102 protein-coding genes, 1 tRNA gene and 1 pseudogene (2 of these 104 running past the window's edge) are annotated in these 114,195 nt (G+C 59.7%); 51 read left to right on the top strand and 53 right to left on the bottom strand.

Annotated elements, in window-relative coordinates; all coding sequences use genetic code 11:
- Positions 1-574, bottom strand: the 5' portion of a protein-coding gene (locus JFT87_RS26640; protein ID WP_207202658.1) for a LysR family transcriptional regulator. The gene continues 332 nt to the left of window position 1, outside the view; only the first 574 of its 906 coding nucleotides appear in the window; it begins with the start codon at positions 572-574; its stop codon lies beyond the left edge, outside the window.
- 114 nt (positions 575-688) lie between these two features.
- Here JFT87_RS26640 and JFT87_RS26635 point away from each other — a divergent pair, with 114 nt between their 5' ends.
- Positions 689-1,570 (top strand): MBL fold metallo-hydrolase, encoded by an 882-nt coding sequence (locus JFT87_RS26635; protein WP_201206259.1) that lies wholly within the window; start codon positions 689-691, stop codon positions 1,568-1,570.
- A gap of 138 nt (positions 1,571-1,708) precedes the next feature.
- Positions 1,709-2,323, top strand: a complete 615-nt coding sequence (locus tag JFT87_RS26630) for an NAD(P)-dependent oxidoreductase (protein WP_201206257.1) — start codon at positions 1,709-1,711, stop codon at positions 2,321-2,323.
- 106 nt (positions 2,324-2,429) lie between these two features.
- Here JFT87_RS26630 and JFT87_RS26625 read toward each other — a convergent pair whose 3' ends face one another.
- Positions 2,430-3,311: a LysR substrate-binding domain-containing protein gene (locus JFT87_RS26625; protein WP_201206255.1), complete on the bottom strand. Its 882-nt coding sequence runs from the start codon at positions 3,309-3,311 to the stop codon at positions 2,430-2,432.
- A gap of 159 nt (positions 3,312-3,470) precedes the next feature.
- Here JFT87_RS26625 and JFT87_RS26620 point away from each other — a divergent pair, with 159 nt between their 5' ends.
- Together JFT87_RS26620 and JFT87_RS26615 are read left to right on the top strand one after the other, a co-directional pair.
- Positions 3,471-5,108 carry a 5-guanidino-2-oxopentanoate decarboxylase gene (locus JFT87_RS26620; protein WP_201206252.1) on the top strand — a complete coding sequence of 546 codons (1,638 nt, stop codon included), beginning with the start codon at positions 3,471-3,473 and terminating at the stop codon, positions 5,106-5,108.
- Between the two features lie 8 nt (positions 5,109-5,116).
- Positions 5,117-6,565 (top strand): aldehyde dehydrogenase family protein, encoded by a 1,449-nt coding sequence (locus JFT87_RS26615; protein WP_201206250.1) that lies wholly within the window; start codon positions 5,117-5,119, stop codon positions 6,563-6,565.
- Positions 6,566-6,700: 135 nt separating this feature from the next.
- On the opposite strand, the gene JFT87_RS26610 is transcribed toward JFT87_RS26615, so the two are convergent.
- Positions 6,701-7,630, bottom strand: a complete 930-nt coding sequence (locus JFT87_RS26610; RefSeq protein WP_201206248.1) for an AraC family transcriptional regulator — start codon at positions 7,628-7,630, stop codon at positions 6,701-6,703.
- 335 nt (positions 7,631-7,965) lie between these two features.
- Here JFT87_RS26610 and JFT87_RS26605 point away from each other — a divergent pair, with 335 nt between their 5' ends.
- Complete coding sequence (locus tag JFT87_RS26605) at positions 7,966-8,319, top strand: putative quinol monooxygenase (protein ID WP_201206246.1); 354 nt, start codon at positions 7,966-7,968, stop codon at positions 8,317-8,319.
- Positions 8,320-8,360: 41 nt separating this feature from the next.
- Entirely contained in the window at positions 8,361-8,591 is a 231-nt protein-coding gene (locus JFT87_RS26600) for a hypothetical protein (protein WP_083375873.1), read from the top strand.
- Position 8,592: 1 nt separating this feature from the next.
- Here JFT87_RS26600 and JFT87_RS26595 read toward each other — a convergent pair whose 3' ends face one another.
- Positions 8,593-9,222: a flavin reductase family protein gene (locus tag JFT87_RS26595; RefSeq protein ID WP_201206243.1), complete on the bottom strand. Its 630-nt coding sequence runs from the start codon at positions 9,220-9,222 to the stop codon at positions 8,593-8,595.
- Between the two features lie 275 nt (positions 9,223-9,497).
- Positions 9,498-9,752: a hypothetical protein gene (locus JFT87_RS26590; protein ID WP_201206242.1), complete on the bottom strand. Its 255-nt coding sequence runs from the start codon at positions 9,750-9,752 to the stop codon at positions 9,498-9,500.
- Between the two features lie 346 nt (positions 9,753-10,098).
- Between JFT87_RS26590 and JFT87_RS26585 the strand changes: the two genes are divergently transcribed.
- On the top strand, positions 10,099-10,854 hold the full coding sequence (locus JFT87_RS26585) for a COG4705 family protein (RefSeq protein ID WP_201206240.1): 756 nt from the start codon (positions 10,099-10,101) through the stop codon (positions 10,852-10,854).
- A gap of 118 nt (positions 10,855-10,972) precedes the next feature.
- Here JFT87_RS26585 and JFT87_RS26580 read toward each other — a convergent pair whose 3' ends face one another.
- From JFT87_RS26580 to JFT87_RS28560, 5 genes are all read right to left on the bottom strand, one after another.
- Positions 10,973-12,295, bottom strand: a complete 1,323-nt coding sequence (locus JFT87_RS26580; RefSeq protein WP_201206238.1) for an MFS transporter — start codon at positions 12,293-12,295, stop codon at positions 10,973-10,975.
- A 183-nt stretch (positions 12,296-12,478) separates the two neighbouring features.
- Complete coding sequence (locus tag JFT87_RS26575; protein WP_201206236.1) at positions 12,479-13,810, bottom strand: sigma-54-dependent transcriptional regulator; 1,332 nt, start codon at positions 13,808-13,810, stop codon at positions 12,479-12,481.
- Positions 13,804-15,612 (bottom strand): sensor histidine kinase, encoded by a 1,809-nt coding sequence (locus JFT87_RS26570; RefSeq protein ID WP_446739742.1) that lies wholly within the window; start codon positions 15,610-15,612, stop codon positions 13,804-13,806. Before JFT87_RS26570 ends, JFT87_RS26575 begins: the two co-directional genes overlap by 7 nt.
- Positions 15,613-15,730: 118 nt before the next feature.
- Complete coding sequence (locus JFT87_RS26565; RefSeq protein ID WP_201206232.1) at positions 15,731-16,186, bottom strand: hypothetical protein; 456 nt, start codon at positions 16,184-16,186, stop codon at positions 15,731-15,733.
- Positions 16,132-16,821, bottom strand: coding sequence for an RHS repeat-associated core domain-containing protein (locus JFT87_RS28560; RefSeq protein WP_242487363.1), 690 nt, complete (start codon positions 16,819-16,821; stop codon positions 16,132-16,134). The genes JFT87_RS26565 and JFT87_RS28560 overlap by 55 nt, the downstream gene beginning before the upstream one ends.
- Before the next feature lie 179 nt (positions 16,822-17,000).
- Between JFT87_RS28560 and JFT87_RS28555 the strand changes: the two genes are divergently transcribed.
- Positions 17,001-17,810, top strand: coding sequence for a hypothetical protein (locus tag JFT87_RS28555; RefSeq protein ID WP_242487347.1), 810 nt, complete (start codon positions 17,001-17,003; stop codon positions 17,808-17,810).
- 213 nt (positions 17,811-18,023) lie between these two features.
- The gene (locus JFT87_RS28550) at positions 18,024-18,524 is read left to right on the top strand and encodes a hypothetical protein (RefSeq protein WP_242487346.1); all 501 of its coding nucleotides are present in this window, start codon (positions 18,024-18,026) and stop codon (positions 18,522-18,524) included.
- Here the strand turns inward: JFT87_RS28550 and JFT87_RS26555 are convergent.
- Together JFT87_RS26555 and JFT87_RS26550 are read right to left on the bottom strand one after the other, a co-directional pair.
- A complete protein-coding gene (locus JFT87_RS26555) occupies positions 18,458-22,846 on the bottom strand; it encodes a SpvB/TcaC N-terminal domain-containing protein (protein ID WP_446739741.1) in 4,389 nt (1,462 codons plus the stop codon). The genes JFT87_RS28550 and JFT87_RS26555 overlap by 67 nt on opposite strands.
- A 333-nt stretch (positions 22,847-23,179) precedes the next feature.
- The gene (locus tag JFT87_RS26550; RefSeq protein ID WP_123508568.1) at positions 23,180-24,703 is read right to left on the bottom strand and encodes a fumarate hydratase; all 1,524 of its coding nucleotides are present in this window, start codon (positions 24,701-24,703) and stop codon (positions 23,180-23,182) included.
- A gap of 575 nt (positions 24,704-25,278) precedes the next feature.
- Between JFT87_RS26550 and JFT87_RS26545 the strand changes: the two genes are divergently transcribed.
- From JFT87_RS26545 to JFT87_RS26535, 3 genes are read left to right on the top strand one after another with little or no spacing between them, the layout of a single operon-like run.
- Positions 25,279-26,385: a GGDEF domain-containing protein gene (locus tag JFT87_RS26545; protein WP_201206230.1), complete on the top strand. Its 1,107-nt coding sequence runs from the start codon at positions 25,279-25,281 to the stop codon at positions 26,383-26,385.
- Positions 26,378-27,313: an iron-sulfur-binding ferredoxin reductase gene (locus JFT87_RS26540; RefSeq protein ID WP_201206228.1), complete on the top strand. Its 936-nt coding sequence runs from the start codon at positions 26,378-26,380 to the stop codon at positions 27,311-27,313. Before JFT87_RS26545 ends, JFT87_RS26540 begins: the two co-directional genes overlap by 8 nt.
- A 31-nt stretch (positions 27,314-27,344) precedes the next feature.
- Positions 27,345-28,094, top strand: a complete 750-nt coding sequence (locus JFT87_RS26535) for an enoyl-CoA hydratase-related protein (protein WP_201206226.1) — start codon at positions 27,345-27,347, stop codon at positions 28,092-28,094.
- Between the two features lie 211 nt (positions 28,095-28,305).
- On the opposite strand, the gene pyk is transcribed toward JFT87_RS26535, so the two are convergent.
- Positions 28,306-29,757 carry a pyruvate kinase gene (gene pyk, locus JFT87_RS26530; RefSeq protein WP_201206224.1) on the bottom strand — a complete coding sequence of 484 codons (1,452 nt, stop codon included), beginning with the start codon at positions 29,755-29,757 and terminating at the stop codon, positions 28,306-28,308.
- A gap of 157 nt (positions 29,758-29,914) precedes the next feature.
- On the opposite strand from pyk, the gene JFT87_RS26525 reads away from it, so the two are divergent.
- Positions 29,915-30,298, top strand: coding sequence for a tetratricopeptide repeat protein (locus JFT87_RS26525; RefSeq protein ID WP_201206222.1), 384 nt, complete (start codon positions 29,915-29,917; stop codon positions 30,296-30,298).
- Between the two features lie 228 nt (positions 30,299-30,526).
- Positions 30,527-30,886 (top strand): PilZ domain-containing protein, encoded by a 360-nt coding sequence (locus JFT87_RS26520; protein WP_201206220.1) that lies wholly within the window; start codon positions 30,527-30,529, stop codon positions 30,884-30,886.
- 153 nt (positions 30,887-31,039) lie between these two features.
- Here JFT87_RS26520 and JFT87_RS26515 read toward each other — a convergent pair whose 3' ends face one another.
- From JFT87_RS26515 to JFT87_RS26480, 8 genes are all read right to left on the bottom strand, one after another.
- Positions 31,040-31,402 carry a DUF6124 family protein gene (locus JFT87_RS26515; RefSeq protein WP_201206769.1) on the bottom strand — a complete coding sequence of 121 codons (363 nt, stop codon included), beginning with the start codon at positions 31,400-31,402 and terminating at the stop codon, positions 31,040-31,042.
- Positions 31,403-31,950: 548 nt separating this feature from the next.
- Positions 31,951-32,166, bottom strand: a complete 216-nt coding sequence (locus tag JFT87_RS26510; RefSeq protein WP_201206218.1) for a hypothetical protein — start codon at positions 32,164-32,166, stop codon at positions 31,951-31,953.
- A 200-nt stretch (positions 32,167-32,366) separates the two neighbouring features.
- Entirely contained in the window at positions 32,367-33,698 is a 1,332-nt protein-coding gene (locus JFT87_RS26505) for a DUF58 domain-containing protein (protein ID WP_201206216.1), read from the bottom strand.
- Positions 33,699-33,814: 116 nt separating this feature from the next.
- Positions 33,815-34,813 (bottom strand): AAA family ATPase, encoded by a 999-nt coding sequence (locus JFT87_RS26500; protein ID WP_201206214.1) that lies wholly within the window; start codon positions 34,811-34,813, stop codon positions 33,815-33,817.
- On the bottom strand, positions 34,810-35,973 hold the full coding sequence (locus tag JFT87_RS26495; RefSeq protein WP_242487345.1) for a DUF4350 domain-containing protein: 1,164 nt from the start codon (positions 35,971-35,973) through the stop codon (positions 34,810-34,812). The genes JFT87_RS26500 and JFT87_RS26495 overlap by 4 nt, the downstream gene beginning before the upstream one ends.
- On the bottom strand, positions 35,970-37,517 hold the full coding sequence (locus JFT87_RS26490) for a DUF4129 domain-containing protein (protein WP_201206210.1): 1,548 nt from the start codon (positions 37,515-37,517) through the stop codon (positions 35,970-35,972). Before JFT87_RS26490 ends, JFT87_RS26495 begins: the two co-directional genes overlap by 4 nt.
- Positions 37,504-38,481 carry a stage II sporulation protein M gene (locus JFT87_RS26485; protein ID WP_201206208.1) on the bottom strand — a complete coding sequence of 326 codons (978 nt, stop codon included), beginning with the start codon at positions 38,479-38,481 and terminating at the stop codon, positions 37,504-37,506. Before JFT87_RS26485 ends, JFT87_RS26490 begins: the two co-directional genes overlap by 14 nt.
- Positions 38,478-39,203 (bottom strand): RDD family protein, encoded by a 726-nt coding sequence (locus JFT87_RS26480; protein ID WP_201206206.1) that lies wholly within the window; start codon positions 39,201-39,203, stop codon positions 38,478-38,480. The genes JFT87_RS26485 and JFT87_RS26480 overlap by 4 nt, the downstream gene beginning before the upstream one ends.
- A 186-nt stretch (positions 39,204-39,389) precedes the next feature.
- Between JFT87_RS26480 and sbcB the strand changes: the two genes are divergently transcribed.
- The gene (gene sbcB, locus JFT87_RS26475) at positions 39,390-40,820 is read left to right on the top strand and encodes an exodeoxyribonuclease I (protein ID WP_201206204.1); all 1,431 of its coding nucleotides are present in this window, start codon (positions 39,390-39,392) and stop codon (positions 40,818-40,820) included.
- 101 nt (positions 40,821-40,921) lie between these two features.
- On the opposite strand, the gene mvaT is transcribed toward sbcB, so the two are convergent.
- A complete protein-coding gene (mvaT, locus tag JFT87_RS26470; RefSeq protein WP_007933316.1) occupies positions 40,922-41,299 on the bottom strand; it encodes a histone-like nucleoid-structuring protein MvaT in 378 nt (125 codons plus the stop codon).
- 338 nt (positions 41,300-41,637) lie between these two features.
- On the opposite strand from mvaT, the gene purU reads away from it, so the two are divergent.
- Both purU and JFT87_RS26460 read left to right on the top strand, forming a co-directional pair.
- Entirely contained in the window at positions 41,638-42,486 is an 849-nt protein-coding gene (gene purU / locus JFT87_RS26465) for a formyltetrahydrofolate deformylase (RefSeq protein ID WP_201206202.1), read from the top strand.
- 79 nt (positions 42,487-42,565) lie between these two features.
- A complete protein-coding gene (locus JFT87_RS26460; protein ID WP_201206200.1) occupies positions 42,566-42,742 on the top strand; it encodes a hypothetical protein in 177 nt (58 codons plus the stop codon).
- 38 nt (positions 42,743-42,780) lie between these two features.
- Here JFT87_RS26460 and JFT87_RS26455 read toward each other — a convergent pair whose 3' ends face one another.
- The 5 genes and pseudogenes from JFT87_RS26455 to JFT87_RS28970 form a co-directional block, all read right to left on the bottom strand.
- Entirely contained in the window at positions 42,781-43,776 is a 996-nt protein-coding gene (locus JFT87_RS26455) for a lysylphosphatidylglycerol synthase transmembrane domain-containing protein (RefSeq protein WP_201206199.1), read from the bottom strand.
- On the bottom strand, positions 43,773-44,549 hold the full coding sequence (locus tag JFT87_RS26450; protein ID WP_201206197.1) for a DUF2334 domain-containing protein: 777 nt from the start codon (positions 44,547-44,549) through the stop codon (positions 43,773-43,775). Before JFT87_RS26450 ends, JFT87_RS26455 begins: the two co-directional genes overlap by 4 nt.
- Positions 44,542-45,654 (bottom strand): glycosyltransferase, encoded by a 1,113-nt coding sequence (locus JFT87_RS26445; protein ID WP_201206195.1) that lies wholly within the window; start codon positions 45,652-45,654, stop codon positions 44,542-44,544. Before JFT87_RS26445 ends, JFT87_RS26450 begins: the two co-directional genes overlap by 8 nt.
- 153 nt (positions 45,655-45,807) lie before the next feature.
- On the bottom strand, positions 45,808-46,572 hold the full coding sequence (locus JFT87_RS28975) for a methyl-accepting chemotaxis protein (protein ID WP_446739751.1): 765 nt from the start codon (positions 46,570-46,572) through the stop codon (positions 45,808-45,810).
- Between the two features lie 93 nt (positions 46,573-46,665).
- Positions 46,666-47,697 (bottom strand): annotated as a pseudogene (locus JFT87_RS28970) (HAMP domain-containing protein); the annotation flags it as partial.
- Positions 47,698-47,884: 187 nt separating this feature from the next.
- On the opposite strand from JFT87_RS28970, the gene JFT87_RS26435 reads away from it, so the two are divergent.
- Entirely contained in the window at positions 47,885-49,372 is a 1,488-nt protein-coding gene (locus JFT87_RS26435; RefSeq protein ID WP_201206767.1) for a helicase HerA-like domain-containing protein, read from the top strand.
- Positions 49,373-49,540: 168 nt separating this feature from the next.
- Here the strand turns inward: JFT87_RS26435 and JFT87_RS26430 are convergent, their stop codons facing one another.
- Complete coding sequence (locus JFT87_RS26430) at positions 49,541-49,996, bottom strand: DUF721 domain-containing protein (protein WP_201206191.1); 456 nt, start codon at positions 49,994-49,996, stop codon at positions 49,541-49,543.
- A 307-nt stretch (positions 49,997-50,303) separates the two neighbouring features.
- Between JFT87_RS26430 and secA the strand changes: the two genes are divergently transcribed.
- The 4 genes from secA to JFT87_RS26410 all read left to right on the top strand — a co-directional run bounded on the left by secA (position 50,304) and on the right by JFT87_RS26410 (position 56,104).
- Positions 50,304-53,039 carry a preprotein translocase subunit SecA gene (gene secA / locus JFT87_RS26425; RefSeq protein ID WP_201206189.1) on the top strand — a complete coding sequence of 912 codons (2,736 nt, stop codon included), beginning with the start codon at positions 50,304-50,306 and terminating at the stop codon, positions 53,037-53,039.
- A 122-nt stretch (positions 53,040-53,161) separates the two neighbouring features.
- Positions 53,162-54,379: a bifunctional glutamate N-acetyltransferase/amino-acid acetyltransferase ArgJ gene (gene argJ, locus JFT87_RS26420; protein WP_201206187.1), complete on the top strand. Its 1,218-nt coding sequence runs from the start codon at positions 53,162-53,164 to the stop codon at positions 54,377-54,379.
- 148 nt (positions 54,380-54,527) lie between these two features.
- The gene (locus tag JFT87_RS26415) at positions 54,528-55,160 is read left to right on the top strand and encodes a glutathione S-transferase family protein (RefSeq protein WP_201206185.1); all 633 of its coding nucleotides are present in this window, start codon (positions 54,528-54,530) and stop codon (positions 55,158-55,160) included.
- Positions 55,157-56,104, top strand: coding sequence for a Nudix family hydrolase (locus tag JFT87_RS26410; RefSeq protein WP_201206183.1), 948 nt, complete (start codon positions 55,157-55,159; stop codon positions 56,102-56,104). The genes JFT87_RS26415 and JFT87_RS26410 overlap by 4 nt, the downstream gene beginning before the upstream one ends.
- Positions 56,105-56,225: 121 nt before the next feature.
- On the opposite strand, the gene JFT87_RS26405 is transcribed toward JFT87_RS26410, so the two are convergent.
- The 3 genes from JFT87_RS26405 to JFT87_RS26395 are packed head-to-tail and all read right to left on the bottom strand — an operon-like array spanning position 56,226 to position 59,812.
- The gene (locus tag JFT87_RS26405) at positions 56,226-56,810 is read right to left on the bottom strand and encodes a cob(I)yrinic acid a,c-diamide adenosyltransferase (protein WP_201206181.1); all 585 of its coding nucleotides are present in this window, start codon (positions 56,808-56,810) and stop codon (positions 56,226-56,228) included.
- A 2-nt stretch (positions 56,811-56,812) separates the two neighbouring features.
- Positions 56,813-58,849: a sensor histidine kinase gene (locus JFT87_RS26400; RefSeq protein WP_201206179.1), complete on the bottom strand. Its 2,037-nt coding sequence runs from the start codon at positions 58,847-58,849 to the stop codon at positions 56,813-56,815.
- Between the two features lie 45 nt (positions 58,850-58,894).
- Entirely contained in the window at positions 58,895-59,812 is a 918-nt protein-coding gene (locus tag JFT87_RS26395) for a putative 2-dehydropantoate 2-reductase (RefSeq protein WP_201206177.1), read from the bottom strand.
- A gap of 140 nt (positions 59,813-59,952) precedes the next feature.
- On the opposite strand from JFT87_RS26395, the gene JFT87_RS26390 reads away from it, so the two are divergent.
- Both JFT87_RS26390 and JFT87_RS26385 read left to right on the top strand, forming a co-directional pair.
- On the top strand, positions 59,953-60,438 hold the full coding sequence (locus JFT87_RS26390; RefSeq protein WP_201206175.1) for a YajQ family cyclic di-GMP-binding protein: 486 nt from the start codon (positions 59,953-59,955) through the stop codon (positions 60,436-60,438).
- Positions 60,439-60,639: 201 nt separating this feature from the next.
- On the top strand, positions 60,640-61,482 hold the full coding sequence (locus JFT87_RS26385; protein ID WP_201206173.1) for a mechanosensitive ion channel family protein: 843 nt from the start codon (positions 60,640-60,642) through the stop codon (positions 61,480-61,482).
- 242 nt (positions 61,483-61,724) lie between these two features.
- On the opposite strand, the gene JFT87_RS26380 is transcribed toward JFT87_RS26385, so the two are convergent.
- Positions 61,725-63,050 carry an OprD family porin gene (locus JFT87_RS26380; RefSeq protein WP_201206171.1) on the bottom strand — a complete coding sequence of 442 codons (1,326 nt, stop codon included), beginning with the start codon at positions 63,048-63,050 and terminating at the stop codon, positions 61,725-61,727.
- A 914-nt stretch (positions 63,051-63,964) separates the two neighbouring features.
- On the opposite strand from JFT87_RS26380, the gene JFT87_RS26375 reads away from it, so the two are divergent.
- Both JFT87_RS26375 and JFT87_RS26370 read left to right on the top strand, forming a co-directional pair.
- The gene (locus tag JFT87_RS26375) at positions 63,965-64,390 is read left to right on the top strand and encodes an HIT family protein (RefSeq protein ID WP_201194079.1); all 426 of its coding nucleotides are present in this window, start codon (positions 63,965-63,967) and stop codon (positions 64,388-64,390) included.
- A 3-nt stretch (positions 64,391-64,393) separates the two neighbouring features.
- Positions 64,394-64,600, top strand: coding sequence for a SlyX family protein (locus JFT87_RS26370; RefSeq protein ID WP_123598145.1), 207 nt, complete (start codon positions 64,394-64,396; stop codon positions 64,598-64,600).
- 104 nt (positions 64,601-64,704) lie between these two features.
- Here the strand turns inward: JFT87_RS26370 and JFT87_RS28625 are convergent, their stop codons facing one another.
- Positions 64,705-65,307, bottom strand: a complete 603-nt coding sequence (locus JFT87_RS28625; RefSeq protein WP_201206169.1) for a cold-shock protein — start codon at positions 65,305-65,307, stop codon at positions 64,705-64,707.
- A gap of 310 nt (positions 65,308-65,617) precedes the next feature.
- Between JFT87_RS28625 and JFT87_RS26360 the strand changes: the two genes are divergently transcribed.
- From JFT87_RS26360 to nadA, 19 genes are all read left to right on the top strand, one after another.
- The gene (locus JFT87_RS26360; RefSeq protein ID WP_201206166.1) at positions 65,618-66,088 is read left to right on the top strand and encodes a Dps family protein; all 471 of its coding nucleotides are present in this window, start codon (positions 65,618-65,620) and stop codon (positions 66,086-66,088) included.
- 270 nt (positions 66,089-66,358) lie between these two features.
- Positions 66,359-66,673 carry a ribbon-helix-helix domain-containing protein gene (locus JFT87_RS26355; RefSeq protein WP_201206164.1) on the top strand — a complete coding sequence of 105 codons (315 nt, stop codon included), beginning with the start codon at positions 66,359-66,361 and terminating at the stop codon, positions 66,671-66,673.
- A gap of 163 nt (positions 66,674-66,836) precedes the next feature.
- Positions 66,837-67,058, top strand: a complete 222-nt coding sequence (locus JFT87_RS26350; RefSeq protein ID WP_010457489.1) for an FmdB family zinc ribbon protein — start codon at positions 66,837-66,839, stop codon at positions 67,056-67,058.
- Positions 67,059-67,179: 121 nt separating this feature from the next.
- Positions 67,180-68,955, top strand: a complete 1,776-nt coding sequence (gene aspS / locus JFT87_RS26345) for an aspartate--tRNA ligase (RefSeq protein WP_201206162.1) — start codon at positions 67,180-67,182, stop codon at positions 68,953-68,955.
- Positions 68,956-69,075: 120 nt separating this feature from the next.
- Positions 69,076-69,822, top strand: coding sequence for a YebC/PmpR family DNA-binding transcriptional regulator (locus tag JFT87_RS26340; protein WP_046049662.1), 747 nt, complete (start codon positions 69,076-69,078; stop codon positions 69,820-69,822).
- A gap of 156 nt (positions 69,823-69,978) precedes the next feature.
- On the top strand, positions 69,979-70,503 hold the full coding sequence (gene ruvC, locus JFT87_RS26335) for a crossover junction endodeoxyribonuclease RuvC (protein WP_008147379.1): 525 nt from the start codon (positions 69,979-69,981) through the stop codon (positions 70,501-70,503).
- Between the two features lie 116 nt (positions 70,504-70,619).
- Positions 70,620-71,237: a Holliday junction branch migration protein RuvA gene (gene ruvA, locus JFT87_RS26330; RefSeq protein ID WP_090187430.1), complete on the top strand. Its 618-nt coding sequence runs from the start codon at positions 70,620-70,622 to the stop codon at positions 71,235-71,237.
- Positions 71,238-72,299 carry a Holliday junction branch migration DNA helicase RuvB gene (ruvB, locus tag JFT87_RS26325; protein WP_201194072.1) on the top strand — a complete coding sequence of 354 codons (1,062 nt, stop codon included), beginning with the start codon at positions 71,238-71,240 and terminating at the stop codon, positions 72,297-72,299.
- Between the two features lie 138 nt (positions 72,300-72,437).
- Positions 72,438-72,905 carry a tol-pal system-associated acyl-CoA thioesterase gene (ybgC, locus tag JFT87_RS26320; RefSeq protein WP_201194070.1) on the top strand — a complete coding sequence of 156 codons (468 nt, stop codon included), beginning with the start codon at positions 72,438-72,440 and terminating at the stop codon, positions 72,903-72,905.
- Positions 72,895-73,590 carry a protein TolQ gene (tolQ, locus tag JFT87_RS26315; protein ID WP_201194068.1) on the top strand — a complete coding sequence of 232 codons (696 nt, stop codon included), beginning with the start codon at positions 72,895-72,897 and terminating at the stop codon, positions 73,588-73,590. The genes ybgC and tolQ overlap by 11 nt, the downstream gene beginning before the upstream one ends.
- A gap of 23 nt (positions 73,591-73,613) precedes the next feature.
- The gene (gene tolR, locus JFT87_RS26310) at positions 73,614-74,066 is read left to right on the top strand and encodes a protein TolR (RefSeq protein ID WP_201206765.1); all 453 of its coding nucleotides are present in this window, start codon (positions 73,614-73,616) and stop codon (positions 74,064-74,066) included.
- The gene (tolA, locus tag JFT87_RS26305; RefSeq protein WP_201206160.1) at positions 74,066-75,145 is read left to right on the top strand and encodes a cell envelope integrity protein TolA; all 1,080 of its coding nucleotides are present in this window, start codon (positions 74,066-74,068) and stop codon (positions 75,143-75,145) included. Before tolR ends, tolA begins: the two co-directional genes overlap by 1 nt.
- Positions 75,146-75,192: 47 nt before the next feature.
- Positions 75,193-76,443, top strand: coding sequence for a Tol-Pal system beta propeller repeat protein TolB (gene tolB, locus JFT87_RS26300; RefSeq protein WP_416195313.1), 1,251 nt, complete (start codon positions 75,193-75,195; stop codon positions 76,441-76,443).
- Between the two features lie 52 nt (positions 76,444-76,495).
- Entirely contained in the window at positions 76,496-76,993 is a 498-nt protein-coding gene (gene pal / locus JFT87_RS26295) for a peptidoglycan-associated lipoprotein Pal (protein ID WP_201206155.1), read from the top strand.
- A 6-nt stretch (positions 76,994-76,999) separates the two neighbouring features.
- Positions 77,000-77,845 (top strand): tol-pal system protein YbgF, encoded by an 846-nt coding sequence (gene ybgF / locus JFT87_RS26290; RefSeq protein ID WP_201206153.1) that lies wholly within the window; start codon positions 77,000-77,002, stop codon positions 77,843-77,845.
- 166 nt (positions 77,846-78,011) lie between these two features.
- Positions 78,012-78,659, top strand: a complete 648-nt coding sequence (queE, locus tag JFT87_RS26285) for a 7-carboxy-7-deazaguanine synthase QueE (protein WP_046032066.1) — start codon at positions 78,012-78,014, stop codon at positions 78,657-78,659.
- A gap of 1 nt (position 78,660) precedes the next feature.
- The gene (queC, locus tag JFT87_RS26280) at positions 78,661-79,353 is read left to right on the top strand and encodes a 7-cyano-7-deazaguanine synthase QueC (RefSeq protein ID WP_201206150.1); all 693 of its coding nucleotides are present in this window, start codon (positions 78,661-78,663) and stop codon (positions 79,351-79,353) included.
- Between the two features lie 63 nt (positions 79,354-79,416).
- Positions 79,417-79,492, top strand: a tRNA-Lys gene (locus JFT87_RS26275).
- Positions 79,493-79,762: 270 nt separating this feature from the next.
- Positions 79,763-80,821: a quinolinate synthase NadA gene (gene nadA, locus JFT87_RS26270; protein WP_201206148.1), complete on the top strand. Its 1,059-nt coding sequence runs from the start codon at positions 79,763-79,765 to the stop codon at positions 80,819-80,821.
- 85 nt (positions 80,822-80,906) lie between these two features.
- Here the strand turns inward: nadA and JFT87_RS26265 are convergent, their stop codons facing one another.
- From JFT87_RS26265 to arcD, 12 genes are all read right to left on the bottom strand, one after another.
- The gene (locus JFT87_RS26265; protein WP_201206146.1) at positions 80,907-81,395 is read right to left on the bottom strand and encodes an RDD family protein; all 489 of its coding nucleotides are present in this window, start codon (positions 81,393-81,395) and stop codon (positions 80,907-80,909) included.
- A gap of 96 nt (positions 81,396-81,491) precedes the next feature.
- The gene (locus JFT87_RS26260; protein WP_003175786.1) at positions 81,492-81,704 is read right to left on the bottom strand and encodes a cold-shock protein; all 213 of its coding nucleotides are present in this window, start codon (positions 81,702-81,704) and stop codon (positions 81,492-81,494) included.
- A 393-nt stretch (positions 81,705-82,097) separates the two neighbouring features.
- Complete coding sequence (gene gcvT, locus JFT87_RS26255) at positions 82,098-83,222, bottom strand: glycine cleavage system aminomethyltransferase GcvT (protein WP_201206144.1); 1,125 nt, start codon at positions 83,220-83,222, stop codon at positions 82,098-82,100.
- 42 nt (positions 83,223-83,264) lie between these two features.
- Entirely contained in the window at positions 83,265-84,641 is a 1,377-nt protein-coding gene (locus JFT87_RS26250) for an L-serine ammonia-lyase (protein ID WP_201206142.1), read from the bottom strand.
- Positions 84,642-84,782: 141 nt separating this feature from the next.
- Complete coding sequence (gene gcvP, locus JFT87_RS26245) at positions 84,783-87,632, bottom strand: aminomethyl-transferring glycine dehydrogenase (RefSeq protein ID WP_201206140.1); 2,850 nt, start codon at positions 87,630-87,632, stop codon at positions 84,783-84,785.
- 9 nt (positions 87,633-87,641) lie between these two features.
- Positions 87,642-88,025: a glycine cleavage system protein GcvH gene (gcvH, locus tag JFT87_RS26240; RefSeq protein ID WP_201194052.1), complete on the bottom strand. Its 384-nt coding sequence runs from the start codon at positions 88,023-88,025 to the stop codon at positions 87,642-87,644.
- Positions 88,026-88,473: 448 nt separating this feature from the next.
- Positions 88,474-89,982 carry a sigma-54-dependent transcriptional regulator gene (locus JFT87_RS26235; RefSeq protein ID WP_201206138.1) on the bottom strand — a complete coding sequence of 503 codons (1,509 nt, stop codon included), beginning with the start codon at positions 89,980-89,982 and terminating at the stop codon, positions 88,474-88,476.
- Positions 89,983-90,243: 261 nt separating this feature from the next.
- Positions 90,244-90,606 carry a DUF5064 family protein gene (locus tag JFT87_RS26230; protein ID WP_047599537.1) on the bottom strand — a complete coding sequence of 121 codons (363 nt, stop codon included), beginning with the start codon at positions 90,604-90,606 and terminating at the stop codon, positions 90,244-90,246.
- A 61-nt stretch (positions 90,607-90,667) separates the two neighbouring features.
- Positions 90,668-91,597, bottom strand: coding sequence for a carbamate kinase (arcC, locus tag JFT87_RS26225; RefSeq protein WP_201206136.1), 930 nt, complete (start codon positions 91,595-91,597; stop codon positions 90,668-90,670).
- 216 nt (positions 91,598-91,813) lie between these two features.
- Complete coding sequence (locus JFT87_RS26220; RefSeq protein WP_201194045.1) at positions 91,814-92,824, bottom strand: ornithine carbamoyltransferase; 1,011 nt, start codon at positions 92,822-92,824, stop codon at positions 91,814-91,816.
- Between the two features lie 71 nt (positions 92,825-92,895).
- Positions 92,896-94,152 (bottom strand): arginine deiminase, encoded by a 1,257-nt coding sequence (arcA, locus tag JFT87_RS26215; RefSeq protein WP_201206134.1) that lies wholly within the window; start codon positions 94,150-94,152, stop codon positions 92,896-92,898.
- Between the two features lie 33 nt (positions 94,153-94,185).
- Positions 94,186-95,613, bottom strand: coding sequence for an arginine-ornithine antiporter (gene arcD / locus JFT87_RS26210; RefSeq protein ID WP_201206132.1), 1,428 nt, complete (start codon positions 95,611-95,613; stop codon positions 94,186-94,188).
- Between the two features lie 420 nt (positions 95,614-96,033).
- On the opposite strand from arcD, the gene JFT87_RS26205 reads away from it, so the two are divergent.
- Positions 96,034-96,897, top strand: a complete 864-nt coding sequence (locus tag JFT87_RS26205; protein ID WP_201206130.1) for a DNA-3-methyladenine glycosylase family protein — start codon at positions 96,034-96,036, stop codon at positions 96,895-96,897.
- 130 nt (positions 96,898-97,027) lie between these two features.
- Here the strand turns inward: JFT87_RS26205 and JFT87_RS26200 are convergent, their stop codons facing one another.
- The 8 genes from JFT87_RS26200 to gap all read right to left on the bottom strand — a co-directional run bounded on the left by JFT87_RS26200 (position 97,028) and on the right by gap (position 107,720).
- Complete coding sequence (locus tag JFT87_RS26200) at positions 97,028-98,377, bottom strand: CoA transferase (protein ID WP_201206128.1); 1,350 nt, start codon at positions 98,375-98,377, stop codon at positions 97,028-97,030.
- 173 nt (positions 98,378-98,550) lie between these two features.
- Positions 98,551-100,689 (bottom strand): methyl-accepting chemotaxis protein, encoded by a 2,139-nt coding sequence (locus JFT87_RS26195; protein WP_201206126.1) that lies wholly within the window; start codon positions 100,687-100,689, stop codon positions 98,551-98,553.
- Positions 100,690-100,931: 242 nt separating this feature from the next.
- Positions 100,932-101,321, bottom strand: coding sequence for a YbaN family protein (locus JFT87_RS26190; protein WP_201206124.1), 390 nt, complete (start codon positions 101,319-101,321; stop codon positions 100,932-100,934).
- Positions 101,322-101,484: 163 nt separating this feature from the next.
- Positions 101,485-102,087 carry a biliverdin-producing heme oxygenase gene (locus JFT87_RS26185; RefSeq protein WP_201206122.1) on the bottom strand — a complete coding sequence of 201 codons (603 nt, stop codon included), beginning with the start codon at positions 102,085-102,087 and terminating at the stop codon, positions 101,485-101,487.
- A gap of 116 nt (positions 102,088-102,203) precedes the next feature.
- Entirely contained in the window at positions 102,204-104,795 is a 2,592-nt protein-coding gene (locus JFT87_RS26180; RefSeq protein ID WP_201206120.1) for a TonB-dependent receptor, read from the bottom strand.
- 122 nt (positions 104,796-104,917) lie between these two features.
- Positions 104,918-105,883, bottom strand: coding sequence for a FecR domain-containing protein (locus JFT87_RS26175; RefSeq protein WP_201206118.1), 966 nt, complete (start codon positions 105,881-105,883; stop codon positions 104,918-104,920).
- Positions 105,884-106,009: 126 nt separating this feature from the next.
- Complete coding sequence (locus JFT87_RS26170) at positions 106,010-106,528, bottom strand: sigma-70 family RNA polymerase sigma factor (protein ID WP_201206116.1); 519 nt, start codon at positions 106,526-106,528, stop codon at positions 106,010-106,012.
- A gap of 190 nt (positions 106,529-106,718) precedes the next feature.
- Complete coding sequence (gene gap / locus JFT87_RS26165) at positions 106,719-107,720, bottom strand: type I glyceraldehyde-3-phosphate dehydrogenase (RefSeq protein ID WP_201206114.1); 1,002 nt, start codon at positions 107,718-107,720, stop codon at positions 106,719-106,721.
- A 220-nt stretch (positions 107,721-107,940) separates the two neighbouring features.
- Here gap and edd point away from each other — a divergent pair, with 220 nt between their 5' ends.
- From edd to JFT87_RS26140, 5 genes are all read left to right on the top strand, one after another.
- A complete protein-coding gene (gene edd / locus JFT87_RS26160) occupies positions 107,941-109,767 on the top strand; it encodes a phosphogluconate dehydratase (protein WP_201206113.1) in 1,827 nt (608 codons plus the stop codon).
- Positions 109,764-110,714 carry a glucokinase gene (locus JFT87_RS26155; protein ID WP_201206112.1) on the top strand — a complete coding sequence of 317 codons (951 nt, stop codon included), beginning with the start codon at positions 109,764-109,766 and terminating at the stop codon, positions 110,712-110,714. The genes edd and JFT87_RS26155 overlap by 4 nt, the downstream gene beginning before the upstream one ends.
- Before the next feature lie 176 nt (positions 110,715-110,890).
- Entirely contained in the window at positions 110,891-111,622 is a 732-nt protein-coding gene (locus tag JFT87_RS26150) for a response regulator (protein WP_008155851.1), read from the top strand.
- The gene (locus tag JFT87_RS26145; RefSeq protein ID WP_201206111.1) at positions 111,612-113,081 is read left to right on the top strand and encodes an ATP-binding protein; all 1,470 of its coding nucleotides are present in this window, start codon (positions 111,612-111,614) and stop codon (positions 113,079-113,081) included. The genes JFT87_RS26150 and JFT87_RS26145 overlap by 11 nt, the downstream gene beginning before the upstream one ends.
- Before the next feature lie 200 nt (positions 113,082-113,281).
- Positions 113,282-114,195, top strand: the 5' portion of a protein-coding gene (locus JFT87_RS26140; RefSeq protein WP_201206110.1) for a D-mannose isomerase. It continues 346 nt past the right edge of the window; the window shows 914 of its 1,260 coding nt (coding positions 1-914); its start codon is at positions 113,282-113,284; its stop codon lies off the right edge, out of view.

Genomic DNA, 114,195 nt, shown 5'->3' with positions numbered 1-114,195 from the left:
GGGTCAGGCAGTTGTGCTGGCTCAAGTCCTCGACCCGCTGCGGCGTCGGGTGTTCTTGCAGGTACGCCGGGGAGGCGCAGATCACCGAGCGGCACACCGTCAGTCGGCGGGCGATCAGGTTCGGGTCCAGGTCGTTGCTGGTGCGGATCGCCAGGTCAATGCGCTCATCGACCAGGTTCACCGTGCGGTCGATCATCTGCATATCGATGCTGACGCCGGGGTAGCGCTTAACGTAAGCGGCCATGGCGTCCGCCAGTTGCGCCTGGCCGAACGAGGTGCTGACGCTGATCCGCAGCAGGCCACGGGGCGCTTCGTCCGGTTCGCTGATGGCGGCTTGCATGTCGGTGGACAAGTCGAGCATCTGCCGACAGCGCGGCAGGATCTCGCTGCCAGCAGCGGTCAGGCTCAGCTTGCGCGTGGTGCGGTGCATCAGCCGGGCGCCGACCCAATCTTCCAGTTCCGCCAAATAACGCGAAACCACCGGCCGTGACAGGTCCAGGTGATCGGCCGCCGCTGACTGGCTGCCGAGGTCCACCACCGAGACGAACACCCGCATTGCTTGTAGACGATCCATGATTTGCTCACTTTCAGAAACAAACTATGTTCAAGCATCGCATTTTTTGTACTGAGTCATGCAACTAAGCTCTGTCCCATCGCCAAGCACGGCATTCGGACAACGGAGCAACAGATGATCGGTTTCACCGCAATCAAGCGCATTCTCCTGGCAACCGCCACCCTCGGCTTCGCCGCTCACGCTGCCGCCGCATCGACCCTGACCCTGGACGTCTACAACCCGGGCGACAAGGCGATTTTCCCAGTGACATCGGTACTGGTCAGCGGCGAGAAAGACGCGATCCTGGTGGACGCGCAATTCGGCAAATCCCAGGCAGAGCAAGTGGTACAGAAAATCCGCGCCAGCGGCAAGCAACTGACCACCATCTACATCAGCCACGGTGACCCGGATTACTACTTCGGCCTCGACACCCTGACCGCCGCTTTCCCGAACGCCAAAGTACTGGCCTCGCAGCCGACCGTGGATCACATCAAGAAAACCGTCGAGGGCAAACTGGCGTTCTGGGGCCCGAAAATGGGCGCTGACGTGCCGGCCAAAACCATCGTGCCGGGCGTGCTCAAGGGCGACAGCCTGATGCTCGAAGGGCAGAAATTGCAGGTAGTGGGCCTGGACGGCAAGCAGCCGGATCGCAGCTTCGTGTGGATTCCGTCGATCAAGGCTGTGGTCGGTGGCGTGGTCGTCGCTGAAAACATCCACGTGTGGATGGCCGACACTCAGACGGCGCAATCCCACGCCGACTGGCTGACGACGCTGCATTCGATCGAAACCTTGAAACCGAAGACCATCGTGCCGGGTCACTACCTGGGTGAGAGCGCCCGTTCCCTGGCCGCTGTGCAATTCACCGCTGGCTACATCAAGGCTTTCGACGAAGAAACCACCAAGGCGAAAAACTCTGCTGAACTGATCGCAGCCATGAAAAAACGCTACCCGACCCTGGGCGAAGAAAGCTCGCTGGAGTTGAGTGCGAAAGTCGCCAAGGGCGAGATGAAGTGGTAATCCGCCGTTTCTAATGATGGGGAAGCGCTGTTGTGACTCGCTAAATCCCCTCGCCACAAAGTTTCCTCAGCATAGGGAATATCTTCACTCAGTAGATTTGTGCCTCATTTGAAACACTCAAGCCAACTGGAGAACTTCATGAGCAAAATCGCAATCATCGGTGCCACCGGTCGTGCCGGTAGCCAACTGTTGGAAGAAGCCCTGCGTCGCGGTCACAGCGTCACTGCCATCGCCCGCGATACCTCGAAGATCGGCCAGCGTGCCGGTGTGGTCAGCAAGAACGTCGACGCCCTGGATGCCGAAGCACTGCAAGCCGCCGTCGCCGGTCATGACGTGGTGATCAGCGCCGCGCACTTCTCGACGTTGCCTTCCAGCGCCGTGGTCGGGCCGGTGAAAAAGGCCGGGGTCAAACGTCTGTTGGTGGTGGGCGGTGCCGGTTCGTTGTTGCTGCCGGACGACACGCGAGTGATCGACAGCGCGGGTTTCCCGGCCGAGTACAAAACCGAGGCCAGCGCCGGTGCTGCGTTTCTTGATGCATTGCGTCAGGAGAAGGAACTGGACTGGACCTTCCTGTCGCCATCGGCGGAGTTTGTGGAAGGTGAGCGCACCGGCAAGTTCCGGATCGGCAAGGATGATTTGCTGGTGAGTGCTGAAGGCCGGAGCTGGATCACATTCGCCGATTATGCGATTGCGCTGCTGGATGAAGTTGAAGCACCGAAACATTCGCGCCAACGCTACACCGTCGGCTACTGATGCACCCCCTGTAGGAGCTGCCGCAGGCTGCGATCTTTTGATCTTGTCTTTAAAAACAAAATCAAAACATCGCAGCCTGCGGCAGCTCCTGCAGGGGCATTTGTTTTCAGCGGGTGTGGGCTTGTTCTACCAGCCAGATCATCAGCTCTTCGAGCGGTGGCGACGGCTCGACTGCTGGCGGCAACACGAGGTAATACGCCAACCCGGTTTTCACCTTCAATTCAAAGGGCATGACTAGCCGCCCGGCACTCAGGTCATCGCCAATCAACGACCAGTCGCCAATCGCCACACCCGTCCCTTGGGACGCCATCGACATCGCCAGGTCCAGTGTTTCGAAATGCTGGCCGCTGCTGATGTTGTTCAGCTGCAGCTCGGCAGCGTTCAGCCACACCGACCAATCCTGAATATCGTGAGTCGGGTGTAATAACAGATGCTGTTGCAGGTCTGCGGGTGTATTCAGCGTTGGCGTACCTTTGAGCAGCAGCGGCGAGCAAACCGGGGTCAGTTGCTCATCGAACAGCCGAAGTGACGCCAGTGAAGTGTCTGGTGGCGCGCCATAGATCACCGCCGCATCGAACTGCTCACGATGAAAATCCACCCCGTGCCGCACCGTGGTGGTTAGCTCCACCGGCACGTCCGGGCGCTCCTTTTGCCATTGCATCAGGCGCGGCAACAACCAGCGCATCACGCAGGTCGGGGCCTTGAGTTGCAGGGTTTCGCGCTTCGCTCCGATCTGCTCCACCGCCTCGCCGATCAAGCCGAAAATCTGTTGAACCCGCGGCAGCCACTCCCGTCCTTCGGCGGTCAAGTCCAGGCCTCGGGCTTGTCGAATGAACAACTCATAACCCAGATGATCTTCCAGCCCGGCGATCTGTCGACTCACCGCGCCCTGAGTGATGTGCAACTGCTCGGCCGCCCGGGTGAAGTTGCAACATTGGGCCGTGATCAGAAAAGTGTGCAGGGCGGGCAGGGGAGGCAGTCGTTTCATGAGGACCCAAGGTATGACGTGAGGACATGGCTAGTATGACTTTTTATCCATTGTTGCGGCTACCTGTCGCCCGTTCCAATGAGGCCATCCCAGGGCTTGCCTACGCATCATAAACACTGCGCAGGCTCGGCGTCTCAAACGAACAAAAAGGGCAAAGACATGGCGACGTGCGGCGAAGTATTGGTCAAGTTACTCGAAGACTACGGGGTCGAGCAGGTGTTCGGCATTCCCGGGGTGCATACCGTTGAGCTGTATCGCGGGCTGGCCCGTTCGAGCATCAACCATGTCACTCCGCGTCACGAACAGGGCGCCGGCTTCATGGCCGACGGCTACGCCCGCACCAGCGGCAAACCGGGTGTCTGCTTCATCATCACCGGCCCAGGCATGACCAACATCACCACCGCGATGGGGCAGGCGTATGCCGATTCGATCCCGATGCTGTTGATTTCCAGCGTGCAAACCCGCAACCAATTGGGCGGCGGTCGCGGCAAGCTCCATGAGCTGCCGAACCAGAGTGCACTGGTCGGCGGCGTGGCGGCGTTCTCCCACACCCTGATGTCGGCGTCGGAGTTGCCGGGCGTGTTGGCCCGTGCGTTCGCGTTGTTCCAGGCCGGTCGTCCGCGTCCAGTGCACATCGAAATTCCGTTGGACGTGTTGGTAGAAGAAGCTGACGACCTGCTCACTAGCGTCCCGGTCAACATCGACCGCGCCGGTGCCTCGCCGACCGCCGTTTCGCGCATGACCGAACTGCTGGCGGTTGCCAAACGCCCATTGATCCTGGCCGGTGGCGGCGCCATCGAGGCCGCCGCCGAGCTGACTGAACTGGCTGAACTGCTGGACGCGCCAGTCGCGCTGACCATCAACGCCAAGGGCATGCTCGAATCCAACCATCCACTGCTGATCGGTTCGACCCAAAGCCTGGTCGCCACCCGCGCCCTGGTGGCCGAGGCCGACGTAGTGCTGGCCATTGGCACCGAGCTGGCCGAAACCGACTACGACGTGACCTTCGCTGGCGGCTTCGAAATCCCCGGCAAACTGCTGCGCGTGGACATCGACCCGGACCAGACCGTACGCAACTATCCGCCGCACGTCGCGCTGGTGTCCGACTCGCGTAATGCCGCTCAAGCCTTGCTGAGCGCGTTGTCGCACCAGTCGCTGGCCGAGCGTCGCAACGATTGGGGCCAGGTGCGTGCCGCGCGCTTGCGTGAAGAACTGGCTGCCACCTGGGATGCGCCAACCTTGGCCCAGACCCGATTCCTCGAAACCGTGCTGCACGAGCTGCCGGACGCTGTGTTTGTCGGCGATTCGACCCAACCGGTGTACACCGGCAACCTGACCTTTAACCCGGAGCGCCCGCGCCGCTGGTTCAACTCGTCCACCGGTTACGGCACCTTGGGTTACGCCTTGCCGGCGGCAATCGGCGCCTGGCTCGGCGGCAGCGTTGAGGGCTCTTCGCGTCCTCCGGTGGTGTGCCTGATCGGCGACGGCGGTCTACAATTTACCCTGCCGGAACTGGCCAGCGCCGTTGAAGCGTGCACGCCGGTAATCGTCCTGCTGTGGAATAACCAGGGCTACGAAGAAATCAAAAAGTATATGGTCAACCGCGCCATCGAACCGGTGGGCGTGGACATCTACACCCCGGACTTTATCGGTGTGGCCAAGGCTTTGGGCTGCGCCGCCGAAGCGGTCAACGGTGTCGAGCAATTGCGCAGCGCACTGCGTGCTGCCACCGATCGTCAGGGCCCGACCCTGATTGAAATCGATCAGACTTCGTGGATGAAGGCGGTGTCGAAATGAGTTTTCGCATGACTTTCCCAACGGCTCTCGATGGTTTGTACATCGACGGCCAATGGTCTGCCGGCCAAGAACACCTGCGTGTATTCAACCCGGCCACCGAAGCCCTGTTGACCACCGTTAATGGCGGCGATGCACATGCCGTCGATCAAGCCGTTAATGCTGCGACCCTTGCCTTCAACGACTGGTCAAAAACCACCGGCACCGAGCGCGGTGCGATCCTGCGCAAAATCGCCGATGGCGTGAAGGCCGGTCGCGAACAGTTGATGCATTTGCAGTCGAGCAACAACGGCAAACCGCTGTTCGAAGCGGCCATCGACGTCGACGACGTGATCGCCACGTTCGAGTACTACGCCGGTCTGGCCGAGGGCCTGGACGCCAAACAGGACAGCGCCGTCGAGCTGCCGAGCGACGACTTCAGCGCACGCCTGCGCCGTGAACCCTGCGGTGTGGTCGGGCTGATCGTGCCGTGGAATTTCCCGATGGTCACCACTGCCTGGAAACTCGCCCCGGCCCTGGCTGCCGGGTGCTGCGTGGTGCTCAAACCATCGGAAGTCACGCCGTTGCCAGAGCTGGAACTGGCCGCGATCATCGCCGAGGCCGGCCTGCCCAAGGGCGTGTTCAACCTGGTCTGCGGCACTGGCCTGGCGGTCGGCGCGCCGCTCTCGGCTGACCCGCGCATCGCCAAGATTTCCTTCACCGGCAGCAACGCGGTCGGTGTTCAGGTCATGCAACGTGCTGCTGAAACCGTGAAGGGCGTGAGTCTGGAATTGGGCGGCAAGTCCTCACTGCTGGTGCTCAAAGACGCCGACATTGAACTGGCCGTGGAGTTGGCCTGCGGCGGTGGTTTCTTCAACGCCGGGCAAATGTGTTCGGCCACCAGCCGCGTGTTGGTCGCCGATGAACTGGCGGATGAATTCCTGATCCGTTTGCAGGCCCGCGCCGAAGCGATTCGCGTGGCCGACCCGTTCGACCCGAACGTGGAGATGGGCGCACTGGTCAATCAGGCGCAATACCAGCGCGTGCTCGGCCACATTGATCGTGGCTTGAGCGCTGGCGCCAGGCTGATTTGCGGCGGCAATCGTCCGGCCGATCTGCCGCGCGGATATTTTTTGCAGCCGACGATTTTCACCGAAGTGCCCCTCGACAGTGCGCTGTGGTGTGAAGAGATTTTCGGCCCGGTGATCTGCGTGCGCAGTTTTGCCTCCGAAACCGAGGCGATTGCCCTGGCCAACGACAGCCAGTTCGGCCTGGTGGCCAGCGTGGTGACGGCTGATGCTGTAGCGGCGGATCGTGTGGCCAATGCGTTACAGGCGGGGCTGGTGTGGATCAATGTACCGCAGGTGATTTTCCCGCAGGCGGCGTGGGGCGGGTACAAGCAGAGCAGCATTGGCCGTGAGTTGGGGCCTTGGGGGTTGGCGGCGTTTCAAGAGATCAAGCATGTGATCCGGGCGGTCTGATCACAGAGATGTATGGGCTGGACTGGCCTCATCGCGAGCAAGCTATGCTCCTACGGGAATTTATGTTGTTCACATAACCTTGTAGGAGCCGAGCTTGCTCGCGAAGAGGCCTTCAGCCGCCATAAAAATTCCGGATCAGACAGACAGCCGCAACCGCGCCAAATCCCGTAGCGGCGGAGCCCCGAACAACCGGCTGTACTCCCGGCTAAACTGCGACGGGCTTTCATACCCCACCCGATACCCCGCCGCCGACGCTTCCAGCCCTTCGGCCAGCATCAAGCGCCGGGCTTCCTGCAATCGCAACTGCTTTTGATACTGCAACGGACTCATGGCCGTCATCGCCTTGAAGCGGTGATGCAGCGTCGACACGCTCAGGTTCACTTCCTTCGCCAGATCATCGATACGCAACGGCTGTTCATAGTGGCCGTTGAGCCATTTGATCGCCTGGCTGATGCGATGGCTCTGGCTGTTGGCGATGGCTATTTCATACAGTCGATGACCCTGCTGGCTGCGCAACAGGCGATACAGAATCTCCCGGCGAATCAGCGGCGCGAGCATGGCGATGTCTTTTGGCGTATCGAGCAAACGGGTCAGGCGCAGTACGGCGTCGAGCATCGCCGCGTCCAGTCGTTCAACGTACAGCCCGCGCCCGGTGGGCCGGGTCGGCACGCCCATGGGGCCGGCGTCGGCGATCAGCGCGGTGATTTCCGCCGGGTCGATGTCCAGCCGCACGGCGAGGATCGGCTCTTCAGAGGTGACGGTCACCACGCGGCCGGTTACCGGCATCGAGACCGACACCACCAAATAATTGAGCGGGTCGTAATTGAAGACCTCGTCGGCCAGCCGAACTTCCTTGCGCCCCTGGGCCATGATGCACAGTGCCGGTTGCGCCAGCACCGGGGCGAACTGATGGGTTTGACTGTGACGCGACATGAACAGCGAGCTGACGGCAGTGGCGTAATTGCCATCCTCGCTGGTATTGCGGCGGATGATCGCGGCCAGTTCCTCGCGCTGTTTCTCCATGTCGGCGTCCAGCGGGGCTTGAAAGTGATCGAACGACGACATGCAGGGCCTCCTCGGTGAGGCGTTGTTGATGGGCAGAGCATAAGTTTGTGCAAGCCACAGTGGTAGACACATCCTGCCTGATGCTTGCCTGATTCTGCATTGGGTTGTTTCGCGGCATTGTTTTAGCCGTGTCGCGGCGCTGAAACTTGCTTGAAACCGTTGTGTCATCGCACAGACATGTCTGGACCGGCGTTTCAGGCCGATTCACTGATCCTCGCAGGATTGTGCAACAAGCCGGCAGGAATCGACTAACGGCAACCCTGTTGCGCCGCCTAATCTTGGATCCTGTCGCAGCCCGTCCCTGGCTGCTACACAACTCCCTGGGAGGGTTGAACATGTCTACGCAGATCCCCGTCAGTCATATGGCCTTCGTTCGTGCCCGCGCCGGGCGTTCGGCAGAACTCGGTATTCGCCTGAGCGCGTTGATCGAACCATCGCGTGCAGCCAACGGTTGCCTGAGCTTTGCCCTGCAACACTCGCAATGCGATCCGGACCTGTGGCTGGTGTCCGGTTTTTGGACCCATCAACAGGCCATGACTGCTTACTTCAACACGCCGGCCATGGAGATTTTCGCCGAGCTGGTACAAGACCTGGTGGTCAACAGCCTGGATTTCCATACCTTCAAGGATGTCTCGGCTGCCCAGGCGTTGGGTCAGTCCACGGCGCAGGTACACAAACTGGCCGGTTGAGGGTTTAATGGCTCCATTCTCAATTAGCCAGGATCCGCGACATGGCACGTAAAGCCTTTGATCATTTTGAAGCTGTTTCCGCTGTCGTACCGGGCGAGGGTGGTTACCACGCCGCGATCGCCGTCAAAGCCATCGGTGGCACGGGTGCGCCGCGCTTTCATAAAGTGCTTGAAGGGCAAATCTTCAAGACTGCCAACGAGGCCGATCTGGCCGCGGCCAAAGAGCTGACCCGCCTCAAAGACGTCAAAGAAGACGCCGACCTGCTCTGGTAAGTTATTTTTTTGCCCCCGGGCGATACATTTTGAACAATGCCTCTGGTCCCAGCTGAAAGTAATCCGCTGGCCCGCCGCCGCGCAGAATCGGTTCTGCCGCGGCGGTATCGTACACCCCATCCTTCAACAGCCACTTGGCGATATGCACGGCGACCACTTCGCCGAGAATCAGCCAGCTCGGCACCACGTTCCCGTCCGCGCGCTGCAACTGAATGATCTGCGTGACCTTGCATTCAAAGGACACCGGGCTTTCAGCGACCCGTGGCACCTGAATGATTTTCGATGCGGCGGGTGTTAATCCGGCTAGCTCGAATTCATTGGTGTCGGGCGCGACCATGGCGCTGCTCTGGTTCATCCGCTCGGCCAGTGGCCGGGTCGCCAGGTTCCAGGCGAACTCGCCGGTCTGCTCGATGTTGTTCAGGCTGTCTTTGCGCCCGACGCTGGAAAAACCAATGATCGGCGGAATGTAGTTGAACGCATTGAAGAAGCTGTAGGGCGCCAGGTTCAGGTGACCATTGGCATCTTGCGAAGAAATCCAGCCGATGGGGCGCGGGCCGACGATGGCGTTGAACGGGTCATGGGGCAGGCCGTGGCCGTTGGCGGGTTCGTAGAAGTGGATGTCGTCGGGCATGGCTGGGGCTCTTGGAGATGGCTGGATCAGGTGGCCAATAGTGCAAGCACGATCAAACAATTTCCAGTCAGGCACTGATATTCCATCCAATCAAAACCCTGTGGGAGCTGGCTTGCCAGCGATGGCATGTTTTCAGCCGATGTAAATGTCGACTGACAGATCGCCATCGCTGGCAAGCCAGCTCCCACAGGTCTTTGTGCTGAGCTAAAAAATATCATTCCCCCAGAAATGACTAAGCCCGGCCGAAGCCGGGCTGTGCGTTTTTAAGCAGGGGGTTAGCTGATGGCAGCGGATTGCGTGCGGTCATAACCGTCGGCGGCGAAAGTTGCGGAGCCGGTGCGATCGTAGCCATCTTCAGCGAAAGTTGCGGAGCCGGTACGGTCATAGCCGTCTTCAGCGACAGTGGCGGAACCGGTGCGGTCATAACCATCGGCGGCAACGGCGGAACCGGTGCGGTCGTAACCGTCTGCGGCGAAGGTGTTGGCAGCCAGTACCGACAGGGCGAGAGCGAGGATCAGTTTGGTTTTCATGTTCGTGACTCCAGATTTGTTGGCGGGTGTGTCTTGCATGGGTTTCATGCTACGCCAACTAAATTGATTGAAAAGCGCAAAATAATGCTAAAAACAATCGATTAACTTGATATTAAGGGCGGCGTATTTAATTCGCTTTCGTCGTTGGAGCGAACGTCGCGCAGGTCATCGATCAGGTAGGTGCAGGATGCAGCGCGAGCATTAATTCGCGATTAATCGCGGTTTCGCCGCGTGTGACAGATTTTTCATACAGCACCTACCTATTTTTCACCGCTTCGCCGCCAGTCTGCGCGTCGGCCATAACCCTAAGAAAACGGCCGTCATGACCACTGGAGTTTTACCCGTAATGAATAAGCTGCCTCAAATCACCCTGGCGTTCTGGGTGATGAAAATCTGTGCGACGACCCTGGGGGAAACCGCCGGTGACTTGCTGTCGATGACCCTCAACGTCGGCTACGCCATCAGCTCGCTGATTTTGATCAGTGTGTTCGTGCTGACCCTGGTCACGCAGTTGATGTCCAAAACCTATAAGCCGGTGCTGTACTGGATCGTGATTCTGTCCACCAGCACGGCCGGCACCACCATGTCCGACTTCATGGACCGCACCCTCGGGTTGGGTTACGCCACGGGTTCGATGATCCTGATTGCGATTCTGGCGGGGATCTTCTCAGCCTGGCGTCTGAGCGGCGACTCGTTGAACGTCAGCAAGGTCCAGACCTTTCGTGGCGAGATGTTCTACTGGATGGCGATTCTGTTTTCCAACACCTTGGGCACTGCGCTCGGCGATTACCTGGCCGACGACTCGGGCCTGGGCTTTGCCGGCGGCGCACTGTTGATCGGCTCCACCATCGCGGTGGTGGTGCTGCTCAAATACTTCACGAAGATTTCGTCGGTGCTGTTGTTCTGGGTGGCGTTCGTGCTGACACGGCCATTCGGCGCAACCCTGGGCGACTTCCTGACTAAACCCCATGAAAAGGGCGGCCTGGATTTCGGCACCATTGGCTCGTCGCTGGTGTTGGCGGGGGTTTTGGTGGTGATGATTGCGGGCGCGGCTTACGCGCAGAACAAGTATGGCAAGCGAGCGGTTGCCGAGTTGACTTAAAGCCGAGTTGCCCACATCGCGAGCAAGCTCGCTCCCACATTGGATCTGCGTACACCAGATCCTTGTGGGAGCGAGCCTGCTCGCGATGAGGCCGGAACAGTCACCTCAAATAAAGCAGTCAGTCCGTCTCGATCCGCGAATGCTTGCGGGTGTCTTTCATGGTCACGTACACCAGCAACGACACCGCGATGCAGGCCGTGACATACCAGTAGTAACCGGTTTCCATGCCGATGCTCTTGAACCACAGCGCGATGTATTCGGCGGTGCCGCCGAAGATCGACACGGTCAGCGCGTACGGCAAGCCAACGCCCAGTGCACGAATCTCGGTCGGGAACAGTTCGGCTTTGACCACCGCGTTGATCGAGGTGTAGCCGCTAACGATGATCAGCGCCGCCATGATCAGGAAGAACGCGCCCCACCAGCTCTGGATGGTGTGCAGGGTGGTCAGGATCGGCACGGTGAACAGCGTGCCGAGCACGCCGAAGGCAATCAGGATCGGCCGACGACCCACCTTATCCGACAACGCGCCAATCAGTGGTTGCAGGCACATGAACAGGAACAGCGTGGCCGCCGAGATGCTGGTGGAGTCGGTGATGCTCATGCCGACGGTGTTCACCAGGTATTTCTGCATGTAGGTGGTGTAGGTGTAGAACGCCAGAGTGCCGCCCATGGTCAGGCCGACCACGGTCATCAGTTCCTTGGGATGGCGCATCAGCGTGCGCATGGCGCTTTCTTTCTTCTCTTTCTTGACCTTGTTGAACGATTCGGTCTCTTCCATGCCACGACGCAGGTAGAGCGCCACGACCGCACACAGCGCGCCGATGGCGAACGGGATGCGCCAGCCCCAGGCGTACAGTTGTTCGGTGGTCAGCACCTGTTGCAGCACGATCAGCACCGCCAGGGCGATGAGCTGACCGGAGATCAGCGTCACGTACTGGAAGCTGGAATAGAAGCCGCGACGTTCCTTGGTCGCCATCTCGCTGAGGTAGGTAGCCGAAGTGCCGTACTCGCCACCGACCGACAGGCCCTGCAGCAAGCGAGCGAACACCAGCAGGATCGGCGCACCGATACCGATGGTTTCATAATTGGGGCTCAGGGCGATCAGCAGCGAACCGAAGCACATCAGGTACACCGAGGCCATCAACGCACGTTTACGACCGGCACGGTCCGCGTAGAGGCCCATCAACCAGCCACCGATCGGACGCATCAGGAAGCCCACGGCGAAGATCGCGGCGGTGTTCATCAGTTGCGCAGTGGTGGAACCCGCCGGGAAGAAAGATTTGGCGAAGTACAGCGAGAACGCGGCGTAGACGTACCAGTCGTACCACTCGACCATGTTGCCGACCGAGCCGCTGAAGATCGATTTGATCCGGCTCGAAGTGGTTCTTTCTTTGGCGGGCGCGACGGCCGACCCGAGGGGCAGGGCGTTGGAGTTATCCATTGAAGGATCCTTCGTTTAATTGTTTTTGTGGAGCGCGTGTAAACGCAGCCTGCAGGGGCTATAGCAGGAGCTGTGCCAAGGGGCGGAGGGCCGGTTTAGAGGGGGTAGGAGGTTTTGTTGAGCGGAAATCCGCTTATCGGTAGTAAGTGGTGAGCGGAAAATCGCCGAAAAGATCGCAGCCTTTCATTCGCCGGTAAACATCTCCCGACTCAACCCATGCCGCTGTAACTTTTCATTAAACGTGCGGCGCGGCAGTTGCAACTCTTCAAGCACCGCTTTCACATCACCCTTGTGCCGGGTCAGCGCCGCGCGCAAGCAATGCGCTTCAAACGCTTCCTGTTGCGCCGCCAGCGACTGGCCAGGGTCGATGCCCGCCGGTTCTGGCTCACCGAGGCCCAATACCTGGCGCTCGGCCACGTTCGCCAGTTCCCGCACATTGCCCGGCCAGTCGTGGCTCAGCAGATGGCTCAGTTGCGGGCCGCTCAAGGGCGGGAAGGTCCGCCCCAGACGTTCGGCGGCATTCTGGGCAAAGGTTTCGAACAGCAATGGAATGTCTTCGCGGCGCTCGCGCAACGGCGGCAGGCGCAACTCGGCGACGTTCAAACGGTAGGCCAGGTCCTCTCGAAAACGCCCGGCGCGGGCTTCGTCCAGCAGGTCGGGTTTGGTCGCGGCGATGATCCGCAAGTCCACACGAATGCTCTGGTTCGACCCCAGCCGCTCAAGCTTCTGCTCCTGCAACACCCGCAACAACTTGACCTGCTGCGCCAGCGGCATGCTTTCGATTTCATCGAGAAACAGCGTGCCGCCGTCGGCGTATTCGAGCTTGCCGATGCGCTTGCCCGAGGCGCCGGTGAACGCGCCACTTTCGTGACCGAACAGCTCGGCCTCAAACAACTGCTCGGGAATCGCCGCGCAGTTCAGGGCCACGAACGGCTTGTCAGCACGCGGACCGAAATCATGCAGGCAGCGGGCGACCAACTCTTTGCCGCTGCCGGTTTCGCCACGGATCAATACGTTGACCGGCAACGTCGCGAGGTCCAGCACCTGTCGGCGCAGAGTCTGCAAGCCGCGGGACACACCCAGTAGCGTGGCGTCGAGTTTGGCGCGGTTGTCGGCCTGTACGTGCAGGGCCCGGTTTTCCAGCACCAACCGGCGCTTTTCCAGGGCCCGGCGCAGGCTGCCGAGCAAGGTTTCCGGGCTAAAGGGTTTTTCGAGGAAGTCGTACGCGCCGTCGCGCATCGCTTCGACCGCCATCGGCACATCGCCGTGGCCGGTCAACAAAATCACCGGCAAGTCGGCATCACGCCGCTGCACTTCGGCCAGCAGTTCCAGGCCGGTCATGCCGGGCATGCGCACGTCGCTGAGGATGACGCCGGGGAAGTGGGCCGGCAACTTTGCCAGGCATTCATCGGCACGGCTGAACAGCTGCACCTCGAATCCCGACAGGCTCAGCCACTGTTCTACGGCGCTGCGAATGCTGCTTTCGTCGTCGACCACGATCACCGAATTCAGCATGAGAGGGGCACCTCCAGATCGATCGGCAAGGTCAGGGTGAACACCGCGCCATTGTCGTGGTTGTCGGCCGACAGGCGCCCACCGGATTCGTGCGCAATGGCAAACGAGACCGCCAGCCCCAGGCCCAAGCCATCGCCCACCGGTTTGGTGGTGAAGAATGGATCGAAGACGTTCGGCAGGTGTTCTTCGGCAATGCCGCCACCGTTGTCGGAAACGCTCAGGCGCCACAATTGCTCATCGGCTTCGAGGCGGATTTCCAGGCGTTTGCAGGGTTTGTCCTGCACGGCGTCGAGGGCGTTGCGCAGCAGGTTGATCAGCACTTGTTCCAGGCGAATAGCATCACCACGAACCCAGGCCGGACGGGTCAGGTGCAGCACGGTGCTGACGTTTTCATCGCGCAGGCGCGCATCGAGCAACTGCAAGGATTGATCGACTACCGCCGCCAGGTCCAGCCGTTCGCGCAGGCCACTGGGGCTTTTGCGGGCGAAGGTTTTCAGGTGGCCGGTCAACGCAGCCATACGCGTCAGCATGTCGTCCACCGGTTTCAGCGCCTTGTAAGCGTCATCGACCCGGCCGTGATCGAGCAGCAGCCTCAGAGTAGCAAGCTGCATGCGCTGGGCGGTCAGCGGCTGGTTGATTTCGTGGGCCAGCGCCGCGGACATCTGCCCCAGCGCTGCAAGTTTGGCCGATTGCACCAGACCGTCCTGGGCGGTGCGCAGGTCGCGGGTGCGTTCTTCCACCAATTGTTCGAGTTCTTCGCGGCTGCGCTGGCGCAGCTTCGCCAGACGCCAGCGCTGGTTGAGGAACAGCAACAGAAACACCACCGCCAGCCACACGCCGGCAGCGGCGAGCCCGGCGTTGCGTAAATCTTCGAAAGCGACTTGCGGGCGGCGCAACAGGTGCAAGGTCCAGCCTTCGGCGGGCAGCGGCAGGGATTCCCACAGGTAATCCGCCGTGCCGTCGGGGCCCTCGACTTGCGCCAGGTCGCTGTTGTCGTCAAAGCGCCGTTTCGATTGATAGGCCAGCGGCGACAGCGGTTGCTTGTCGTATTGGCGCGTGTTCTTGAGTTCGGCGTGATCGCTGTCGCTCAGCGGTTTCAACTGGCGATAGCGCCAGCCCGGCTGGTTGGCGATGAAGATAATCCCGCGGGCATCGCTGACCAGCAGCGTGTCTGTGCCTTGGCTCCATTCACGCTCAAGTTCGGGAAACTCGAGTTTCACCACCATGGCGCCGAGGAACTCTCCGTTGTCCCGGGTCACCGCGCTGGACAGGAAGTAACCGGGAATGCCGCTGGTCACGCCCACCGCATAAAAGCGCCCGGTGCCTTGAGTTCGAGTCTGGCTGAAGTAGGGGCGAAAGCCGTAGTTGTGGCCGACGTAACTGCTGGGCAAGCGCCAATTGCTGGCGGCCACGGCGAGTCCGGTGTGGTCGAGCAATTCCAGGGTCGAGGACTGCGCGGCGCCGTTGATCTTTTCCAGTTTGCGGTTCAGCAGGTCCTGCTGTTCAGGACTGACCGGGCCATCGAGGGCCGAACGCAATTCCGGGTCCAGCGCCAGCACGGCGGGCAGGGCGCGGTAACGGTCGATCAGGGTGTGCAGGGAATTGGCGTACAGCGCCAGTTGCTGGTTGGCGCGGGCGGCGTCTTCTTCCAGGGCCTGACGTTCGGCGTGACGCATCGCCAGCCCCGCAGCGAGGGCTGCGCCGGCGAGGATCAACAGGGTATACAACGACAAACGCAGGGTACGGGAAGTCGGCAGCATGCTGGCGCAAATAGGTGGGAAGTCGGGCGGGCACCATAGCATGCACTCGTGCTTGCGGCGCGCCACCCGTTTGGGTCAGGCACAAGACTCCGCGTTACGAACGCGACCGGTCAACTGCAACCTCGGTTTCGGTATCGGAGCGAGGTCATGCTTCATTACCTTAGCTGGCCCGGTAGCGATTGCGGATGGCGGGGGCCTTCTCCCGGTACATGGTCAAAAACTCTCGACCAATCGCGACGTTGTCACGGGCTTTGTCGGCCAGTTGCATCACTTCTGACTGGCGAACAGTTCTGGCATCTGTTGTGCCCACCTGGTTGAGTGCCAGATCGATCAGGTAATCGCGGGTGCCGGTTTCTTTGTCGTAGAACTCTTTGAGGCCCAATTCGGCAAATGCGGCGTTCGTCGAAGCAGTCAACTTAGAGACGAACACTCCAAGGTCATCAAGGGTGTTCTGGATTTTCCCCAGCTTCAACAATGACAGCCCCTCTTCCGCCTCGTTGGCCTCCTGCGCCGTACTGCCAAGGGCCATGGCTTCTCCGACACCGGGAACATAAGCCCCCACTACTTTACTGATGCCGTCCACAGCCAATTGTTGTAAACCTTCGCGGGTACGCACGTCGTACTTCGCGCGCGAGGGAGGCGGGACGCGGGTTGAAGTTCTGCCGAAATGGCCGCGCGTTTGAAGGAGGACGTGCGCGGCACAATAGGGGAGTTTAACGACAGAGGACCCACCAATGAGTCATAGCGGCCTACGCTCTTGTCGGCCACCCGGTTGCCAAGTGTCAGTCCGATCAAATCGCCGGACACGTTAAGTAATGCTTCAGAGCCGAATGTGGCGGCATTGAAAGAGGTAAACCATCCGGTCGCGGTGCTGCCAATCTGATGCAGAACGTTTTTGGCCATCGTTGCGCGCCATTGTCGCGGATACTGCAGATCAATCAGCTGACCTTGCAGTCTTTGCATGTGCTGAGTAACGGCCGACAGGTTCTGCGCATTCCAGGTGATCTGTCGCTTGAGTTCGCTTGGCGATCGGCTGAAGCCCCCGTTATCGAAGTAATTGATGGGATTGTTGCCAACGAATCCATACAAATTGGGCCCATCGACATCACCCGCCGGATCGGCAGTGATCCAGCGCTGTAACCACGGTGCGTAGTAGCGGGCGCCGTAGTAATACAAACCGCTGACGTCCATTTCCTTGCCCGAATAACGCACGAACTTATAGCTGACCTCGATCGCCGAACGGGCAGCCATCCACGCCGTGGCACCGAACGGGTAGTAGCCTTCTTCGCTGATCGTTTGCGCGTTGTGATCCAGTTCCATCGTGCAGGATCCCAAGTGATCTTCGAGGCTGTAGCGCAGTTGATTGTTGTCGATGTCGGCGGGGGCTTTTGCGCCCAGTGCAGGCAGCGTGCATTGCCGACGCTGATCACTTGCAGTTCTTCGTCGCTGTCCAGGGTGCGGATTTCCAGACCCGGCAGGTAGCGCACCTGAGTAAAATGTCCGGCACTGTCGCTGAAGGTTTCATGGCGTTTGAACACCCGCTGACCCTGGCTGTATTGATAATACTCAGCATCATCCTGACCCCCTTCGCGGTGGATCAGGGTGACGCTTTGCAGTTCGTCGCGGGCGTTCCATTGCAGGGGCTGGCCGGGTTGTACGGCCAGCAGGTTGCCGTGGCGGTCGAACAATGTGTCGAAGACAGGTTCGGGGTCGCCCGGTTGCCAGCGCACGCCACGGTTGCTGGTCGGGGCAATGCGCATCTGGCGCGTGTAGCCGGCACCGGCTCGCTCATGGACCAGTTCAGTCAGGTTGCCTCCCGTATCGTAGGTGTAGATCTGGGTGTAGTTGAGGCGGTTTTTCGGATCGATAGGCTGCGGCAGCCCGGGAATGTCCGAGAGCGGGCCGTCGTCGTAACCACTGGCGCTGATCAGCCGGTACAGCGAGTCGTAGCTGAAATCGCGGTGGCCGTCGACGAGCTGGTTGGCAAACCAGCTCGGTGCAAAGGCGTGGTCGTCGATTCGGGTAATGTTGCCGACCGGGTCGTAAAAGTATTCGAAATCTTGCAGGGCCTTGGCGTCTTTGCGGCTGGACTGGTTGCGCAAGCGACCATTGGCCGGATCGTAAGTCCAGCGGCTGCGCACCCCATTGCCCGCCAGTTGTTCGATGATCTGCCCGGCGGCGTTGTACTGCGCGTCGAGCAATACTGCTTCCTCCTCTGTCTGGCCTTTGACCAGCAGTAGCAACTGCCTGAGCTGCCCGGCCTGACCGTAATTCGATTGCTGGCGATGGTCGCCGGCATCGATCTGTTCCAGCACCGCCCCCAACGGATTGAAAACGCGCTGACTGGTGAAGGCTTCGCCATCGAGAAATGTGCGGGTTTCACTCAACGGTTGGCCGGTCAGGGCATAGCTGTTCACGCGTAACGCGCCGGACGGATCCTTCTGTTCCAGCATTTGGCCGCGAAGATTGAGTCCGGCATCGGCGCTGGCATCGGCGTAAATGAACGTGTCGACATCGGTTGCATCACGGCCCTCGACCGCCACTATTCGCAACTGATCATCGAAGGTCGAACGCCAATGACCGCCGCGTTCGTCCCAGCGGTGCAGCGGCTCAGCGGCCAGCCCCGGCAGGCTGAGGCGCCAGCCGGCGTCGACACTGGCGACGCTCAGTGCTTCGCCGGCCAGCCCGTGAACCGTCGAGATACTGGAAACCGGCAAGCGCGGATCCCATTGCGCCACCAACCGTCCATGTACATCGTGCGTCTGACGGCTTATCAGCGCCGTCGCCTCTTTGCCCGCGACACTGCGCAAATAGGCGACCTGACGAATCGGCAGGCCACGGCCATCACTCACTGCGAGTGCGGGTGTGCGCGCATGTACGGTGGCGGTCATCGCCGTGAGGTCCGTTCTGGCGGCACCGGCTCAGCGGTGTCGTTGAAGTCCTCACTGGCGTGATACCACGGATGATAGGTTTCGCGGGAGAAGTCGCCCTGGGCGTTGACCCGTTTGACCGCACGCCCCAGCGGGTCATAGAACAACTGATCGAAATACCCCAGATCGTGCAGCGACCGGTCGTTGATGTAACCGTGGGCATTGGCAAAAAACGGCCGGAACTGTCGCACCGCCAAGCCTTTGTTGTTGTATTCGACCCGCTCGCTGATACGCCAGCGTGGATCGGCATGAACCTCAACGAACTGGCCGTCTTCAACGATCAGCGAGCCGTCGGCGTCCACCGCATAGGCCAGGCCCGGATCAACCAATTGCTGGGTTTGCAGCGGCCGACCAAAGCCGTCGACGCAGGCCTTGGTGATGTGGATCTGTGCCTTCACGGGGTCATCGGGGTAGCGGTCGGCGCTGAGGACGACGCTGTGCACCGGCATGCGGCGGGTTGTTGCGAGCGCTTCGCGCAAGTTCTGTTCTGCCGCCGGCAGACTGCCGCTTCGCGCGAGTCGCCGGCGCGCGCTGGCACGAACATGGCCGCTGGGCAGCATGTAACCGTTGGCGATCCATTCGCCGCTGGCGCGGTTGTCGGGCGCAATTTTCCCCATCCAGCTGAACAGGTCCTTGCGCACGGTGCTGGCGGCTTTTTGCAACGCCTCTTGCGGATTTGCGATCGCCGTCTCCGGGCGATGATCCTCGGGGCGGCGGTACTCGCTCAACGATTTGAAACCGGCAGTCATACCGTTTTCGGTACCGTGGAAACTGGTGGCCAGCGGCTGACCGGAGGGTTCGTAAATCGCCTCCTCGATATTCTCGTTGGCGTCGATGATGCGCACGGGTTGCAGCGCGTGGTAGTCGTAGGCGACCTGGGTGGTGCAGCCATCCGGCAACTCGACGCGGGTGATCGCCAGCCGATAGTCGTCGTGCTCGGCTTTGGTGACGCCATGGCTCGGGGTTTCCTGGTAGCTGTGTACCTGATAAAACCCTTTGAGGTCGGCGTACCCGGCGTAGCCGAATGTCGATGACCACAGATTTTCTTCGGCATCGTCCGGCTCGGTTTCAAACAGCAACGGCATGGCCGTATAACCGATCTTTTTCAGTTCGGCCCGGATATCGAACGGTGGCGGCAGCACGTTGTAGGCATCCAGTGCGGTCTTGTCCATCTGCGCCAGTTCCAGCGGCCCGGCCAGTGCTTCGAACTCGGCGACACCGTCGTCCAGCGGCGAGCCATCCGCCTGTAGATAACGCTGCACCGACTGTGTTGTCAGAACCCGTTGCGTGTTCCAGTACGGCGAATCCTGATGCAACACCAGTTGTTCGAAACACACCTCACTTGCCGACAGTCCCTCTGGCAATGGGCCTTTCGGCAAGACCAGCGCGTTGCCACGCTGCTGCCACGGCAGGCCCAGCCGCCACTGTTGGCGATTGCTGTAGAGGTTGATGTATTTCGCGCGGGTTTCGCTGATGTAGAAAGATTGCTGCGCCTCGTCATGGGCGTCGCGCCACCACTGTTGTTCATCGGGATCGCTGAACGGCGGGGTATCCGAGTCGACTAGCCTGCGGGGGTAGCTCACAGCCAACGCATGGGTCGACAGGCCGTAGTCGTTCCAGCGCAGATTGACCTCGTGACGGCACAGCGGATCGTCGATGAACCGGTCGTACTGATAGCTGATGGTTTCCAGTACCAGCGGCAGCAACACGGCGGCCTCGTATGGCCCTTTGGGCCGGACTTCGCGCACCAGATAACGCCGCTCTTGCACCGCATAAGGTGTAGCAATGTCCGCTTGATCCATATCCGCATCGGCATAGGTTTCGATGCGGCTGACCGAGCCGACCAGCGCTCGGGCTATCTGGTATTGGCTGTCGGCATCGTGTGGGGCGATCGGCTCATCGATTTCGTCACCGGCGTGGTAACAGCTGAACAGTGTGTTGCCCAGTGCGACGGCGTGCGCGTCCTCACTGAAATAGCCATCACGCGGCCGATCCATCGCTTGCCCGGTATGAAACCAGGTGTGGACCCGCACCGGTTGGCTGAAGCCGACGTCATCATCGCCGGTGGCGCTTTCGCTGTCGGTTTGCTGCAACAGGCCAAAACCACGGAACTCGCGTTCCCGGCCGTCGTAAACCCCCTCGCGCCAGGTGAAGGTCTGAGTCAGGCAGTTGCCGGTGATTTCATCCAGTTGCTGTTGTTTTTTGACCACGGCCACCGCGAACGGCAAATGCGAAACCGGCAGGCGTTTGAGCTTGAGTATTTGCTGTTTTTCGTCCAGCCATTCCTGCGCGGAACTGCGATAGATCACGCTGGCGCTGCAACCCATGTTGTTGTTGCTGGAAGTCAGTAGCCAAGGTTTGGCGGCGACGAAATCGTAGCGCCAGTGCTGCGGTTTGATGTACGGCACGGTCAGGATCAGGCTGGCGCAACCGAGGCCTTGCAGGTCGGCAAAACTCACCTGGCTGAAACGGTCGTAGCGCACGCCTTCGGGCCACGGCACGCTGATCGGCGTTTGCACCAGGCCATTACCGCCACGGTTGAGATAAATGTCGAACGCGTCGGATTTCAGATAGATCAGCGCCGGCGCGCCGGAACCGTCGAGGTCGGCGATGCGCACCCGCGACGAATCGAACTGTTCATAGGTGAAGGGCAGGTCGCTGATCTTGTGACCTTTGCCGAACCGGCCGTGGCCCAAGTTCGGCCAGCAGGTGATGTGGTCATGGCGGATGCGGCACAGTTCGGGCATGTCGCTGCCCAACAGATTACCGAGCAGCACCAGTTCGCTGGGCGAATTGCTGAACAGTGGCAGGCGATCTTCGGCAGGGGCATGCGGTACGTCTTCTGCCGCGGCGAAACCGTGTTCACGTCGGTTAGCGTACAAACGCACCGAGTTCGGCCCGATCAAGGCGATTGAACTGAGCCCGTCGCCGCTGAAGTCACCGAGTTGTGACAGCGTGTGGAAAAACTCCAGCGGGAAGGCGTGGAAGGGTGTGAAGTCGCCGAACTCACGCAACGCATTCAGGCTGCGCAAACCACTGGCGCCCGGTTGCGCGGTGACCCAGTCGAGGCGTCCGTCACCGGTAAGGTCAGTGAGCAGTTGCTGCACCGCTCGGCTGCGATTGGCTACGGGAATCTGCTCCAGCGCTGTCCAGGGGCCGTAACCGATTTCATCGCCTCCCGCCGTTGCGCGCAGCGGTTGACGGTAATACCAGCTTTGGTCGTAACGGCAGAGAAACCCCGGCACGCCTTCGCCGTAGAGGTCGACGCACTGATAGAAACCGCCATCTTCGATGCCTGGCTGATGTTCCGATTCAAGCAGGCGCTGCGGGGTTTTGTTGATCTCGAAGGCCGAGTAGGCGAACTCCACCGGCGGCGAATCCTCGACGCTGCCGCTGGCATCGAAGGCCTGATAAAACGCGGCGCTGATCTGGCTGAACGACCAGGTGGGTGTGGCCTCGGTATATTCCAGCAACAGGCGTCGGGCCAGCACCGGTTTGCCGCGCAGGCTGACGGGGAAGTGATGAAACATCAGCACTTGTCGACAGAGTCGACGGGTGCCGATTTCGAAGCCTTGGCCGTAGGTGGAAAAGGGATCCCGACGCACGGGCCAAGGCAGCAACGTGTCGCCGCCATACACCGGGACTTCGGTCAACGATAAGGTGCGTTCGCCATAGTCGAACAACAACTGAAAATGCCAATCCAGCTCGGTCGGGTTTTCCACCGTCCAGGCGTAGAGGTCTTTGCTCGCGGTGAAGTTGCCGTAGCACACCCGCTCCAGATAGCGCTGGGCGCGGTAATCATTGATCGGGTCAGGATCCTGATCGTCGGCTTTGTAGAGGTAACAGATGTGTTCGCCGCGGGCGTTCATGCTTTCGCAAAGCAGCCAGGCGCTGACGCTTCCCGGAGTGCTGGGGTCTTGCAGTCGTGAGGCGGTTGTTTTGCCATAGACGTGTAGCGAACCATCGGCGCCGTGTATCAGCCAGAATCCCGGAGCAATGGCTTCTCTTGAGCTGGATGTCCGTTGCCAGTATTCGCGCAGGGCAAAGTCGCCTTCAACCCTTGACCAGTAACGCACCACGTTGTGCGGGCCGATGTCCTCGGTGTCGTAGGTCGATTCAATACGCGACTTGATCGAGCCGTCGGCTGCAAGCTCGGGCATCCACACCCCGCCATCGTGGCCGATGATCTCGTCGTGATCGGTGTAACGCGGCACGCCCTTGTTGGTGCGCCGGCTGATCTGACTCACCCCCAGATCCCAACCAAGCCCGAACGGCCCGTTGCCGGTCTGGCTGCTGTAGGTCAGCGACAGCTGTGGGTCAAAGCCTCGCCCCGGCGATGTTGGCAAGGGCAGCTCGAATGAGGCTGCGCCTGTCGGGCCGGCCGCCCCCAGCTCGTGCCGATCGTGGCAATCGATGAGCTTTTGGCGATAGCGGGTGTACTGATGCTGAGGTCTTGGTCGGCCATGAGTCATTCCATTGCGCACATGCGTGTGGACTGACGCTAGCAAGAATATGTGTGGTCGTAACCTGTCAGATCTGACAGGTGATTTGTCACGAAAAATGTGCGTTGTGCCCTTTAGGCAGTAGACACAGACACAGTGTAGTCAAGGGGTGGAGGCGCGGGCACAAAAAAGGCCGGCTCGTCGGGTGACGGCCGGCCTTTTATGGCTGCGAAACGCTTACTGCACTTCCACCGCCAGGCTTTCACTGATCTTTTTCTGCCAGATGGCAGGACCGGTGATGTGTACCGACTCACCCTTGCTGTCGACAGCAACGGTGACCGGCATGTCCTTCACGTCGAACTCGTAGATGGCTTCCATCCCCAGTTCGGCGAACGCCACGACGCGGGATTTCTTGATCGCTTGCGCCACCAGGTAAGCCGCGCCGCCGACCGCCATCAGGTAAACGGCTTTGTGGTCCTTGATCGCTTCGATCGCGGTAGGGCCGCGCTCGGATTTGCCGATCATGCCCAACAGGCCGGTTTGCTCAAGGATTTGACGGGTGAACTTGTCCATCCGCGTAGCAGTCGTCGGACCGGCAGGGCCAACCACTTCCTCGCGCACCGGATCAACCGGGCCGACGTAGTAGATGAAGCGACCCTTGAGGTCGACCGGCAGGGTTTCACCCTTGTTCAGCATCTCGACCATGCGCTTGTGCGCAGCGTCGCGACCGGTGAGCATCTTGCCGTTGAGCAGGACGGTTTCGCCCGGCTTCCAGCTCTGCACGTCTTCAGGCGTCAGGGTGTCGAGGTTGACGCGGCGAGCCGATGGGCCGGCTTCCCAGACGATTTCCGGGTAGGCGTCCAGCGGTGGTGCTTCGAGCGAGGCCGGGCCGGAACCGTCGAGCACGAAGTGCGCGTGACGGGTGGCGGCGCAGTTCGGGATCATGCACACCGGCAACGAAGCGGCGTGGGTCGGGTAATCCATGATCTTCACATCGAGCACGGTGGTCAGGCCACCCAGGCCCTGTGCGCCGATGCCCAGTTGGTTGACCTTCTCGAACAGCTCCAGACGCATCTCTTCGATACGGTTGGACGGGCCGCGCTTTTTCAGCTCGTGGATGTCGATGGATTCCATCAACACTTCCTTGGCCATCACCGCAGCTTTCTCGGCGGTGCCGCCGATGCCGATGCCGAGCATGCCAGGTGGGCACCAGCCGGCGCCCATGGTTGGCACAGTTTTCAATACCCAGTCGACGATCGAGTCGGACGGGTTGAGCATGGCCATCTTCGACTTGTTCTCGGAGCCGCCGCCCTTGGCCGCCACGTCCACTTCCACGGTGTTACCCGGAACGATGGAGTAGTGGATAACGGCCGGGGTGTTGTCCTTGGTGTTTCTACGAGCGCCCGCCGGGTCGGCGAGGATCGAGGCACGCAGGACGTTTTCCGGCAGGTTGTAAGCCTGGCGCACGCCTTGGTTGATCATGTCGTCCAGGCTCATGGTGGCGCCATCCCAACGCACGTCCATGCCCACGCGGACAAATACCGTCACGATGCCGGTGTCCTGGCAGATCGGGCGGTGGCCGGTGGCGCACATGCGCGAGTTGATCAGGATTTGCGCCATGGAGTCACGGGCCGCTGGCGATTCTTCGCGCAGGTAGGCTTCGTGCATCGCCTGGATGAAGTCAACGGGATGGTAATAGGAAATGAACTGCAGGGCGTCGGCAACGCTCTGAATCAGGTCGTCTTGCTTGATCACGGTCATGAGTCGCGCTCCTCTAAAAGACGGGAACATTCTATGGGGCAGCTTTGAGCATCAAGCTTTGAGCGGCAAGTTGAAGCAGTACGCGGACTGCTTGAGCTGGCGGCTTGGAGCTTGCAACTTGAAGCTGGCCCTTTGGGCCGGGCACGCCGGGGCTGCTGGCGCGACGCTAAAAAGGCGCGGCAGTATACCGCGCCTCGGTGAGGCATACACGCGCTGGCAGTCATTCGTTGGTCGCATGGGTGGGCGAATATCGGACGTCGGGTTTGCAGTTCAAGATCTTCCCCCTCACCCCAGCCCTCTCCCCCAAGGGGGCGAGGGGGAAAGGGAGCCGATCTTCATGCCGTTCAAACCTGAGTTCGACGCGGTATTTCAGGTCGGTGTACATCGGATAAACAACACGGTCAGTCCCCTCTCCCTCTGGGAGAGGGCTAGGGTGAGGGCTTTGCAGCCGCACTTTTGACGTCAAATTTCGAGCCCGAAAATCGGTGGTTATTTATCGGTCACGCCACTAAAGTGGCAATCGGCCTGTAGAGTAGGACACTCTTTCAGCCTCTTTTCCTTTGGTGAGTCAACGATTGACCCATAACGCCATCCAGCGCCTGTTGCTCAAACGTTTTGCCCTCGCGGCCGGCACCTACGGATTGGCTCTGCTGCTGCTGTGGCTGGCGTTTTTCACCGGGCACTACGATGAGCCACTGGCCGGCGTCGCCGTTGGCAGTGCGTTGGTGGTGATCAGTCAGGCGGCGTTGTTCGCAGTGTTTTACAGCGGTTGCAACCTGCGCTTTAGCGACCCGAGCCTGACCGAAGTGCAGGTATTGCTGGGCCTGGGCTGGCAAACCTGGCTGATCTTTCACCTGGACGGGGCCCGCGGCGCGTTTCTGGTGTTCTATGTTCTGATTCTGCTGTTCGGCCTGTTCCACCTGTCGCGTCGTGCCTTTGTGCGGTGTGCGTTGCTGGTGTTCTTCAGTTTCAGCGCCATCACCTTGTGGGACGGTTACCACTTCCAGTTGCCCGATCCGGCATTGGCGCTGTTGCAGGTGTGCGTGCTGTTTATGGTGCTGGTGTGGCTGGTGCTTTACGCCCGTTACGTCCAGGCCTCGCGTCAACTCATGCGCCAACGGCGCTTCGCCTTGCAGGCGCATCAAGACACTCTGCGCGGGATGATGCGCCAGCTCGAAGACCTGGTGGCCACCGACGAACTCACCGGGCTGTTCAACCGCCGCCACTTCCTGCGCCTGGCCTCCCGCGAGCTCAACGCCATGGACGCGAGCGTGATCCACGGCTTGGCGCTGATCGACCTCGACCACTTCAAACGCATCAACGATGTGCATGGCCACGCCGCTGGCGATCAGGTGTTGCAAGCCTTCGCCGGGGTGGCCACGGCCTGCCTGCGTGATGGTGATGTGCTGGCCCGTTACGGCGGCGAAGAATTCGTGGTGTTGCTGCCCGACTGTGATGCCGAGCGCCTGACCTCCTGTTGCGAACGGCTGCGCATCGCCTTTACCGATGTCGAGTTGTTCGGCCTGAATGTGCGCAACCTCAGCTTGTCCGCCGGCATGACCCTGCTGGAGCTGGGCGATGACCTCGACGATGCCCTGCAACGTGCCGACCAGGCGCTATATCGCGCCAAACGCGACGGTCGTAATCGTTGCGCGGCGGCGTGGGAGAACATCGATGCCTGAGTTACGAGTCGGCGAACGCCAGTGGTCGGTGGCGGCGGGCAGCAACCTGCTGGATGCCTTGAATCAAAAGGGTGTATCGGTGCCTTACAGTTGCCGCGCCGGCAGTTGCCATGCATGCCTGGTGCAATGTGTACAAGGCACGCCCAGCGACAGTCGCCCCGATGCGCTGAGTGCCGAGCAACGTCAGCAAGGTTGGCGCCTGGCCTGTCAGTGTTCGGTGGTTGAGGACTTGCAAGTACACGCCTTCGACCCGCAACAGGACGGTCGCCCGGCTGAAGTCGCCGCCGTTGATTGGCTCAGCACCAGCGTGTTGCGTTTGCGCGTGATCCCTGTGCGTGCGCTGCGCTACAGCGCCGGCCAGCACCTGGTGTTGTGGGCCGGCAACGTGGCCCGGCCGTATTCCCTGGCCAGCCTGCCGGAAGAAGACCGCTTCCTGGAATTTCACCTCGATTGCCGTCAGCCTGGCGAATTCAGCGACGCGGCGCGCCAGTTGCAGATCGGCGACACACTCCGCCTCGGTGAACTGCGCGGCGGTGCCCTGCATTACGACCCGGACTGGCACACTCGACCGCTTTGGCTATTGGCGGCCGGCACCGGTCTGGGGCCGTTGTTCGGGGTGTTACGTGAAGCGTTGCGCCAGGATCATCTGGGCGCCATCCGTGTCATTCACCTAGCCCATGACGCCAACGAGCATTACCTGGCCAAACCCCTGCAAGCCATGGCCGTTGGCCGTGAAAACCTCACGGTCGAGCTCTGGACCCCGGCCGAGTTGCCACAGGCGTTGGCGCAACTGCGGCTTGTTTCAAGGCAAACCCTGGCCTTACTCTGCGGTGCCCCCGACAGCGTCGACGCCTTTGCCCGGCGCCTGTACCTGGCGGGATTGCCGCGCAATCAACTGCTGGCTGATGTCTTCCTGCCCCGTGGTTGAGCGCTGACCGTTTAACGACGCGAGACTCGCCATGCCCGATGCCATCCAGATTGAACGCGAGCGCGGTCTGCTGACTTTGCGCCTCAACCGCCCCGACAAGAAAAACGCCCTGACCCGCGCCATGTACAGCCGCTTGGCCGAAGCGCTGAAACAGGCCGACACTGACCCCGAAATCAACGCCGTGCTGATCACCGGCAGCAGTGAGTGCTTCACCGCCGGCAACGACATCGCCGACTTCATCCAGCAACCACCGAGCAACCTCGACAGCCCGGTGTTCCACTTCATGCTCAGCCTGCTCGACTGCCGCAAACCGGTGATCGCTGCCGTGGCCGGTGCGGCGGTGGGCATCGGCACGACCCTGCTGCTGCATTGCGATCTGGTGTACGTCAGTCGGGATGCTCGGTTGCGCATGCCGTTTGTAAACCTCGGGTTGTGCCCGGAGTTTGGTTCCAGCCTGATCCTGCCGCGTTTGCTCGGGTATGCCAAAGCGGCTGAACTGTTGCTGCTCGGTGAAGGTTTCAGCGGTGAACAAGCCGCCGCGTGGGGGATTGCCACCGAAGCGTTGGGCAATGGCGAAGCGGCATTGGCCAAGGCGCGGGAGATGGCGTTGAGGTTTGAATCGTTGCCAACCGAGGCCGTGCGCATCAGCAAACAATTGATGAAAGCGCCGGACCGGGAATTGATCCGCAAAGTGATCGAGGAAGAGGGGTTGTTGTTTACCCAGCGGCTGCGTTCGCCGGAAGCGATGGCGGCGTTGTCGGGGTTTATCAAGCGGCATTGAGTCTTGTGGTGATCGGGCGGGCCTCTTCGCGGGCAAGCCTCGCTCCTACAGGTTTTGTGGTTGACACAAAATTTGTGAACACCGATGAACCTCTGTAGGAGCGAGGCTTGCCCGCGAAGGCGTCAGGTCAGTCACCACGCTTCCTGGATCAGAAACCAAAAAGCCCCGCCATTCACATGGCAGGGCTTTTGTTTTTCTAACAACCGATCACTCAGACCATCGGGTCGCCAACGTGCAGGATTTTCATCCCGTTGGTGCCGCCGATGGTGTGGTAGCTGTCGCCCTTGGTCAGGATGACCCAGTCGCCTTTCGCCACGACGCCGCGCTTGAGCAACTCGTCGATCGCGGCCTGGCTGACTTGCTCAGGTGGCAGCGATGCCGGGTCGAACGGTACGGTGTAGACGCCACGGAACATGGCCGCGCGGGCCTGGGTTTCGCGGTGCGGGGAGAACGCGTAGATCGGCACCGAGGAACGGATGCGCGACATGATCAACGGCGTGTAGCCACTTTCGGTCAGGGCGATGATCGCCTTCACGCCCGGGAAGTGGTTGGCGGTGTACATGGCGGCCAAGGCGATGGACTGGTCGCAGCTCTCGAAGACCTTGCCGATGCGGTGGCTGGAGGTCTTGCTGGTCGGGTGCTTTTCAGCGCCGACGCAGATGCGCGCCATTGCCTGCACGGCTTCCAGCGGGTACAGACCGGCAGCACTTTCGGCCGAGAGCATCACGGCGTCGGTGTAGTCGAGCACGGCGTTGGCCACGTCGGACACTTCGGCGCGGGTCGGCATCGGGTTCTGGATCATCGACTCCATCATCTGGGTCGCAACGATCACAGCCTTGTTGTGGCGGCGTGCGTGCAGAATGATTTTCTTCTGAATGCCCACCAGCTCGGCGTCGCCGATTTCCACGCCCAGGTCACCACGGGCAACCATCACCGCGTCGGACGCCTTGATCAGCGCGTCGAGGGTGTCGTCGTCGGCCACGGCTTCGGCGCGTTCGATCTTCGCCACGAGCCAGGCAGTGCCGCCGGCCTCGTCGCGCAGTTGACGGGCGTATTCCATGTCGGCGGCGTCACGCGGGAAGGACACGGCGAGGTAGTCGACTTCCATCTCGGCGGCGAGCTTGATGTCGGCCTTGTCTTTTTCAGTCAGGGCTGGAGCGGTCAGGCCACCGCCGCGACGGTTGATGCCTTTGTGGTCCGACAGCGGGCCGCCGATCAGCACGGTGCAATGCAGCTCCGTGGCGGTGGCGGTATCGACGCGCATCACCACGCGGCCGTCGTCGAGCAGCAGCTCGTCGCCTACGCCGCAATCCTTGACCAGGTCCGGGTAGTCGATGCCGACTACTTGCTGGTTGCCTTCGGTCAGCGGATGGCTGGTGGAGAAGGTGAACTGGTCACCGATCTTCAGCTCGATCTTCTTGCCGGCGAATTTGGCGATACGGATTTTCGGGCCTTGCAGGTCACCCAGCAGGGCGACGAAGCGGCCGTGCTTGGCAGCGAGGTCACGCACCAGCTTCGCGCGAGCCTTGTGCTCGTCGGGGGTGCCGTGGGAGAAGTTCAGGCGGGCGACGTCCAGGCCAGCCAGAATCAGCTGTTCGAGAACTTCCGGCGAGTTACTGGCCGGGCCAAGGGTAGCGACGATTTTGGTGCGACGGACGGACATGCATAGACTCCTGAGTTCAAGCGCTGAGTGAGGCTACTATGGTCTCTGGCTGTAGTCATTGTTCATGTGCACTACTTATTCGTTTCTTTCTTTAAACGAACATTCCTGAAGATTTCCGCCAACGGGTCGATACAGAGCTCAAGACAGGAGAACCCCCATGCGATTCGTGCTCATTGCCGCCCTTGCCATCAGTGCCCTCAGCGTCACGGGCTGCACCCGTTGGTCGATGAACCATCATTTGAATAACGCCTACAGCGCCTATGACCGGGGCAATTGCGAGCAGGTGATGCTCGAGCTGTCCAAGGTTGACCGCGACAGCCGCGCCCGGCGCTACGTGCAGCCGGAAGTGTCGATGATGCGCGGCCAATGCCTGGAACGGCAAAAGCTGTTTATCGATGCCGCGCAAACCTACGAGTTCATCATTGCCTCGTACCCGCAAAGCGAATACGCCTACCGTGCCCGTGCGCGCCTGGAAACCCTGCAGTCGCTGGGCCATTACCCAACCCGCAGCGCGGCGGTGGTGCAGCCGACCGGCTTCTGATGATAGATCTCATACAAAGGCTGGCCGCGTGTACAAGCTGAGCTATAGTCGAATCACCCCGTTTTAGAGCCTGGCCTCTAAACCGGGGCAACACCTGCGACTGGCAGCAGTCAGGTGACGGCGTCATGGCGACCGTCACACCGGAAGCGGGGAGAGCGTACCTGCAAGACAGGTTCGTTCCGAAGCACAGTGCGGCTCTGTGATGGAGCCCTGCATGGCGAACCGCGCATGTTTACCGACCGCCGTATCGAGCGGCATCAACTGCCGTATTTTCTGAAAGTGTTCAACAGCGTCACCGACAGGCCCATCGGCTTTCTAGGCAATGTGTCTGAAGACGGTTTGATGCTCATCAGCCAGTTGCCGATGATGATTGGTGCGGACTTTGACTTGCGTCTGAAAATCCCGGCCAGCGATGGCTGCATGCAGGTCATCGACGTGCGCGCGTATTGCCTGTGGTGCCACGAAGACGCGACGCCCCACCACTATGACGCCGGGTTCAGCCTGCAACGGGCACCGCCGGAATATGGGCAATTGGTGAGCGCGTTGCGCCAGTACTTCAGTTTTCAGCCGTTGCCTGCTTCGGCTTGATTTCTGCGGCGCGTTCACTATTGCCATCGCGAGCAGGCTCGCTCCTTCATTGGTTGATCGTTTGTGACCACCCATAATGGGTTCACCGCTGATCCATTGTGGGAGCGAGCTTGCTCGCGATGGCGTCGTGGCAAGACAACGCCTGCCTGAAGGTCAGGCCAGCGCAATCGCCCGTTCACTGTCCAGCGTCTTCTCCGCCAGCAACAACCCCATCTCGCTCAAGTGATAAATCGCCATCGCCAGATGCCGCGGCTTGTCTTCCAAGCTGTCCGCCAGATCCAGCAACAGAATGCTCACCGACGAAAACGTTTCGTAGGTCTGGATGGCGATGGCTTCGGAGTTAATGTCGGGGGCGACCATGAACATCTGCATGGCGCGATCGACGGAGTTGCGGGAGGGCGGTTCGGGTTTTAGGTAGTGGTCGAGGGCGCGTTCTGCGGCTTCATGGAGTTTTTTTGAGTCGGGAGAAGCGTAGGGGGATGTATCGGCGGAATCTATCTCAGGGGGCTTATGGATGCCTTTTGCATTGCCTTGTTTCCTTTTATTGGGCGCTGCCTCCGCTTCGCGACTAAATGAAGGGAGGCAGCTATGCGCAGGTTAGTCGACCGGTGGAAACAAGGTTTTCCGGCGCACCCGAAGGTGCCCTGCACACAGCCACCATCAAGTACGGAAGTAGAAAATCCGACCGGATGAAGCCTTGCACCTTGTCTCATGTCAGGCGACTAAACCTGGCCGCTGATTGTCAGCGACAATGTCTAATCTAAGCGGCATCTCTTAGAGTGTCAGTCAGCCCATTCCGGTGACTGCGTAGGCATTGGCACCAAACTTTGTAGTCTTAATTCCCGAAAGCCAAGGGACGTTTTCTAATTCCCGAAAACTGTCGGACCTTTTGGCTACGAGGATTTACTAGATGTGCTTAAAAGTAGACAGGCCTCGCACATTTTCTGAAGTCGTGTCAGGCGGTTTTTTTATTGAGGACACTGGGGTCAAATCTCTAGAAAAATTTTTATCTAGTGGTTCCCTCGAATGGCCCCAGCCGAAGCTTGAACACGTAGCTAATCCATTTATTTGAGGTTTCTTCCTCTGAGCTTAGCCATGCCTTGCTTGATGTAGCCAGCATTTTCACCAACCCTACATAGCGCACCTCGGACGTTTTCACCTACCTCAGTAAAGCCTGCTTTTTCTACTTGTAATGTTAGCTCCATAAGGGCCGCCTCTAACCCAAGCTGATTCTCATACATTCTGTCCAGTACATCAGATAACGAATATTCAAGTGACATAGATTCGACTCCTTTCGAAAAAATAAAAGCATAGCATCGGTTTTTGGGGAGGTTGGAAAGCATTGAAGGAGTTGAGGTACTCGATTGATTACGATTTTCAGCGATTTTTTATACGAAGGGGGAGTGGTGTCTTGTCCCACCTCTATCACCCGAATACGATTTCTATCTCTGTTGAGCGTTGATGGGATGGGATTGAATGTTCAAAACGAGCCAGCCTTCTTCCAGCTCAAATAGCGTGTTACCAGCTCAGTCCCCAATTCCTGAGGCTGTGCATCCAGCGTAGTAACGCCGTTAGCGATCAGATGTTCATGACACTCGTTGCGGGCATTCAAATAGTCAACAGTCCCGCAATATGCCAGCGCCTCATCCAAGGTTTGAATGGGCGTCTGCTGCAACTGGTCAATCGCTGATTCGCGCAGACTTGCTACTAGCACCCGATGTTGCTTTCTCAGGCGCTTGACCGCGTTCAGCAGTTCTTCATCGTCCTCCTCGCGCACATTGGTCACCAGCACTACCAGTGCCCGGCGCTTCTGCCGGGCGATCAGTGGACGGATCGCAGCCTGATAGTCCGCCGGGTGTTGACTGCTGTCGAGGTCGTAAACGGTGTTAAGCAAGACGTTGAGTTGCCCGGCGCCTTTTACCGGCGCGAGGTAACGCGCTTGCTCGCTGGCAAACGTGCACAACCCCACGGCATCGCCCTGACGCAAGGCCACATAACTGAGCAACAGGCAGGCGTTGAGGGCGTGGTCGAAATGGCTGAGTTCGCCATCCTGGCTGCGCATCCGTCGTCCGCAGTCGAGCATGAAAATAATCTGCTGGTCGCGTTCGTCCTGATACTCCCGGGCAATCGGCGTGCGCTGGCGGGCGGTGGCTTTCCAATCGATCTGCCGCAGGCTGTCGCCCTCGCGAAATTCGCGCAGTTGGTGAAACTCCAGCCCCAGGCCGCGACGCTGGCGCTGGCGTACGCCGAGCTGGCTGAGCCAGTTGTCCACCGCCAGCAGTTGGCCGCCATAGAGGCGGGCGAAATCCGGGTAGACGCGGGTGTGGTCGGTGACGTCGAGCAGGCGTTTGCCTGACCATAAACCGAGCAGACTCGGCAGGTTGATTTCGCAGTGTTCAAAGCTGAAGTGCCCGCGTTTGAGGGGGCGCAAGCGGTAGCCCACGTGGCTGATCCGGCCAGCTTGCAGCTCGATGCCTAGCGGCAGATTTTCAAAGCTCAGGCCATCCGGAACGTGATCAAAAAGCTGTATTTCCAGTGGTTCGCTGAAGTCGTGTTCGATCTCCAGGCGCACTTCGCCCCAGCGACCGAGCGCGAGGCTGCCGGGCATTTGCCGTTTGACTCGTATGGCGGGCAGGCGCTTGAGGCGCAGCGCGTCGATTGTCGCCAGGGCCAGCAGGGCGAGCAGCAACCCCCAGTTGATCGACAGCAGACTCGGCGGAATGTCGATATCGAGTGCCTGCAAGGTGCCGAGGGCAATGCCGATGGCCAGCAGCAGTGTCAGCCAGATCAATAGGAGTTTTGAGGGTTTCATGGCGTGGCACCGGACTGTCTGCTGAAAAGATCGCAGCCTGCGCCAGCTCCTGCATGAGAACGCATTCACCTGTAGGAGCTGCCGAAGGCTGCGATCTTTTCTGCTCAAAACGGGATTCACAGGCGCGGCGCCGGCACTTGGTCGAGCAGTTGCTCAAGCACCTGATCAACGTCCAGCCCTTCGATGTCCAGCTCCGGAGCGATCCGCACCCGATGGCGCAACACCGCCAGCGCACAGCCCTTGATGTCGTCGGGAATCACAAACTCGCCACCGCGCAACAACGCCCGCGCCCGCGCACAACGCACCAGGGCGATGGAGGCCCGCGGGCCCGCGCCGAGGGTCAGGCCGGGCCAGGAGCGAGTGGCCCGGGCCACGCGGATGGCGTAGTCGAGCACCTGTTCATCGAGGGGCAAGTCGCTGGCGATGCGTTGCAGCGCCATCACATCCTTGGCCTGCAACACCGTGCGCAAGGGCTGCACGTCGAGCATATCTGCCCGGGTCGAGCGGCTGACCTGGCGGACCATGTCCAGCTCTTGCTCGGCGTCGGGGTAGTCCATGCGCACCTTGAGCATGAAGCGATCCAGCTCGGCTTCCGGCAGTGGGTACGTGCCTTCCTGTTCAATGGGGTTTTGCGTGGCGAGCACCATGAACGGTTGCGTGATGGGCAGTGCCCGCCCTTCAAGGGTGACCTGGCGTTCCTGCATGGCTTCAAGCAGCGCCGCCTGGGTTTTGGCCGGGGCGCGGTTGATTTCGTCGGCCAGCAACAGGTTGGTGAACAACGGTCCCTTGCGCAGTTTGAACTGCTCGGTTTGCAGGTCGTACACCGCGTGCCCGGTGACGTCGCTGGGCATCAGGTCCGGGGTGAACTGGATGCGCGCGAACTCACCGCCGAAGCAGCGGGCGAGGGCGCGGACCAGCAGGGTTTTGCCCAGGCCGGGCACGCCTTCGAGCAACACGTGGCCGCCAGCGATCAGCGCGGTAAGCACGTCATCGATCACGGTGTCCTGGCCGATAACCGCCTTCTGCAATTCGCTGCGCACGGCTTGGGCCAATTGACTGGCGCGCTGGCGCTGCTGGGCGGCGTGCTGTTGTGTGCCGGGCTCGATCTCACTCATAGGGCATTCCTCAAGGTTTGCAGGTGGGCGACCTGACGGCTGAACTCAGCGCTGGACAGCCGCTGTTTCGGGCGTGGGCTCAGGGCCTGGCTGATGGCGCGGGTGGGTTGCCGGGTCAGGCGCGCGAGCACCAGCCATTGTTCGGCAACCGCCAATTGTTCGAAGCCGGGATGGCGGCGTCGGGCGCGGCGCAAAATGTCTTGCTGCAAGGCTTGCAGCAGTGCTTGCTGACCGTTGTGGCGCAGGAGGAAATCGGCGCTGGCGCGCAAGTGTTCCTGCAACTGCCGACGCCCGCTCGGGGCTGGTGCCTGAAGCGGGCCATGGCGCACGCCGACATGCCACAGCCACAGGCCGATCAAGGCGAGCAGGGCGACGATGGCCTGCGGGAAATAGCGCCAGAGCAAGGTCAGCAACCCGTCGTGCTCAGTGCTGTAGATCAACGTGACGTTGGTGTCGGCGCTCAGGTACCAGAGCAACCAGGCGTTGTCGTATTGATCGATGGCTTTGTTTTTCCACAGATCGGCGTCGGTGACCACCGTGACCGAGCCGAGGCTGTAGGGCAGTTGCATCATGTGCGTGGCCTTGGCGCTGTTGGCCCAGGCCTGAGCGAGATTCTTTGGGTCGTCGAGGTGGAAATCGGTGTCGAAGCCGGCGTAGGCCGGTGCGTCCTCGTCTTCCAGATAGAGCTTGGTCAGCTTGGGAAAGCGGTCCTGTTCGAGGTCGGCGGGCGGCTCTTTGAGATCCTTGCTCAAGGATTGATGCAGTTGCACCCGATCGAGCAGCAGGTCGTTACTTTGTTTGGTCTGCTCATCCCACAGCGATTCGGCGACGAACACCAGGCGCCCGCCGGCGCGTGTCCAGTTCAACACTTGATCGACCTGACGCGGGGTCATCCGTGAGCGGTCGTTGAACAGCAGCAAAGTGTGTCGGCGCGGATCGATATCCGGCAGCACCGCGAGGCTTTCGGCATGGCTGACGTTGAGGCCGCGTTCACGCAAAAACAGTTCCGCCGCCAGATACGGATTGGCTTGTGCATCAGGCGAGGGGCCGTGATCGATTTCTTCCTGATAGGGCTTGGCCTTGAGGAAAAGGAAAATGCTCAACGCCGCCAGCAGAGCGACGATCAATGCGCCGACGCACCACAGGGTACGGCGACTCAACGGGTGGCTCCGTGGCCGAACAAGGCGCGCCAGCCCTCGCATAATTCCTGTTGCAGGTGCGCCGCCGGGACCCGATGCCCGTAGGCCATGTTTTGCCAATGCGTGGTCAGGTGGCGACTGAAGGTGAGCAGTTCGGGGCGCTGCAAGTGCTCGATGCGCGCGAGTACCTGACTTTCAGTGTCGGCGGGTTTCAGCGTCAGATCAAAATCGTGGAGCAAATGGCTGAGCAAGCCTCGATAGAGCAGGCTCAACGCCGCACGTGGCTGGGTGGGCCAGAGTTGCTCGGCGCTGGCGGCAATGTCGTCGGGCAACGTGTCGCGGTTCAAGTCCAGGCCGAAGGCTTGTTGCGGCAGCGTGCGTTGTGGCTTGGCCGGCAGGCGCGGCCGTCGGCTGACAAACGCTTGCAGAAATTCGCGGTAGCGCCAGAGCAACCAGCCGAACGCGGCAATCACGATGCCCCACAGCAGCACCTCAATGAGCTTGGCCAGACCGTCGAGGTGCTGGCCGTCGAGCCAGCCCAGCAGGGTTTTCAGCCATGGCGGTGCTTCGCCGGGTTTTGTCTCTTTGGCCTGCGCTGCCGGGTCGTCACCGAAGCGATAACGGGTGACGGATTCCCTATTCTTGAACGGCGGCTGTTCGAGCAGGGCTTTGATGTTGTCGCGTGAGGCCTGGCTGGTCAGCGGCTGATTCAACAAGCGCGGTGCATTGGGGCCTGTATCGGCTTCGGCGGCCCAGACCGAGGGCGCGTTCGGCAGTACCAGACAGACCGCCAGCAGCAGACCGAGTACGCCGTTGTTCAGGCGCTGGCGCATCCGACGGAACACCAGTTCAATGTCCCAGGCCTCCAGCACCGTGCGTCGGTTCAGGTAAAGGCTGAAGCCGCAGGCGACGTAGATCGGTTCCCACACCACCAGCACCAGAGCGTAAAAGGCGTTGGTCAGGTGCTCCAGCCACCGCCAGTCGTGATTGGCCGCGGCGATGAGGGTCTGCCAGTTCCAGTCCAGCTCGATCTGCTGGGGCAGGAGCAGGTAGAACAGCACCATCAAGCCGATCCACAAGGCGCTTTCCAGGTGCACGCCAATGATCGTCAGCCACTGCGCGGCGCCGGCATTGCGCTGCAGTAATACGTGCAGACGCTGTTGTCGCGCGATACCGCTCAAGCCTTCAAGTTGCACCACTGGCATCACGAAGCTACGGCTCAGGCTCAGGCGTCGCCAGGTCAGGCTCGCCAGCAGTTGTGGCTTGAGCAGTTGCGGCCATTGGCGCAGGGCCTGTTTGAGGGTGGGGGTTTCACCGAACAGGGTTTGGGACAGTATGTACAACGGCAGTCGTTCGAACGCCGGTTTGAGCCACCAGAAAATAAACACGGCCAGCGACGGCGAATCCCACAACAGCAGGCTGAGCACGGCGAACGTCGGCAAGGTCACGATGGCCCAACTGGTCATCAACAGGCGACGGTGCCGTTGACTCATCAGCACGCCCAGGTCCATGGCTTCCCAGGTGATGCGCGGGCGAATCACCACGGTGGCGTCACTCAGGCGCATGGCGGGTCCGTCCGGCAAACAGCAGGTATACCGCCACCAACAACCAGAGCGCAGCACCGACCAGGTATTTGGTCATTGGCGTAGGCGCGGTCATGGACGACCAGTAGGCTTCGATAAACGCAGCAATCAGCAGAAACAGCATGACCCCGCAAATCAGTAGCACGCTTTTACGCGCCGCCACACGCAAGGATTCGGCCCGAGGCAGGCGCCCGGGTGCAATCAGCGCCCAGCCCAGTTGCAGGCCGGCAGCGCCGGACAGGGCGATGGCGCTCAGCTCGAAGGCCCCGTGGCCAATCACGAATGACCAGAAGGTTTGCCCGTAACCGATGTGGGTCAGGTGCCCGGCCACCGCACCGATCGTCAAGCCGTTGAAGAACAGGAAAAACGCGCTACCCAGGCCAAACAGCAAACCGCTGGCGAAGGTCTGAAAGGCGATACCGATGTTGTGCATGATGTAGTAGCCGAACATCACCCAGTCTTCACTGGCCGCCCGTTCGGCCGACCGCCCGAGGTGCCCGGCAACGGGGTCGTACATGCTTTGCATCTCGGTCACCTGCTCGGTCGGGATCAGGTTGTAGATCAGGTCCGGGAACAGGTACACCAGCAAGCCCATGCCGATCAGGCTGCCAAAAAACATCAGGCCGGCAGCCAATACAAAGCGCCACTGCTGGCGCACCAGTTGCGGGAAACCGGCCAGGATAAACGCCAGTGCGTTGGCCCCCAACTGGCTGCGATGCCGATAAAACTGTTGATGGCCACGCAGCACCTGATGCTGCAACGAATCCACCAGGAAACTGCTGTAGCCGCGCTCGCGGGCCAGGGCCAGGTGTTGGCAGAGGCGTCGATAGTCTTTCGGGAAACTGGCGATTCGTGTGGCTTCCTTGCCCCGTTCCAACCGGTCAAGCATGAGGGCGAACTGCTCCCATTCGGCCTTGTGGCGACTTTCGAACAGGCTTTGCTTCATGCGGGGCCCAACAAGCTGCGGGCGATGCCGTTGAGTTCAGTCACCGCTTTCGGCGCGCTGATATGCAGCGGCTGAGCGAGCAGGGCGGCCAGTTCGTTGACCCGCGCCGGTGACAATTCACCCTGGCGTTCGGCAAAACCGAGGATGGCGCGTTGCTCGGTCAGCGTCAGGGCAAACACCGGGCGCCGGGGTTGGGCTTCGGGCAGTTCGGGGCGGGTGAGCGGTTTTTCGCTGTAGATCACCAGCGTGCCGGCGGCCAGGTCGCCGAGGCGCTTGAAGGTCGGGTGTTGCAGGCAACTGATGGCCCCGAGGAAATAGCCGAACGGCAACAGGTCGACAAAACGCAGCAGATTGCGCAGCAACGAGGCCGACCAGCCGACGGGCGTGCCATCGTCCTGCACCACCCGCAAACCCATCCATTGCTTGCCGGGCGAGCGACCCTGATTGAGCACCTCGAACAGCACCATGTACCACCAACTGACCCCGAACAGCAGGATTGAGCCCAGCCCGGCACCGAGTTTGCCGAGAAACGCCAGAACGGTGAACAGCAAACCGAGGATCAGCCCGCGCAGCCCGAGGTCGATGGAGAACGCCAGTGCACGGATCATCAGCCCGGCCGGGCGCAGTGGCAAGTCGATGCCTTCGGGCGTTTCGACTTGATACCGCGTGTCCAGTGGCGGGGACAGCGTCGCTTTCCTTGGCAGTGCTGTGCTCTCGAGCATGGGCAACCTGAATGATGGGGCCGGGTCGGGATTCAATCTTCGTCCGATGCTAGCAGCCTCTCGGGGGGAAACGACATAACTATGTATTGCACGGTGAGTTGTCAGAGGTGATTGAATGACAGATTGACTGGCCGCAGCGACTTGTCTGCGCCTAGACTTCGTCGGTCTTCAGTTCAGGAACAGCCCGTGACCTCCATCTTCTGGTACGACTATGAAACCACTGGCATCAACCCCCGTTGTGACCGCCCGCTGCAAGTGGCGGGGATTCGCACCGACTTCGAACTCAATGAAATAGACGAGCCGGTCAATCTTTACTGCCAGCCCAGCGATGACATCCTGCCGCATCCGGCTGCCTGCGCGATCACCGGTATCACGCCGAGTCGCCTGGCCAGGCAAGGGTTGAGCGAAGCCGACTTCATGACGCGGGTGCATGCCCAACTCGCGGCCCCCGGTACCTGTGGGGCGGGTTACAACACGTTGCGTTTCGACGACGAGATGACCCGTTACAGCCTGTATCGAAACTTTTTCGACCCGTATGCCCGCGAGTGGCAGGGCGGCAACAGCCGCTGGGACCTGATTGATGTGGTGCGCGCAGCCTATGCCTTGCGTCCCGATGGCCTGAGCTGGCCTACGGATGACGAAGGACGGGTGACGCTCAAGCTGGATCGTCTGACGGTGGCCAATGGCATCGATCATGGCAACGCCCACGAGGCCTTGTCGGACGTGCGCGCCACCATTGCCCTGGCCCGTCTGATTCGGGAAAAACAACCGAAGCTGTATGACTGGCTGTTCCAGTTACGCAGTAAACAGAAGGTGATGGATCAGGTTCGGCTGCTGCAACCGATGGTGCACATCTCCGGGCGTTTTTCGGCAGCTCGCCACTATGTGGGTGTGGTGCTGCCGTTGGCCTGGCACCCGCGCAACAAGAACGCACTGATAGTTTGCGACTTGCACCTCGATCCCCAGGGCTTGCTCGATCTGGATGCTGAGACGCTGCGTCAGCGCCTGTATACCCGCCGCGATGATCTGGCTGACGGCGAGTTGCCGGTGCCGCTCAAACTCATTCATATCAACAAATGCCCGGTGGTGGCACCGCTCTCGGTACTTCGTTCTGAAGATCAGCAACGCCTGGGGCTGGATATGGCGCTATATCAGGAACGGGCGCTGCGGCTAAGTGACGCACAACAAGTTTGGCGAGATAAAGTCGCGGCGATTTATTCCAGCGACGATTTCTCATCAAGCCAGGACCCGGAGCAACAGTTATACGATGGCTTTATCGGAGATCGGGATCGGCGTTTGTGTGAGCAAGTCAGAGCCGCTGACCCTGCACAATTAGCGCAACAACAATGGCCGTTCGATGATGAACGTTTACCTGAATTATTGTTTCGATATCGCGCACGCAACTTTCCCGATACGTTGAATTTCGAAGAGCAAGAACGCTGGCGAATATTCTGTCAGCAACGATTGTCGGCGCCTGAATGGGGAGCGCCAAATACCCTGGAATCATTTGCAGAGGCAGCCACCCAATTGGCGATTAGTGCTACATCGATTCAGCGAGAGGTGCTCAATGAATGGCAGAATTATGTCCAGGCATTACGCAAACGTTTGAGTCTTTGAGTTCGAACATGAAGGTTGCCTGAACCTCAGGCATAAAAAAACGCCAGCATCAGCTGGCGTTCTTTTGAGTCGCGAAATCAGTCTGCGACAGGCGTTGCGGCTTAGCCCAGCAGGGTAGCCCAGCCTTCAACCACGTCACCGCCCCACTTGGCTTTCCACTCTTTCAGAGTTTTGTGGTTGCCACCTTTGGTTTCGATGACTTCGCCGTTGTGCGGGTTTTTGTATTGTTTAACTTTGCGAGCACGCTTGGTGCCAGTAGTTTTTACTGCGCCGCCGCGTGGTGCTTTGGTTTTGGACTCTGGATCCAACAGCGCGATGATGTCACGCAGGGATTTGGAGTATTCACCCATCAGGGTGCGCAGTTTGCCTTCGAATTCCAGCTCGGTTTGCAGTTTGTCGTCTTGGGACAGGTTCTTCAAACGGGCTTGCAGCTCTTTGATAGCTTCTTCGGTGGCGCGGTATTCGTTGATCAAGGACATGAGGACTACCTTATGTAGGACGCAGGATGGCAGGGGACAGTGCGGCAATAATAGTCAGGGTGTTTCATCAAGTAAACATTTAACCGGAGTTTATTTAATTTAGTTACGGTGAGCCGGTCACAAAACCGATGTATTGTTAAATAGTGTCAGGGTAGTCATCACAGATATTCACAATTGTTCTCTTGAAGATGGGCTACAAGAACACCATCGCGAGGGCAGTGACGCTGCCAGAACCCCTGTCGCTGAACGGCGTGCCGGGCAAGGCGTCATCAATACTGCAGTTTTGCTGCGCAATCGCTAGAATGGCGGCCTTTGCGAAGTTCTGGAGTTTGACCCTCATGCGCACTTTTCGGCTGGTGATTGCTTGCCCGGACCGCGTCGGCATCGTTGCTAAAGTCAGTAACTTTCTGGCGTCACATAACGGCTGGATCACTGAAGCGAGCCATCACTCGGACAATCTCAGTGGCTGGTTCTTCATGCGTCACGAAATTCGTGCCGATTCGCTGCCTTTTGGTATTGAGGCTTTGCGCGAAGCGTTCGCGCCGATAGCCGAAGAGTTCTCGATGAACTGGCGTATTACCGACACTGCGCAGAAAAAGCGCGTGGTGTTGATGGCCAGCCGTGAATCTCATTGCCTGGCTGACTTGCTGCACCGCTGGCACAGTGATGAACTGGATTGCGAAATTTCCTGCGTGATCTCCAACCATGACGACTTGCGCAGCATGGTCGAGTGGCACGGCATTCCGTACTACCACGTACCGGTCAATCCGCAAGACAAAGAGCCGGCCTTCGCCGAAGTTTCGCGCCTGGTCAAACAGCACGATGCCGAAGTGGTAGTACTTGCCCGTTATATGCAGATTCTGCCGCCAGCGTTGTGCAGCGAATATGCCCACAAAGTCATCAACATTCACCACAGCTTCCTGCCGTCGTTCGTTGGTGCCAAGCCGTACCACCAGGCTTCCCTGCGTGGCGTGAAGCTGATCGGCGCCACTTGCCACTATGTCACCGAAGAACTGGACGCCGGTCCGATCATCGAGCAGGACGTGGTGCGTGTCAGCCACAGCGACAGCATCGAAGACATGGTGCGCTTCGGTCGCGACGTCGAGAAGATGGTGCTGGCCCGCGGTCTGCGTTATCACCTGGAAGACCGGGTGCTGGTGCACGGCAATAAAACTGTCGTGTTCTAACACTGCACGGTTGAAATTCGAAGGGCCTGGGCGTTCAATCGCTCAGGCCCTTCGCCGTTTCAGCACTAAGGACATGACCATGGCCGATCCACTGGATAGAGCCACTTCCAAGGCGCCCGCCACGTTGGGCGAGGGTTGTTTGAGTCGTTATGATCCGGATGAGATGAGCCCGGAAGACGGGACAGAGTTTCCCGGTGCGGCCGAGTTGTGGGAGGAGTTGAAGCCCGAGTCCGACGATGAAAGGATTAAACCCTGAAAAGATCGTCCGAACGCGGCCCGAGCCTTCGGCAGCTCCTACGCCTGCTTGAGCTTCATTAACTTTTTAAGCAGCGGTCGCCCAAGCATTAGCAAAAACACCGGTCCACCGACGACCAGATAGAAGTAATACGTCACCGCCCGCCAGATCAGAATCGCTGCCGCTGCAGTCGATTTTCCCACCATGGGCGCCAACAGCGCCGCCGACGTCAACTCCGCCGCCCCGGCACCGCCCGGCAACAGGCTGAACTGCCCCGCGCTCAGCGAGAGCATTTGAATCAGAAAGGTCCAGGCCCACTGCAAATCCGCCCCCAAACCGCGCAACGCCAGATACAGCACGCTATAACGCACGGCCCAATGCAGGCAGGTTAAGGCAAACACCTTGATCAGCGTCTGATAAGGCAATTTCAGCGTGTCAGTGAACGCCGCCAGAAAATGCAGGAGTTTTCGCGCCCAACGCAGGCGCGTGGTCGCTTTGACATTCAGGCGCGCCAGCAGCCGACCGCTCAGGCGAATCAGTAGGCGATGGTAGCGAGCCACCACCACGCAACTGACCAACCCACCGAACATCGAGACGGCGCTGACCGTCAGCAGCCACTCCATGCGTTGGCTGAGGTGCTGGAACAGCGCATAAATCAGAATCCCGCTGAGGGCGCAGAGAAAGAACAGCAAGTCGCTCAATTGGTCCATGGCGAACACCGCGCTGCCCCTGGCCGGGCGCACGCCATTGCGCGCGAGCAAGGCCATGATGGTCAGCGGCCCGCCACTGCCGCCGGGTGTGGCGCAGTAGGCGAACTCGGCGGCCATCACCACGCCGAGGCTTTTGAGGCGGGTGACCTTGTCGCGCTGATCGCCGAGCAACAGGCGCAAACGCATCGTGTTGACCACCCAGCAGAGCAGGATCATGGCGAACATGATCAGCAATTCGCTCAGCGGAAAGTTTTGCAGTCGCGACCAGGTTTCGTTGCCGCCCAGCACCAGCGGGATCAGCACCGCCGCCAGCAAGGCGAGGAACAGCAGAATCCCGCGACTCATGCGGCGCGACCGAAACGGTCATTTTGCAGCGTCAGCCAGTTGGCCTTGGTCATTGGCACACGGCCCTCGTCGAGCAAGCGTTTAAGGGTTTGCAGCCAGTAATTGCGCGAGAATTCATGGCGCATGTCCACCGGGTGCAGACCGAGGCGAATCACCGGTGCTTGCTGCCAGCGTTGTTCACGTTGATCGCTGACGAGTTTGGACACGCCCCGGCGCCAGGCGCTTCGGGCACTCCACACCAGCCCCGGTGCATCGATCGCCGTGAAGTCTGGCAGACGATACAGATGTTGCGAGTCGCTGGTGTAACTCAATGGCAACTGACGCAAGGCCTGACGCGTACCTTCGCTCATCAGCCAGGCAGGCGCTACAAAACCCTGTAAGGGCCAATGGTAACGATCAAACACTTCAATACCGGCGCGCAGGCGGGCGAGGGCCGCCTCCCGGGACAGGCTATAGAACTCGCCTTCGTGAGTGTAGATCCGCCGCATAAACCAGTCCCGTGGCGTGGTTGCCGGCGGGCTGTCATCGCAGTGGAAGTAGCCGTGCAGGGCCAATTCGTCGCCCAGGGCGAGGCGGCTGCTCAACCGTCGCCGAAATCCCGGATGGGCTTCGAGTGCGTTGTGCTTGTGAAAGTCGGGCACTACCAGCCAGGTCATCGGCACGCCGCCCAAGGCGTCGACAGCATCGACGAACGGCTGGTAATCGGCCCAGGTCTGCGGCGCCACGTCGTGCAGCACCAACAGCAGGGCGGGCGCGCTCATGGACTCAACCATTGACGGTCAGCGGCCAGTGGCTGCCGAGCACAGCGTGATAGTGGCCCAGCAGGCTGTTGACCACCGAGTCCCAGGCGTAATGCCGTTCCACATGTTGCCGGGCCAGCTGACCCAGTGCGACGCTGCCCTGACTGAACAACTCGCGCACCGTGTTGGCCATGGCCAAGGGATTGTTCGGCGCGCACAGCAGGCCGCATTGATCAGTGACAATTTCCTGAAAAGCCCCAGCCGCCACAGCGACGACCGGAATGCCGCTGGCCATGGCTTCGAGGATCACCAGGCCGAAGGTCTCTTGATCGCCGGCATGCAGCAACGCATCGGCACTGGCCATCAATCGCGCGACCTGCGCCGCCGGGCAGAACTCATCGACCACCGTGACGTTGTCCGGCACCTGGGCCGGCATCGATGAACCCACCAACAGCAAGTGATAGCGAGGCCCCAGGTGTTGCATGCAACCGAGCAACACCGGCAGGTTTTTCTCCTTGGAGCCACGACCAGCGAAGATCAGCAGCCGGGTGTCTTCATCAATCCCCAGTTCGGCCCGCAGGCCCGGATCGCGGTGACTCGGGTTAAAGGTTTGCAGGTCAACACCCAGCGGTTGCACGAACACGTTGCGCACCCCCAGACCGATCAGTTTGTCCGCCATGACCTGGCTCGGCGCCAACACCCGGTCGAAGTTGCCATAGAGCTTGCTGACATAGGCTTCGACATTGGTGGTTACCCAGTGGCCCATGCGATTGCTGACCAACAGTGGCAAGTCCGAATGATAAAAGCCGATCACCGGCACATCGAGTTGGCGTCGGGCATCCAGCGCCGCCCAAGCGGTGAGGTAGGGGTCGCCGACTTCGATCAGGTCAGGCTGCAAATCCTGCAAAACATTGCGCCACGGCGCCAGGCGAAGGGGAAAGCGATAACCCTTGCCAAAGGGCAGGGCGGGGGCGGGAACCGTGTAAACGCCGTTGTCTTCGCCCAAATGCGCACCGGGGATCAACAGGCTGTGGCGAATGCCGGGTTTGACGAGCAACCGGCGATGTTTGGCATCCAGATATGTCCGTACGCCGCCGCTGGCCGGGGCGTAGAACATGGTGATGTCGGCGATGTGCACGGTTATCAACCCTCCGCTGCGTTGTTCTCCCTTGGTTGACCTTTATCCGGAATAGATGTTCGGTCGGGATTACGACGCAGAGGCAGGAGTAAATAGATCGCAACCTGCGGCTGTATCCCTGTAGGAACTGCCGCAGGCTGCGATCTTTTGATCTTAAATGCGGAAACTACCCACCAACTGCTTCAACCGCGAAGCCTGCTGCTCCAGATCCGAACACGCACGCAATGTCGCATGCAAGTTCTCCACGCCTTCCTGGTTCAGCGTATTGATTTCGGTGATATCGACGTTGATCGACTCCACCACTGCCGTCTGTTCCTCGGTAGCGGTGGCCACCGACTGGTTCATTCCGTCGATCTCGCCGATGCGCAACGTCACGCTGTTCAAGCGCTCACCGGCCAGGTTGGCGATTTCCACGCTGTCCTGGCTGTGGCGTTGGCTTTCGCTCATGGTGCTCACGGATTCACGGGCGCCGACTTGCAACTCCTCGATCATGGTTTGCACCTGTTGCGCCGATTCCTGAGTACGGTGCGCCAGGTTACGAACTTCGTCGGCCACTACCGCAAACCCGCGCCCGGCTTCACCGGCACGTGCCGCTTCAATGGCCGCGTTGAGGGCCAGCAGGTTGGTTTGCTGGGAGATGCTGGTGATCACTTCGAGAATCTGGCCGATGTTCACGGTTTTGCTGTTCAGCGACTCGATGTTGGTGCTCGACGCGCTAAGCATGGTCGACAGTTGATTCATCGCTTTAATGCTGCGATCCACCACTTGCTGACCGTCTTCGGCCAGGCTGCGCGCATCGCTGGCCTGATTCGACGCTTGTGCGGCGTTGCGGGCGATTTCCTGGGCGGCGGCACCGAGTTGGTTGATCGCGGCGGCCACGCTGTTGGTGCGCGAGGCTTGCTGGTCGGAGTTGAACATCGACGAGTTCGAGGCCGCGACCACGCGCAACGCCACTTCGTTGACCTGGCCGGTGGCCGAGGACACTTCGCGAATCGACGTATGAATCCGCTCCACGAAACGGTTGAAAGCGGTGCCGAGGATGCCGAATTCGTCCTGGTTCACGATGGTCAGGCGTTTGGTCAGGTCGCCTTCACCGTCAGCGATGTCTTCCATGGCGCGGGTCATGACGTGCAACGGCTGGATCAGGATACGGATCAGCATGCCGAGCAGGGCGATGATGATCGCCACGGCAATGGTGGTCGCGATGATGGCCGAGGTGCGGAACTCGCTAAGCATGGCGAACGCCTTGCCCTTGTCGACGGAGAGGCCGATGTACCAGTTGACCGAGGATAGCCCTTTGATTGGGGTAAAAGTCACGATGCGGGTTTTGCCATCAACCTGGATTTCGCTCGGTTGATTGCCGATGACTGGCGTGTCTTGCGGGTAGACGTCCTTGAGGGTTTTCATCACCAGCGCTTTGTCCGGGTGAACCAGGATCTTGCCGTCGGCGCTGACCAGGAAGGCATAACCCATGCCGTCGAAGTCCAGCGCGTTGAGGCTGTCGGCGATCACTTGCAGGCTCAAATCGCCGCCGACCACGCCCACGTCCTGACCGTCCTTGAGGACGCGGTTGACGATGGAGATCACCAATTGGCCAGAGGCCATATCGATGTAGGGTTCAGTCAGCGCCGAACCGCTGGAACCTTGGGCCGTTTTGTACCAAGGGCGAACGCGAGGATCGTAGCCGTCGGGCATCTTGCTGTTCGGGCGAATAATGAAGGTGCCATCCTTGTTGCCCAGGAACGCCCCCATAAAGGTAGAACTCACCGCTTTTTGTTCGAGCAGGCTGCCAACGTTGCCAGCCTCTGGGTTCAGTGCAACGGTTTGCGACAGGTTTTCGATCAGCAGGCTGCGACCGGCCAGCCAGGTTTGAATGTTTTTGGCAGTAACGCTGCCCATTTCTTGTAGATAGTTGTCCAGATCGCGGCGAATCGCATTGCGTTGCAAATAGTCGTTGTACAACGTGAACGAGGCAAAGGCAGCAATAACGATCAGGGCGGCGGCAAGCAGGATTTTATGGCTGAAGCGCAGATTTTTGTTCATGGCTTGGGGTGTCCGCTAAGGTCTAAATGTCCAGGGCGTGCTTTTATAAAGACGCGCCAAACGGGCAGTGGTGAAAGTAAGCTGATATTCCGTCTCTCCTTAGGGAATTACCGACGCTCTTTTCAGTCTGGTCTCTCGCCTCTTTTTATCGGCCGTGAAGGATCAAAGATTAACCATGGGTGACAAAATGCCGGACTCATCGCAACTCGTTATCGGCGCCGACCTTGCGGGGCAGCCGATCACCCAGGCCATGCGCCTGGCGAACCGTCACGGTCTGGTCGCGGGCGCCACCGGCACCGGCAAAACCGTCACCTTGCAGCGTCTGGCCGAAGCGTTTAGCGATGCAGGTGTGGCGGTGTTCGCGGCCGATATCAAAGGTGACCTGTGCGGCCTCGGTGCCGCCGGCAATCCGCAAGGCAAGGTCGCCGAGCGGATCGCCGGGATGCCTTGGCTCAATTACACGCCGCAGGCCTATCCGGTGACGTTGTGGGACATTCACGGTGAGAGCGGTCATCCATTGCGCACCACCCTGAGTGAAATGGGACCGTTGCTGATCGGCGCCCTGCTGGAACTGACCGACAGCCAGCAGTCGGCGCTGTACGCCGCGTTCAAGGTCGCGGACCGCGAAGGCCTGTTACTGCTGGATCTCAAGGACTTGAAAGCGCTGCTCAATCACCTGCGGGACAACCCGCAATTGTTGGGCGACGATGCGGCATTAATGACCACTGGTTCCAGTCAGGCCCTGCTGCGGCGGTTGGCAACCCTGGAACAGCAGGGTGCCGAAGCGCTGTTTGGCGAGCCGGCGCTGCAACTCGAAGACATTCTGCAACCGGCCGCCGATGGTCGCGGGCGTATTCACCTGCTCGATGCCAGCCGTCTGGTGCATGAAGCGCCGAAGGTTTATGCGACGTTCCTGCTGTGGTTGTTGGCTGAACTGTTCGAGCAACTGCCGGAGCGCGGCGATGCGGACAAACCACTGCTGGCGTTGTTTTTCGACGAGGCGCACTTGTTGTTCGCCGGCACGCCCAAGGCGTTGCAGGATCGGCTGGAGCAAGTGGTGCGGTTGATTCGTTCCAAAGGCGTCGGCGTGTATTTCGTCACCCAATCACCGGGGGACTTGCCGGACGACGTGCTGGCCCAGCTCGGCCTGCGTGTTCAGCATGGCTTGCGGGCGTTCACCACCAAGGAGCAGAAATCCTTGCGCGCCGTGGCTGAAGGCTTCCGGCCAAACCCGGCGTTTGATGCCTTGTCGGTGTTGACCGAGCTGGGGATTGGCGAAGCGCTGGTCGGGACCTTGCAGGACAAGGGCACGCCGGAGATGGTCCAGCGGGTGCTGGTCGCACCGCCGCAATCGCGGATCGGGCCGTTGACCGAAACCGAGCGCACGATGCTGATCGCCGGGTCGCCGTTCAAGGGGCGTTATGACAAACCAATTGATCGTGAGTCGGCGTATGAAGTGCTGATGGCACGTAAGAGTCTGGCGCCTGAAGCCGAGGTGGCGGCGGGTAAGCCTGCGCCAGAAGAGCCGAGTTTCACCGACAAAGCCGGGGAATTCCTCGGTACGGCGGCGGGGCAGGCGCTTAAATCGGCGATGCGACAGGCGGCTAATCAGTTGGGCCGACAGTTGGTGCGCGGGTTGATGGGCTCGTTGCTTGGCGGCAGCAAACGCCGATAGCAAGCGGGCACGGTCAAAATGTGGGAGCGGGCTTGCTCGCGAATGCGGTGCGTCATTCAACAATGATGTTGAATGTTAGACCGCGTGTAGGAGCGAGGCTTGCCCGCGAAGAGCCCTTCAAGACCGCCAAAAGCTTCGCGGGCAAGCCTCGCTCCTGCAGGGGTTGTGTCAGTCCTTGGGTTTGGCGTGAGCCGCAAGGCGCTCCAGCGCCGCCCGCAGGTTCGGATCTGTGATGCCGTCGGCCGTCGCCTGAATCGTCGCGCCCGCATCCATCGACAAACTGATGGTATGCCCCGCCGCGCCCTGCTGAACGGTCGGCGGCTGCACCTTGAACAGAATCCGGGTCAGGCTGGCAAACTCATCAAACAACTGTAATTGGCGCTGCAGACGCTTTTGTTGGTAACGCAGGCGGGTTGCCCAGTGACCGTCGGTGACGATCAACAACAAACTGCCTTCGCGCCACGAGGCTACATGGCAGTGCTCGCGGGCGGCGGGCTGCAACTGGCTTTCCAGCAGACGTTGTAAATGACCCAGGCGTTGAGCGTGGCCGAAGATGGCTTTCAGCGGTTTGGCTTCGCGAAGCAGAACGGCGGGTGCTCTGGCCGTAAGAGGGCGAAATGCCATGATCAGACACCTGAAGTAACAGAGCGGCCATGGTAGCAGAAAGCACTCGATGAGCCTGACCCATTGCTTTGCGAGCGCTTTACCCATTAAATCAACAAGTAACTTCTGCCGTGAATGGGTTGAAGTTCAGTAAAAAGCCCTTATTTTAAGTGAGCCCCGTAACAGCGCAGTGCATGCATCGTGGAATAACGCCACTTTCCTCACCATCGTTTCCGGGTAGAATGCTCGTTCGCATGCGGCCATGAGGGCTGCACGGGCGACTCACGGGGCCGCCCTCCATCCCTTTAGTGTGGAAGATCCTGCCGATATGTTTGCGCCTTTGTTAAAGAAACTTTTTGGAAGCAAGAACGAGCGTGAAGTCAAACGCATGCTCAAGACGGTGCAATTCGTCAATGCCTTCGAAGAGCAAATGGTAGCCCTTTCGGACGATCAATTGCGTGCCAAGACAGACGAGTTCAAGGCCCGCATCGCCAAAGGGGAAACCCTCGACAAGCTGCTGCCAGAAGCCTTTGCGGTCGCCCGCGAAGCCGGTAAGCGCGTCATGGGTATGCGTCACTTCGATGTCCAACTGATCGGCGGCATGACCTTGCATGAAGGCATGATCGCGGAAATGCGTACCGGTGAAGGCAAGACCCTGGTGGCAACACTGGGTGTTTACCTCAACGCGCTGTCCGGCAAGGGCGTGCACGTTGTAACGGTGAACGACTACCTGGCCCGTCGCGACGCCAACTGGATGCGTCCGCTCTACGAATTCCTCGGCCTGACGGTCGGCGTGGTTACGCCGTTCCAGCCGCCGGAAGAGAAACGCCTGGCTTACGCCGCCGATATCACCTACGGCACCAACAACGAATTCGGTTTCGACTACCTGCGCGACAACATGGCGTTCAGCATGGAAGAAAAATTCCAGCGCGAACTCAATTTTGCCGTGATCGACGAAGTCGACTCCATCCTCATCGACGAAGCCCGTACTCCACTGATCATTTCCGGTCAGGCCGAGGACAGCTCCAAGCTGTACATCGAGATCAACAAACTGATCCCGCAGCTGGAATTGCACATCGAAGAAGTCGAAGGCGAAGTTACCAAGGCTGGCCACTACACCGTCGACGAGAAGACCCGCCAGGTCGAACTCAACGAAGCCGGTCACCAGTACGTCGAAGAAATGCTCACCCGTATCGGCCTGCTGGCTGAAGGCGAGAGCCTGTATTCGGCGCATAACCTGGGCCTGCTGACCCACGTTTATGCAGGTCTGCGTGCGCACAAGCTGTTCCATCGCAACATCGAATACATCGTGCAGGACGGTCAGGTTGTCCTGGTCGACGAACACACCGGTCGTACCATGCCGGGCCGTCGTTTGTCCGAAGGCCTGCACCAGGCCATCGAAGCCAAGGAAAACCTGAACATCCAGGCCGAAAGCCAGACCCTGGCCTCGACCACGTTCCAGAACTACTTCCGTCTGTACAACAAGCTGTCCGGCATGACCGGTACCGCAGACACCGAAGCGTTCGAATTCCACCAGATCTACGGTCTGTCGGTGATGGTTATCCCGCCGAACAAACCGCTGGCGCGTAAAGACTACAACGACCTGGTGTTCCTCACCGCGGACGAGAAGTACGCCGCCATCGTCGCCGACATCAAGGAATGCATGACCCAGGGCCGTCCGGTGCTGGTGGGTACTGCGACCATTGAAACGTCTGAGCACATGTCCAGCCTGCTCGTGAAAGAAGGCATCGAACACAAGGTTCTGAACGCCAAGTTCCACGAAAAGGAAGCCGAGATCATTGCCCAGGCCGGTCGTCCAGGCGCACTGACCATCGCCACCAACATGGCCGGTCGTGGTACCGACATCCTGTTGGGCGGTAACTGGGAAGTGGAAGTGGCATCCCTGGAAGACCCGACCCCTGAGCAAATCGCTCAGATCAAGGCTGACTGGCAGAAACGTCACCAGCAAGTGCTGGAGTCCGGTGGCCTGCAGGTGATCGCTTCCGAACGTCATGAATCGCGCCGTATCGACAACCAGTTGCGTGGTCGTGCCGGTCGTCAGGGTGACGCCGGTTCGAGCCGCTTCTACCTGTCGCTGGAAGACAGCCTGATGCGCATCTTCGCCTCTGACCGGGTGAAGAACTTCATGAAAGCCCTGGGCATGCAGTCCGGTGAAGCGATCGAGCACCGCATGGTGACCAACGCCATCGAGAAGGCTCAGCGCAAGGTTGAAGGCCGTAACTTCGACATTCGCAAGCAACTGCTCGAGTTCGACGACGTCAACAACGAACAGCGTAAAGTGATCTATCACATGCGTAACACGTTGCTGGCCGCCGACAACATCGGTGAAACCATCGCCGACTTCCGTCAGGACGTGCTCAACGCTACCGTCAGCGCGCACATTCCACCGCAGTCGCTGCCAGAGCAGTGGGACGTGGCCGGTCTGGAAGCGACCTTGCAGAGCGACTTCGGCGTGGCACTGCCGATCCAGCAATGGCTCGACGAAGACGATCACCTGTACGAAGAAACCCTGCGCGAGAAGCTGATGCACGAGCTGATCGCCGCGTACAACGAGAAAGAAGACCAGGCGGGCGTTGAAGCGCTGCGCAGCTTCGAGAAGCAAATCGTACTGCGCGTTCTGGACGATCTGTGGAAAGACCACCTGTCGACCATGGACCACCTGCGTCACGGCATCCACTTGCGTGGTTACGCTCAGAAGAACCCGAAGCAGGAATACAAGCGCGAGTCCTACACGCTGTTCTCCGAGCTGCTGGATTCGATCAAGCGCGACTCGATCCGTGTACTGTCCCACGTTCAGGTTCGCCGCGAAGATCCGGAAGCAGAGGAACAACGCCTGCGTCAGGAAGCCGAGGCACTGGCCGCGCGTATGCAGTTCCTGCATGACGAAGCGCCAGGTCTTGAACAACCGGAACTGCTCGGTGAAGAGGTCGACGTAGCCTTGGCTGTCGCACCGGTTCGCAACGAACAGAAGCTGGGCCGTAACGAACTGTGCTACTGCGGTTCGGGCAAGAAATTCAAGCATTGCCACGGGCAGATCCAGTAAAACCCGTTTCAAACGCTGAAATACCCGCGCCGCGACCGGCATCAGCCGTCGCGGCGTTTTGCCATTTAAACCCACCGTCTTCCTGATGACGGTGCTGACATCATTTTTAAAGGAGCGCATTCATGGCTGTTGGTCTTGGTCCTTTGCCAACGTTGCACCCGGTTGCCGGTTTTGAACTCGGTATCGCCTCGGCCGGCATCAAGCGCCCAGGGCGCAAGGATGTCGTGGTCATGCGCTGTGCCGAAGGTTCCACGGTCGCGGGCGTGTTCACCCTGAACGCTTTCTGCGCAGCTCCCGTGATTCTGGCCAAGCAACGTGTGCAAGGGCCGGTGCGTTACCTGCTGACCAACACTGGCAATGCCAACGCCGGCACTGGCGAACCTGGCCTGGCGGCTGCCGAGCGCACCTGCGCCAAACTGGCTGAACTGACTGGCGTCGATGCCAGCCTGGTGCTGCCGTACTCCACCGGTGTAATCGGCGAGCCGCTGCCGGTCGAGAAAATCGAGGGCGCGTTGCAAGCCGCCCTCGACGACCTGTCGGTAAACAACTGGGAAGCTGCCGCCACCGGCATCATGACCACCGACACCTTGCCAAAAGGTGCCAGCCGCCAGTTCCAGCATGACGGCGTGACCATTACCGTCACCGGTATCAGCAAAGGCGCGGGCATGATTCGTCCGAACATGGCGACCATGCTCGGCTACATCGCGACCGACGCCAAAGTCTCCCGCGAGGTGCTGCAAAACCTGTTGCTGGACGGCGCCAACAAGTCGTTCAACCGCATCACCATCGACGGCGACACCTCGACCAACGACTGCTGCATGCTGATCGCCACCGGTCAGGCCGCGTTGCCGGAAATCACCAGCGCCAGCGGTGAACTGTTCGCCAAGCTCAAGCAAGCCGTGTTCGAAGTCTGCATGGATGTGGCCCAGGCCATCGTGCGTGACGGCGAAGGTGCCACCAAGTTCGTGACCGTTGAAGTCAACGGCGGTGGCAATCACCAGGAATGCCTGGACGTCGGTTACACCGTGGCCCACTCGCCGCTGATCAAGACCGCGCTGTTCGCCTCCGATCCGAACTGGGGCCGTATCCTGGCCGCCGTCGGCCGTGCCGGCGTGCCGAACCTGGACGTGAGCAAGATCGACGTGTTCCTGGGTGATGTGTGCATCGCCAGCCGTGGCGCTCGCGCATCGACCTACACCGAAGCCCAGGGCTCGGCGGTGATGCAGCAGGAAGAAATCACTATCCGTATCGAACTGGGCCGCGGCGATTGCAGCGAAACCATCTGGACCACCGACCTGTCCCACGAATACGTGAAGATCAACGCCGAGTACCGTACGTAAGACCGAGTCGCTCCATTCGCGAGCAGGCTCGCTCCCACATTGGATTTGTGTACACCGCAATACCCTGTAGGAGCGAGGCTTGCCCGCGAAGACGGACTACCAGACGCTAGAGATTCTGGCCTGAATTCCCCATCAAAAGGTCCCGAACATGAGCCTGCACCTGATCATCGGCGACAAACTGCTTTCCTCCTGGTCCCTGCGCGGTGCACTGGCCCTCGATCTGGCCGGTGCTCCCTACACCGAAGAACTGATCAAGCTCGGCCAGCCGGACACCCGTGAACGCCTGCTCAAGCATTCGCCGACCGGCAAAGTCCCGCTGCTGAAAACCGAACACGGCGTTATCGCCGATTCGCTGGCGATTGCCGAATACCTGGCTGAACAGTTTCCCGATGCCGGTCTCTGGCCCAAAGACACCGCCGCCCGTGCCCAGGCACGTTCGGCTTGCGCGCAGATGCACAGCGGTTTCTTTGGCTTGCGCAGCAACATGTCGTTTGACCTGAGCCGTGACGAAGCGCTGGCCTCGACCCCGGCGGATGCTCAGGCAGACATCGAGCGGATGCTGGCGTTGTGGGCTGAATGCCGCGCGGTTGCCACCGAAACCGGTCCGTTCCTGTTCGGCGGTGCAACCCTGGCCGATGCATTCTTCGCACCGATTGCCGTGCGTCTGCGCACTTATCAGGTGAAGCTGCCTGCTGTGGATGAAGCCTATGTCGAAACCATTTACCAATGGCCAGCCTTCAAGGCTTGGCAGAAGGACGCTCTGGAGGAGGTAACGCAGTGAAACGAGTACACGTCGCCGCCGCTGTTATCCGTGACAGCGCTGGCAAGATCCTCATCGCCCGCCGTGCCGATACCCAGCATCAGGGCGGTTTGTGGGAGTTTCCCGGTGGCAAGGTCGAGGCCGACGAGTCGGTCGAAACCGCTTTGGCACGCGAACTTCAGGAAGAGTTGGGGATTGTCGTCGGTGCAGCGCGACCGCTGATCAAGGTTCAACACGATTACCCGGACAAGCAGGTGTTGCTGGACGTCTGGGAAGTCTCGGCATTTACCGGCGAGCCTCACGGTGCTGAAGGCCAGCCGTTGGAGTGGGTTGCGCCCCGTGATCTGCTGAACTACGAGTTCCCGGCGGCCAACCAGCCGATCGTTGCGGCCGCACGGCTGCCGGCGGAGTACCTGATTACCCCGGAAGATCTGGAAACCCCGGCCTTGCTGCGCGGTATCCAGAAAGCCATTGCCGGTGGCATCAAGTTGATTGTGTTGCGGGCACCGAACGGCTACGACCCCAAGTACCGTGACCTCGCGGTGGATGCTGCCGGGTTGTGTGCCGGCAAGGCGCAACTGATGATCAAGGGGCCGTTCGAATGGCTCGGCGATTTTCCTTCCGCCGGTTGGCACATCACCTCTGCTCAGTTGCGTAAATACGCAGCCGCAGGCCGTCCGTTGCCGGCGGAGCGCTGGTTGGCGGCGTCGTGCCACAACGCTGAAGAGTTGGCGTTGGCTGAGCAGATGGGCGTGGATTTTGTGACGCTGTCGCCGGTGCAACCGACGCTGACGCACCCGGATGCGCAACCGCTGGGCTGGGAGCAGGCGTCGACATTGATCGAAGGGTTTAGCAAACCGGTGTTTCTGCTGGGCGGGGTTGGCCCGGCGGAGCGGGAGAAGGCCTGGAGTTCTGGGGCTCAAGGCGTGGCGGGAATTCGCGCGTTCTGGCCTGAACCTTTGTAAAAGGCCACTGGCCTCATCGCTGGCAAGCCAGCTCCCACAGGTATTTTGGTGAACACAGTGTTAGTGAACGACCCAAAACCCTGTGGGAGCTGGCTTGCCAGCGATGGCGGCCGATCAGGCGCTACAGATCTGAAGGTTTGGCCGCTGGCTGCCACAAAATCTCGGCAATCCCCTGACGCTTGGCAATCAACCTTGCCACCACAAACAGCAAATCCGACAGCCGATTGATATACGCCAGGCCAACCCCGGCCAGCGGTTCAACGGCATTCAAATGCTGACAGCGCCGTTCCGCACTGCGGGCCAGGCTGCGACAGACGTGGGCCTGGGCAATCAACGCTGAACCGCCCGGCAGAATGAAATTCTCCAGCGGGCCCAACTCTTCATTCCAGACATCAATGGCTGCTTCCAGCCGCTCAATTTCCGCTGCGTTCAGCGCCTGATACACCGGCATCGCCAGTTCACCACCAAGGTCGAACAACCGATGCTGACACGGCGCCAATACCTCGATCACTTCAGTCAAACCCGGATACGCATCACTTTCCGCCGCCAACCCGGCCAACAACACGCCGACCTGACTGTTCAGCGTATCGACTTCCCCAATCGCCTCGATCCGCGGATGATCCTTGGGCACGCGGCGGCCATCGCCCAGGCCGGTTTCGCCTTTGTCGCCGGTGCGGGTGTAAATCTTCGACAAGCGAAAGCCCATGGTTACCTCGGTAGCTGATTGGTTTCGGCCGCAATGGCCGCCGGTTGCGCCAGCGGCAGGCGCAGGGTGAAGCAGGTGCCTTGGCCGAGCGCCGACTGCACTTCCATCTGGCCTTTGTGATTGTTGGTGATGATGAAATACGACACCGACAGCCCAAGGCCGGTGCCCTGGCCGATTTCCTTGGTGGTGAAGAATGGTTCGAAGGTGCGTTTGCGCACGTTCTCGCTCATGCCGATGCCGTTGTCCTCGACCTGGATTTCGGCCCACGGCGGATTGAGCTTGGTGCGCAGGACTATCCGCCCCGGTTCGCTGTCATCTTCACGTTGATGAATGGCCTGGGCGGCGTTTTTCAGCAGGTTGAGCAGCACCTGTTCCAGTTCGTTGGCGGTGCCGGGCACCGGGCCCAGCGCCGGGTCGAACTGACGAATGATTGCCTGGCCCTTGAAGTCGAAGCCGATGGCCAGGTCAAAGTCATTGCCGGCGATGTCCACCGCTTGATCGATCAGCGCCGGCAGGTCGCACGGGGCCATTTGTCGGGTGCTGCGACGGCTGAAGCTGAGCATGTGCGTGACGATCTTCGCGGCCCGTGCGCCGGCCTGTTGAATGCCGTCGAGCAACTGTGGCACTTCCCGGCCTTGCAGGTAACGGTTGACCACGTCCAGCTCGATCCCCAGTTGCTCGGCGGTTTCGAGGTTTTTCGGCAGTTCGGTAGACAAGCGTCGGCGGATGTTCTGCACGTTGTGCAGGATCGCGCCCAGCGGGTTGTTGATTTCGTGGGCCATACCGGCCGCGAGGCCACCGACCGAGAGCATTTTTTCCGACTGCACCATCATTTCTTCCAGGGACAAACGCTGGGTGATGTCATCGATCCGGATCACCACGCCGCGCCCGGCACCCCCCATCAGCGGGTAGAAGGTCAGGGCGTAGTGCTTGGGTTCGTCGTCCTTGAACCAGGTCACCCGCTCGATCTTGGCCACGGTGTGCTGCTCGACGGTTTGCTTGAGTTGCGGCAGAAACGGCTTGAGCGGTTCGAACGCCAGGAAGATCGGCTGGTTCAGCGCTTCATCCAGCCGCGTACCGGACAGGGCGCTGGCCTCCTGATTCCATTGCGTGACGTAGAGCTGTTCGTCGAGGGCGATCAGCGCCGACGGCATGGAGTCGATGATGCTGTTGAGGTAGTTCTGGAAACCGGTGAGCTTCTTCTCGATCTTGCTCCGGACCTGGACTTCCAGTTCCAGCTTGCGGTTGGTGTGGCGGGTTTCTTCCGCGAGGCCCTGGGCCTGATCGTAAGCGGCCTGGGAGTCGTCCCGGGCGCGTTTGAGCTGCTGCTCCCGGGCTTCAATGCGCGAAAGCATGGTGTTGAACGCCTCGGCGAGGCTGCCGATTTCATCGTGGTTGCCCCGGGAGGCGCGCAAGGCGTAGTTCTCTTCGCGGGTGACCTGCCGGGACAGCTCTTCGAGTTCATGGATCGGCCGGGTAATCAGGCGTTTGATCTGCCGGGCGATCACCAGCCACAGCAGTACGCTGAAGATCAGAATCCCCAGGCTCGCGGTCAGGGTGCCGGTGTAGAACGCCATCGGCAGTTCGCTGCTGGCTACCAGTAGCAGGTGGCCAGGATCGGTGCCGGGGCGGGGCAGGGTGATGATTTGATTGCTGCGAAACTCCGTGGCTTGCCAGGCTTCGATGTGCTTGTAGCGCTCGGGCAGCTTGAGCTTGTCGCCATGCTGCAACTGGGCCAGGCGTTCGCCGTTGCCGTCGTAGAGCGCCGCGGCACGCAACGGTGAATAGCTGTTGAGTTCGTTGAGCAGGCGATCGGCGCTTTGTGGCGACTTCAGTGCGTCGGACACCAGGCTCGGGTTGGAGATCAGTCTGCCGATGGTCTGCAAGGCCTGGGGCGCCATGCTTTCCTGGGAAATGTAATACGCGGCGCTGATAAAGGTCAGGTTGGCGACCAGCAGGACGGTGATCAACAGCACCAGCAGGGCGGCCAGCAGTTTCTGGCCGACGGGAAGGTTTTCGAGGCGCTGGCGCAGTGGCATCAGGTTCATCGCTGAAAAGGAACAAGTGGCCAGCGTAGCCGCTGCTCAGTCGCTGGGCAATCCAAGGCTGTGCAGATGAGCGATCAACCTCGACTCAAGCTGATTGAGGTGCGGCAGGTTCAACTGGTGCCGCGCCGCGACTTTGCAGACATGACCCAATAGATAGCTGATTTCGGTCCGGCGCTGATGGGCGACATCCTGATACATCGAGGAGTAATTGGCAGCGGTGGCCTGGATCACCCGCTCGACTTCCTGTTGCAGGAGTTCGGCGGCAGCCGGTTGGCCGCAACGCTCCAGTAAGTCGGTCAGTTCTGCGCAAAGGGTGGCGACTTCGCACTGGTGCTGCTGCAAACCGCCGTTACGGCAGTCGTGCAGCACAGTCAGCGGATTGATCGCACAGTTAAGCGCAAGCTTTCGCCACAGGCGGGTCAGGATCTCGGTGCTCCACTCGTGGGGAATCCCGGCGGCGCTCAAATCATCCAGCCAGATCGGCGCTACCGGATGACCGGCATCCCCCAGCCAGGTGTAACCATGACCGGCGAACACCACGCGCCAGTCGCCATCGCGAAACGCGCCTTCGGTGCTCGACGCACTGATGCAGCGCGCCTGTGGCACCCGCGCGGCAACGGCATCCTGACTGCCGAGGCCGTTCTGTAACAGAATCAGCTCGGCGCCAGAGGCCAAGCGCGGCGCCAGTCGGGCCACGGCTTTTTCGGCGTCGTAGGCTTTGCAGGCCACCAGCAGACGGCTGATCGGCTCACCGCCGTCGGGCGTTTCGCCGGGGATGTCATAGGTTTTTGCGACACCGTGTTCCACCAGCGTCAGACCGCCGGCCGCTTGATAGGACTGCAAGCGTTGCTCGTCACGCACGATCAGCCGGACCGCAACCCCGGCCCGCGCCAGACGGGTGGCCCACAACGTGCCGAGGCTGCCGGCGCCCAGAACATACCAGGTGGTGGACATCAGCTTTTTGCTCGGTTTGAGGCAGGCATGTGAGGCTCGCAGTATCGGTGGGGAAAGACCCGTTATAATGAGCCCGATTTTAACCGCAAGCCAAGCGCGCTCCATCGCTATCGAGCGCGCCTTTTTATTGGAGAAACTACATGCCGTCGTTCGACGTGGTATCCGAACTGGACAAACACGAAGTCACCAACGCGGTCGAGAACGCCGTCAAGGAACTCGATCGTCGTTATGACCTGAAAGGCAAGGGCACCTTTGAGTTCAAGGAAAAGGACCTGGCCGTCAACCTGACCGCTGAAGCTGATTTCCAGCTCGAAGCGATGATCGAGATCCTCAAGCTGGCCCTGGTCAAGCGCAAAATCGATGTGCAGTGCCTTGAAGTCAAAGACGCCTACGCGTCGGGCAAGCTGATGAAACAGGAAGCCGTTCTCAAGGAAGGCATCGACAAAGAGCTGGCGAAGAAAATTGTCGCTCACATCAAGGATGCCAAGCTCAAGGTCCAGGCCGCCATTCAGGGCGAGCAGGTACGTATTACCGGCAAGAAGCGTGACGATTTGCAGGAAGCCATTGCGGCCCTGCGCGCCAAGACGTTCGACATGCCGCTGCAGTTCAACAACTTCCGCGACTGACCTCGCAACGTGGGAACCTGTGGGAGCGGGCTTGCTCGCGAAGGGGCCGTATCAGTCAACATCACTGTTGAATGACACACCGCGTTCGTCGGAACGCCGCCCGGAGCAAGCCCGCTTCCACCTTGATAGTGCTTAACTCGGCGGGTTTTTTCTGCCGCTTATTTTTCGCGTGCCGGATGGCCGGAAATCAGGAGAAAGTAGATGGACTTGAATACTGAAGTGGACAATCTGGTCAAGGCGTCTCAAGCCTGGATTCCGATGATCATGGAATACGGCAGCCGCGTGTTGCTGGCAGTGATTACCCTGGCCATCGGCTGGTGGCTGATCAACAAGCTCACGCAAAAACTCGGCGGTTTGCTGGCACTGCGTAACGCTGACCTGGCGTTGCAGGGCTTCATCAGCAGCCTGGCCAACATCATTCTCAAAGTACTGCTGATTGTTAGCGTCGCCTCAATGATCGGTGTTGAAACCACCTCGTTCGTGGCAGCTATCGGTGCGGCCGGCCTGGCCATCGGTCTGGCTTTGCAGGGCAGCTTGGCGAACTTCGCTGGCGGCGTATTGATTCTGTTGTTCCGTCCGTTCCGCATTGGTGACTGGATCGAGGCTCAAGGCACAGCAGGTACTGTCGACAGCATTCAGATCTTTCATACGATCCTGCGTACGGGCGACAACAAGACCGTCATCGTGCCTAACGGTGTACTGTCCAACGGCATTATCACCAATACCAACCGTCAGCCGACTCGTAAAGTCGTGTTCGATGTAGGCGTGGACTACGAAGCGGACTTGCAGAAGGCCCGTGAGGTGTTGCTGGAACTGGCTAAAGACGAGCGAATCATGACCGAGCCTGCACCGCAGGCTGTTATTTCGACCCTCGGCGACAGTTCGATTACTGTTTCGCTGCGTGTTTGGGTCAAGACCGCGGACTACTGGGATGTGATGTTCCTGTTCAACGAACAATCCCGCAATCGTTTGAAGGCCGCTGGTATTAATATTCCGTTGCCACAGCGGGTTATTCGTGTGGTTCAGGAAAGCGCTGTTCAGTAACAACTTTGATACCTGGCCTTGCGGTCAGTTAACTAATGAAAACCCAGGAGCTGTTCGCACTCTTGGGTTTTTTTATGTCTGTGTTAAAAGATTGCTGGCTAATAGATAGCTGGCTAATCTTTGTTGTTTGGAAGTAAGTTGCCTGGCATAAGTAAGTCGGGCATAAAAAAACCGCTCACCTGAATCAGGTGAGCGGTTCTTGTTAGAGCAGAGCTCTACAGTACGTCAGCTGTGCATCCGGATTAGAGGATGTTCAGTGGGTACTCAACGATCAGACGGGTGTCGTTGTTGTCAGACGAGTAGCCGCTGTACGCGCCGTTGGAGCGGTACATGGCATAACGCAGACGGAACGACAGATCCTTGGCTGGACCTTCCTGAATCACGTATTTGGATTCGGCGTTCCACTCGTTCTCTTTACCTTCACCCAGACCGTTGGTCTCGATGTTGTCACCCATTACGTAACGGGTCATGAAGCTCAGGCCAGGTACGCCGTAGGTTTTCATGTTCAGGTCGTAACGAGCCTGCCAGGATTTCTCTTCGCGGCCGACGAAGTCGGAGATCTGGATGGAGTTGGCTACGAAGATTGTGCTGTTACCGTCAACGCCATAGTAGTAAGCGTTGTCGCCGCTCGACTGCTGGTAGGCAACGGTGAACTTGTGCGCGCCCAGGCTATAGGCAGCGGCCAGGGACCACAGGTTGTTGTCTACACCGAGGGTGCCGTCGCCGATGGCGTCAACCAGATCACCGCGCTTGTCGCCTTTGGTCTTGTAACCGTTCAGGTCGAAGTTCAGCGACTGTTCGTCGTTGATTGGCAGGGTGTAGTTCAGGTTGATGTAGTACTTCTTGAAGTACTCATCAGCGTCGGAGGCAGCCAGCGCACCGGTGAAGTTGTCGGTGAAGGCGTAGCTGGCACCGAAGATGTTGATGTTGGTCAGGCCTTTGCCGCCAAAGCCATTTTCATCAGGCAGACCGCCGATGCTGTCACGGCCCATACCGGTTTGCTTGCTCAGCGCGGTGAAACGACCGGCGCTCAGTTCCAGACCCTTGATCTCTTTGGAAGTGATCAGGGTACCGGTCGCGACTTCTGGCAGCAGTCGGCTGTCATCGGTGGCGAAAACCGGGCTGGCCACGAACTGCTGGCCGTATTTCAGAGTGGTGTCGGAAACGCGGAATTTAACTGCGCCGCCGATTTTGCCCTGGGATTTTTCCGGGTTGCCGTCGCTGTCGCTGGCGAACAGGCCGTTACCGCGGTGGCCCGAGCCGCCGTCCAGTTTGACCGAACCCATTGCCATGGCATCGAGACCGAAGCCTACGGTGCCTTGAGTGAAGCCCGACTCGTAGGTCAGCAGTTGGCTGACACCGGTGTCCTGACGATAGCCAGCGGTACCGGAAGAGCTGTTGCCTGCACCGTTTTTGTAATCGCGGTTCATGTATTCCATACGAGTCTTCAGTTTCAGACTCTGGTCTTCCAGGAAGCCTTTGGAATCATCCTGAGAGGACGCCATTGCGAACTGCGAGGTGCCTGCTGCAACTGCCAGTGCGATCATGCTCCACTTCATCACGCGCATCGTGATTTGCTCCTTTGGTTTTAGAAGAGTACTGCCGTCCCACCTGTTTTATTATCTGGGCGGCTCTTTCTTTTTGTGTCGGCGCAAACTTATATCACGCCGACAATGTTGGCGATACTTGCGTATCTAACCTTTCAGCTTCTTTACGACCCTGTCGCAAACGGCTTGGTAGATGTCGCAAATTCACTGCCCCGACGCAACCGGATTGACAACTTTAGCGTTGTTTTTCTGGGTTTGAGCATCGGTAAAAAGAGTCCCTGGTGAAACGTTTGAATCTCCATCGGGCAACCCTGCCACTGTTTTTATTTGCCTTAAGGTTCCCACTTCCAGCGGGGCGCTTATAGGCGATATGGGTGTGAATGCAACAAGCGTGCTCAAATCAGCAATTCGCACCTGTTTTTTTCTGTAGGCCTGCTTGCTGCTGTAAAAACCTCATAAAACCGGGGGGTTCAAGTCCGTTTTGTTTGCACTTGACGCCATGGTTTGCATGGTGTTGCCACATCGTGCTCGTCGAGCGACCACAAAAAACGTTACCGGTTCACACCAAAAGTGAGTAATTGGCGCAACCTGACGCACTCAGCGTAGACGCGCTGTGCGGTTTTGGTGCAAAAAATTTTAATCGCTGTACCGAATTCACACAGTGCGCACGTTTAGGGCATGAAAACGTACGGTTATCAGTGGGTCATTCCAGCGTTTTTTTTGTGGGTATCGGTTCTGTAATGGTGCGCTCCAGTGAAAAATGTCTCATGTCGGGGCGCTCGTCCCGCGTTGCTGAATGGACCGGTCTGGCTATGAGTACGGTTCGTCGTGAAGCCCGGGGCATTCGCAGGTATGCTGCCGTCCTGTCGCTTGGCGCGCAGCCTCAGATGAGGGGCGCTAAGCTGAAAATGATGAAACCGGCGGGAGTGCGCACAGTGTTCGCTTTAGATCCACGACTTCAACAAGACACCTTACCGATCGGGGATTTCCCACTCTGCCGGTTGCTCTTGTCCAACGATTCGAACTACCCCTGGTTCATCCTGGTGCCACGCCGCGAGGATATCAGCGAGTTGTTTCAGTTAGATGTCGCAGATCAACAGCAGCTCTGGCAGGAAACCACCGCCCTGGCAGAGATGCTCAAGGACTCGTTCGACGCCGACAAGCTGAACGTTGCCGCGCTGGGTAACGTTGTCAGTCAGCTGCATATGCATGTGATCGTGCGTAAGCGTGAAGACGCGGCGTGGCCAGCCCCGGTCTGGGGCAAGCACCCGGCCAAGCCCTACAGTGACGAACAGGTCGCGGTCATTCGCGAACGACTGCGTCTGGTCTTGACCGACAAATTCACGTTTCTGGAGGGCTGACACATGAGCCTGGAAGAGCGCGTCAACGACCTGGAAAGCCAATTGGCGTTCCAGGACGACACCATTCAGTCATTGAACGATATCCTGGTCACGCAACAACGGGTGGTCGAACGCCTGCAACTGCAAATGGCTGCTCTGCTGCGGCGTCAGGAGGAAATGGTCGGCCAGTTCGAATCCTCCGAAGAAGAGGCGCCCCCGCCGCACTACTGACTCAAAGGCATTGATTTCGCCGGCATTGAGTTCACCGGCTAAAAGTCGACGCAATAAAAAACCGCGAACAGCCAGGCTGCTCGCGGTTTTTTTATCGCCTGGAATCAGCGACGGGGCAATGCGGCAATCACATCTTCGGCTTGCAGGCCTTTGTCGCGATTCATCACGGAGAACTCCACGCGCTGGCCTTCGACCAGGACGCGGTGACCTTCGCCACGAATGGCCCGGAAGTGCACGAAAATATCATCGCCGGAGTCGCGGGAAATAAAGCCGAAGCCTTTGGAGGTGTTGAACCACTTGACGGTGCCGGTATCGCGGTTGCTCATGTCATAGCTTGGCGAAGAGGCGGCCGGTGACGATTTGTAGAAGCTGATTGCCAGGTGCAGGAGCACAGCGACCAGGGTAATGACCAGACTGAACAGCACCGCAGGTTGACCGGCGATAACCGGCATCGGTGCGATCAACGTCAGGGTTTGCAATACGACAGCCAGGACCAGCAGGGCGCTGACCAGGTTTTGCAGTTGATGGCGAGGACCTTTGTTCCAGTAAGGAATAACCGGAGCGAGGGTCAGGTTGAGCAGGCCGAAAAAGGCCAGGTAAAGCGCATCGGGTTGTTGCAGGTAAGGTACGGCTTCGGATCGCAGGCTAGGGATGAAGGACAGCAGCAAGGCTGCTGCGCCCATTAGCAGGTGGACGATTTTCAACATTTTGATTGACTCACGTTAAGACGGATCACAAGGAAGAGCTGATTGAGCACGGTTCGCTTCAGAACAATAAGAGGCGGTGGACACGCACCCGGTACCAGCCTATGCGCGACACCCCGAAAAATAGGGACATGGCGACACACTGCCTATTTAACAGCAAAGGCTGCGGCTACTCAAATCAGGGAGTCCGGCGGTGCCCCCACGGTCGATTTGTCGCAGGCCTGTCGGCCCTGCAAAGCAGCGGTGGGTCCATCGCCTTGCTACAGTGGTCCTGCACTTGTTCGATGAATTTCATCACCTTTAGGGGGTAAACATGGCAATTGATATCGGTATCAGTGAGGCGGATCGCAAGTCCATCGTCGACGGGCTGTCGCGCCTGCTCTCGGACACCTATGTGCTGTATTTGAAAACCCACAACTTCCACTGGAACGTCACGGGGCCGATGTTTCGGACCCTGCACTTGATGTTCGAAGAGCAATACACCGAACTGGCCCTGGCGGTCGATTCAATTGCCGAGCGAATCCGTGCCTTGGGCTTTCCTGCACCCGGTGCCTATTCGGTTTATGCGCGTCTGTCTTCTATTAAAGAAGAGGAGGGCGTACCCACTGCCGAAAACATGATCAAGCAACTGGTCGACGGCCAGGAAGCGGTGACCCGCACCGCACGCGGGATTTTCCCGTTGCTGGACAAAGTCAGTGACGAGCCAACGGCGGACTTGCTGACCCAGCGTATGCAGGTTCATGAGAAAACAGCGTGGATGCTGCGCTCGTTGCTGGATCAGTAATAACGTCGGTGCGCGGATGGCGCCGGGGGCGGCGTTGTCCGCGCAGCGTTTTTTTCCTCAGAAAAACACCGTGTCAGTTAAAGAAAACATGCCGGGTCATGTAGGAAATGGTCTGGCGTAGGACCGTGTCCATGATCCTCTCTCCGTTGTCTGCTTATCCTACGTTGATGGTCATAAAGTCATCTGGATATAACTTTGCGCCTGCGTTTTTATAAAGGCACAGGAGGTTGCTCTTATAGAAACCAGGGATGGCAAAGGAGTGTCAACGGTATGGTTTATGGAGAAAGTCGAGGCGAATGGAGGCTCGGCGAACAACAGGCAATAAAAATTGATCCGTTCGTCAGCGAGTTCGATATGGGGTTGGCCCGGCCTTTATCCCGATCGGTGCGCTTGAACGGTTTTGCGACCTGTCTGCGGCTAGAGCAGGTCTATTGGGAAATCCTGAGTGAAATGGCCACGCTCAATTGCTGCTCGATCAGTGCCCTGTTGTCCCACGTGGACCGCGAGGTTCATTTGCGTCACGGCGGGGTGAAGAATTTCACCGGGCTGGTTCGTGTTGTCTGCGTTGTACACAGCCTTAAGTAGTGCGCGCCCCTCACCTGGCTCACCTGTGTGGTTGGCCAGAGTGGGCGGTGTGTCGGTCTGTGCAGTCTTACGGCTGCACAGGCTGCATTTAATGGATATAATCCCGCTCTTTGCCGCAAAACCCTGCGTATGCGGTAGCAATCTGATCGCCGAGACAACCCCCATGCCGATGTACGACTATCAATGTGCTTCCTGTGGTCATCAGTTGGAAGCCATTCAAAAGATCAGCGCAGCACCGCTGGTCGACTGCCCTGCGTGCCAGGCACCAGAGCTCAAGAAGATGCTGTCCATGCCGGGTTTCCGCCTCAGTGGCACCGGCTGGTACGAAACCGACTTCAAGACCGGTTCCAAGAAGAATCTGGCCGGCGGCGACAAAGCTGACTAAGGTCTGGAACCTGAGTTGAACGACACGAGTGAGTTCTTGCATCATCTGGCACCTTTATAAAGGGCTGGATGTACGCGAGGCCTCCAAACGAATTTCGATTACGAGAAGTGAAACCACTACCATGATGCGCAGCCATTATTGCGGCCAGCTGAACGAAGCCCTGGAAGGCCAGGAAATTACTCTTTGCGGTTGGGTACACCGTCGCCGTGACCACGGCGGGGTGATTTTCCTCGATATCCGTGATCGTGACGGTCTGGCCCAAGTGGTATTCGATCCGGACCGCGCCGAGAGCTTCGCCGCCGCCGATCGCGTGCGCAGCGAATACGTCGTGAAGATCACCGGCAAGGTTCGCCTGCGTCCGGCCGGTGCCACCAACGCCAACATGGCGTCGGGCATGATCGAAGTGCTGGGCTACGAGCTGGAAGTGCTGAACGAGTCGGAAACCCCGCCGTTCCCGCTCAACGAGTTCTCCGACGTTGGCGAAGAAACCCGCCTGCGCTATCGCTTCCTCGACCTGCGTCGCCCGGAAATGCTCGAGAAGCTGCGTCTGCGTTCGCGCATGACTACAAGCATCCGTCGCTTCCTGGACGAGAACGGCTTCCTCGACGTCGAGACGCCGATCCTGACCCGTGCTACCCCGGAAGGCGCGCGCGACTACCTGGTGCCGAGCCGTACTCACGCCGGTTCCTTCTTCGCCTTGCCGCAATCGCCACAGTTGTTCAAGCAACTGCTGATGGTTGCCGGCTTCGATCGTTACTACCAGATCGCCAAGTGCTTCCGTGACGAAGACCTGCGGGCTGACCGCCAGCCGGAATTCACCCAGATCGACATCGAGACCAGCTTCCTCGATGAAAAAGAGATCATGGGCATCACCGAGCAAATGATCCGCAACCTGTTCAAGGAAGTGCTGGATCTGGAATTCGGCGACTTCCCGCACATGACCTTCGAAGAAGCCATGCGCCGTTACGGTTCCGACAAGCCGGACCTGCGTAACCCGCTGGAACTGGTTGACGTTGCCGACCAACTGAAAGAAGTCGACTTCAAGGTGTTCAGCGGCCCTGCCAACGACCCGAAATGCCGCATTGCCGCCCTGCGCGTACCAGGCGCTGCGAGCATGCCGCGCAAGCAGATCGACGACTACACCAAGTTCGTCGGCATCTACGGTGCCAAGGGCCTGGCGTACATCAAGGTCAACGAGCGCGCTAAAGGCGTTGAAGGCCTGCAGTCGCCAATCGTCAAGAACATCCCTGAAGCCAACCTCAACGTGATCCTTGATCGTGTTGGCGCAGTTGACGGCGACATCGTGTTCTTCGGCGCCGACAAATCGAAGATCGTCAGCGAAGCCCTGGGTGCACTGCGGATCAAGGTCGGCAACGACCTGAACCTGCTGACCTGCAAGTGGGCGCCAATGTGGGTCGTCGACTTCCCGATGTTCGAAGAAAACGACGACGGCAGCTTCAGTGCCTTGCACCACCCGTTCACCGCGCCGAAGTGCACGCCGGAAGAACTGGAAGCCAACCCGGCGACCGCTCTGTCCCGTGCCTACGACATGGTCCTGAACGGCACCGAGCTGGGTGGCGGTTCGATCCGTATCCACCGCAAGGAAATGCAGCAGACGGTGTTCCGCCTGTTGGGTATCGAAGAAGCGGAACAGGAAGAGAAATTCGGCTTCCTGCTCGACGCCCTGAAATACGGCGCGCCGCCGCACGGTGGCCTGGCCTTCGGTCTGGACCGTTTGGTGATGCTGATGACCGGTGCCCAGTCGATCCGTGAAGTGATCGCGTTCCCTAAAACCCAGAGTGCTGCCGACGTGATGACGCAAGCACCGGGTGTGGTGGATGCCAAGGCATTGCGCGAACTGCACATTCGTCTGCGCGAAACGCCGAAGGCTGAGTAAGGCTGACCCTGAAGGCGCATCCTTATGGGATGCGCCTTTTTTATAGGTCGAGATTTTTTTGTTGCTGGCCGGCGCTCAATGCGCGGCGGGCAATGTTTCAAAGAGAATTCGGAGCGAGATATGGCGGGTCATTCCAAGTGGGCGAACATCAAGCACCGCAAAGAACGTCAGGATGCCAAGAAGGGCAAGATTTTCACCAAGTGGATTCGTGAGCTGACCGTTGCGGCCCGTCAGGGCGGCGGCGACCCAGGCTCCAACCCGCGTCTGCGTCTGGCGCTGGACAAGGCCCTTGGTGCAAACATGAGCCGCGACATCATTGATCGCGCGGTCGCTCGCGGTGCCGGTGCAGCCGATACCGACGACATGGTCGAACTCAGCTACGAAGGCTACGGCCCGGGTGGTGTGGCGGTGATGGTCGAGTGCATGACCGACAACCGTAACCGCACGGCAGCCGCTGTTCGCCATGCCTTCAGCAAGTGTGGCGGCAACCTTGGTACTGACGGTTCGGTGGCCTATCTGTTCGAACGCAAGGGGCAGATTTCCTTCGCGCCAGGCGTTGATGAAGACGCGCTGATGGAAGCGGCCATGGAAGCCGATGCCGATGACGTGGTCACCCACGAAGACGGCTCGATCGACGTGTTCACCTCGTTCGCTGGGTTCTACTCCGTGCGTAACGCGTTGGAAGCAGCCGGTTTCAAAGGCGATGACGCGGAAATCGTCATGCTGCCGACCACCAGTGCCGAACTGGACCTGGACGGCGCCGAGAAGGTCCTCAAGCTGATCGACATGCTGGAAGACCTGGATGACGTGCAGAACGTCTATTCCAACGCGGACATTCCGGAGTCGGTTGCCGCACAGCTGGGTTAAGGGCGACTAAGATCCAATGTGGGAGCGAGCTTGCTCGCGAATGCGGATTTTCAGGCAACATCGTTGCTGAATATGAAACCGCTTTCGCGAGCAGGCTCGCTCCCACATTTTATTTGGTGTATTGGATATCGTGCTTTTACTGAACCCGCAGGCGTTATGACTTTAATTCTTGGTATCGACCCCGGTTCGCGCATCACCGGTTATGGCGTGGTACGCGATACCGGGCGTGGCTGCGTTTACGTGGCGTCGGGTTGCATTCGCACGGGCTCCGGCGAGTTGCACGAGCGCCTGCAAATCGTCTATCGCGGTGTGCGGGAAGTCATCCAGACCTACGGCCCGGTGACCATGGGCATCGAAAAGGTCTTTATGGCGCGCAACGCCGACTCTGCACTGAAGCTTGGTCAGGCCCGCGGTGCTGCCATTGTTGCTGGCGCTGAAGAAAGCCTGGAAATTGCGGAATACACCGCGACCCAGGTCAAGCAGGCAGTGACCGGGACCGGCGCGGCGAATAAAGAGCAGGTGCAAATGATGGTCATGCACATGCTCAAATTGACCAGCAAGCCGCAAATCGATGCCTCGGATGCCCTGGCCATCGCCATTTGTCACGCTCACACCCGTTCCAGCCTGCTGCCTCATGGCCTCGGCACGGCACGCAGTCGTGGCGGGCGCCTGCGTCTCTGATAGCATCAGCAATCATTTTTTATGGAATGAGGTTTTTTGCGCCTGTGTCGTCGGCGTAAAACCCTTGCTCTGTCAGTCGCTGGCCTCGGGCTGGCTAACGCTCAAGGATTTGAAACGTGATTGGACGCTTGCGCGGCACCCTGGCTGAGAAACAGCCGCCGCACCTGATTCTGGATGTAAATGGTCTGGGGTATGAGCTGGAAGTGCCCATGACCACGCTGTATCGCTTGCCGTCGGTCGGTGAACCGCTGACCTTGCACACCCATTTGGTCGTACGCGAAGACGCGCAGTTACTCTATGGCTTCTACGGCAAGCGTGAGCGAGACTTTTTTCGCGAGTTGATCCGTCTTAATGGTGTAGGGCCGAAATTGGCCCTGGCCTTGATGTCGAGCCTGGAAGTCGATGAGCTGGTGCGTTGCGTGCAGTCCCAGGACACCTCGGCGCTGACCAAAGTGCCGGGCGTGGGCAAGAAGACCGCCGAGCGTTTGCTGGTGGAACTCAAGGACCGCTTCAAGGCCTGGGAAACCGTGCCGGCGATGTTCGCCCTGGTGCCGAACCAGCCGGGTGGGCCGGATGCGCCGGCCCCGGTGGCCACCGCCGAAAATGACGCGGTCAGCGCGCTGATTTCCCTGGGCTACAAGCCGCAGGAGGCCAGCAAGGCGATTTCCGCGATCAAGGAGAAAGGTTTGAGCAGTGAAGACATGATTCGTCGTGCCCTGAAGGGAATGATTTAAGTGATTGAAGCTGATCGTCTGATCGCCGCCACACCTGGCCCCCGTGACCGCGAGGAAGTCCAGGACCGCGCGATTCGTCCCCTTAGCCTGGCCGAATACATTGGCCAGCCGACGGTTCGAGAGCAAATGGAGTTGTTCATCCAGGCTGCCCGTGGTCGCAACGAATCCCTGGATCACACACTGATCTTCGGCCCGCCGGGCCTGGGTAAAACCACGCTGGCCAACATCATCGCCCAGGAAATGGGCGTGTCGATCAAAAGCACCTCGGGCCCGGTACTTGAGCGCCCGGGTGACCTCGCCGCGCTGCTGACCAACCTTGAGCCTCACGACGTGCTGTTCATCGATGAAATTCATCGGCTGTCGCCGATCGTCGAGGAAGTGCTGTACCCGGCGATGGAAGATTTCCAGCTCGACATCATGATCGGCGAAGGGCCGGCCGCGCGTTCGATCAAGCTTGATCTGCCGCCGTTCACCCTGGTCGGTGCAACTACCCGTGCCGGCATGCTGACCAACCCATTGCGTGACCGTTTCGGGATCGTCCAGCGTCTGGAGTTCTACAGCACTGCGGACCTGGCGACGATTGTCAGCCGTTCGGCGAACATCCTTGGCTTGCCGCTGGACCCGGAGGGCGCCTTCGAAATCGCTCGCCGCGCCCGTGGCACCCCGCGAATCGCCAACCGTTTGCTGCGTCGGGTGCGGGATTTCGCCGAAGTTCGGGCCAAGGGCCACATCACCAAGCCGATTGCCGACCTGGCCCTGAACCTGCTGGATGTCGACGAACGTGGCTTCGATCACCAGGATCGACGCCTGCTGTTGACCATGATCGAGAAGTTCGACGGGGGGCCGGTCGGGGTCGACAGCCTGGCGGCGGCCATCAGTGAAGAGCGCCACACCATTGAAGACGTGCTGGAACCGTACCTGATCCAGCAGGGCTACATCATGCGAACACCGCGTGGGCGGGTGGTGACCCGGCACGCGTATCTGCATTTCGGTTTAAACATTCCGTCACGATTGGGTGAGATGCCCGTGGTAGACGAGTTTCTCGATGCAGTGGACGATTAATTAACGTTTGCAGGCTGATCGATTGAAGGTTTGTGTGGTCCTAGGGGCTCAGATGACGAATCTTTCACTCGAAAGCCCCGCAACAATGAAAAACAGTTGCCTCGCCGGATTGGCAACCTGAGGAGTAAGCACTAGAGTATGCGCGCGCAAAACGGGCTTGAGCCGTTCGCACATCGTTGTCGCGTTTATTACGAGGACACCGATGCGGGCGGCATTGTGTATTACGTTAATTACCTCAAGTTTATGGAACGGGCTCGAACCGAGCGGCTCCGGGATCTGGGCTTTGCCCAATCGGCGCTGGCAGGGGAGGACCTGTTGTTCGTCGTGCATTCCAGCGAAGCGCGTTACCACGCGCCGGCGCGACTGGACGACGAGCTGTTGGTAAGCGCTGAAGTAATCGAATTGAACCGTGTCAGCCTGCGCTTTAAACAGCAGGTCAGGCGGGCTACGGATAATGTGCTGCTCTGCGAAGGGCAGTTTTTGGTGGCCTGTGTGCGCACTAATAGTTTGAAACCCCGGGCCATTCCCGAAGCTCTACGTGCGGCCTTTGCCGGCGAGAGCGGCGCGGGTACACACTCAAAGCAGGAGATAAAGCGTGGAAGCTAACGTCGTCGACCATTCCTCCATGTGGAGCCTGGTCAGCAATGCCAGCGTCGTGGTGCAGTTGGTAATGCTGATTCTGGTAGCCGCATCGGTGACCTCATGGATCATGATCTTTCAGCGCAGCAATCTGATACGCGCTGGTCGACGTGCCCTGGAGAGCTTTGAAGAGCGCTTCTGGTCGGGTATCGATTTGTCCAAGCTCTACCGTCAGGCCGGCAGCAACCCTGATCCGGATTCGGGCGTCGAGCAAATCTTTCGTGCCGGCTTCAAGGAATTCTCCCGTCTGCGCCAGCAGCCAGGCGTTGACCCGGAAGCGGTCATGGAAGGCGTGGCCCGTGCCATGCGCGTGGCCATTTCCCGCGAAGAAGAAAAGCTCGAGCAGAGCCTGCCGTTCCTCGCCACCGTCGGTTCGGTCAGCCCGTACATCGGTCTGTTCGGCACGGTCTGGGGCATCATGAACTCCTTCCGTGGCCTGGCAACTGCCCAGCAGGCGACCCTGGCCACCGTGGCCCCGGGTATCGCCGAAGCACTGGTGGCCACCGCCATCGGCCTGTTTGCAGCTATCCCAGCGGTAATTGCTTACAACCGTTTTGCTGCTCGCAGCGAAACCCTGCTGAGCCGCTACTACACCTTCGCCGATGAATTCCAGGCGATCCTGCACCGCAAAGTGCACACCAGCGAAGAATAAGCAGGTAATTTCCAATGGCTTTAATCGCTCGAGCTCGCAAAAAGCGCAAGCCGGTTGCCGAGATGAACGTAGTGCCTTACATCGACGTGATGTTGGTACTGCTGGTCATCTTCATGGTGACCGCGCCGATGCTCAATCAGGGCGTGAAAGTTGATCTGCCCAAGGTTTCCAGCGAAGCCTTGCCGCAGGACAACAACACCCAGGTCCTGACCATTTCGATCAAGGCTGACAAGACCTACTACTGGAACCTTGGCAGCGAAGTCGACACCGATAAGCAGCAGGACAAGGCCATGACCTTGCCGCAGATGACCAGCGCAGTGACCAAAATCATCAGCGCCGGCAACGAAAACGGCAAGCACACCCAAGTCTTCATTCGTGGCGACAAGACCGTCGACTACGGTTCGGTCATGGGCGCCATGGGCGGGTTGCAGAAGGCCGGAGTCGGTAATGTTGGCTTGATTACCGAGGCGCCCTGATGCAGCAACAACGAGAGCCAACAGCCTCGGAAAGCTACTTCTGGCCTAGTGTCTGGGCGATTGGCTTGCACGTGCTGGTTTTCGGCATGCTGTTCGTCAGTTTCGCCATGACGCCTGAGTTGCCGCCGGCCAAGCCGATTGTCCAGGCGACCCTGTACCAGCTGAAATCGAAAAGTCGGGCGACCACCCAGACCAATCAGAAGATTGCGGGTGAAGCGCAGAAATCTGCTGCGCGTCAGACCGAAGTCGAACAGATGGAACAAAAGAAGGTCGAGCAGGAAGCGGTGAAGGCTGCGGAACAAAAGAAAGAAGAAGCGGCTCAAAAAGCCGAGGAAGCCAAAAAGGCCGACGAGTCGAAGAAGTCTGAGGAAGCGAAAAAGGCTGATGAAGCCAAAAAAGCCGACGAAGCGAAGAAGACCGCCGAAGCCAAGAAGGTCGAAGAGAAACAATTGGCTGATATAGCCAAGAAGAAGTCTGAAGAAGAAGCCAAGAAGGCTGCTGAAGAAGAGGCCAAGAAAGCGGCCGCTGAAGAAGCGAAGAAAAAGATCGTCGAAGACGCGAAGAAGAAAGCCGCGGACGACGCCAAGAAGAAAGCTGAAGCTGAAGAGGCGAAGAAGAAAGTCGCCGACGAAGCGAAGAAGAAAGCTGCTGCCGATGCTGCGAAGAAGAAATCGCAGGATGCGGCACGTAAATCTACCGAAGATAAAAAGGCCCAGGCCTTGGCAGATTTGCTTTCCGACACGCCGCAGCGTCAGCAGGCGTTGGCCGATGAGCAGGGTGACGAAGTCGCCGGCAGTTTCGATGATTTGATTCGTGCTCGTGCAGCAGAAGGCTGGGCTCGTCCTCCTTCGGCACGCAAAGGCATGACGGTCGTGTTGCAAATCGGCATGTTGCCGGACGGTACGGTGACTTCGGTCAGTATTGCCAAGTCCAGTGGCGATGGTCCGTTCGACTCGTCGGCTGTGGCAGCGGTGAAGAATATTGGACGTTTGACAGAAATGCAGGGAATGAAGCCGAGCGATTTTGCTCCGTATCGTTCATTCAAGATGACATTCACACCTGAGGATCTAGCCTTGTGAGAAACCTTCTTCGAGGAATGCTTGTCGTTATCTGCTGCCTGGCAGGGATGGCGGTAGCAGACGAAAAAAACATTCTGGTCACCAGCGGCAGTGATCGGGCTACCCCGATTGCGGTAGTGCCGTTCGGTTTCCAGGGCGGCACTGTGCTGCCGGACGACATGGCCGAAATCATTGGCAATGACCTGCGCAACTCGGGCTATTACTCGCCGATTCCAAAGCAGCAGATGATCAGCCAGCCGAGCCAGGCCAGCGAAATCATTTTCCGTGACTGGAAGGCGATCAGCGCCCAGTACATCATGGTCGGCAGCATTGTTCCGGCGGGCGGTCGCCTGCAGGTTCAGTACGCATTGTTCAACGTCGCCACCGAGCAGCAAGTGCTGACCGGCAGCGTGTCGGGCAGCGTCGATCAACTGCGCGACATGGCGCACTACATCGCTGACCAGTCGTTCGAAAAACTCACCGGTATTAAAGGTGCGTTCTCGACACGCCTGCTGTACGTGACAGCCGAGCGTTTCTCTGAGAAGAACACGCGCTACACGCTGCAACGTTCGGACTATGACGGTGCCCGCGCCGTGACCCTGCTGCAATCGCGCGAGCCAATCCTGTCGCCGCGTTTCGCACCGGACGGCAAGCGCATCGCCTATGTATCGTTCGAGCAGAAGCGTCCGCGTATCTTCATGCAGAACATCGACACCGGTCGCCGTGAGCAGATCACCAACTTCGAAGGCCTGAATGGCGCGCCAGCCTGGTCGCCGGATGGCAATCGCCTGGCATTCGTACTGTCGAAAGACGGCAACCCGGACATCTATGTGATGAACCTGGGTTCGCGTCAGATCACTCGCGTCACCAACGGTCCCGGCATCAATACCGAACCGTTCTGGGGTAAGGATGGTTCGACCATCTACTTCACCTCCGACCGTGGCGGCAAGCCACAAATCTACAAAACCAGCGTCGGTGGGGGCGGTGCGGAACGTGTGACCTTCATTGGTAACTACAACGCCAACCCTAAGCTTTCGGCTGATGAAAAGACCCTGGTGATGATTCACCGCCAGGATGGCTTCACTAATTTCAAGGTGGCGGCCCAGGATTTGCAGCGCGGAAGCGTAAAAATCCTCACTGATAGCACTCTGGACGAGTCGCCTACTGTTGCGCCCAACGGCACCATGGTAATCTACGCCACCCGCCAGCAGGGCCGGGGAGTCTTGATGCTCGTGTCCATTAATGGACGCGTAAGGCTCCCGCTTCCTACCGCACAAGGCGAAGTCAGAGAACCTTCCTGGTCCCCTTACCTGAACTGACGCGGCGCTACACGTTTTACTTAACACACTGGGGTTCATTAGGAGTTTCACGATGGAAATGCTGAAGTTTGGTAAATTTGCTGCGCTGGCTCTGGCCATGGCTGTAGCTGTAGGTTGCTCGTCCAAAGGCGGCGACAATGCCGGTCAAGGCGCTGTCGATCCAAACGCTGGTTACGGCGCTAACACTGGTGCTGTTGATGGCTCCCTGAGCGAAGAAGCTGCTCTGCGCGCAATCACCACCTTCTACTTCGAATACGACAGCTCGGACCTGAAGCCAGAAGCCATGCGCTCCCTGGATATTCACGCCAAAGACCTGAAAGCAAACGGCGCTCGCGTTGTTCTGGAAGGCAACACCGACGAACGTGGTACTCGTGAGTACAACATGGCACTGGGCGAGCGTCGTGCGAAAGCCGTTCAGCGCTACCTGGTACTGCAAGGTGTTTCCCCAGCTCAGCTGGAACTGGTTTCCTACGGCGAAGAGCGTCCAGTTGCTACCGGCAACGACGAGCAGTCCTGGGCTCAAAACCGTCGCGTCGAACTGCGTAAGTAATTCGTCATGCGAACGTGCCGTCGTGCTGTAACTGTTTTGGCTCTCAGCCTCGCACCGCTTGCGGTGTGGGCTGCGGTTCCTGTGGTCGATGACAACTCCGGTTATAACAATAGCGGGAGCAGTTATCCGCCTGCGGGTTACGGTACGAACGGCGCCTATGCCGGGGGAGGGGTTTCGGCCCCTGTCTCGGCACAGGGCGAGCTGTTCAACCAACTGCAATCGATGCAGGAGCAGATCTCGCGCCAACAGGGTGTGATCGAAGTTCTGCAAAATGATGTAGCGCGCATGAAGCAAGAGAACCTGGAGCGATACCAGGATCTTGATCGGCGCATAGGAACCGGCGTTGCACCAGCCGCGACTCCTGATAATTCTTCCACCGGTGGCAATTTGAATGCCCCTGGTGCAGCAGCCGCTGCAGGCGCTGGTGCGGGAGCGGTAGCCGCTCAAGCCCCTGCCGCCAGCAGTGAACCGGGTGATCCGGCGAAGGAAAAACTGTATTACGATGCAGCCTTCGACTTGATCAAAGCCAAGGATTTCGACAAGGCCAGCCAGGCTTTTACCGCTTTCCTGCGCAAATACCCGAACAGCCAATACGCGGGCAATGCCCAGTACTGGTTGGGCGAAGTCAATTTGGCCAAAGGCGATCTGCAAGGTGCAGGTCAGGCGTTTGCCAAGGTTTCGCAGCTGTACCCCAAGCACGCCAAAGTGCCTGATTCGCTGTACAAGCTGGCTGATGTAGAGCGCCGCCTGGGTCACACCGACAAGGTAAAAGGCATTCTGCAGCAGGTGGTGTCCCAATATCCGGGCACTTCCGCCGCTCAGTTGGCTCAACGCGATCTGCAACGCATGTAAGGTTGCTTGACTGTTCTTGAAGAAACCCGCGCTTGTCGCGGGTTTTTTCGTTAGAATTCATGCCCTTTTTCTGAAACACGCTTTTTGGGATTCGCGCGTTGGCGGGGTTCCTTGAAGAGCCTGACGGAGGCGGACAGCCTGTTTAGCTGTTACGCCCGTGGCGACTATGCAAGACACATTGAGAATCACCGAAGTTTTTTACTCGTTGCAGGGTGAAACGCGGACTGCCGGGCTGCCCACTGTTTTTGTGCGCCTGACCGGTTGCCCATTGCGTTGCCAATACTGCGACAGCGCCTACGCGTTCACGGGCGGCACCATTCGCCCCCTCGACGATATCCTCGAGCAAGTGGCCGGTTTTCGTCCGCGTTATGTGTGTGTCACCGGCGGCGAGCCGTTGGCGCAACCCAATGCCATCCCATTGCTCAAGCAGTTGTGCGACGCCGGTTACGAAGTGTCACTGGAAACCAGTGGTGCTCTCGACATCTCGGCAGTAGATTCCCGTGTCAGTCGCGTCGTCGACCTGAAAACACCGGGTTCGAAAGAAGCGCACCGCAACCGCTATGAGAACATCGAACTGCTGACGCCCAACGACCAGGTGAAGTTTGTCATCTGCTCGCGGGAAGACTATGACTGGGCCGTGTCCAAGCTGATCCAGTACGGTCTTGATCGACGTGCCGGCGAAGTCCTGTTCTCGCCAAGTCACCATGACCTCAATGCTCGGGATCTGGCTGACTGGGTGGTGGCGGACAACCTGCCAGTGCGTCTGCAATTGCAACTGCATAAATATCTTTGGAATGACGAGCCGGGGCGCTGATATGACTGAACCACTGAACACTACCGAAAAACGTGCGGTGATCCTGCTGTCCGGCGGCCTCGACTCGGCGACGGTCGTGGCCATGGCCCGTGCTGAAGGCTATAGCTGCTACACCATGAGCTTTGACTACGGCCAGCGTTCCCACGCCGAATTGCACGCGGCCGCACGGGTTGCCCGTGATTTGGGTGTGGTCGAACACAAGGTGATCGGTATTAACCTCAATGGCATTGGCGGTTCTGCGCTGACCGACAACAGTATCGATATCCCGGAAACTCTGGGTGAAGGTATCCCGGTGACGTATGTGCCGGCGCGCAACACGGTGTTTCTATCTCTCGCGTTGGGCTGGGCTGAAGTGCTGGGCGCCCGCGACATCTTTATTGGTGTGAACGCCGTGGACTACTCCGGTTACCCGGACTGCCGTCCCGAGTTCATCGAGTCCTTCGAGCGCATGGCCAACCTGGCGACCAAGGCCGGTGTCGAAGGCAACGGTTTCCGCATCCAGGCCCCGCTGCAAAACCTGAGCAAGGCGCAGATCGTCGAGGCGGGCGTGAAGCTGGGCGTCGATTACGGGCTGACCGTTTCCTGCTATCAGGCCGACGATAAAGGCTATGCGTGCGGCAAATGCGACAGCTGCCGCCTGCGTGCAGAAGGCTTCGCGGCGGCCGGAATCAGTGACCCAACACCTTATTTCTGATTTATTTCAAATTAGGTGTTGAATAGTCCTTAAAAATCAGTATTATACGCGCCACCACACAGCGGGTCGTTAGCTCAGTTGGTAGAGCAGTTGGCTTTTAACCAATTGGTCGTAGGTTCGAATCCCACACGACCCACCATTTTTATAGCAGTTTAGAAAATCCGGAAGGCCCACGAAAGTGAGGATTTCCGGGTTTTTTTTTGTCCGCGATTTGTGCTCGCACAAGTCCTGGGCTGCCCCGCGTGACGCAGGTCAGAATCATCTTTTGCATCAGCGGGATATTCTGTAGCCTTGCGCAGCTTCAACGCTGTGCCTGATGAATACTCACTCTCCCGGCGGTACCCTTAAGTGGTCCGGAGCCGGGTGTATACTCGACTTTCGCGCGAAAGCGCCCGCAGGTCTTGCGATCATGACGCAAATTTCTGAACGCCTACTGGTTCAAGCTCACCTCGACGCCAAGCAGCCCAAGCCGCTGACGGTCGAGGAAGAGGCTTATTACCGCGCTGCCATTGCTGCCGAGCTCAAGGCTCAGGACGCGGTGCTGGTTGCCCACTTCTATTGCGATCCGGTGATTCAGGCCCTGGCCGAAGAAACCGGTGGCTGCGTCTCTGACTCCCTGGAAATGGCGCGCTTCGGCAATGCCCATCCGGCCAAGACCGTGGTGGTCGCCGGTGTGAAGTTCATGGGCGAGACCGCGAAGATTCTCAATCCCGAAAAACGCGTCCTGATGCCAACCCTGGACGCGACCTGCTCGCTGGACCTGGGTTGCCCGGTGGACGAGTTCTCGGCGTTCTGTGATCAGCATCCGGAGCGCACGGTGGTGGTGTATGCCAACACTTCGGCGGCGGTCAAAGCCCGGGCTGATTGGGTGGTGACTTCAAGCTGCGCGCTGGAGATTGTCGAAAGCCTGATGGATAACGGCGAGACCATCATCTGGGGGCCGGACAAGCACCTGGGTACTTACATCCAGCGCAAGACCGGCGCGGACATGCTGCTGTGGGACGGTGCCTGCATCGTTCACGAGGAGTTCAAATCCAAGCAGCTTGAGGACATGAAGGCGCTGTACCCGGACGCGGCCATTCTGGTGCATCCGGAATCGCCGACGTCGGTGATCGAACTGGCGGATGCCGTCGGTTCCACCAGTCAGTTGATCGCGGCGGCGCAAACCCTGCCGAACAAGACCTTCATCGTCGCCACCGACCGCGGCATCTTCTACAAGATGCAGCAGCTGTGCCCGGACAAGGTCTTCATCGAGGCTCCAACGGCCGGTAACGGCGCAGCGTGCCGCAGTTGCGCGCACTGCCCATGGATGGCGATGAATACCCTTGAGCGGACGCTGAAGAGCTTGAAGGAAGGGACGAACGAGATCTTTGTGGATCCGGCGTTGATTCCGCAGGCGATTCGGCCGTTGAAGCGGATGCTGGACTTCACCCAGGCGGCGCGGATGAAGTTGGCGGGTAACGCTTAAAGAGCAAGATCAAAAGATCGCAGCCTTCGGCAGCTCCTACGCGCCTATGGGCGCTGCCGAAGGCTGCGATCTTTTTTTATGGGCGCTACTTTTGTTTCTTTGGAACACGAACAAGCTGGGTGTTGGAATACATGTCATGCCAGCTGCGTTTCTGTTTGTCGAACAGCGGCCAGAGAAACCCCAGCCCCACACACAGCCACGACGCGATCGACACCACAAACCGCAGCAGCGCCTGCCACAGGCTGATGGACGAGCCGTCAGCATTCTGAACACGGATGCACCACACCTGCATACCCAGGGTCTGACCGGACCAGGTCCAGAACTTGGCGAAGAAACCGAAGAGCACGAAAAACAGCACCGTCGACAGCAATGGATCGCCGTCCAGCGCGCCGGCTTCGGTGAGCTTGCGCATCTTGTCTTCGCCGATGATCGCCATCTGGATCATCTTGTAAATGCCGCTGGTGACGATCAGCAGGGCCGTGCATAACAGAAAGTCATAGAACATCGCTGCCAGGCGACGGCCCAAGGTAGCGGCGGGAAAGTCGCCCTGGGGGTTGAGCAAGTGTTTCGACATGGCAGCCTCTGGGCGAAAAAAGAAAGCCATTTTACGGATTTACGCGCACAAAAAAGCCCCTGATGTCAGCATCAGGGGCTTTTTCGTTACAGAAGGTTAGGCTTCTGCTTGTACTTCGTCAGCCTGCATGCCTTTCTGGCCTTGCACAGCAACGAAGGTCACTTTCTGGCCTTCTTTCAGGCTCTTGAAGCCGTTGCCCTGAATAGCGCGGAAATGCACGAACAGATCCGGACCGCTTTCTGGAGTGATAAAACCAAAACCTTTCTCGTCGTTAAACCACTTGACGGTACCGCTCTGACGTTGGGACATTTCTTATTTCCTTTGACGCAAAAATTAATGACAGTCTCCTTCATATGAAAGAGTACTGGGGCTGGTTGCAGGAAAGTAAGAAGACGTAGAACGGGATGTAGCTAACTTGTAGGCTACTGCCCAGGTCACGATTCCAAGCGACCCATGCAAACACAGTGAACAAACTCTACGCCAACTAGCCGATAAAAAACAAGCCCCTGTGAGGGGCCCGGTTTTGCTCGGCTTGGTGGCTATTAGTCGGTCCACTAGTGCGTGCTTATTCGATGAAGGTGTTCAATTGTTTTCGAACGTTATAAGCAAAGTTCATAATCGAACGACTGCACTGTTTTATGGCGGTTGCGTTACAGATTAGTGCACTGTTAACGCAATCGCGTTACTTATAGAAACAGTCAATCAACCACGATAGTAGCGTTGTGGAACAAATGGCATTTTGCTTACAAGCAAAGGCACCTTTTTCCCACGGACAATTGCCCAAACCGGCGTATCGATCGCGATGTAAGCACTGTCGACGTAACCCATGGCCAGAGGACCACCCAAGGTCGGCCCGAAACCACCACTGCACACGCTACCGATGATGTCGCCGGCTTCGTTGACGATTTCTGCGCCTTCGCGCACTGGCGTGCGTTCCTGCGGCAACAGACCAACGCGTTTACGGCTGATACCACCTTGTTGTTGGGCGAATACGCTTTCAGCGCCCGGGAAGCCGCCGGCCCGTGCGCCATCGGCACGACGTGGCTTGGAGATGGCCCACAGCAGGCTTGCCTCAATCGGGGTGGTCTCGGTGTTCATGTCGTGGCCATAGAGGCACAGGCCGGCTTCCAGGCGCAGGGAGTCGCGAGCGCCGAGGCCGATGGCCGCCACTTCAGGTTCAGCCAACAGCGCGCGCGCCAGGGCTTCAGCGTTGGCGGCCGGCACCGAGATTTCAAAACCGTCTTCGCCGGTGTAGCCCGAACGGCTGACAAAGCAGTCCACGCCCAGCAGTTTCACGCGGGCGAACTGCATGAAGGTCATCTTCGACACTTCAGGCGCCAGGCGTGCAAGCACAGTCACAGCAGCCGGGCCTTGCAGGGCCAGCAACGCGCGTTCTTCGAACAGTGGCTCGATGCTGCACTGGTCGCCGATGTGCTTGCGCAGGTGCGCCAGGTCCTGATCCTTGCAGGCGGCGTTGACCACCAGGAACAGTTCGTCGTTACCGAGGTTGGCGACCATCAGATCGTCGAGGATGCCGCCGGTCTCGTTGGTGAACATTGCGTAGCGCTGCATGCCCACCGGCAGGTCGATGATGTCCACCGGCACCAGGGTTTCCAGGGCTTTGGCGGCATTGGCGCCGGTCAGGCGGATCTGGCCCATGTGCGAGACATCGAACAGCCCGGCCTGATCACGGGTGTGCTGGTGTTCTTTCATCACGCCCAATGGGTATTGCACCGGCATGTCGTAGCCGGCGAACGGCACCATTCGCGCGCCGAGTTCGATGTGCAGTGCGTGCAGCGGGGTTTTCAGCAATTGTTCGGTGGACATATTCAGCTCCTGAAAAAGTGTGCAGATGCCAATGCGCGCGCATTAGCACTCGATAATGTTGACCGCCAAACCGCCACGGGCGGTTTCCTTGTATTTGCTTTTCATGTCGGCGCCGGTCTGGCGCATGGTGCGGATGACCTTGTCGAGGGAAACGAAGTGCTGACCGTCACCACGCAGGGCTATGCGCACCGCATTGATGGCTTTCACCGAGCCCATGGCGTTGCGCTCGATGCACGGCACTTGCACCAGGCCGCCAATCGGGTCGCAGGTCAGGCCGAGGTTGTGTTCCATGCCGATTTCGGCGGCGTTTTCCACCTGCGAAACGCTGCCGCCAAGGACTTCGCACAACGCACCGGCCGCCATCGAACAGGCGACGCCGACCTCCCCCTGACAACCGACTTCAGCGCCGGAAATCGAGGCGTTTTCCTTGTACAGAATGCCGATCGCGGCGGCGGTCAGCAGAAAACGCACGACGCCGTCTTCATTGGCGCCGGGGATGAAGCGCATGTAGTAATGCAACACTGCCGGGACGATCCCGGCTGCACCGTTAGTGGGCGCGGTGACCACGCGTCCGCCGTTGGCGTTTTCTTCGTTGACCGCCAAAGCGTAGAGGTTGACCCAGTCCAGTACTGACAGCGGATCGCGCAGCGCCGATTCCGGGTTCTTGCACAATTGCCGATGCAGCGCCGCCGCTCGGCGTTTGACCTTCAGGCCACCCGGCAAGATGCCTTCGTTGCGGCAACCGGCGTCGACGCAGTCCTGCATCACCTGCCAGATGTGCAGCAGACCGGCACGGGTTTCCGCTTCCGGGCGCCAGGCACTTTCGTTGGTCAGCATCACCTGGCTGATCGACAGACCATAAGTGGCGCAATGGCTGAGCAAGTCTTTTGCGCTTTTGAACGGGAAGGTCAGCGGCGTGGCGTCTTCGACGATACGGTCGGCACCGGCGGCGTCTTCATCGACGACAAAACCACCGCCGACCGAGTAATACTCGCGGCTGCGGATTTGTATGCCTGCCGCATCGAACGCGCGAAAGATCATGCCGTTGGGGTGATAAGCCAACGGTTTGCGGATCATCGCCAGATGCAGCTTTTCATTGAATTCGATGGAGTGCTCACCGAGCAGGTTCAAACGACCGTTACTGCGAATCTCTTGCAGACGGGCGGTGACGGTTTCGGTGTTCACGGTGTCCGGGTGTTCACCTTCCAGGCCGAGCAACACAGCCTTGTCGCTGCCGTGGCCTTTACCGGTGGCGCCGAGCGAGCCGTAGAGCTCGACTTTGACGCAGGTTGTTGCGGCCAGCAGCCCTTCACGGCGCAGACCTTCGGCGAAACGCGCAGCAGCACGCATCGGGCCGACGGTGTGGGAGCTGGAGGGGCCGATGCCAATCTTGAACAGGTCGAACACGCTTAACGACATGAGTTGTTCTCCGGTTTCTTGTTATAGGAATTCACGGAATCTGGGGCTTTGCACGGACCCTGTGGGAGCGAGCAAGCCCGCTCCCACAGGGGATATGCGGTGCTCTTGAGAGTGGGGGCGAGCGAACCCGCCCCTACATTTTTAAGCGTAGCTTTCGATCGACGGGCAGGCGCAAACCAGGTTGCGGTCACCAAACACGTTGTCGACCCGACCGACCGGTGGCCAGTACTTGCCTTCGATCAAGGAGGCAACCGGGTAAACCGCTTGCTCACGGCTATACGGATGCGTCCACTCGCCCACGATTTCCGCCGCGGTATGCGGGGCGTTTTTCAGTGGGTTGTCGTCCTTGTCCAGCGTGCCGTTTTCCACTGCGCGGATTTCTTCGCGGATGCGGATCATGGCGTCGCAGAAGCGGTCCAGTTCTTCCTTGGATTCGCTTTCGGTCGGCTCGATCATCAGCGTGCCGGCCACCGGGAACGACATGGTCGGCGCATGGAAGCCGAAGTCGATCAGGCGTTTGGCGACGTCATCGACGCTGATGCCGCTGCTGTCTTTCAGCGGACGCAAATCGAGGATGCATTCGTGCGCGACCAGGCCGTTGCTGCCGGTGTAGAGCACTGGATAGTGTTCTTCGAGGCGACGGGAGATGTAGTTGGCATTCAGGATCGCCAGTTGCGAAGCACGCTTCAAACCGGCGCCGCCCATCATCCGGATGTACATCCAGGTGATCGGCAAAATGCTTGCGCTGCCGAACGGTGCGGCGCAGACCGCGCCTTCCTTGCGCTCCATCTGGGCGTGGCCCGGCAGGAACGGCGTCAAGTGCGATTTCACGCCAATCGGGCCAACGCCCGGGCCGCCACCGCCGTGGGGGATGCAGAAGGTTTTGTGCAGGTTCAAGTGCGAGACGTCGCCGCCGAACTTGCCCGGTGCGCAGAGGCCGACCATCGCGTTCATGTTGGCGCCGTCGATGTAGACCTGGCCGCCATGGTCATGAATGATGCCGCAGATTTCGCGGATGCCTTCTTCGAACACGCCGTGGGTCGACGGGTAGGTGATCATCAGCGCGGCGAGGTGTTCGCGGTGCTCGATGGCTTTGGCGCGCAGGTCTTCGATGTCGACGTTGCCACGGGCATCGCACGCGGTCACCACCACGCGCATGCCGGCCATGTTGGCGGTCGCCGGGTTGGTGCCGTGGGCCGACGACGGGATCAGGCAGATGTCGCGACGGTCTTCGCCACGGCTCTGGTGATAGGCGCGGATCGCCAGCAGGCCAGCGTATTCACCTTGGGAGCCGGCGTTCGGTTGCAGCGAGATCGCATCGTAACCGGTGGCGGCGCAGAGCATCGCTTCCAGTTCATCGGTCAGTTGCTGGTAGCCGGCGCTTTGCGCGGCCGGGGCGAACGGGTGCAGGGCACCGAATTCAGCCCAGGTCACCGGGATCATTTCGCTGGCGGCGTTGAGTTTCATGGTGCAGGAACCCAGCGGGATCATGGTGCGATCCAGTGCCAGGTCCTTGTCGGCGAGCTTGCGCAGGTAGCGCATCAGCTCGGTTTCGGAGTGGTAACGGTTGAAGACTGGGTGGCTGAGGATCGGCGATTGGCGAACCAGGGTAGCCGGCATGGTGCTTTGCACGGAAGCGGCCAGGGCAGCGAAGTCCGGCAGCGCTTTGCCGTCAGCCAGCAGCGCCCACAAGGTTTCAACATCAGCTTGCGAAGTGGTTTCGTCGAGGGACAGGCCCAGACGTTCAGCATCGACCACACGCAGGTTGATCTGCTGGGCGCGAGCCTTGTCGTGCAGCTTGGCGGTGTTGGCGCCAGTGTTCAGCGTCAGCGTATCGAAGAAGTTTTCCTGCTCAACCGTGAGACCGAGTGCGCTCAAGCCTTTGGCCAGAATCGCCGTCAGGTGATGCACGCGGTTGGCGATCTGCGTCAGGCCTTTCGGGCCGTGGTACACGGCGTACATGCTGGCGATGTTGGCCAGCAGAACCTGCGCCGTGCAGATGTTGCTGGTGGCCTTCTCGCGGCGGATATGTTGCTCGCGGGTTTGCATCGCCAGGCGCAGGGCCGGCTTGCCGAAACGGTCCACCGAGACGCCGACCAGACGGCCCGGCATGTCGCGCTTGAACGCATCTTTCGTCGAGAAGTACGCCGCGTGCGGGCCACCGAAACCCAGTGGCACACCGAAACGTTGTGCGCTGCCGATGGCCACGTCAGCGCCGAACTCGCCCGGCGGGGTCAGCACGGTCAGGGCCAGCAGGTCAGCGGCCACCGCGACCAAGGCATTGGCGGCGTGGAAGCGTTCGGTCAGTTCGCGGTAATCGAACACGTCACCGTTGCTGGCCGGGTATTGCAGCAGCGCGCCGAAGAACGGCGTCACGTCGGTCAGTTCATGCTCGTCGCCGACCACCACGTCGATGCCCAACGGCTCGGCCCGGGTGCGCAGCACGTCGAGGGTTTGCGGGTGGCAATGCACGGAAGCGAAGAACGCGTGGCTGCCCTTGTTCTTGCTCAGGCGTTTGCAGAAGGTCATCGCTTCGGCAGCGGCGGTGGCTTCGTCCAACAGCGAGGCGTTGGCAATCGGCAGGCCGGTCAGGTCGCTGATCAGCGTCTGGAAGTTCAGCAGCGCTTCGAGACGACCCTGGGAAATCTCCGGCTGGTACGGGGTGTAAGCGGTGTACCAGGCCGGATTTTCCAGCAGGTTGCGCAGGATCGGCGACGGCGTGTGGGTGCCGTAGTAACCCTGGCCGATGTAGGTCTTGAACAGCTGGTTTTTGCTGGCGATGGACTTGATCAACGCCAGGGCATCGGCTTCGCTCAGGCCGTCTTCGAGGCCGAGCACGCTGGTGCCCTTGATGCTGTCCGGGATGACGCTGGCGCTCAGGGCTTCGAGGGAGTCGAAGCCGAGGCTGTTGAGCATCGCTTGCTCGTCGCCGGAGCGCGGGCCGATGTGGCGGGCGATGAATTCGTTGGCAGTACTGAGATTGATAGTCATGGCGGCTCCTCAGGCTTCGGCGTTGGCTTTGATCAGACGGTCGTAAGCGTCTTGATCCAGCAATTGGGCAACAGCCGATGCGTCGGTTGGCTGGAAGCGGAAGAACCAGCCTTCGCCCAGCGGATCTTCGTTGACCAGCTCAGGGCTGCTGTCGAGTGCCGGGTTCACTTCCAGCACTTCACCGTCGAGTGGCATGTACACTCCGCTGGCGGCTTTTACCGATTCCACGGTGGCGGCTTCAGCGCCTTTTTCGTAGGACTGCAGCTCAGGCAGTTGTACGAAAACCACGTCGCCCAAGGCGTTCTGTGCGAAAGCGGTGATACCGACTGTGACGCTGCCGTCAGCTTCGGTACGCAGCCATTCGTGATCTTCAGTAAAACGCAACTCGCTCATGGAAACTCCTAAGGGGGCCAGACTCGTCTGGTGGACGCGATTGAATGCTTGGGCAAAAGCCCTTCTTTATAGGAGGTTACTAAGCAAAATCGCTGCCAATGTTAATAAGTCCTTATAAATCAAAGTCTTGTTGGCTTTCGAGAGGCGAGCAAAATGAATGCCCGTAGCGAAATCGCTACAGTACGAAGCAAAGAAAAAAGCGTAATGGGATCAAAGCCTTGCACAGCGGTGATCGGAGGACAGTGTATCGATATCGTTCCGCTGTAGCGCTTTCAGTACAGACAGAGGTCGTTTTTGAAGTGAATACGACCCTTGTAGGAGCAGAGCTTGCTCGCGAAGGCGGTCTGTCTGTCACATTAATGTCAACTGACACACCGCTTTCGCGAGCAAGCTCTGCTCCTACAAAGGAACCGCGTCAGGGCTAGTTTAATATGCCAAGGGCAAGGCATCACGGTTTGCTTGGAATGCCGTACTTGCGCAATCGATGAGCAATCGCGGTATGGGAGGTTTGCAGCCGATTGGCCAATTGCCGGGTCGAGGGATAGCTGACGTAGAGTTTTTCCAGCAGCGTCTTCTCGAACTCTTCCATCGCTTGCTCAAGGCTGTCGACGTCGCTGTCACTCTGGCGCGCCACGGAGGTGCCGGCGATGTCGAGGTCGCCGATGTCCACCAGGCTGCTTTCGCAAATCGCGGCGGCGCGGAAGATTACGTTCTGCAATTGCCGCACATTGCCCGGCCAGCGGTTGCCGAGCAGTGCCGGGTAAGTGCCCGGCGCCAAGCGACAGATCGGACGCTGGATCTGCGCGCAGGCCTGCTGCATGAAGTAACGGGCCAGCAGCAGAATGTCCTGGCCGCGTTCACGCAGCGGCGGGACTTCGACGTTGAGCACGTTGAGGCGATAGAACAGGTCTTCGCGGAAGGTGCCTTCGCTAACCATTTTTTCCAGGTCTCGGTGGGTGGCGCTGAGGATCCGCACGTTGACCTTGACCTCACGATCACCGCCCACTCGACGGAAGCTGCCGTCGTTCAAAAACCGCAGCAGTTTCGCCTGCAAGTACGGCGACATCTCGCCGATTTCATCGAGAAACACCGTGCCTTGGTTGGCCAGTTCCATGAGCCCCGGTTTGCCGCCCCGTTGCGCGCCGGTAAACGCGCCGGGGGCATAGCCGAACAGTTCGCTTTCGGCGAGGTTCTCCGGCAATGCCGCGCAGTTCAATGCGAGGAACGGCGCACTGTGCCGCGCACTGATGGCGTGACAGGCCCGGGCTACCAGTTCTTTGCCGGTGCCGGTTTCGCCCTGGATCAATAGCGGTGCGTCGAGGGCCGCCACACGTTGGGCGCGAGCCTTAAGGGTGCGAATCGCCGGGGATTCGCCGAGCAATGCATCGAAACCTTCGGCGTGGTCATGGTGCAATGCTGAAAGGCGTTCACCGATGCGGCTCGGTTGATACAGCGTCAGCAGGGCGCCCGCGTCGGTGATCGGCGTGGCGTCCAGCAGCAGGGTCTGGCCGTTGACGGTGATCTCGCGCAGCGGCAGGCGAAAGCCGTTTTCCAGCAAGGCATCGAGCAGCGCCGGGTCGGCAAACAATTCGGTGATGCTTTCACCGGCGGGTTCGCGACCGTACAAGGCAATCAGCGCCGGGTTGGCCAGCAACACTTTGCCGGCGCTGTCCAGGGCCAGCACCGGGTCGGTCATGGCCGCGAGCAATGCGTCGAGCTGCAAGTGCCGGCGCTGGCCGGGCAGGATGTCGACCACCGTCACCGCTTGCACGCCGTGCACGCTGAACAGCGCATCGCGCAGCTCTTCGAGCACTTCCGGGCTCAGGGTCGGGGCGTCGATGTAGACGTTGGGCGGAACCATTTCCACCGCATCCAGATTGAGATTGCGCCCACCGAGCAAGGCCAGGACTTCCTGGGTAATGCCGACGCGGTCGATGAAGCTGACGTGGATACGCATGGGGCGGTTTTTGGTTCTGGAGTGCGGAGGGTGGCAAGTATGCCTTAAATCAAAAACACCCTCATCGGAAACGCCGCCCGCCCATCCCTCTCCCGGAGGGAGAGGGGGCCGATTGTGGGATGCTCATGAGATACGCCGACCTGAAAATACGGCTGTGAATCCATAATCGACTCGGACTTCCAGGTCGATGTCTGCCGGCATACACCTCGTTCAGTCCCCTCTCCCTCCGGGAGAGGGTTAGGGTGAGGGGCTTTTAAAGGGTCATTCGAAATGCTCGAGATTGACCGGATCCCCGGATTGCATATTCAACTGCTTGCGGATGTCTTCAAACATCAAGTCGTAATGTTTGTGAACCGAGCCGATCTGGCTGTGCGTCTTGGGAATTCCGTATTTTTCGGCGATCCGGGTCACGTCGCGGGCAAAGTTGTATGCCTCTTCCTTGGGCAGGAAAAACGTTTCCTTCATGTCCTTGCCCTGCATATTGCCATGCAGGGTGAACTGTATCCCTTTGCCTTTTTGCGGGTCGGTGAACACTTCATAGTCGAGGTGCACGTTGTAATTGACGTCATCGTCGGTCAACGCGTGCCGCTCGATATGCAAATGACCAGGTTCAAACTGAGCCATGGTTTTCTCCTTTCAAGGCATGGGAGAAGGGCAGGCCTGGGCCTGCCCCCGGAGTTTCTAATTATCGATAGCTGATGCCCGGCTTCGCCGTACTCACGCGAGTACCGGCGGTGCCCTGGACGATGGCTTCGATGTCCGCCAGCGAACCGATCACCGCGACCTTGCCAGTATGGCGCGCGAATTCGCAAGCTGCCTGCACCTTCGGCCCCATGGACCCGGCGGCAAAACCCAAGCGTTCCAGTTCATCCGGATGCGCTTCGGCGATGGCCTTCTGCGACGGCTTGCCGTAGTCGATGAACGCCGCATTGACGTCAGTGGCGATCACCAGCAGATCGGCTTCCAGTTGTTCGGCGAGCAGCGAGGAACACAGATCCTTGTCGATGACCGCCTCAATGCCTTTGAGATTATGGTTCTCGTCATACATGGTCGGGATGCCGCCACCGCCAGCACAGATCACGATGCTGCCCTTATCCAGCAGCCACTTGATCGGGCGGATTTCGAAGATGCGTTTTGGCCGTGGGCTGGCAACCACACGGCGATACTTGTCGCCATCCGGGGCAATCGCCCAACCTTTTTCGGCGGCGAGTTTTTCCGCTTCAGCCTTTGAATACACCGGGCCGATGGGTTTGGTCGGGTTCTGGAACGCCGGGTCCTTGGCATCGACTTCGACCTGGGTCAGCAGGGTGGCGAACGGCACTTCGAAGTCCAGCAGGTTGCCCAGTTCCTGTTCGATGATGTAGCCGATCATGCCTTCGGTTTCGGCACCGAGCACGTCCAGCGGGTAGGGCGAAACCGAGGTGTAGGCTGCCGCTTGCAGCGACAGCAGGCCGACTTGCGGGCCATTGCCGTGGGCGATGACCAATTGGTTGCCGGGGTAGATCCTGGCGATCTGTTCGGTGGCGACGCGGATATTGGCGCGTTGATTGTCCGCGGTCATGGGTTCACCACGGCGGAGCAGGGCGTTACCGCCCAGAGCAACGACGATACGCATAATGCAGTCCTTTCAGAGTTCGGTGATCCCTGTGTTGACTGGCTTTTGTGGCGAGCGAGCTTGCTCGCGCTCGAGCGCGCAGCGGTCGCAATCAGGTTATACGCGGTGTACCTGACGCGATGCGGTTGATGCATTTACGACTGCTGCGCAGCCGAGCGGGAGCAAGCTCCCTCGCCACAAAAAGCCGCTTCCACAGGAAGGAAAGCGGCAGTCTTTTTAGATATCCGCCAACGCCGACACCAGGATCGCCTTGATGGTATGCATGCGGTTTTCCGCTTGTTCAAAGGCGATGTTGGCTGGCGATTCGAAGACTTCTTCGGTCACTTCAACGCCGCCGGCCAGGTGCGGATAGCGCGCGGCGATGTCCTTGCCGACCTTGGTTTCGCTGTTATGGAATGCCGGCAGGCAGTGCATGAATTTCACGCGCGGGTTGCCCGAGGCTTTCATCATTTTCGCGTTGACCTGGTACGGCAGCAGTTGCTCGATGCGCTCGTCCCACGCTTCCACCGGCTCACCCATCGACACCCAGATGTCGGTGTGGATGAAGTCCACGCCCTTGACCGCTTCTTTCGGGTCTTCGGTGATGGTGATGCGGGCGCCGCTTTCTTCAGCGAATTCTTTGCACTGGGCAATGAAGTCCGCGTGTGGCCACAGGGCTTTGGGTGCAGCGATGCGCACGTCCATGCCCAATTTGGCGCCGATCATCAGCAGCGAGTTGCCCATGTTGTAGCGCGCATCGCCGAGGTAGGCGTAGCTGATTTCATGCATCGGCTTGTCGCTGTGCTCGCGCATGGTCAGTACGTCGGCGATCATTTGTGTCGGGTGGAATTCAGCGGTCAAACCGTTGAACACCGGCACGCCAGCGAACTTGGCCAGCTCTTCGACGATTTCCTGTTCAAAGCCACGGTACTCGATGGCGTCGAACATCCGGCCCAGCACACGGGCGGTGTCTTTCATGCTTTCTTTGTGGCCGATCTGCGACGACACCGGGTCGATGTAGGTGACGTGGGCACCCTGGTCGTGGGCCGCGACTTCGAAGGCGCAACGGGTGCGGGTCGAGGTTTTTTCGAAGATCAGCGCGATGTTCTTGCCTTGCAGGTGTGGACGCTCGGTGCCGGTGTACTTGGCGCGTTTGAGGTCCCGGGACAGGTCGATCAGGTAGTTGAGCTCGCGAGTGGTGTGGTGCATCAAGCTCAGCAAGCTGCGGTTGCGCATGTTAAAAGCCATGATTTGGATCTCCTTGGGTTTCGGTTATCCCCCTGGCCGCACGTTGTAAGTGTCGGCCAGGGCTCAGAGGTTTAATAGTCGATGGGGTCGCGAATGATCGGGCAGGTCATGCAGTGGCCGCCGCCACGGCCGCGCCCGAGTTCGCCGGCACTGATGGTGATGACTTCCACGCCAGCCTTGCGTAGCAAGGTGTTGGTGTAGGTGTTGCGGTCGTAACCGATCACCACGCCCGGTTCGAGGGCCACCACGTTGTTGCCGTCGTCCCATTGCTCGCGTTCGGCGGCGAAGCTGTTGCCGCCGGTTTCCACCACGCGCAGGGCCTTGAGGTTGAGTGCGGCCGCCACGGTGTCGAGGAAGTTGGTTTCTTCGCGGCGGATGTCTATGCCACCCGGTTTGCTTTCATCAGGGCGCAGGGTGAACGCGACGATCTGGTTGACCACTTCCGGGAAAATGGTGACCAGGTCGCGGTCGCAGAAGCTGAACACGGTGTCCAGGTGCATCGCGGCGCGGGATTTCGGCAGACCGGCGACGATCACTCGCTCCACGGCTTGGTGCTTGAACAGGTTCAGCGCCAGTTGACCGATGGCCTGACGCGACGAGCGCTCGCCCATGCCGATCAACACCACACCGTTGCCGATAGGCATCACGTCGCCGCCTTCGAGTGTCGAGTTGCCGTGCTCCTGATCCGGGTCGCCGTACCAGACCTGGAAGTCGGCGTTGGTGAACTCGGGGTGGAATTTGTAGATGGCGCTGGCCAGCAGGGTTTCCTGACGGCGCGCCGGCCAGTACATAGGGTTCAAGGTCACGCCACCGTAGATCCAGCAGGTGGTGTCGCGGGTGAACAGGATGTTGGGCAGCGGCGGCAGAATGAAGCTCGAGTGGCCGAGGAAGTCACGGAACATCTCGATGGTCTTGCCGCCGAAACTGGTTGGCAGGTCATCGGCCGACACGCCGCCGATCAGGAACTCGGCTATCTTGCGCGGCTCCAGGCTGCGCAACCAGGAACTGGTTTCGTTGACCAGGCCCAGGCCCACTGTATTGGCGGTGATCTTGCGTTCGAGAATCCAGTCCAGGGCCTCAGGGTTCGCGACGATGTCGGTCAGCAGGTTGTGCATTTCCAGCACGTCGACGTTGCGTTCGCGCATCTTGGTGACGAAATCGAAATGGTCACGCTTGGCCTGGGCAACCCATAGCACGTCATCGAACAGCAATTCGTCGCAGTTGTTCGGGGTCAGCCGCAGGTGGGCCAGACCGGGGGAGCAAACCATGACTTTGCGCAGTTTGCCGGCCTCGGAATGTACGCCGTACTTAACTTTTTCCGTGGTCATTACAGTGATCCTCCAGATGTAAACAATCAGCTATTACAGCGTCAGGAAACCGGCATACAGCCCGTAGGCAGCCACCAGGGCGCCGACGACTACGGCCGCGAAAATCAGCTTCTCGACATTAGTGAAAACCGGTTTGCCCACTTCCATCTTGGCCTTGGCGAACAGGATCGCGCCGGGGGCATAGAGCAGGGCGGAAAGCAGCAGGTATTTGATGCCGCCGGCATACAGCAGCCAGACCGCGTAGATCACGGCAATGGCGCCGATGATCAGGTCTTTCTTGCGTTCGGCCAGGGCGTGTTCATAAGTCTCGCCGCGTACCGCCAGCAGCAGCGCATACGCCGCCGACCACAGGTAAGGCACCAGAATCATCGAGGTGGCAAGGTAGATCAGCGACAGGTAAGTGCTGGCCGAGAACAGGGTGATGATCAGGAATACCTGAACCATCGCGTTGGTCAGCCACAGGGCGTTGGCCGGTACATGGTTGGCGTTTTCGCGGCGCAAAAACGCCGGCATGGTGTGGTCCTTGGCGGCGGCGAACATGATCTCCGCACACAACAGCACCCAGGACAGCAGCGCGCCAAGCAAGGAAATGATCAGACCAATGCTGATCAGCACCGCGCCCCAGTGACCGACCACGTGTTCCAGCACGGCCGCCATCGACGGGTTCTGCAGCTTGGCCAGTTCCGGTTGGGTCATGATGCCCAGAGACAACACGTTCACCAGCACCAGGAACAGCAGCACGGTAATGAAACCGATCACGGTGGCCTTACCAACGTCGCTACGTTTTTCGGCCCGGGCCGAGAAGATGCTCGCGCCTTCGATGCCGATGAACACCCAGACGGTGACCAGCATCATGTTGCGCACCTGGTTCATCACGCTGCCCAGGCTAGTGTTTTTAGTGCCCCAGATGTCGGCAGTGAAGATGTCCAGCTTGAAAGCGAACACGGCGATCAACACAAACAGCACCAGCGGCACGACCTTGGCGACGGTGGTCACCAGGTTGATGAACGCCGCTTCCTTGATCCCGCGTAAAACAAGGAAGTGCACGGCCCAGAGCAGCACCGAGGCGCCGATCACAGCGGCAACGGTGTTGCCTTCGCCGAAGATCGGAAAGAAGTAACCCAGGGTGCTGAACAGCAAGACGAAGTAGCCGACGTTGCCCAGCCAGGCACTGATCCAGTAACCCCAAGCGGATGAGAAACCCATGTAGTCGCCGAAACCGGCCTTGGCGTAGGCGTAGACACCACCGTCCAGGTCAGGCTTGCGGTTGGCCAGGGTTTGAAAGACGAACGCGAGGGTCAGCATGCCGACCGCCGTAATTGCCCAACCAATCAGCACCGCACCGACATCAGCACTGGCGGCCATGTTCTGCGGTAAAGAGAAGATCCCGCCACCAATCATTGAGCCAACTACCAATGCAACGAGCGCGCCGAGCTTCAGTTTTCCGGGGGATTCAGACATTGCATGACTCCAATGCAGGAGAAGAGAGACAACAGATTAAATCTGTTAACTGTTCAATCAGCTGACATAGATCAGTGCATCGGCACATTCCATTGTTAATGAAAGACTTATGAACTTTTCGCGGGCATAACTGTATTGCTGGAAAAGCCCGGCTCAGAGGCCTCGGCCAGTTCAAGCAGGAATAATACGTATCGCATTGAGGTTTTTAAGCTAGTTCGTTTTCGCGAATTCGCAACTTTTTGATAACTGTTTTCAGTACAGAATTGATTTATTAGGATTGACTCACAAAACTGCTATGCACCGATTGCCACAGATTGATCGGCTATAAATAAAAGGCATTAATAGGTGTTAATTATTGAACGTTATTACGCTTTACCTATTTAGTTAAATTAATCCATTTGTTAGTGGGGTGCTGTCGCTATGAGGTTGCTGCTGGCGTATCGGCCGCCTTATGACTGGGCCGCAATGTTGGTTTTTTTGTCGGCGCGGGCGATTGCCGGGATGGAGACGGTGGTCGATGGCGTGTATTCGCGCAGCATCGGCTTGGATGGTGTGCACGGCACGTTTTCGATCAAGCCGGTGGGGGATGCTGCGCTTGAGCTGACGCTGGATTTTCCTGACCCCGCGGGCGTGTCCGAGATCGTGGCGCGGTTGCGGCGGATGTTTGATCTGGATGCTGATCTGCCCGCGATCCATCAACAATTGGCGACTGACCCGTTGATGGCTCGGTTGATTGCCGAGCGTCCCGGATTACGCGTGCCGGGTGCGTGGGATGGTCTGGAGCTGGCGATTCGCGCGGTGTTGGGGCAGCAGATTACGGTGCGCGCGGCGATCAAACTGGCAGGGAAACTGGTGGCGCAGTATGGCGAGGCATTGGATTCAGCGCCGCCCGGGCTGACTCATGTGTTTCCTGGGGCGGCGGTGTTGGCGGTCTCGGACCTGGCGACGCTGGGGATGCCGAAAAGCCGTGGGCGAACGCTGTCCGGTGTGGCTCAGGCGTTACTCGATGATCCGTTGTTATTTGAGCCGGCGCGCGAGGGCGGCGTGGCGCGGTTGCTGGCATTGCATGGGATTGGCGACTGGACGGCGCAGTACATTGCGTTGCGGCAGTTACGGGAGAGGGATGCGTTTCCGAGTGGGGATGTGGGGTTGATCAATGCGTTGGCGGCGCTTGAAGGCGGACCGGTGACGGCGCGGGAGTTGCTGCGGCGGGCTGAGGTGTGGCGACCTTATCGGGGGTACGCGGCGCAGCAGTTGTGGACATCGCTGAGCCGGGTTGATTGAGCTGATCCGGGATTTGTAGCGGCTGGTCTGACGCATTCGCGAGCAAGCCCGCTCCCACATTTGATGGCATTCGTCCGGGAGAACTCGGTCACCTGTGGGAGCGAGCTTGCTCGCGATGGCTATCTAACAGTCACCACCACTGCGCGCGATGGGAGCCCAATTCCGTGGCGGGAATGGCCCATTGCACAGGCGTTCCGGTGATTTTCAGCGGAACGTGCAACCGGTGCGCCGGCCCCCAAGGTGTCTGCTCGACCAACAACCCTTGATCGTCCTGATCTTCCGCCCGCAACGGCTCATTTGTCCCTGCACCATTCTCAATCAACAACTTCGCGGTCCGCGCCAACGATAACCGCGCCGAACCACCGAACCCGCGAGTCAACCGCTCAGCCAACAACTTGATCGCACTCGCCGCCATCAAATACCCGGTCGCGTGATCCAGCGCCTGAACTGGCAATGGTGTTGGCTTGTCGGCTTTCTTCCACTGCATGCCAGCCTCGGCAATCCCGCTGCTCATCTGCACCAGACTGTCGAAACCCCGACGGTTCTGCCACGGGCCGCTCCAGCCGTAGGCGTTGAGGCAGACATCGATCAAGCCTGGGGACAACTTCTGGCGTTCAGCGGCGCCGTAACCCAAGTGTTCCAATGCATCGGCGCGGTAGCCGTGGAGCAAAATGTCGGCGTCCTTGAGCAGGCTTTCGAACACTGCGCGATCAGCCGTGTCATGCAAATCCAGCCGCGCACAGCGTTTACCGAGAGTGACTTCCGGCACGACACCGGGCTCGTTCCAGGTCGGCGGGTCGATGCGCAATACGTCGGCGCCGAGGCCGGCGAGGAAGCGGCTGGCGATGGGGCCGGCGAGCACGCGGGTCAGATCAAGCACTTTGATTCCCGCCAGTGGTCGCGCCACCGAGCCTTGCCACGGTTTGGCGTTCTGGCTGCTGTGGGCGGCGAATTGAATCAATGGCTCGGCGTTTACGGCGATGCCTTGAGGGTGGGCCTGCCATTGCGCCCAGGTGCGCATCTCAGCGGCGCAGCCACCGGCCTCGACCACGGCGTGTTCCAGATCGGTCTTGGCCCACTTCGCGACCTGACTCGCCATGCCGGCGCGGTCGGCACAGGCACCGAGCACGCTTTCGGCGGCGGCGCGGTGATGTGGGGCGTTGGTGTGCAGGCGAATCCAGCCGTCCTTGGTCTCATAGTCACCGGCGACCGGGTCCCACAGCGGCGGCGCGCTCCAGCCCAGCGGACGGATCGAGGTGGCGAACCAGAACGAAGCCAGGCGGCGGTCGACTTCAAGGGTGGGCAAGCGGCCGGTCTGTTGGTGCAGCAATTCGCTGACAGCCTGACCGGCGGCGGCAATGCTGGCGCAGGCCAGGTCAGTGACGGCGAACGCCGAGGGCAGGGCGCCGCTCGACGTAAACGGGATCGGGGTATGCGGCAAGCCGAGTGCGGCTTGAATGGACGTGAGTAAATCAGTCATCGAAGGCCCTCCGGAACGAGGGTTCGATGATAGATCAAAAATCTGCCGGGCCAGATGAAATCCCTTGTGGGAGCGGGCTTGCTCGCGAAGGCGGTGTGTCAGTCGACATCAATGTTGACTGATACGCCGCCTTCGCGAGCAAGCCCGCTCCCACAAGGATATCTGCAGGATTGCTAGACGCGGAACTGGTCCATCAGCTTCATCTGCTGACTGGCCAATGCATTGAGCTGGCTGCTGATCGCTGCCGATTCAGTTGCCTGGCCGGTCAGGGTTTCGGTGACGGTGCGGATTGCCGAGACGTTGCGATTGACCTCTTCGGCCACGGCGCTTTGCTGTTCGGCGGCGCTGGCGATTTGCAGGTTCATGTCGCTGATCACCGTCACCGCGTCGCTGATCTTGCCCAGGGCCTGGACTGCTTGCTGGATCTGCCCTGCGTTGCTGTGGGCCTGGGTCTGGCTCGAGTGCATGGTGGCAACCACGCCGCGGGTGCCGGTCTGGATGCGTTCGATCACGATGCGAATTTCTTCCACCGAGTCCTGGGTCCGTTTGGCCAGGTTGCGCACTTCATCGGCAACCACCGCAAAGCCACGACCACTTTCGCCGGCACGGGCCGCTTCAATCGCGGCGTTGAGCGCCAGCAGGTTGGTTTGTTCGGCGATGCTGCGGATCACTTCCAGCACCGATCCGATCTGCTCGCTGTTCACCGCCAGGGCTTCGACTTCGGTCACGGCTTTGCTGACTTCGTCAGCCAGCAAATTAATATCCCGGGTGCTGCGCTCAATGATCTGCATGCCATCGCGGGCTGACTGGTCGGCGCCTTTGGCGGCGTTGGCAGCGTTCGACGCGCTATTGGCGACGTCGTGGGCGGTCGCGCTCATTTCATTGGACGCGGTGGCGACCTGGTCGATTTCGCGGAACTGCACCTGCATGCCTTCGCTGGTCTGGCGGGCGATTTCCGAAGACTGGTCGGCGGTGCCACGGGCGTCGGTAATGCTCTGTTTGATCTGCGCGATGGTCGGTTGCAGCTTGTCGAGGAAGCGGTTGAACCAGCTCACCAGTTCACCGAGTTCGTCTTTCTTGCTGTAGTGCAGACGTTGGGTCAGGTCGCCGTCGCCGCTGGCAATCGCCTTGAGCATTTGCGCCACGCTGTTGATTGGCCGGGTCACGCCCGACGCCGTGAGCCAGATTAGCAACAGACCGATCAAACCGGCCGCCACCGCCACCAATAACGCCTTGAGTGTGCCGGTTTGTTGCGCGTCATCGAGCACCGTTTGCAGCTTCACCGAATCGGCCAGCAGTACTTGTTTGGGCAGGTCGATCACCACACCCCAGGCCTTGGAATCGGTGATCGGGCTGACCGGGTACACCGCGCGGATCAGGTCACCCTGTTCGAGAATCTTCGGCGAGCCGTTGCCGAGCAGTTGCAGGACTTCCTTGCCGTCGGCACCGAGGGTGTCGCCGATGCTTTTACCCACCTTGCCGGCATCAACGCTGTAACCGGCAAGCACACCGCTGCCGGAGACGATCAGCATGTGGCCGGCACCATTGAACAGGTCACGCTGGGAATCCATCGCCGCTGCTTGCAACGCATCGAGGGCGATGTCGACGCCAACCACGCCGATGGCCTTGCCATCCACCAGCAACGGCACGGAAATGGTGGTCATCAGCACTTCCTTGCCGCCCACGGTGTCGGAATACGGGTCGAGCAAGCAGGTGCGTTTGTTGTCGCGAGGGCAGGTGTACCAGCTGTTGTATGGCGTACCGCTGAGGCTGAGGGTGGTTTTGGTCATGTCGTCTTCGACCATGATCGTGTTGAGCCCGACCCCGCCCGCGCGGCTCCAGTAACTGGCGAAACGTCCCACCTCGTTGGACTGCCTGACAGCGTCATTGACGAATTCGCTGTCCTTGCCGTCCAGGCCGTTGGGCTCGAACGCCAGCCAGATCCCCAGCACTTTGCCGTTGCGCTCGAAAGCGGTTTTCAGGCTCTGGTTCAACTCCTCGCGCAGGGCGCCGGCGTCCAGCGAACGCTTGGCGGCCATGGTGCGCATGTCCTTGATCTGATCGGCCAACGCCGTGACCACCAACAGGCTTTCACCGAAGGTCTTCTGCACCCGCACGGCTTGCTCGGCGGCTTTGGCCTGGAGCAGGTCCTGGACGCTGGCGGTGAGCATTTTGCTGCTGGAGGCGCTGACCAGGTCGTTGTTGCGGTTGGTCTGGTACATGTTCATGCCGACGATCAGGGCGACGACACCGAGCAGGCACAGACCGGACAACAGGACGATTTTCAGGCGGATGGACAGGGAGTCGAACATAGGGCGAACTCGCAAATGAATAAACGGGTGGCATGCGGACATGAACTGTCCGGTTCGCCAAATCCATTCAGCGCCATTCAATGCTCATCGGCGCGAAGCGAGAGGGCATGAGCAGGCTGCCGACGGACGGTCAGCGCTAAACGTTTGCGCAGGAGATTGTGCTGAAAAGGCGATTAATTACAGGGAAGTTTCAGGGGAACACTGCGTGTTGATCGGGCCTGAGCCTTGCTGTGGTGAGGGGATCAAAGGGATAGGGTTTCCGGGCGCGACCAGATCCACAGGTTGCCCAGGCTCATGCCAGTAATCGCCAGGTAAACCGGCCAGCCGTGATCGAGCATCACCAGCATCAAGCCTGCACACAGCAGCATGCTGACGGTGGCGCTGACCTTGGCCCGGCGGACGATGATTTTGCCGTTTCGCCAATTGCACAGGATCGGCCCGAACAAGCGATGGTTTTCCAGCCAGGCACTCAGGCGCGGCGAACTCTTGGTGGCGGCCCAGGCGGCCAGGAGGATGAACTCGGTGGTCGGCAGGCCCGGCACGACAATCGCGATCAGGCCGATGCCCAGGCTGACGTAGGCCAGCAGGCCGAAGAGGATTCGGGCGAGTTTGGAGGCGGCGAGGTGAGGCATGGGCTCAGCGGATTGCTTCTGAAGCGGAATGGAGATCTTACAGGCTTACGCGGACCCTTGTGGGAGCGGGCTTGCTCGCGAAAGCGGTGTGACAGGCAACATTGATATTGACTGACACTCCGTCTTCGCGAGCAAGCCCGCTCCCACAGGGGAATGTGGTTTGTCAGGCGAGTTCCGGGGTGTAGGCCTGTTCCAGCAACACGGTGAAGCGGTTGAACGCATCAACCGCCGCTTGCTCGATTTCGGCTTCTTCCTGAGCGCTGAATTCCAGCGAGTCGAGGGTTCTGACGAAACTCTTCCAGCCTTGCGCACGACCACCGGCCGGCTCGCCCAGGTGGCGGGCGCCGAAGGTGTCGCTCAAACCCAGGCCCACGGCACGCTTGATCAAAAACGCAGCGCCGAGCTTCGAGCCTTCGGAGACAAATAACCAGCCCAGGGCCGCGGCTTTGGTTGGATTCTTCACCGCGTCAGCCACCGCTGCCGGAACGTCAGTGTCCAGATCGGCCAGGTCAGCCTTGGCCGCTTCGGCACGGCAGCGTGCCGGCAGGTCCGGGACGATCGTAGTCAGTTCAGTATCGTTGTACAGCGACACCAATTCCGACTGGAACAAGTACTGCGCGACCACGAAACGGGCGAAATTAGCCTGGGTTTCGAACGGCGCATGAGCTTTGACCAACGCGTCGAGTTTGGTGTGTGGCTCGTTGGTGATCTGGTTCAAGCGTTGCGAACGCAGAGCAGGGCGTTGAGCAGTGTCCTGGGAGGTCATGGGAAGTCCTTGAGAAAAAAGAGGCGCTTGGTAACGAGACGAACAACAAGGCGCCAAACAGTAAAAAAACCTCACGGCAACGCATTAACAAATGTGTCGCAGTGAGGCACTCAGGGTCAGATGTCCCAGACCAGATTGATCGCGAAGTTACGACCCGGCTGAGTCAGGCGATCCAGGTTGGCCGGTTGGGTCACCGAGGCTTCGCCGACACTGTCGTAGCCGCGCACGTCATCCCACTGCCAGTATTTCTTGTCGGTCAGGTTGTAGAGGCCGGCATTGACGGTCACATCGTCGGTGACCTTGTAGAAACCGGCCAGGTCGAGCACGCCATAACCCGGGGTCTTGAACTGGGTGCTGGTGCCGTCCGGGGTCTTGAAGCTGGTGCTGTCGACGCGGTCCTTGCGTTTGACCAGTGTCCAGCTCAACAGGGCGCCGTAGTTGTCCCGGTCGTAACCGAGGCCGAACACGCCGGTCAGCGGGTTGATGCTGTTCAGTGGCTGGCCGCTGTCATCGTTACGGCCATACAGGTACGCCATCGAGCCTTGGGTGTAGAGGCCGGTCGGCGCACCGAAGCCGTCCAGGTTCAGGCGCCCCTTGAGCTCCACGCCCTTGATGGTGGCGTGCTTGATGTTGTTGCTCTGGAACGTGGTCTCGGTGTAGCCGGGAGTGATCGCGTTCTCGTCGATGAAGTCGCGGTACTTGTTGTAGAACACCGCCACATCGAAGGTGCCTGCCTCGAATCGGCCGCGCAGGCCGGTTTCGTAGCTTTTGCTCTTTTCCGGTTCCAGGTCCGGATTCGGCGCGACCTGATAACCACCGGCCAGGTTTTCGAAGCGACCGTACAACGCCTTGGCGGTCGGCGTGCGGAAGCCTTCGGCGTATTGGCCATACCAGGTGTAGTTGTCGTTGAAGCTGTAGGTGGTGCCGAACTTCGGCGACAGACGATGCCAGGTCTTGGTGTCGTCGCTCACCACGCCGTTGCCGCTCTGGTCGGCGGTAGCCAGGAACTCGTCGGTGATGTGCGGCTTGAGCTGGGTGTAGTCGTAGCGAGCGCCGGGCAGGAAGGTCCAGTTGCCCCAACTGATCTGATCCTGGGCAAACAGGCTGTAGCTGTTGATGGTCGGGTCCGGGAAGTCGCTGGCCTTCTTCAATACATCCGCCGAACTGACTGCGCCGATCTGGCGGCAACTGCCGAGGACTGCGACACAGGTGCCGTTGCCACTGCGCGAACCGGTGACTTTCTGCTGCTTGATGGTGGTGCCGTAAGTCAGCACGTGATCGGTGTCGCCGATGGCGAACGCCTTGTCCAGTTGCGCGTCGAAGACCCACTGTTTTTCTTCATAAATCGTGTCGCGGGTGCGCAACACTTTACGCGACATCGGGTAGTAGAACTCTTCGGTACTCTGATCGGTTTTGGCGATCTGGTGGTTGAGGCTCCACTTCACGTTGTCGACCAGCAGGCTGTCGAGAGCAAAGCGGTGCTCGATGCCGAAACGTTCACGGGTGATGGTGTCGTTGCCGGTGCGCCACTGGTACATGCCGCCGGGCAGCATGCTGTTCGGGATTGTCGGGGCACCGTTGAAATACGGGCCGCCGTAGGCGCTTTTCTGATTGGTGTCGCGGTCGTCCTTGTAGTGCTCGTAGGTCAGGCCCAGGCGCGCGTCGTCGGCGTAGTTCCAGCCGAGTTTGGCCAACACGTTGGTGGTGCGCACGTCCTCGGGGTTGGCCTCGGTGCGGTTCAGGCCGGTGCCGCCGGTTTCGCCGTAGGATTCGGTTTCATGCCCATTGCGTTGGCTCAAATGCAGCAAGCCGTCGAAGTCGCCAGTGCGACCGGCGATGGTGCCGGAGGTCAGCCAGCTGTCATCGGCCGAGCTGTAGCCGGTTTTCAAACGTGCGCCGACGTCTTTGCCAGGCTTGATGATGTCGTCCGGATCGAGGGTGTAGTAGCTGACGGCGCCGCCGATGGCGTTGCTGCCGTAGAGCACCGACGCCGGGCCACGGAGGATTTCCACGCGTTTGACGATTTCCGGGTCGACGTAGTTGCGGTTGGTCTGGGCGTACGGGCCGTTGAAGAAACTGTCGGGCACTTGCACGCCGTCGACCTGGGTCAGCACGCGGTCGCCGTCGATACCACGGATGTTGTAGCCGGTCAGCCCGGCACGTTGGCCGGCGCCGCCCACCGAAACACCCGGCTCGTAGCGCACCAGATCCTTGATGTTGTTGACGTTGTTGCGGTCCAGTTCTTCGCGGGTCTGGACACTGACAGGGGCCGGCACGCTGTCGATGCTTTGTTCCTGACGGGTGGCGCTGATGGTCACCTGTTGCAGGTTGAGGGCGCCGCCGCCGTTGCGTTTTTCCAGCACGATGTTGTTAGTGCCCAGTTTGCGATAGCTCAGGTTGGTCCCCACCAACAGGCGATCCAGGGCTTTTTCCGGTGGCAAGGATCCGCGCACACCCGGCGAGGCGATGCCTTCAGCCAGTTCTGCTGGCAAGCCGACCTGCCAGCCGGTCACGGCGGTAAAGGCATTGAGTGCCGAAACCAGCGACTGCTGAGGAATCGCGAACGAGTAATCGCCCATGTTGCGGCTCGGCTGCTCGGCGGCAGTGGCTGCCATCAGCGGCGCGGCACCGGCCATCAGGATGGCGGCGGTCAGCAATGACAGCACGCGGGAAGGTGAAGAGGACTGGCGGGTATGGCGAGAGGACATCGATAGCGCTCCGTGTCGCACGAATCTTTATAGGTGCAGATTGGCATCGATAGATGCGAATCAATTGCATTGGCTATAACGAGACGAACGAGCTTCGGCTATCGAGTAAAAATAATTCTCATTTAGTTCAAGATCACCAGCGCCGGAAATTCCTGAAGCTTGGCCGAGGTGATGTGAGCGAGGGAGCGGATCACGTCCAGCGGCTGGTCGAGGCGGTAATTGCCGGTGACGGCGACGTCGGCCAACTGCTCGTTGTTGTTGATGATCCAGCCTGGATAGTAGCGCCGCAGCTCCGCCAGCACCTGGCTCAGCGGGCAGTTCTCGAACACCAGTCGGCCCTGAACCCACGCCAGGTCGGTGGCGGCGTCGAGCTTGGCCGGGCGGTCGAAACCGTTGGGGCCGATGCGGATGCTTTCACCGGCCGACAGCCGTACTCGCGCATCGTCACGGGTGGCACGCAAATCCACGTCGCCGCGCTGCACCCGAACCTGGGCCACGCCATCGAGGTAACGCACGGCAAACGCAGTATCGCGGACACTGGCCTTGACCGGCCCGGCGTCGATTTCCAGCGGTTGGCCACGGTTGGCCGGCACCTCGAAATACGCCTCGCCCTGATATAAGCGAGCGACGCGCTGCTGATCGTTGATGGTGCTGGAAAACGCCGAATTGGTATTGAGCAGGACCTTCGAGCCGTCTTCCAATTGCAGACGCTGGCGTTCACCGACCACGGTCAGGTGATCGGCCTGAAGACGCATCGGCAGATTGCTGAAACTGAACAAACCGAGGATCAACACCGCCGCCGTGGCCAGTGGTTTCCAGTGCGGACGCAAGCGCGACAACACGGTGACTTTCGCAGGTTTAGCGGCCAGGTTTTGTGCGCACTGGAGGACCAATGGGCCGTCCCAGATCGCCTGGGCCTTGGCGAACGCCTCGGCATGCAATGGATCGGCGGCGAGCCATTCGTGGAACTGTCGGCTCTGTTCCGCACTCGGACTGCCCAGCACGATCAGCCAGTCCAGGGCCTGGTCCATCGCGCTTGCAGTGTCCCGCGCCGGGTCAGGCGTTTGGGAGCGGTGGGTGTCCGTCACGGTGTTTCCTCGGCAGTGTCTGTGCACCGCTGTTTTTTTTAGTAGAGCGTGGAAGTGCGGCAAGGGTAGCAAAGCTCGAAGGCCCTGCGCAGTCGATCTCGGCAGGTAGCGAGTAAACCTACAGACTCAGTCGCCGTTTAACCGTTGCGCGACGCCAATGCAGATCGCCATGATCAGCTTCAGTTCTTTTTGCACAGTGCTTAGGGACACGCCGAGTTGTTCGGCGATCTCCAGATAGCTGTGGCCGTGCAGGCGACTGAGGATGAAAATCTGCTGCTGACGGCTGCTAAGTTCACTGAGGCTCACGTTCAAACGCTCCAGCAATTGTTCGGCATGGGCGGCGTCCTCGGCACTGCTGACCGGGGCGGCGATGCTTTCCACCACGTCCAGCGGGACGTCATCGAGCAGGGTGCGCGACTGAATGCGCCGCGCACGCAAATGGTCCAGCGCCAGGTTGCGGGCGGTCTGGAAGACGAAGGGTTCAAGGTGATCGATGGCCCGCTCACTGAGCGCCCGGGTCACGCGCAGGTAGGTTTCCTGCAACAGGTCTTCGGCGGTGCTGTGATTGTTGACCATCCGCTCCAAGGTGCGCAGCAGCGAAACCCGCTGAGCGATGAAGACGTGATTGAAGCGCGATTGACTCACGGGAGGACCTGATCCATTTTGAGCGAATGATAATGCTTATCATCTGCCCGTATGGTCAAGCCTTGATTTTGAATTGAAATCGAAAACCTGTGGGAGCGAGCCTGCTCGCGAAAGCGCTGTATAAGCCAACATGAATGTTGAATGACAGATCGTATTCGCGAGCAGGCTCGCTCCCACTGGGATTGGGAATTTATTCCGCGTTGCACAGCGCCAGGCAGTTATCGAGCATGCGGTTGGAGAAGCCCCATTCGTTGTCGTACCAGGCCAACACCTTGAGCAGTTTGCCGCTGGACTTGGTGTGGTTGGCGTCGAAGATCGACGACAGCGGGTTGTGGTTGAAGTCGCTGGAGACCAGCGGCAGGGTGTTGTAGCCGAGAATCTTCGAGTGCTGGGCCGCTTCTTTCAGCAGCGCGTTCACTTGCTCTGCGCTCGCCTCACGTTTTAGCTGCACGGTCAGGTCCACCAGCGACACGTTGATCACCGGAACACGCACCGCCATGCCGGTCAGTTTGCCCGCCAGCTCCGGCAGCACCAGGCCGACGGCTTCGGCAGCGCCAGTCTTGCTCGGGATCATGTTCTGGGTGGCGGAACGGGCGCGGTACGGGTCGGTGTGGTAGACGTCAGTCAGGTTCTGGTCGTTGGTGTAGGCGTGGATCGTGGTCATCAGACCGCTTTCGATGCCCAACTCGCGGTGCAGCACCTGGGCCACCGGGGCCAGGCAGTTGGTGGTGCACGAGGCGTTGGAAATAATCTGGTGCGACTGGCGCAGAATGTCGTGGTTAACACCGTAAACCACGGTGGCGTCGGCGCCTTTGGCCGGGGCCGAGATAATCACTTTGCGCGCGCCGGCCGTAATATGCGCGGCGGCTTTGGCACGGTCGGTGAACAGACCGGTGCATTCGAAGACCACATCGATCTTCTCGGCAGCCCACGGCAGTTCAGCCGGGTTGCGGATGGCGCTGACCGAAATGCGGTCGCCATTGACCGTCAGGCTTTCGTTATCGTGCTGGACATCAGCGTCGAAAGTGCCGTGAACGGTGTCGTACTTGAGCAGATGAGCGTTGATCGAGCTGTCGCCCAAGTCATTGATGGCGACGATCTGCAGATCCTGACGATAACCTTGGGTATACAGTGCGCGCAGGACATTACGGCCAATTCGGCCAAAACCATTGATTGCGATTCGAAGAGTCATTTAACAGCGCCGCCGTCGTTTTGTTGTTGGAATTACAAGATTATTCGCATAAAAATAGAAAACAAGCCTTTTTAATGGCAATATTTTGTTCAATCTACAACGAGTGACCTGAATCAACTGGTCCGATCGATCAAGAAAGCCGCCCGTCAGCCCATCGACAACGGCCCTTGATCAGCATAGACAATCAGGTCGCCACATCCGTTAGCCTGGAGTTCTACACATGCATCCCCGCGTCCTTGAGGTCACCGAACGGCTTATCGCCCGCAGCCGTGCAACTCGCGAGGCTTACCTTGCGCTCATTCGCGGCGCTGCCAGCGATGGTCCGATGCGCGGCAAGCTGCAATGCGCCAACTTCGCCCACGGCGTGGCCGGGTGCGGCACTGACGACAAGAACAGCCTGCGGATGATGAATTCCGCGAACATCGCAATTGTTTCGTCATATAACGACATGCTCTCGGCGCATCAGCCGTACGAAGTCTTTCCTGAACAGATCAAAAAAGCCCTGCGCGAAATCGGCTCGGTCGGCCAGTTCGCTGGCGGCACCCCGGCCATGTGCGATGGCGTGACCCAGGGCGAGCCCGGCATGGAACTGAGCCTGCCGAGCCGTGAAGTGATCGCGTTGTCCACCGCCGTGGCGCTGTCTCACAACATGTTCGACGGTGCGCTGATGCTCGGCATCTGCGACAAGATCGTGCCGGGCCTGATGATGGGCGCGCTGCGTTTCGGTCATCTGCCGACGATCTTCGTGCCGGGCGGGCCGATGGTCTCGGGCATTTCCAACAAGCAGAAAGCCGATGTGCGCCAGCGCTATGCCGAAGGCAAAGCCAGCCGCGAAGAATTGCTGGAATCGGAAATGAATTCCTACCACAGCCCTGGCACCTGCACCTTCTACGGCACCGCCAACACCAACCAGTTGCTGATGGAAGTCATGGGCCTGCACTTGCCGGGCGCCTCTTTCGTCAATCCGAACACCCCGTTGCGCGATGCCCTGACCCGTGAAGCGGCGCACCAAGTCACCCGACTGACCAAGCAGAACGGCGACTTCATGCCGATCGGCGAAATCGTCGACGAGCGCTCGCTGGTCAACTCGATTGTGGCGCTGCACGCCACCGGCGGCTCGACTAACCACACCTTGCACATGCCGGCCATCGCCATGGCGGCGGGCATTCAACTGACCTGGCAGGACATGGCCGACCTCTCCGAGGTGGTGCCGACCCTGAGCCACGTCTACCCGAACGGCAAAGCCGACATCAACCACTTCCAGGCCGCGGGCGGCATGTCGTTCCTGATCCGCGAACTGCTGGAAGCCGGCCTGCTCCACGAAAACGTCAACACCGTGCTCGGTCATGGCCTGAGCCGCTATACCGTGGAACCGTTCCTCGATAACGGCGAACTGGTCTGGCGCGAAGGCCCGATTGAAAGCCTCGACGAAACTATTCTGCGTCCGGTCGCCCGTGCGTTCTCGCCCGAGGGTGGCCTGCGGGTGATGGAAGGCAACCTCGGTCGCGGGGTGATGAAAGTCTCCGCCGTGGCCCTGGAAAACCAGGTCGTCGAAGCACCGGCCATGGTGTTCCAGGATCAACAGGATCTGGCCGATGCGTTCAAGGCCGGTTTGCTGGAGAAAGATTTCGTCGCGGTGATGCGCTTCCAGGGCCCGCGCTCCAACGGCATGCCGGAACTGCACAAGATGACGCCGTTCCTCGGTGTGCTGCAGGATCGCGGCTTCAAAGTCGCGCTGGTCACCGACGGGCGCATGTCCGGCGCCTCGGGAAAAATCCCGGCGGCGATCCACGTCAGTCCCGAAGCGTTTGTGGGCGGCGCTTTGGCGCGCGTGCAAGAGGGCGATATCATCCGCGTCGATGGCGTCAAAGGCACCCTGGAGCTTAAGGTGGACGCCGAAGAATTCGCAGCGCGCACGCCAGCCAAAGGCCTGTTGGGCAACAACATCGGCAGCGGGCGCGAACTGTTTGGTTTCATGCGCATGGCCTTCAGCTCCGCAGAGCAGGGCGCCAGCGCCTTTACTTCTGCCCTGGAGACGCTTAATTGAAACTGGCTTTGGTCGGTGACATCGGTGGGACCAACGCACGTTTCGCGTTGTGGAAAAACCAGCAACTGGAATCGATCCAGGTGTTGCCGACGGCAGATCACACCAGCCCGGAGGAGGCTATCGCTGTCTACCTGAGCGGGTTGGGCCTGGCGCCTGGCGCGATCGGTTCGGTGTGCCTGTCGGTGGCAGGTCCGGTGAGCGGTGATGAATTCAAGTTCACCAACAATCACTGGCGCCTGAGCCGCAAGGCGTTCTGCCAGACCTTGCAGGTGGATCAACTGCTGCTGGTCAACGACTTCTCGGCCATGGCCCTGGGCATGACCCGTTTGCAGCCGGACGAGTTTCGGGTGGTCTGCGAAGGTACGCCGGAACCGTTGCGGCCGGCGGTGGTAATCGGCCCGGGCACCGGGCTCGGCGTTGGCACGTTGCTGGACCTCGGCGAAGGCCGATTTGCCGCGTTGCCGGGGGAGGGCGGTCACGTCGACTTGCCGCTCAGCAGCCCGCGGGAAACCCAACTGTGGCAACACATCTTCAATGAGATTGGCCATGTCAGTGCCGAGACAGCCTTGAGTGGCAGCGGCTTGCCGCGGGTCTATCGGGCGATCTGCGCGGTGGATGGTCATGAACCCAAGCTTGATACGCCGGAAGCCATCACGGCTGCGGGCCTCGCGGGCGACCCGATTGCGCTGGAAGTGCTGGAACAGTTCTGCTGCTGGCTCGGGCGTGTGGCCGGTAACAACGTACTGACTACTGGCGGTCGCGGCGGTGTGTACATCGTGGGTGGGGTGATTCCACGGTTTGCCGATTTCTTCCTCGAAAGTGGTTTCGCCCGCAGCTTTGCTGACAAGGGTTGCATGAGCGATTATTTCAAAGGCATTCCTGTGTGGCTGGTGACAGCGCCGTATTCCGGCCTCGTTGGCGCCGGTGTGGCGCTCGAACAGGCTTGAGACCGAGTCGCTTTCATCGCTGGCAAGCCAGCTCCCACAGGATTGAAGACATTCTCAGGATGTGTACAAGACCCTGTGGGAGCTGGCTTGCCAGCGATGGGGCCAGAACAGACAACAAATTTCCAAGGTTCATCAGGCATAATCCGCCCAATTCAAACAACAAGGATGCCGCCCCTGTGAGCTCAGTCAACAAGTCGATTTTGTTGGTCGATGACGATCAAGAGATACGCGAGTTGCTGGACACCTACCTGACCCGTGCAGGTTTTCAGGTGCGCACCACGCCCGATGGCGCAGGCTTTCGCCAGGCGATGAACGAGGCGCCGAGTGATCTGGTGATACTCGACGTGATGCTGCCGGACGAAGACGGCTTCAGCCTTTGCCGCTGGATTCGCCAGCACCCGCGTCAGGCCCAGGTGCCGATCATCATGCTCACCGCCAGCTCCGACGAGGCCGATCGCGTTATTGGCCTGGAACTGGGTGCCGACGATTACCTCGGCAAACCCTTCAGCCCCCGGGAATTGCAGGCACGGATCAAGGCGTTGTTGCGCCGTGCGCAGTTCGGTCAGGAACGCTCCGGCAGTGAAGTACTGGCCTTCGATGACTGGCGGCTGGACATGGTCAGCCATCGGCTGTTCCACATCGATGGCGAAGAGGTGATTCTCTCCGGCGCTGATTTCGCGCTGCTGAAACTGTTCCTCGATCATCCCCAGGAAATTCTCGACCGCGACACCATCGGTAACGCCACCCGTGGCCGCGATTTGATGCCGTTGGATCGGATCGTCGACATGGCGGTCAGCCGTTTGCGCCAGCGCCTGCGCGACACCGAAAAACCACCGCGGCTGATCCGTACCGTGCGGGGCAGTGGCTACCAACTGGCCGCCAATGTGGTTGCCAGCAATGGCCACTGAGTGGTTGCGCCGGCTCGCCGCCAAGGTGCCGGTGCCACGCTCGTTGCTCGGGCGGATGTTGCTGCTGACGCTGTTGGTGGTGCTTTTCGCTCAGGCGCTGTCGAGCGTGATCTGGGTTTCGCAGCTGCGCGCTACTCAGCTCGAAGGCCTGGTCACCAGCGCCCGTAGCCTGGCGCATTCGATGACCGCCAGCGTCAGTTACTTCCGTTCGTTGCCGGTGGCGTTTCGGCCGCTGGTACTCGATCAATTACGCAGCATGGGCGGCACCCGGTTCGTGGTGACCCTCAACGACAAACCCTTGGGCATGGAAGTGCTGCCGATCACCCCGCGCAAAGAAGCGGTGCTCAAAGCGGTGGACGAGGTGCTGCGCGAGTCCCTGGGCCACGACACGGATATCTCGGTGACCTTCGTCAGCCCCGAAGACCTGCGGATCTTCAACAGCGGGCTGAAACTCGATGAATTGCCGCGGTCCTGGGCGCACTACGCGTTGACCCTGGAACCGGTGAACCCGCCGGTGCTGGTCACGCAAATCCAGATGGCGCCGGGCGAATGGCTGTACATCGCTTCGCTGCTGCCTGAGCCCTACACCAGTCTTGAAGAGCAAGGCCTGCCGGCGCAGCAAGTCTGGTTCATCGTGCTAACCAGCGGCTTTTTGCTGTTGTTCATCGGCCTGCTGGTGCACTGGCAGAGCCGTCCGCTCAAGCGCCTGGCGCGGGCGGCGCGGGACATGTCCCTCGGTGCGGAAGTCGAGCCGGTGCCCGAAGGTGGCGGCAGTGAAGTGGTCGAGGTAGGCCGCGCCTTCAATGCGATGCGCGAGCGCATCAGCCGCTACCTGACCGAGCGCAGTCAGTTGTTCAGTGCGATCTCCCACGACTTGCGCACGCCGATCACCCGGTTGCGACTGCGGGTCGAATTGCTCGAAGACGAAAAGCTGCAAGCCAAGTTCGGCCGCGATCTGGATGAGCTGGAGCTGCTGGTCAAAGGCGCGCTGCAATGCGTGAAAGACACCGACATCCACGAAAACATTGAGCCGGTGGACCTCAATCACGTGCTCGATTGTTTGGTCGAGCCGTACCTGGCGCCCAACGGCAATGGTCGCGTGACCCAGCAGGGCCGGGCACTGGCGGCATACCCCGGCAAGCCGCTGGCGCTCAAGCGCTGCATCGGCAACCTGATCGACAACGCCTTGAAGTACGGACAGAACGCGCACCTGCACATCGATGACGACCAGAGCGCGTTCATCCTGCATGTGGATGATGAAGGGCCCGGAGTGCCGGAGCAGCGGATGGAGCAGGTGTTCGAGCCGCACTTCCGCCTGGCCGGACAGCAGCAGGGTTATGGGTTGGGGTTGGGGATTGCGCGCAATATTGCCCATAGCCATGGTGGCGAGGTCAGCCTGCAGAATCTGCGCGAAGGCGGATTGCGGGTGACGTTGCAGCTTCCTCGATCAATCGATTGAAAAGATCAAAAGATCGCAGCCTTCGGCAGCTCCTACACAGGAATTGTTTACACCCTGTAGGAGCTGCCGAAGGCTGCGATCTTTTGATCTGGCTTTTGCTTTGTCACGGCTCAGTGACATAACTCGCCCCCTTCGTTACCTGCCTCGCCTCAACCGTTGTTTAGACTGCCCTCCAGTCATAACAACAAAAAAGGTACCCCATGGACACCTTCCAACCCGCTTTCAGCAGTTGGCTGAACGCGCCTGCCCACCAGCAATGGCTCGCCGCCGAAGGGCTGCGCCTGCTGGCGTTCGCCAAGGCTTCGAAGCTCCCTGAAGGCTTCGGCAATCTCGATGAAAAGGGCCGCCTCCCGGCCAATGCCCAAGCCGAAACCATGAACACCGCACGCATGACCCACAGCTTCGCCATGGCTCACATCCAGGGCCTGCCAGGGTTTGCCGAGTTGGTGGATCACGGCGTCCAGGCGCTCAGCGGCCCGCTAAAGGATGCCGAGCACGGTGGCTGGTTCGCCACCGCCCATCATCGTGATGACAACACCGGCAAAGCCGCTTACCTGCACGCCTTCGTCGCCCTCGCCGCAAGTTCCGCTGTAGTCGCGCAACGGCCCGGCGCACACGCCTTGCTCGATGATGCCATCCACATCATCGACACGCATTTCTGGAGCGAGGAGGAGGGCGCGATGCGCGAATCCTTCAATCGCGACTTCAGTTGCGAAGAAGCCTACCGCGGCGCCAACAGCAACATGCACGCCACCGAAGCCTTCCTCGCGCTGGCGGATGTCACCGAGGACAACCGCTGGCTGGTCCGCGCCCAGCGGATTGTCGAGCGAGTGATCCACGCTCACGCCGCCGCCAACGATTACCTGGTGGTCGAGCATTTCGATCGCGATTGGCAGCCGCTGCGCGAGTACAACCACGACAACCCCGCCGATGGTTTTCGCCCCTACGGCACCACGCCGGGCCACGGTTTTGAATGGGCGCGGCTGTTGCTGCACCTCGAAGCCGCGCGAGTGCAGGCGGGGATGCTCACGCCGGGTTGGCTGGCGACCGATGCGCAAAAACTCTTCGATCACAACTGCCGTCACGGCTGGGATGTCGACGGGCTGCCGGGGAT

This window comes from Pseudomonas sp. TH15, assembly GCF_016651105.1.
GTDB lineage: Bacteria > Pseudomonadota > Gammaproteobacteria > Pseudomonadales > Pseudomonadaceae > Aquipseudomonas.
Note: the sequence above shows the minus strand (reverse complement) of the source record. Positions and strands in the feature narration are given on the sequence as shown.

What these genes read in the sequence shown, in the direction of transcription:
- JFT87_RS26635 (WP_201206259.1), top strand. Translation starts at nt 689, where the DNA reads ATGATCGGTTTCACCGCAATCAAGCGCATTCTCCTGGCAACCGCCACC.
- JFT87_RS26630 (WP_201206257.1), top strand. Translation starts at nt 1,709, where the DNA reads ATGAGCAAAATCGCAATCATCGGTGCCACCGGTCGTGCCGGTAGCCAA.
- JFT87_RS26625 (WP_201206255.1), bottom strand. Translation starts at nt 3,311, where the DNA reads ATGAAACGACTGCCTCCCCTGCCCGCCCTGCACACTTTTCTGATCACG.
- JFT87_RS26620 (WP_201206252.1), top strand. Translation starts at nt 3,471, where the DNA reads ATGGCGACGTGCGGCGAAGTATTGGTCAAGTTACTCGAAGACTACGGG.
- JFT87_RS26615 (WP_201206250.1), top strand. Translation starts at nt 5,117, where the DNA reads ATGACTTTCCCAACGGCTCTCGATGGTTTGTACATCGACGGCCAATGG.
- JFT87_RS26610 (WP_201206248.1), bottom strand. Translation starts at nt 7,630, where the DNA reads ATGTCGTCGTTCGATCACTTTCAAGCCCCGCTGGACGCCGACATGGAG.
- JFT87_RS26605 (WP_201206246.1), top strand. Translation starts at nt 7,966, where the DNA reads ATGTCTACGCAGATCCCCGTCAGTCATATGGCCTTCGTTCGTGCCCGC.
- JFT87_RS26600 (WP_083375873.1), top strand. Translation starts at nt 8,361, where the DNA reads ATGGCACGTAAAGCCTTTGATCATTTTGAAGCTGTTTCCGCTGTCGTA.
- JFT87_RS26595 (WP_201206243.1), bottom strand. Translation starts at nt 9,222, where the DNA reads ATGCCCGACGACATCCACTTCTACGAACCCGCCAACGGCCACGGCCTG.
- JFT87_RS26590 (WP_201206242.1), bottom strand. Translation starts at nt 9,752, where the DNA reads ATGAAAACCAAACTGATCCTCGCTCTCGCCCTGTCGGTACTGGCTGCC.
- JFT87_RS26585 (WP_201206240.1), top strand. Translation starts at nt 10,099, where the DNA reads ATGAATAAGCTGCCTCAAATCACCCTGGCGTTCTGGGTGATGAAAATC.
- JFT87_RS26580 (WP_201206238.1), bottom strand. Translation starts at nt 12,295, where the DNA reads ATGGATAACTCCAACGCCCTGCCCCTCGGGTCGGCCGTCGCGCCCGCC.
- JFT87_RS26575 (WP_201206236.1), bottom strand. Translation starts at nt 13,810, where the DNA reads ATGCTGAATTCGGTGATCGTGGTCGACGACGAAAGCAGCATTCGCAGC.
- JFT87_RS26570 (WP_446739742.1), bottom strand. Translation starts at nt 15,612, where the DNA reads ATGCTATGGTGCCCGCCCGACTTCCCACCTATTTGCGCCAGCATGCTG.
- JFT87_RS28560 (WP_242487363.1), bottom strand. Translation starts at nt 16,821, where the DNA reads ATGGCTGCCCGTTCGGCGATCGAGGTCAGCTATAAGTTCGTGCGTTAT.
- JFT87_RS26550 (WP_123508568.1), bottom strand. Translation starts at nt 24,703, where the DNA reads ATGACCGTGATCAAGCAAGACGACCTGATTCAGAGCGTTGCCGACGCC.
- JFT87_RS26540 (WP_201206228.1), top strand. Translation starts at nt 26,378, where the DNA reads ATGCCTGAGTTACGAGTCGGCGAACGCCAGTGGTCGGTGGCGGCGGGC.
- JFT87_RS26535 (WP_201206226.1), top strand. Translation starts at nt 27,345, where the DNA reads ATGCCCGATGCCATCCAGATTGAACGCGAGCGCGGTCTGCTGACTTTG.
- pyk (WP_201206224.1), bottom strand. Translation starts at nt 29,757, where the DNA reads ATGTCCGTCCGTCGCACCAAAATCGTCGCTACCCTTGGCCCGGCCAGT.
- JFT87_RS26525 (WP_201206222.1), top strand. Translation starts at nt 29,915, where the DNA reads ATGCGATTCGTGCTCATTGCCGCCCTTGCCATCAGTGCCCTCAGCGTC.
- JFT87_RS26520 (WP_201206220.1), top strand. Translation starts at nt 30,527, where the DNA reads ATGTTTACCGACCGCCGTATCGAGCGGCATCAACTGCCGTATTTTCTG.
- JFT87_RS26510 (WP_201206218.1), bottom strand. Translation starts at nt 32,166, where the DNA reads ATGTCACTTGAATATTCGTTATCTGATGTACTGGACAGAATGTATGAG.
- JFT87_RS26505 (WP_201206216.1), bottom strand. Translation starts at nt 33,698, where the DNA reads ATGAAACCCTCAAAACTCCTATTGATCTGGCTGACACTGCTGCTGGCC.
- JFT87_RS26500 (WP_201206214.1), bottom strand. Translation starts at nt 34,813, where the DNA reads ATGAGTGAGATCGAGCCCGGCACACAACAGCACGCCGCCCAGCAGCGC.
- JFT87_RS26490 (WP_201206210.1), bottom strand. Translation starts at nt 37,517, where the DNA reads ATGCGCCTGAGTGACGCCACCGTGGTGATTCGCCCGCGCATCACCTGG.
- JFT87_RS26485 (WP_201206208.1), bottom strand. Translation starts at nt 38,481, where the DNA reads ATGAAGCAAAGCCTGTTCGAAAGTCGCCACAAGGCCGAATGGGAGCAG.
- JFT87_RS26480 (WP_201206206.1), bottom strand. Translation starts at nt 39,203, where the DNA reads ATGCTCGAGAGCACAGCACTGCCAAGGAAAGCGACGCTGTCCCCGCCA.
- mvaT (WP_007933316.1), bottom strand. Translation starts at nt 41,299, where the DNA reads ATGTCCTTGATCAACGAATACCGCGCCACCGAAGAAGCTATCAAAGAG.
- purU (WP_201206202.1), top strand. Translation starts at nt 41,638, where the DNA reads ATGCGCACTTTTCGGCTGGTGATTGCTTGCCCGGACCGCGTCGGCATC.
- JFT87_RS26460 (WP_201206200.1), top strand. Translation starts at nt 42,566, where the DNA reads ATGGCCGATCCACTGGATAGAGCCACTTCCAAGGCGCCCGCCACGTTG.
- JFT87_RS26455 (WP_201206199.1), bottom strand. Translation starts at nt 43,776, where the DNA reads ATGAGTCGCGGGATTCTGCTGTTCCTCGCCTTGCTGGCGGCGGTGCTG.
- JFT87_RS26450 (WP_201206197.1), bottom strand. Translation starts at nt 44,549, where the DNA reads ATGGTTGAGTCCATGAGCGCGCCCGCCCTGCTGTTGGTGCTGCACGAC.
- JFT87_RS28975 (WP_446739751.1), bottom strand. Translation starts at nt 46,572, where the DNA reads ATGTTCAACTCCGACCAGCAAGCCTCGCGCACCAACAGCGTGGCCGCC.
- JFT87_RS26435 (WP_201206767.1), top strand. Translation starts at nt 47,885, where the DNA reads ATGCCGGACTCATCGCAACTCGTTATCGGCGCCGACCTTGCGGGGCAG.
- JFT87_RS26430 (WP_201206191.1), bottom strand. Translation starts at nt 49,996, where the DNA reads ATGGCATTTCGCCCTCTTACGGCCAGAGCACCCGCCGTTCTGCTTCGC.
- secA (WP_201206189.1), top strand. Translation starts at nt 50,304, where the DNA reads ATGTTTGCGCCTTTGTTAAAGAAACTTTTTGGAAGCAAGAACGAGCGT.
- argJ (WP_201206187.1), top strand. Translation starts at nt 53,162, where the DNA reads ATGGCTGTTGGTCTTGGTCCTTTGCCAACGTTGCACCCGGTTGCCGGT.
- JFT87_RS26415 (WP_201206185.1), top strand. Translation starts at nt 54,528, where the DNA reads ATGAGCCTGCACCTGATCATCGGCGACAAACTGCTTTCCTCCTGGTCC.
- JFT87_RS26405 (WP_201206181.1), bottom strand. Translation starts at nt 56,810, where the DNA reads ATGGGCTTTCGCTTGTCGAAGATTTACACCCGCACCGGCGACAAAGGC.
- JFT87_RS26400 (WP_201206179.1), bottom strand. Translation starts at nt 58,849, where the DNA reads ATGCCACTGCGCCAGCGCCTCGAAAACCTTCCCGTCGGCCAGAAACTG.
- JFT87_RS26395 (WP_201206177.1), bottom strand. Translation starts at nt 59,812, where the DNA reads ATGTCCACCACCTGGTATGTTCTGGGCGCCGGCAGCCTCGGCACGTTG.
- JFT87_RS26390 (WP_201206175.1), top strand. Translation starts at nt 59,953, where the DNA reads ATGCCGTCGTTCGACGTGGTATCCGAACTGGACAAACACGAAGTCACC.
- JFT87_RS26385 (WP_201206173.1), top strand. Translation starts at nt 60,640, where the DNA reads ATGGACTTGAATACTGAAGTGGACAATCTGGTCAAGGCGTCTCAAGCC.
- JFT87_RS26380 (WP_201206171.1), bottom strand. Translation starts at nt 63,050, where the DNA reads ATGCGCGTGATGAAGTGGAGCATGATCGCACTGGCAGTTGCAGCAGGC.
- JFT87_RS26370 (WP_123598145.1), top strand. Translation starts at nt 64,394, where the DNA reads ATGAGCCTGGAAGAGCGCGTCAACGACCTGGAAAGCCAATTGGCGTTC.
- JFT87_RS28625 (WP_201206169.1), bottom strand. Translation starts at nt 65,307, where the DNA reads ATGTTGAAAATCGTCCACCTGCTAATGGGCGCAGCAGCCTTGCTGCTG.
- JFT87_RS26360 (WP_201206166.1), top strand. Translation starts at nt 65,618, where the DNA reads ATGGCAATTGATATCGGTATCAGTGAGGCGGATCGCAAGTCCATCGTC.
- JFT87_RS26355 (WP_201206164.1), top strand. Translation starts at nt 66,359, where the DNA reads ATGGTTTATGGAGAAAGTCGAGGCGAATGGAGGCTCGGCGAACAACAG.
- JFT87_RS26350 (WP_010457489.1), top strand. Translation starts at nt 66,837, where the DNA reads ATGCCGATGTACGACTATCAATGTGCTTCCTGTGGTCATCAGTTGGAA.
- aspS (WP_201206162.1), top strand. Translation starts at nt 67,180, where the DNA reads ATGATGCGCAGCCATTATTGCGGCCAGCTGAACGAAGCCCTGGAAGGC.
- JFT87_RS26340 (WP_046049662.1), top strand. Translation starts at nt 69,076, where the DNA reads ATGGCGGGTCATTCCAAGTGGGCGAACATCAAGCACCGCAAAGAACGT.
- ruvC (WP_008147379.1), top strand. Translation starts at nt 69,979, where the DNA reads ATGACTTTAATTCTTGGTATCGACCCCGGTTCGCGCATCACCGGTTAT.
- ybgC (WP_201194070.1), top strand. Translation starts at nt 72,438, where the DNA reads ATGCGCGCGCAAAACGGGCTTGAGCCGTTCGCACATCGTTGTCGCGTT.
- tolA (WP_201206160.1), top strand. Translation starts at nt 74,066, where the DNA reads ATGCAGCAACAACGAGAGCCAACAGCCTCGGAAAGCTACTTCTGGCCT.
- tolB (WP_416195313.1), top strand. Translation starts at nt 75,193, where the DNA reads ATGGCGGTAGCAGACGAAAAAAACATTCTGGTCACCAGCGGCAGTGAT.
- pal (WP_201206155.1), top strand. Translation starts at nt 76,496, where the DNA reads ATGGAAATGCTGAAGTTTGGTAAATTTGCTGCGCTGGCTCTGGCCATG.
- ybgF (WP_201206153.1), top strand. Translation starts at nt 77,000, where the DNA reads ATGCGAACGTGCCGTCGTGCTGTAACTGTTTTGGCTCTCAGCCTCGCA.
- queE (WP_046032066.1), top strand. Translation starts at nt 78,012, where the DNA reads ATGCAAGACACATTGAGAATCACCGAAGTTTTTTACTCGTTGCAGGGT.
- queC (WP_201206150.1), top strand. Translation starts at nt 78,661, where the DNA reads ATGACTGAACCACTGAACACTACCGAAAAACGTGCGGTGATCCTGCTG.
- nadA (WP_201206148.1), top strand. Translation starts at nt 79,763, where the DNA reads ATGACGCAAATTTCTGAACGCCTACTGGTTCAAGCTCACCTCGACGCC.
- JFT87_RS26265 (WP_201206146.1), bottom strand. Translation starts at nt 81,395, where the DNA reads ATGTCGAAACACTTGCTCAACCCCCAGGGCGACTTTCCCGCCGCTACC.
- JFT87_RS26260 (WP_003175786.1), bottom strand. Translation starts at nt 81,704, where the DNA reads ATGTCCCAACGTCAGAGCGGTACCGTCAAGTGGTTTAACGACGAGAAA.
- gcvT (WP_201206144.1), bottom strand. Translation starts at nt 83,222, where the DNA reads ATGTCCACCGAACAATTGCTGAAAACCCCGCTGCACGCACTGCACATC.
- JFT87_RS26250 (WP_201206142.1), bottom strand. Translation starts at nt 84,641, where the DNA reads ATGTCGTTAAGCGTGTTCGACCTGTTCAAGATTGGCATCGGCCCCTCC.
- gcvP (WP_201206140.1), bottom strand. Translation starts at nt 87,632, where the DNA reads ATGACTATCAATCTCAGTACTGCCAACGAATTCATCGCCCGCCACATC.
- gcvH (WP_201194052.1), bottom strand. Translation starts at nt 88,025, where the DNA reads ATGAGCGAGTTGCGTTTTACTGAAGATCACGAATGGCTGCGTACCGAA.
- JFT87_RS26235 (WP_201206138.1), bottom strand. Translation starts at nt 89,982, where the DNA reads ATGCGTATCCACGTCAGCTTCATCGACCGCGTCGGCATTACCCAGGAA.
- JFT87_RS26230 (WP_047599537.1), bottom strand. Translation starts at nt 90,606, where the DNA reads ATGGCTCAGTTTGAACCTGGTCATTTGCATATCGAGCGGCACGCGTTG.
- arcC (WP_201206136.1), bottom strand. Translation starts at nt 91,597, where the DNA reads ATGCGTATCGTCGTTGCTCTGGGCGGTAACGCCCTGCTCCGCCGTGGT.
- JFT87_RS26220 (WP_201194045.1), bottom strand. Translation starts at nt 92,824, where the DNA reads ATGGCTTTTAACATGCGCAACCGCAGCTTGCTGAGCTTGATGCACCAC.
- arcA (WP_201206134.1), bottom strand. Translation starts at nt 94,152, where the DNA reads ATGACCACGGAAAAAGTTAAGTACGGCGTACATTCCGAGGCCGGCAAA.
- arcD (WP_201206132.1), bottom strand. Translation starts at nt 95,613, where the DNA reads ATGTCTGAATCCCCCGGAAAACTGAAGCTCGGCGCGCTCGTTGCATTG.
- JFT87_RS26205 (WP_201206130.1), top strand. Translation starts at nt 96,034, where the DNA reads ATGAGGTTGCTGCTGGCGTATCGGCCGCCTTATGACTGGGCCGCAATG.
- JFT87_RS26200 (WP_201206128.1), bottom strand. Translation starts at nt 98,377, where the DNA reads ATGACTGATTTACTCACGTCCATTCAAGCCGCACTCGGCTTGCCGCAT.
- JFT87_RS26195 (WP_201206126.1), bottom strand. Translation starts at nt 100,689, where the DNA reads ATGTTCGACTCCCTGTCCATCCGCCTGAAAATCGTCCTGTTGTCCGGT.
- JFT87_RS26190 (WP_201206124.1), bottom strand. Translation starts at nt 101,321, where the DNA reads ATGCCTCACCTCGCCGCCTCCAAACTCGCCCGAATCCTCTTCGGCCTG.
- JFT87_RS26185 (WP_201206122.1), bottom strand. Translation starts at nt 102,087, where the DNA reads ATGACCTCCCAGGACACTGCTCAACGCCCTGCTCTGCGTTCGCAACGC.
- JFT87_RS26180 (WP_201206120.1), bottom strand. Translation starts at nt 104,795, where the DNA reads ATGTCCTCTCGCCATACCCGCCAGTCCTCTTCACCTTCCCGCGTGCTG.
- gap (WP_201206114.1), bottom strand. Translation starts at nt 107,720, where the DNA reads ATGACTCTTCGAATCGCAATCAATGGTTTTGGCCGAATTGGCCGTAAT.
- edd (WP_201206113.1), top strand. Translation starts at nt 107,941, where the DNA reads ATGCATCCCCGCGTCCTTGAGGTCACCGAACGGCTTATCGCCCGCAGC.
- JFT87_RS26145 (WP_201206111.1), top strand. Translation starts at nt 111,612, where the DNA reads ATGGCCACTGAGTGGTTGCGCCGGCTCGCCGCCAAGGTGCCGGTGCCA.